At 60.5% G+C, this 115,343-nt stretch carries 100 protein-coding genes, 1 tRNA gene and 2 pseudogenes (2 of these 103 only partly in view); 53 read left to right on the top strand and 50 right to left on the bottom strand.

The window, feature by feature from the left end; genetic code table 11:
• Positions 1–688, bottom strand: the 5' portion of a protein-coding gene (locus tag V6F91_RS14745) for an ABC transporter ATP-binding protein (protein ID WP_039756564.1). The gene continues 86 nt to the left of window position 1, outside the view; the window shows 688 of its 774 coding nt (coding positions 1–688); it begins with the start codon at positions 686–688; the stop codon falls past the left edge of the window.
• Between the two features lie 554 nt (positions 689–1,242).
• Between V6F91_RS14745 and gabP the strand changes: the two genes are divergently transcribed.
• A complete protein-coding gene (gene gabP, locus V6F91_RS14740; protein ID WP_332765596.1) occupies positions 1,243–2,634 on the top strand; it encodes a GABA permease in 1,392 nt (463 codons plus the stop codon).
• 304 nt (positions 2,635–2,938) lie between these two features.
• Here the strand turns inward: gabP and V6F91_RS14735 are convergent, their stop codons facing one another.
• The 10 genes from V6F91_RS14735 to V6F91_RS14690 all read right to left on the bottom strand — a co-directional run bounded on the left by V6F91_RS14735 (position 2,939) and on the right by V6F91_RS14690 (position 10,793).
• Positions 2,939–3,391, bottom strand: a complete 453-nt coding sequence (locus V6F91_RS14735; RefSeq protein ID WP_332765594.1) for a hypothetical protein — start codon at positions 3,389–3,391, stop codon at positions 2,939–2,941.
• Between the two features lie 6 nt (positions 3,392–3,397).
• Complete coding sequence (locus V6F91_RS14730) at positions 3,398–3,811, bottom strand: hypothetical protein (protein WP_101156801.1); 414 nt, start codon at positions 3,809–3,811, stop codon at positions 3,398–3,400.
• 29 nt (positions 3,812–3,840) lie between these two features.
• The gene (locus V6F91_RS14725) at positions 3,841–4,815 is read right to left on the bottom strand and encodes an alpha/beta fold hydrolase (RefSeq protein WP_332765589.1); all 975 of its coding nucleotides are present in this window, start codon (positions 4,813–4,815) and stop codon (positions 3,841–3,843) included.
• A 67-nt stretch (positions 4,816–4,882) separates the two neighbouring features.
• Positions 4,883–5,941: a PDDEXK nuclease domain-containing protein gene (locus tag V6F91_RS14720; protein ID WP_332765587.1), complete on the bottom strand. Its 1,059-nt coding sequence runs from the start codon at positions 5,939–5,941 to the stop codon at positions 4,883–4,885.
• A 179-nt stretch (positions 5,942–6,120) separates the two neighbouring features.
• A complete protein-coding gene (locus V6F91_RS14715) occupies positions 6,121–6,387 on the bottom strand; it encodes a hypothetical protein (RefSeq protein ID WP_332765585.1) in 267 nt (88 codons plus the stop codon).
• Positions 6,388–6,592: 205 nt separating this feature from the next.
• Positions 6,593–6,668, bottom strand: a tRNA-Phe gene (locus tag V6F91_RS14710).
• A gap of 91 nt (positions 6,669–6,759) precedes the next feature.
• Complete coding sequence (locus tag V6F91_RS14705; protein ID WP_332765583.1) at positions 6,760–7,032, bottom strand: oxidative damage protection protein; 273 nt, start codon at positions 7,030–7,032, stop codon at positions 6,760–6,762.
• On the bottom strand, positions 7,029–8,096 hold the full coding sequence (gene mutY, locus V6F91_RS14700; protein WP_332765581.1) for an A/G-specific adenine glycosylase: 1,068 nt from the start codon (positions 8,094–8,096) through the stop codon (positions 7,029–7,031). The genes V6F91_RS14705 and mutY overlap by 4 nt, the downstream gene beginning before the upstream one ends.
• Positions 8,093–10,309: an AsmA family protein gene (locus tag V6F91_RS14695; RefSeq protein ID WP_332765579.1), complete on the bottom strand. Its 2,217-nt coding sequence runs from the start codon at positions 10,307–10,309 to the stop codon at positions 8,093–8,095. Before V6F91_RS14695 ends, mutY begins: the two co-directional genes overlap by 4 nt.
• A gap of 34 nt (positions 10,310–10,343) precedes the next feature.
• Positions 10,344–10,793 (bottom strand): acetyl-CoA sensor PanZ family protein, encoded by a 450-nt coding sequence (locus V6F91_RS14690; protein ID WP_332765577.1) that lies wholly within the window; start codon positions 10,791–10,793, stop codon positions 10,344–10,346.
• A 225-nt stretch (positions 10,794–11,018) separates the two neighbouring features.
• Here V6F91_RS14690 and V6F91_RS14685 point away from each other — a divergent pair, with 225 nt between their 5' ends.
• The 7 genes from V6F91_RS14685 to V6F91_RS14655 all read left to right on the top strand — a co-directional run bounded on the left by V6F91_RS14685 (position 11,019) and on the right by V6F91_RS14655 (position 17,001).
• Positions 11,019–12,683 (top strand): OFA family MFS transporter, encoded by a 1,665-nt coding sequence (locus tag V6F91_RS14685; protein ID WP_332765575.1) that lies wholly within the window; start codon positions 11,019–11,021, stop codon positions 12,681–12,683.
• A gap of 263 nt (positions 12,684–12,946) precedes the next feature.
• Positions 12,947–13,540, top strand: coding sequence for an imidazoleglycerol-phosphate dehydratase HisB (gene hisB / locus V6F91_RS14680; RefSeq protein WP_007909204.1), 594 nt, complete (start codon positions 12,947–12,949; stop codon positions 13,538–13,540).
• Positions 13,540–14,178, top strand: a complete 639-nt coding sequence (hisH, locus tag V6F91_RS14675) for an imidazole glycerol phosphate synthase subunit HisH (protein ID WP_311885034.1) — start codon at positions 13,540–13,542, stop codon at positions 14,176–14,178. The genes hisB and hisH overlap by 1 nt, the downstream gene beginning before the upstream one ends.
• A complete protein-coding gene (locus tag V6F91_RS14670; protein ID WP_016772123.1) occupies positions 14,179–14,439 on the top strand; it encodes a DUF2164 domain-containing protein in 261 nt (86 codons plus the stop codon).
• A 102-nt stretch (positions 14,440–14,541) separates the two neighbouring features.
• Positions 14,542–15,282: a 1-(5-phosphoribosyl)-5-[(5-phosphoribosylamino)methylideneamino]imidazole-4-carboxamide isomerase gene (gene hisA / locus V6F91_RS14665; protein WP_332765573.1), complete on the top strand. Its 741-nt coding sequence runs from the start codon at positions 14,542–14,544 to the stop codon at positions 15,280–15,282.
• Between the two features lie 107 nt (positions 15,283–15,389).
• Positions 15,390–16,160: an imidazole glycerol phosphate synthase subunit HisF gene (gene hisF, locus V6F91_RS14660; RefSeq protein WP_007909211.1), complete on the top strand. Its 771-nt coding sequence runs from the start codon at positions 15,390–15,392 to the stop codon at positions 16,158–16,160.
• An 85-nt stretch (positions 16,161–16,245) separates the two neighbouring features.
• Positions 16,246–17,001, top strand: a complete 756-nt coding sequence (locus V6F91_RS14655; protein ID WP_332765570.1) for an ABC transporter substrate-binding protein — start codon at positions 16,246–16,248, stop codon at positions 16,999–17,001.
• On the opposite strand, the gene V6F91_RS14650 is transcribed toward V6F91_RS14655, so the two are convergent.
• From V6F91_RS14650 to gpmI, 5 genes are all read right to left on the bottom strand, one after another.
• Positions 16,982–18,355 carry a Vps62-related protein gene (locus V6F91_RS14650; RefSeq protein WP_332765568.1) on the bottom strand — a complete coding sequence of 458 codons (1,374 nt, stop codon included), beginning with the start codon at positions 18,353–18,355 and terminating at the stop codon, positions 16,982–16,984. The genes V6F91_RS14655 and V6F91_RS14650 overlap by 20 nt on opposite strands.
• Before the next feature lie 118 nt (positions 18,356–18,473).
• The gene (locus V6F91_RS14645) at positions 18,474–19,250 is read right to left on the bottom strand and encodes a divergent polysaccharide deacetylase family protein (protein ID WP_332765567.1); all 777 of its coding nucleotides are present in this window, start codon (positions 19,248–19,250) and stop codon (positions 18,474–18,476) included.
• 2 nt (positions 19,251–19,252) lie between these two features.
• The gene (locus tag V6F91_RS14640; RefSeq protein WP_332765565.1) at positions 19,253–20,572 is read right to left on the bottom strand and encodes a S41 family peptidase; all 1,320 of its coding nucleotides are present in this window, start codon (positions 20,570–20,572) and stop codon (positions 19,253–19,255) included.
• 31 nt (positions 20,573–20,603) lie between these two features.
• Positions 20,604–21,890, bottom strand: coding sequence for a murein hydrolase activator EnvC (locus V6F91_RS14635; RefSeq protein ID WP_332765563.1), 1,287 nt, complete (start codon positions 21,888–21,890; stop codon positions 20,604–20,606).
• Between the two features lie 217 nt (positions 21,891–22,107).
• A complete protein-coding gene (gpmI, locus tag V6F91_RS14630) occupies positions 22,108–23,637 on the bottom strand; it encodes a 2,3-bisphosphoglycerate-independent phosphoglycerate mutase (protein ID WP_332765561.1) in 1,530 nt (509 codons plus the stop codon).
• Between the two features lie 153 nt (positions 23,638–23,790).
• Here gpmI and V6F91_RS14625 point away from each other — a divergent pair, with 153 nt between their 5' ends.
• Genes V6F91_RS14625 through secB form a run of 3 tightly spaced genes read left to right on the top strand, consistent with a single transcriptional unit; the run spans position 23,791 to position 25,003 of the window.
• On the top strand, positions 23,791–24,204 hold the full coding sequence (locus V6F91_RS14625; RefSeq protein WP_332765559.1) for a rhodanese-like domain-containing protein: 414 nt from the start codon (positions 23,791–23,793) through the stop codon (positions 24,202–24,204).
• Between the two features lies 1 nt (position 24,205).
• A complete protein-coding gene (gene grxC / locus V6F91_RS14620) occupies positions 24,206–24,460 on the top strand; it encodes a glutaredoxin 3 (protein WP_332765557.1) in 255 nt (84 codons plus the stop codon).
• 57 nt (positions 24,461–24,517) lie between these two features.
• A complete protein-coding gene (gene secB, locus V6F91_RS14615) occupies positions 24,518–25,003 on the top strand; it encodes a protein-export chaperone SecB (protein WP_064117041.1) in 486 nt (161 codons plus the stop codon).
• A 122-nt stretch (positions 25,004–25,125) separates the two neighbouring features.
• Here secB and V6F91_RS14610 read toward each other — a convergent pair whose 3' ends face one another.
• Positions 25,126–25,581: a tRNA (cytidine(34)-2'-O)-methyltransferase gene (locus V6F91_RS14610; protein ID WP_332765553.1), complete on the bottom strand. Its 456-nt coding sequence runs from the start codon at positions 25,579–25,581 to the stop codon at positions 25,126–25,128.
• Here V6F91_RS14610 and V6F91_RS14605 point away from each other — a divergent pair.
• Positions 25,580–26,020 (top strand): hypothetical protein, encoded by a 441-nt coding sequence (locus tag V6F91_RS14605; protein ID WP_332765551.1) that lies wholly within the window; start codon positions 25,580–25,582, stop codon positions 26,018–26,020. The two genes, V6F91_RS14610 and V6F91_RS14605, sit on opposite strands and share 2 nt — an antisense overlap.
• 304 nt (positions 26,021–26,324) lie before the next feature.
• Entirely contained in the window at positions 26,325–28,205 is a 1,881-nt protein-coding gene (locus tag V6F91_RS14600; RefSeq protein ID WP_332765549.1) for a leucine-rich repeat domain-containing protein, read from the top strand.
• Between the two features lie 624 nt (positions 28,206–28,829).
• Here the strand turns inward: V6F91_RS14600 and ntrC are convergent.
• From ntrC to glnA, 5 genes are all read right to left on the bottom strand, one after another.
• The gene (gene ntrC / locus V6F91_RS14595; RefSeq protein ID WP_332765547.1) at positions 28,830–30,266 is read right to left on the bottom strand and encodes a nitrogen regulation protein NR(I); all 1,437 of its coding nucleotides are present in this window, start codon (positions 30,264–30,266) and stop codon (positions 28,830–28,832) included.
• Positions 30,263–31,348 carry a nitrogen regulation protein NR(II) gene (glnL, locus tag V6F91_RS14590; protein WP_090280248.1) on the bottom strand — a complete coding sequence of 362 codons (1,086 nt, stop codon included), beginning with the start codon at positions 31,346–31,348 and terminating at the stop codon, positions 30,263–30,265. Before glnL ends, ntrC begins: the two co-directional genes overlap by 4 nt.
• Positions 31,349–31,579: 231 nt before the next feature.
• A complete protein-coding gene (locus V6F91_RS14585) occupies positions 31,580–32,197 on the bottom strand; it encodes a DUF4124 domain-containing protein (protein ID WP_332765544.1) in 618 nt (205 codons plus the stop codon).
• Positions 32,194–32,712 (bottom strand): DUF4124 domain-containing protein, encoded by a 519-nt coding sequence (locus tag V6F91_RS14580; RefSeq protein WP_332765542.1) that lies wholly within the window; start codon positions 32,710–32,712, stop codon positions 32,194–32,196. The genes V6F91_RS14585 and V6F91_RS14580 overlap by 4 nt, the downstream gene beginning before the upstream one ends.
• A 278-nt stretch (positions 32,713–32,990) precedes the next feature.
• Positions 32,991–34,397, bottom strand: a complete 1,407-nt coding sequence (gene glnA, locus V6F91_RS14575) for a type I glutamate--ammonia ligase (protein ID WP_186552128.1) — start codon at positions 34,395–34,397, stop codon at positions 32,991–32,993.
• A 328-nt stretch (positions 34,398–34,725) separates the two neighbouring features.
• Between glnA and thiI the strand changes: the two genes are divergently transcribed.
• The gene (gene thiI / locus V6F91_RS14570) at positions 34,726–36,180 is read left to right on the top strand and encodes a tRNA uracil 4-sulfurtransferase ThiI (protein WP_093105919.1); all 1,455 of its coding nucleotides are present in this window, start codon (positions 34,726–34,728) and stop codon (positions 36,178–36,180) included.
• A 139-nt stretch (positions 36,181–36,319) separates the two neighbouring features.
• On the top strand, positions 36,320–38,140 hold the full coding sequence (gene typA, locus V6F91_RS14565) for a translational GTPase TypA (protein WP_090280259.1): 1,821 nt from the start codon (positions 36,320–36,322) through the stop codon (positions 38,138–38,140).
• Between the two features lie 242 nt (positions 38,141–38,382).
• Here typA and V6F91_RS14560 read toward each other — a convergent pair whose 3' ends face one another.
• Entirely contained in the window at positions 38,383–38,820 is a 438-nt protein-coding gene (locus V6F91_RS14560; protein WP_025110918.1) for a YkgJ family cysteine cluster protein, read from the bottom strand.
• A 258-nt stretch (positions 38,821–39,078) separates the two neighbouring features.
• On the opposite strand from V6F91_RS14560, the gene V6F91_RS14555 reads away from it, so the two are divergent.
• The 5 genes from V6F91_RS14555 to V6F91_RS14535 all read left to right on the top strand — a co-directional run bounded on the left by V6F91_RS14555 (position 39,079) and on the right by V6F91_RS14535 (position 48,684).
• Positions 39,079–41,529, top strand: a complete 2,451-nt coding sequence (locus tag V6F91_RS14555; protein WP_203420375.1) for a glycogen/starch/alpha-glucan phosphorylase — start codon at positions 39,079–39,081, stop codon at positions 41,527–41,529.
• Between the two features lie 259 nt (positions 41,530–41,788).
• Positions 41,789–45,373: a DUF2339 domain-containing protein gene (locus V6F91_RS14550; RefSeq protein WP_332765532.1), complete on the top strand. Its 3,585-nt coding sequence runs from the start codon at positions 41,789–41,791 to the stop codon at positions 45,371–45,373.
• The gene (locus V6F91_RS14545; protein ID WP_332765530.1) at positions 45,370–46,734 is read left to right on the top strand and encodes a DUF3999 domain-containing protein; all 1,365 of its coding nucleotides are present in this window, start codon (positions 45,370–45,372) and stop codon (positions 46,732–46,734) included. Before V6F91_RS14550 ends, V6F91_RS14545 begins: the two co-directional genes overlap by 4 nt.
• A gap of 333 nt (positions 46,735–47,067) precedes the next feature.
• Entirely contained in the window at positions 47,068–48,078 is a 1,011-nt protein-coding gene (locus tag V6F91_RS14540) for a class 1 fructose-bisphosphatase (RefSeq protein WP_039756611.1), read from the top strand.
• Positions 48,079–48,081: 3 nt separating this feature from the next.
• Positions 48,082–48,684: a DUF924 family protein gene (locus tag V6F91_RS14535; protein WP_332765527.1), complete on the top strand. Its 603-nt coding sequence runs from the start codon at positions 48,082–48,084 to the stop codon at positions 48,682–48,684.
• Between the two features lies 1 nt (position 48,685).
• On the opposite strand, the gene V6F91_RS14530 is transcribed toward V6F91_RS14535, so the two are convergent.
• The 4 genes and pseudogenes from V6F91_RS14530 to V6F91_RS27460 form a co-directional block, all read right to left on the bottom strand.
• Positions 48,686–49,018: a type II toxin-antitoxin system RelE/ParE family toxin gene (locus V6F91_RS14530; protein ID WP_332765525.1), complete on the bottom strand. Its 333-nt coding sequence runs from the start codon at positions 49,016–49,018 to the stop codon at positions 48,686–48,688.
• A complete protein-coding gene (locus V6F91_RS14525; protein WP_332765523.1) occupies positions 49,015–49,287 on the bottom strand; it encodes a type II toxin-antitoxin system Phd/YefM family antitoxin in 273 nt (90 codons plus the stop codon). Before V6F91_RS14525 ends, V6F91_RS14530 begins: the two co-directional genes overlap by 4 nt.
• Before the next feature lie 193 nt (positions 49,288–49,480).
• Complete coding sequence (locus V6F91_RS27465; RefSeq protein ID WP_423815334.1) at positions 49,481–50,245, bottom strand: methyl-accepting chemotaxis protein; 765 nt, start codon at positions 50,243–50,245, stop codon at positions 49,481–49,483.
• Positions 50,246–50,338: 93 nt separating this feature from the next.
• Positions 50,339–51,373 (bottom strand): annotated as a pseudogene (locus V6F91_RS27460) (HAMP domain-containing protein); the annotation flags it as partial.
• A 283-nt stretch (positions 51,374–51,656) separates the two neighbouring features.
• Here V6F91_RS27460 and V6F91_RS14515 point away from each other — a divergent pair.
• Both V6F91_RS14515 and V6F91_RS14510 read left to right on the top strand, forming a co-directional pair.
• Positions 51,657–51,911 carry a hypothetical protein gene (locus V6F91_RS14515; protein WP_093105895.1) on the top strand — a complete coding sequence of 85 codons (255 nt, stop codon included), beginning with the start codon at positions 51,657–51,659 and terminating at the stop codon, positions 51,909–51,911.
• Between the two features lie 29 nt (positions 51,912–51,940).
• Entirely contained in the window at positions 51,941–52,510 is a 570-nt protein-coding gene (locus tag V6F91_RS14510) for a lipocalin family protein (protein WP_090280288.1), read from the top strand.
• Positions 52,511–52,629: 119 nt separating this feature from the next.
• Here the strand turns inward: V6F91_RS14510 and V6F91_RS14505 are convergent, their stop codons facing one another.
• Positions 52,630–53,994 (bottom strand): formimidoylglutamate deiminase, encoded by a 1,365-nt coding sequence (locus tag V6F91_RS14505; protein ID WP_332765517.1) that lies wholly within the window; start codon positions 53,992–53,994, stop codon positions 52,630–52,632.
• A 145-nt stretch (positions 53,995–54,139) separates the two neighbouring features.
• On the opposite strand from V6F91_RS14505, the gene hutC reads away from it, so the two are divergent.
• The 15 genes from hutC to mdoH all read left to right on the top strand — a co-directional run bounded on the left by hutC (position 54,140) and on the right by mdoH (position 73,873).
• The gene (gene hutC, locus V6F91_RS14500; protein WP_162803449.1) at positions 54,140–54,850 is read left to right on the top strand and encodes a histidine utilization repressor; all 711 of its coding nucleotides are present in this window, start codon (positions 54,140–54,142) and stop codon (positions 54,848–54,850) included.
• Positions 54,847–55,419, top strand: coding sequence for a HutD family protein (locus V6F91_RS14495; RefSeq protein WP_332765515.1), 573 nt, complete (start codon positions 54,847–54,849; stop codon positions 55,417–55,419). Before hutC ends, V6F91_RS14495 begins: the two co-directional genes overlap by 4 nt.
• 474 nt (positions 55,420–55,893) lie before the next feature.
• Entirely contained in the window at positions 55,894–57,579 is a 1,686-nt protein-coding gene (gene hutU, locus V6F91_RS14490; protein WP_332765513.1) for a urocanate hydratase, read from the top strand.
• 163 nt (positions 57,580–57,742) lie between these two features.
• On the top strand, positions 57,743–59,215 hold the full coding sequence (locus V6F91_RS14485) for a cytosine permease (protein WP_332765511.1): 1,473 nt from the start codon (positions 57,743–57,745) through the stop codon (positions 59,213–59,215).
• 71 nt (positions 59,216–59,286) lie between these two features.
• Positions 59,287–60,255: an ABC transporter substrate-binding protein gene (locus V6F91_RS14480; RefSeq protein WP_332765509.1), complete on the top strand. Its 969-nt coding sequence runs from the start codon at positions 59,287–59,289 to the stop codon at positions 60,253–60,255.
• 83 nt (positions 60,256–60,338) lie between these two features.
• A complete protein-coding gene (locus V6F91_RS14475; protein WP_332765507.1) occupies positions 60,339–61,190 on the top strand; it encodes a proline/glycine betaine ABC transporter permease in 852 nt (283 codons plus the stop codon).
• The gene (locus V6F91_RS14470) at positions 61,187–62,017 is read left to right on the top strand and encodes a glycine betaine/L-proline ABC transporter ATP-binding protein (RefSeq protein WP_332765505.1); all 831 of its coding nucleotides are present in this window, start codon (positions 61,187–61,189) and stop codon (positions 62,015–62,017) included. Before V6F91_RS14475 ends, V6F91_RS14470 begins: the two co-directional genes overlap by 4 nt.
• 145 nt (positions 62,018–62,162) lie before the next feature.
• Positions 62,163–63,686 carry a histidine ammonia-lyase gene (gene hutH, locus V6F91_RS14465; RefSeq protein ID WP_332765503.1) on the top strand — a complete coding sequence of 508 codons (1,524 nt, stop codon included), beginning with the start codon at positions 62,163–62,165 and terminating at the stop codon, positions 63,684–63,686.
• A 116-nt stretch (positions 63,687–63,802) separates the two neighbouring features.
• Positions 63,803–65,335 (top strand): histidine ammonia-lyase, encoded by a 1,533-nt coding sequence (gene hutH / locus V6F91_RS14460; protein ID WP_332765501.1) that lies wholly within the window; start codon positions 63,803–63,805, stop codon positions 65,333–65,335.
• Positions 65,336–65,577: 242 nt separating this feature from the next.
• On the top strand, positions 65,578–66,783 hold the full coding sequence (gene hutI, locus V6F91_RS14455; protein WP_332765500.1) for an imidazolonepropionase: 1,206 nt from the start codon (positions 65,578–65,580) through the stop codon (positions 66,781–66,783).
• A gap of 10 nt (positions 66,784–66,793) precedes the next feature.
• On the top strand, positions 66,794–67,597 hold the full coding sequence (hutG, locus tag V6F91_RS14450; protein WP_332765499.1) for an N-formylglutamate deformylase: 804 nt from the start codon (positions 66,794–66,796) through the stop codon (positions 67,595–67,597).
• A 171-nt stretch (positions 67,598–67,768) separates the two neighbouring features.
• Entirely contained in the window at positions 67,769–68,740 is a 972-nt protein-coding gene (gene pip, locus V6F91_RS14445; protein ID WP_208939085.1) for a prolyl aminopeptidase, read from the top strand.
• Positions 68,737–69,174, top strand: coding sequence for a D-aminoacyl-tRNA deacylase (dtd, locus tag V6F91_RS14440; protein WP_332765496.1), 438 nt, complete (start codon positions 68,737–68,739; stop codon positions 69,172–69,174). Before pip ends, dtd begins: the two co-directional genes overlap by 4 nt.
• Before the next feature lie 351 nt (positions 69,175–69,525).
• Complete coding sequence (locus tag V6F91_RS14435) at positions 69,526–71,310, top strand: glucan biosynthesis protein G (protein WP_332765494.1); 1,785 nt, start codon at positions 69,526–69,528, stop codon at positions 71,308–71,310.
• Positions 71,303–73,873, top strand: coding sequence for a glucans biosynthesis glucosyltransferase MdoH (gene mdoH, locus V6F91_RS14430; RefSeq protein WP_332765492.1), 2,571 nt, complete (start codon positions 71,303–71,305; stop codon positions 73,871–73,873). The genes V6F91_RS14435 and mdoH overlap by 8 nt, the downstream gene beginning before the upstream one ends.
• 275 nt (positions 73,874–74,148) lie before the next feature.
• On the opposite strand, the gene V6F91_RS27455 is transcribed toward mdoH, so the two are convergent.
• The 11 genes and pseudogenes from V6F91_RS27455 to ubiE all read right to left on the bottom strand — a co-directional run bounded on the left by V6F91_RS27455 (position 74,149) and on the right by ubiE (position 82,254).
• A complete protein-coding gene (locus V6F91_RS27455) occupies positions 74,149–74,862 on the bottom strand; it encodes a methyl-accepting chemotaxis protein (protein WP_394505909.1) in 714 nt (237 codons plus the stop codon).
• A 141-nt stretch (positions 74,863–75,003) separates the two neighbouring features.
• A pseudogene (locus V6F91_RS27450) lies at positions 75,004–75,948 on the bottom strand (methyl-accepting chemotaxis protein); the annotation flags it as partial.
• Between the two features lie 211 nt (positions 75,949–76,159).
• A complete protein-coding gene (locus tag V6F91_RS14420; protein ID WP_332765488.1) occupies positions 76,160–76,867 on the bottom strand; it encodes a 16S rRNA (uracil(1498)-N(3))-methyltransferase in 708 nt (235 codons plus the stop codon).
• Positions 76,864–77,655, bottom strand: coding sequence for a twin-arginine translocase subunit TatC (gene tatC / locus V6F91_RS14415; RefSeq protein WP_203420396.1), 792 nt, complete (start codon positions 77,653–77,655; stop codon positions 76,864–76,866). The genes V6F91_RS14420 and tatC overlap by 4 nt, the downstream gene beginning before the upstream one ends.
• Positions 77,652–78,095 (bottom strand): Sec-independent protein translocase protein TatB, encoded by a 444-nt coding sequence (gene tatB / locus V6F91_RS14410; protein WP_332765486.1) that lies wholly within the window; start codon positions 78,093–78,095, stop codon positions 77,652–77,654. Before tatB ends, tatC begins: the two co-directional genes overlap by 4 nt.
• A gap of 10 nt (positions 78,096–78,105) precedes the next feature.
• Positions 78,106–78,387 (bottom strand): twin-arginine translocase TatA/TatE family subunit, encoded by a 282-nt coding sequence (locus V6F91_RS14405; protein ID WP_090280346.1) that lies wholly within the window; start codon positions 78,385–78,387, stop codon positions 78,106–78,108.
• Positions 78,388–78,412: 25 nt separating this feature from the next.
• The gene (locus V6F91_RS14400; protein WP_007909355.1) at positions 78,413–78,745 is read right to left on the bottom strand and encodes a phosphoribosyl-ATP diphosphatase; all 333 of its coding nucleotides are present in this window, start codon (positions 78,743–78,745) and stop codon (positions 78,413–78,415) included.
• Positions 78,738–79,139 carry a phosphoribosyl-AMP cyclohydrolase gene (hisI, locus tag V6F91_RS14395; RefSeq protein ID WP_007909357.1) on the bottom strand — a complete coding sequence of 134 codons (402 nt, stop codon included), beginning with the start codon at positions 79,137–79,139 and terminating at the stop codon, positions 78,738–78,740. The genes V6F91_RS14400 and hisI overlap by 8 nt, the downstream gene beginning before the upstream one ends.
• 120 nt (positions 79,140–79,259) lie before the next feature.
• The gene (gene ubiB / locus V6F91_RS14390; RefSeq protein ID WP_332765482.1) at positions 79,260–80,864 is read right to left on the bottom strand and encodes a ubiquinone biosynthesis regulatory protein kinase UbiB; all 1,605 of its coding nucleotides are present in this window, start codon (positions 80,862–80,864) and stop codon (positions 79,260–79,262) included.
• A complete protein-coding gene (locus V6F91_RS14385) occupies positions 80,861–81,484 on the bottom strand; it encodes an SCP2 domain-containing protein (protein WP_332765480.1) in 624 nt (207 codons plus the stop codon). Before V6F91_RS14385 ends, ubiB begins: the two co-directional genes overlap by 4 nt.
• A complete protein-coding gene (gene ubiE / locus V6F91_RS14380) occupies positions 81,484–82,254 on the bottom strand; it encodes a bifunctional demethylmenaquinone methyltransferase/2-methoxy-6-polyprenyl-1,4-benzoquinol methylase UbiE (protein WP_186531921.1) in 771 nt (256 codons plus the stop codon). The genes V6F91_RS14385 and ubiE overlap by 1 nt, the downstream gene beginning before the upstream one ends.
• 154 nt (positions 82,255–82,408) lie before the next feature.
• On the opposite strand from ubiE, the gene V6F91_RS14375 reads away from it, so the two are divergent.
• From V6F91_RS14375 to V6F91_RS14365, 3 genes are all read left to right on the top strand, one after another.
• Entirely contained in the window at positions 82,409–82,684 is a 276-nt protein-coding gene (locus V6F91_RS14375) for a polyhydroxyalkanoic acid system family protein (RefSeq protein WP_056787308.1), read from the top strand.
• Between the two features lie 246 nt (positions 82,685–82,930).
• The gene (locus V6F91_RS14370; RefSeq protein ID WP_332765476.1) at positions 82,931–83,353 is read left to right on the top strand and encodes a phasin family protein; all 423 of its coding nucleotides are present in this window, start codon (positions 82,931–82,933) and stop codon (positions 83,351–83,353) included.
• A gap of 10 nt (positions 83,354–83,363) precedes the next feature.
• Positions 83,364–84,245, top strand: coding sequence for a phasin family protein (locus V6F91_RS14365; RefSeq protein ID WP_332765474.1), 882 nt, complete (start codon positions 83,364–83,366; stop codon positions 84,243–84,245).
• 303 nt (positions 84,246–84,548) lie between these two features.
• On the opposite strand, the gene V6F91_RS14360 is transcribed toward V6F91_RS14365, so the two are convergent.
• The 9 genes from V6F91_RS14360 to argS form a co-directional block, all read right to left on the bottom strand.
• Positions 84,549–85,166 (bottom strand): TetR/AcrR family transcriptional regulator, encoded by a 618-nt coding sequence (locus tag V6F91_RS14360; protein WP_332765472.1) that lies wholly within the window; start codon positions 85,164–85,166, stop codon positions 84,549–84,551.
• 30 nt (positions 85,167–85,196) lie between these two features.
• Positions 85,197–86,879: a class II poly(R)-hydroxyalkanoic acid synthase gene (gene phaC / locus V6F91_RS14355; protein ID WP_332765470.1), complete on the bottom strand. Its 1,683-nt coding sequence runs from the start codon at positions 86,877–86,879 to the stop codon at positions 85,197–85,199.
• Positions 86,880–87,018: 139 nt separating this feature from the next.
• Complete coding sequence (gene phaZ / locus V6F91_RS14350; RefSeq protein ID WP_090280374.1) at positions 87,019–87,873, bottom strand: poly(3-hydroxyalkanoate) depolymerase; 855 nt, start codon at positions 87,871–87,873, stop codon at positions 87,019–87,021.
• A gap of 94 nt (positions 87,874–87,967) precedes the next feature.
• Positions 87,968–89,647 (bottom strand): class II poly(R)-hydroxyalkanoic acid synthase, encoded by a 1,680-nt coding sequence (gene phaC, locus V6F91_RS14345; protein WP_332765467.1) that lies wholly within the window; start codon positions 89,645–89,647, stop codon positions 87,968–87,970.
• 258 nt (positions 89,648–89,905) lie between these two features.
• A complete protein-coding gene (locus tag V6F91_RS14340; protein ID WP_041477560.1) occupies positions 89,906–90,277 on the bottom strand; it encodes a gamma-butyrobetaine hydroxylase-like domain-containing protein in 372 nt (123 codons plus the stop codon).
• A gap of 77 nt (positions 90,278–90,354) precedes the next feature.
• Complete coding sequence (hslU, locus tag V6F91_RS14335; protein ID WP_090280386.1) at positions 90,355–91,692, bottom strand: ATP-dependent protease ATPase subunit HslU; 1,338 nt, start codon at positions 91,690–91,692, stop codon at positions 90,355–90,357.
• Positions 91,693–91,747: 55 nt separating this feature from the next.
• On the bottom strand, positions 91,748–92,278 hold the full coding sequence (hslV, locus tag V6F91_RS14330; protein ID WP_090280391.1) for an ATP-dependent protease subunit HslV: 531 nt from the start codon (positions 92,276–92,278) through the stop codon (positions 91,748–91,750).
• Positions 92,279–92,511: 233 nt separating this feature from the next.
• Complete coding sequence (locus V6F91_RS14325) at positions 92,512–93,228, bottom strand: SPOR domain-containing protein (RefSeq protein WP_332765462.1); 717 nt, start codon at positions 93,226–93,228, stop codon at positions 92,512–92,514.
• A 1-nt stretch (position 93,229) separates the two neighbouring features.
• Complete coding sequence (gene argS, locus V6F91_RS14320) at positions 93,230–94,966, bottom strand: arginine--tRNA ligase (RefSeq protein WP_332765460.1); 1,737 nt, start codon at positions 94,964–94,966, stop codon at positions 93,230–93,232.
• Here argS and V6F91_RS14315 point away from each other — a divergent pair.
• Positions 94,965–95,087, top strand: a complete 123-nt coding sequence (locus V6F91_RS14315) for a hypothetical protein (RefSeq protein ID WP_258450780.1) — start codon at positions 94,965–94,967, stop codon at positions 95,085–95,087. The genes argS and V6F91_RS14315 overlap by 2 nt on opposite strands.
• A gap of 120 nt (positions 95,088–95,207) precedes the next feature.
• Here the strand turns inward: V6F91_RS14315 and V6F91_RS14310 are convergent, their stop codons facing one another.
• Positions 95,208–97,427 carry a primosomal protein N' gene (locus V6F91_RS14310; protein ID WP_332765457.1) on the bottom strand — a complete coding sequence of 740 codons (2,220 nt, stop codon included), beginning with the start codon at positions 97,425–97,427 and terminating at the stop codon, positions 95,208–95,210.
• 288 nt (positions 97,428–97,715) lie between these two features.
• Here V6F91_RS14310 and rpmE point away from each other — a divergent pair, with 288 nt between their 5' ends.
• The 3 genes from rpmE (at position 97,716) to V6F91_RS14295 (ending at position 100,213) form a co-directional block, all read left to right on the top strand.
• The gene (gene rpmE / locus V6F91_RS14305; RefSeq protein ID WP_016772055.1) at positions 97,716–97,937 is read left to right on the top strand and encodes a 50S ribosomal protein L31; all 222 of its coding nucleotides are present in this window, start codon (positions 97,716–97,718) and stop codon (positions 97,935–97,937) included.
• A 41-nt stretch (positions 97,938–97,978) separates the two neighbouring features.
• Complete coding sequence (locus tag V6F91_RS14300; protein ID WP_332765877.1) at positions 97,979–98,761, top strand: thermonuclease family protein; 783 nt, start codon at positions 97,979–97,981, stop codon at positions 98,759–98,761.
• Positions 98,762–98,944: 183 nt separating this feature from the next.
• On the top strand, positions 98,945–100,213 hold the full coding sequence (locus V6F91_RS14295) for a malic enzyme-like NAD(P)-binding protein (protein ID WP_093105782.1): 1,269 nt from the start codon (positions 98,945–98,947) through the stop codon (positions 100,211–100,213).
• 295 nt (positions 100,214–100,508) lie between these two features.
• Here the strand turns inward: V6F91_RS14295 and V6F91_RS14290 are convergent, their stop codons facing one another.
• A complete protein-coding gene (locus V6F91_RS14290; RefSeq protein WP_423815333.1) occupies positions 100,509–102,953 on the bottom strand; it encodes a penicillin-binding protein 1A in 2,445 nt (814 codons plus the stop codon).
• 221 nt (positions 102,954–103,174) lie between these two features.
• On the opposite strand from V6F91_RS14290, the gene V6F91_RS14285 reads away from it, so the two are divergent.
• The 9 genes from V6F91_RS14285 to gltB all read left to right on the top strand — a co-directional run.
• Positions 103,175–104,239 (top strand): pilus assembly protein PilM, encoded by a 1,065-nt coding sequence (locus V6F91_RS14285; RefSeq protein WP_332765451.1) that lies wholly within the window; start codon positions 103,175–103,177, stop codon positions 104,237–104,239.
• Complete coding sequence (locus V6F91_RS14280) at positions 104,239–104,805, top strand: PilN domain-containing protein (protein WP_332765449.1); 567 nt, start codon at positions 104,239–104,241, stop codon at positions 104,803–104,805. The genes V6F91_RS14285 and V6F91_RS14280 overlap by 1 nt, the downstream gene beginning before the upstream one ends.
• Complete coding sequence (gene pilO / locus V6F91_RS14275; RefSeq protein ID WP_332765446.1) at positions 104,802–105,425, top strand: type 4a pilus biogenesis protein PilO; 624 nt, start codon at positions 104,802–104,804, stop codon at positions 105,423–105,425. The genes V6F91_RS14280 and pilO overlap by 4 nt, the downstream gene beginning before the upstream one ends.
• A complete protein-coding gene (locus V6F91_RS14270) occupies positions 105,422–105,949 on the top strand; it encodes a pilus assembly protein PilP (protein ID WP_332765444.1) in 528 nt (175 codons plus the stop codon). The genes pilO and V6F91_RS14270 overlap by 4 nt, the downstream gene beginning before the upstream one ends.
• A gap of 13 nt (positions 105,950–105,962) precedes the next feature.
• Positions 105,963–108,041 (top strand): type IV pilus secretin PilQ, encoded by a 2,079-nt coding sequence (pilQ, locus tag V6F91_RS14265; protein ID WP_332765442.1) that lies wholly within the window; start codon positions 105,963–105,965, stop codon positions 108,039–108,041.
• A 4-nt stretch (positions 108,042–108,045) separates the two neighbouring features.
• Complete coding sequence (gene aroK / locus V6F91_RS14260; RefSeq protein ID WP_090280433.1) at positions 108,046–108,564, top strand: shikimate kinase AroK; 519 nt, start codon at positions 108,046–108,048, stop codon at positions 108,562–108,564.
• 152 nt (positions 108,565–108,716) lie between these two features.
• Positions 108,717–109,817 (top strand): 3-dehydroquinate synthase, encoded by a 1,101-nt coding sequence (gene aroB / locus V6F91_RS14255; protein ID WP_332765439.1) that lies wholly within the window; start codon positions 108,717–108,719, stop codon positions 109,815–109,817.
• A 10-nt stretch (positions 109,818–109,827) separates the two neighbouring features.
• Positions 109,828–111,420 (top strand): AAA family ATPase, encoded by a 1,593-nt coding sequence (locus V6F91_RS14250; protein ID WP_332765437.1) that lies wholly within the window; start codon positions 109,828–109,830, stop codon positions 111,418–111,420.
• 351 nt (positions 111,421–111,771) lie between these two features.
• Positions 111,772–115,343, top strand: partial view of a glutamate synthase large subunit gene (gltB, locus tag V6F91_RS14245; protein ID WP_332765435.1) — the 5' portion only. The gene runs 874 nt beyond the window's last position; only the first 3,572 of its 4,446 coding nucleotides appear in the window; its start codon is at positions 111,772–111,774; the stop codon falls past the right edge of the window.

The following is a 115,343-nucleotide window of genomic DNA, read 5'->3' as shown; positions in this document are numbered from 1 at the left end:
GGCCCTGATGAAGGAACACCACTTCGCTGGAGACCTGACGGGCGAAGCCCATTTCATGGGTCACGAGCAGCATGGTGCGGCCTTCTTCGGCCAATGCGCGGATGACACTAAGTACTTCCTGAACCATTTCCGGGTCAAGCGCGGAGGTGGGCTCGTCGAACAGGATCACCTTCGGCTGCATCGCCAATGTGCGGGCGATGGCCGCGCGTTGTTGCTGACCGCCGGACAGTTGCGCCGGATAGGCGTGGCGCTTGTCGGCGATGCCGACCTTGGCCAGCAGCGCTTCGGCGACTTCGATGGCTTCGGCTTTGCTTTGGCCGAGCACGCGGCGTGGGGCTTCGATGACGTTGTCGAGCACGCTCATGTGCGGCCACAGATTAAAGTTTTGAAATACAAAACCAATCTCGGAGCGCAGGCGATTGATCTGTTTGCCGTCGGCGGCAACCAGTTCGCCGTTCTTCGCGGCTTTGAGCTTGAGTTCTTCCCCGGCCACCAGAATCTGGCCCTGGTGCGGGTTTTCCAGCAGATTGATGCAGCGCAGGAAAGTGGACTTGCCGGAACCGGAGGAACCGAGGATCGAGATCACGTCGCCATCGCGGGCGGTCAGCGATATGCCTTTGAGCACCTCAAGCTGTCCGTAGCGTTTGTGCAAGTTGCGGATTTCCAGCGCGGGCGTGGCCTCAGCCATGTGCGTTCCTCATATATGTTGCGCTCCTGCTGTTGGCGGGCCTTCCAGGCGAGGCGGCCAAGCTAGCATAGCGTTTCAATGACAGCCAACAGCGCTACGAGCGGTAATCGGGTGGCCTGTGGCAGGGTGTCGCATCGGCGCAGCAGACTGTCGCCCCATCAACAACCGAACGGGTGTTTGATCAAGCACGCCCGTGGGTGTCGCGTAAAAAAAGGCGCGATGTTGCCAGCTTTGGAGGGGTGTTGGAAGCGCTATCCGGCCGAACGTTGCTGATTCGCCCTTTTTCTGTGCGTTGCCGACTTTTTGTGTGTGTTTCTGGTGCGCGGATTCGTCCTTAAAGTGAGTCGCAGGGTAACGCTCTGGCGAATAGCCATTAAACTCAAGGACTTGCGTCGAGCATAGAAGGCGCCTGTGAGCCCCCGCCACCCAAGGGCATGAAATATTTTGGCGCAAATCTTGCGTGCAGAATAAGGAACAGCCCGTTGGATTCTTTTTACGAGAAAGAATTTTCAGACCGGCCGGATGCACCCGCTTTCCTTGCAAAGGTAGTCTCTATGAGCAGTACCCCAAGCTCCAATGGCCTCGAACAGGGGCTCAAACCGCGTCATGTGACCATGTTGTCGATCGCCGGTGTGATCGGCGCCGGTCTGTTCGTTGGCTCCGGCCACGCCATCGCTGCCGCCGGCCCGGCCGTGCTGCTGGCTTACGCTGCTGCCGGTACGTTGGTGGTGCTGGTGATGCGCATGCTCGGCGAAATGGCCGTCGCCTCGCCGGACACCGGTTCTTTCTCGACCTACGCCGACCGCGCGATCGGACACTGGGCCGGTTTCACCATCGGCTGGTTGTACTGGTGGTTCTGGGTACTGGTGATTCCACTGGAAGCCAACGCCGCGGCGACCATCCTGCACGCGTGGTTCCCGGGCGTGGACATCTGGGCGTTCGCTCTGGTCATCACCCTGCTGCTGACCGTGACCAACCTGTTCAGCGTGAAGAACTACGGTGAGTTCGAGTTCTGGTTCGCGTTGATCAAAGTGTTGGCGATCATCGGTTTTATCGCTCTAGGCCTCGCCGCCATTTTCGGCTTCCTGCCGACCAGCCAGGTCAGCGGCGTTTCGCACCTCTTCGACAGCGGTGGCTTCCTGCCCAATGGCATGGGCGCCGTGCTGGGCGCGATCCTGACCACCATGTTTTCGTTCATGGGGACTGAAATCGTCACCATCGCGGCGGCGGAATCGAAAGACCCGGGCAAACAGATCTCCAAGGCCACCAACTCGGTAATCTGGCGGATCGGCCTGTTCTATCTCGTGTCGATCTTCATCGTCGTGGCGCTGGTGCCGTGGAACGATCCTACGCTGGCCAACCTCGGTTCCTACCAGACCGTGCTCGAGCGCATGGGCATCCCGAACGCCAAGATGATCGTCGACATCGTCGTGCTGGTGGCGGTGACCAGTTGCCTGAACTCGGCGTTGTACACGTCTTCGCGCATGCTGTTCTCGCTCGGCAAGCGCGGCGATGCCCCGGCGATGTCGACCCGCACCAACAAGAGCGGCACGCCTTACTGGGCAGTCATGTTGTCGACCGGCGCAGCGTTCCTTTGCACCTTCGCCAACTATGTCGCTCCGGCAGCGGTGTTCGAGTTCCTGCTGGCGAGCTCCGGCGCCATCGCCCTGCTGGTCTACCTGGTGATCGCCTTCTCGCAACTGCGCATGCGCAAGCAGCGCGTGGCACGCGGCGAGAAAATCGTCTTCAGCATGTGGCTGTTCCCGGGCCTGACCTACGCGGTGATCATCTTCATCATCGCGGCCCTGACCATCATGCTGTTCCAGGAAGCCCACCGTGTGGAAATTCTCGCCACAGGCCTGCTGAGCTTGCTGGTGGTGGCTGCCGGCCTGCTGGTATCGCGTCGTCGCAAGCTGGAAAAACGTGGTGCGGTGGTGTTGAACTGAGTCGCAACGCGTGATGTGAAAACGGCCGCTGTCAGGGATGACTAGCGGCCGTTTTATTTACAAGTCGGATGATGGTTGCCTTGGATCCTGATTCAGCTTTGGTCTCGCGACGCCATAAAGTCTGAGCTGCAGTTATCTGCGTCGAACCATTCATCCCACTTCGTTGGCTCCTTGGAGCTATGAATATCGCTTTGAAGGGATGCCGAGTCGCTCGGCTTTGACAACTGCTCGTCTTTGTATGAGTCCGTCTTTTTCACCTGACCTCCTTGTATTGGATGTGCATGAAGGTCAGGCACAAAAGGATTTATTCGGCTTTGGGCTCGCTATCTTCCACCGATTTGCCATAAGCATCCAGCGCCACCCCGAAATCGGTGATGAACTGCGGTTCGCTCAGCCAGGCCTGGGCTTCTTCGATTGTCATGCCGTCGGCCCACATGCGGTAGTCGATCAGCATGTCGGCGGCCAGGTGCGTGGCGGCCATGCCTTCGTTGTCGGCGTTTTCCATGTCGAGCAGTTCAGGATGATCGACGATGATGAAGGCCAGTTCGCGCAGCAGCGTCAGCAACATCTCGTTGCGGCTGACGGCTTCGGCGTCGCGCATTTTGCTGAACATTGCCAGAGTGTATTCCGGGATCGGTTCGGCGAGGTGACCGAGGTCTTCGTCCTGATCCAGCGGTTTACGACCGACCATGCGAATTTGCTTGGCTTTGGCCTTGGCGCGTTTGGCGCGTTTCTGTTGCTTGTTCAGGGATGCCATGGGAACTCAGTTCTTCTGTTGGGTTTGTGCGGCAATCGCGTCGGACGCGGCCACATAGTCGGCCTGGAAGGCCGGGGATTCGATCCACGCCAGCGCACCGGCCTCGTCGGTTTCCTGCGACCACTGGCGATATTCGATCAAAGCGGCAAGGATGAAATCCATCGCGCCTTCTTCGCCTTCCTGTTCATAGACCAGTTCCAGCAGTGGGTCTTCGAGGAAGGCGCTGCACATCGCTTGCTGGCTGATCTTCTCGGCGTCGATCATTTTCTTGAACAGCTCGGTGAGGTCCACCGATTCGAAGTCGATGCGGTCATCGTTCGGGTCCAGCTCGACCGGTGTCTCGGCGCGTTTGGTGCGGTTCTGCTTGGCCTTGGTCTTGGCCCGGGCGGCGCGTTTTTGCTGCTTGTTGGCGGAGGCCATGATGTGTTCCGTCGTGCGTTGGGAAGGGCTCAGCTGCGCGGGACTTGCCGGCCGGGTGTATCGGAGGCCAGTGCGCCGGTCTGCAGCCAGGTCAGAGCGATGGGCCATAGTGTGGCTTGGTATGCGCTGCGAAAAAAGGCGAAATGTCCGACTTGTCGTTCGCCAATGTCCCGCGGCTCGATACGCAGGTGAATTTTTGTCGCGTTGCTGAAGTAGTCGAGCAGGCGCTCGATGGCCGGGATCGTGCCGTAAGGGTCATCGCTGATGCTGATGGCCAGAGTTTGCGCGCGGACGTTGGTGAAGGGCAGGGCACCGGTCTTCTGCACCAGAACGCGACCGCTCGGGCGCTGTTCGAAACGCGCGGCAGGCGTGCTCCAGTCGCGTACAACGCCCTTTGGTGTGTCTTCCAGCCAGCCGAGCCGCTTACCCGGGAAAAAGCCGCAGAGCAGCGTCAGCAAAGGCATGACCACATGCCATTTGCCCAGCATGCGCCAGCGCTGCTCGGGAGCGTAGTCGCGCCAGTACGCGAACTGCGCGCCGACGGTGACCAGCCGTCGGATGACGCTCCCGGATTCGGCCAGCCCCGCCGCGCAACCGCCGAAACTGTGGCCGACCACATCGATCGGCTGCCCGGGAAACTCCCGCTGCGCACGTTTGAGCATCGCTTCGAAATCCAGCGCGCCCCAATCCGTCCATGACGCATTCAAGCCTTTGATCGAAGTGCGGCGTGATTCACCGATGCCTCGATAGTCATAGGTCATTACGTCGAAGCCGTGGCTGAACAGATAAGCCGCGAAACGTGAATAGTGACGGCAGCGTACGGAAGTGGCAGCGTTGATGATGATCACCGAGCGTTGCGGGTCGGGCGAGGGGTGGCGCCAGGTGAAACCGCCGAGTGCATAGCCGTCGTCGGCGGTTTCGTTGAAGGCGATACCTTCGCTTGCTGTCAGAACCGGTTGGCTCCATTCGGCGTCTTCCAGTTCGGTTGTGTGCTGACTGCTCATGGCGCTCGACCTCGGCGGAGAGTTGCCAACGATAGTCTCAGTGGTGTCTGTGAACAATCCAGCCGGTTTATTCAGCGGATTGGGTGAGCATGCGTTCTTCAATCAGCGCCTGTTCGCGGTTCAGTTCGGCGCGTAACTCTTCTTCGCTAGGCAGTATCGTCTTGTAACTGCTGGCGAACAGTTGCTCATTGCCTTTGAGCATTGAATAGCGCGCAACCGAGTCGTTGCTCTCGGCGCTCAGAATGATGCCGACAGTCGGCTTGTCGCCCTCGCTGCGCTTGAGCTCGTCGTACATGCGCACATACATGTCCATCTGCCCGACGTCGCGGGCGCTGAGCTTGCCGCGTTTAAGGTCGATGATCACGAAGCATTTGAGCAGGTAGTTGTAGAACACTAGATCGATATAGAGGTCAACGCCGTCGGTGCTGATGCGTTGTTGCCGAGCGACAAAGGAAAAGCCTTTGCCCAGTTCGAGCAAAAAGCTCTGCAGGTGATCGATGAGAGCTTGTTCGAGCCCGCTCTCTCTGACTTTTCCCGCCGAGGGCAGGCCAAGGAATTCGAGCATGACCGGATCGCGAATGAATTCCCGTGGATTGCATTTCATCGCATTGATGTTGGTGGTCGCTTCCTCGACCACTTCGGTTTTGTCCTGGCTCATGAGCAGGCGCTCGTAGTAGAGCGTCAGGATTTGCCGATCAAGGGCGCGGCTTGACCAGTTGAGGTCGGCGCATTCGTTCATGTACCAGAGGCGCGCTTTTTCGTTTTCGACGCGTAGCAAGCGGCGGTAATGGGTCCAGCTCAATTCGGAACGCACTGCGTTCCAAATTGGAAAAGACTGATAAAAGCTGCGCATATATCGCAGATTGCGTTCATCAAACCCCTTCCCGAATTGCCCCGTCAGATCCTTCGCCAGCAGCGCCAGCAACTGCTGGCCATAGCCCGCCCGCTGAGCGCCTTTCTGTTCAAACTCAACAATATGCCGGCCGATCTGCCAACACGTCTGCACTTGAATCGTATCAACCGCGCGCAGCACTTTTTGCCGCGCCTGGCGAATCAGCTCGCCCAGTTCGCCCAGCAGTGAATCGATTTTCGGATCTTGCGTGTCAGCAGGTGTTAGCTGGCTCATCGGGTCTTCCGCGTCAGGGTGAACAGACGCAAGAGCATGACGATTGTCGCCGCTTGAGTATGTCGGGGGAGACGGTGAAGTCCGCAGGAAGAAGAGATTGCCATTGCAGGACGTTGCCGAGGACCAAGGCTTTACCGGGGAGGCGTCTGTAGTCCGTTTCGTACGCGTGGCGACAACCGTTAGCGCGAACGCGATTTGCGTTGGGTTCTGGCTGCGGGTTTGTCAATGCGCATCAGTCTGTGCCACGCCAGGCCTGCGGCCAGCAGCAACACGCCGAACAGACCTTGGAGTACGACGTGAAACCAGTACGCGCCCGGCTGCCCGGCGAGGGTGTAGACCTTGGTCGGCCCGCCGCGCGTGGCGGTGGTGATCGTCTCGTGGATAACGCCGTCGATGGCCGAGTAGCCCAGCAACGCGCCGGTACCGATCAGAAACAGGCTAATCATGATTGCCAGCCCTCTGGACACCGGACTTTCCCGGTGCGGCGGCGGATGGGGCAGGGGCACGCGGGTTCGTTTCTGGTTCATTGCGGGGATTGCCCTCTTCCGTAAGGGGTGCTGATGGTAGCGCGGATCAAGGGGCGGGACGCACCTTTACCAAATCGCAGGCATAAAAAAACCCTGAATCTTGCGATTCAGGGTTTTCGGTATTTGGTGCCCAGAGACGGAATCGAACCGCCGACACGGGGATTTTCAATCCCCTGCTCTACCGACTGAGCTATCTGGGCAACGGGGCGCATTAAAAGGGTTTTTCGGATTTACGTCAACGACTTTTTGAAAATTTCTTAAATTAATTCCGTCGCTTACGAAAACCCCGGGTTATTCGGACGGCGGCACGTAGCCTTCGGCCTTGGCGTATTCCTCGCCGGAGAAGTACTTGTCCATTTCGCCCTGAAGGAATTTGCGGTCTTCGGCGTTCATCATGTTCAGACGCTTTTCGTTGATCAGCAGGGTCTGGTGTTTCTGCCAGTCGGCCCAGGCCTTCGCCGAGACGTGGTCGAAAATATCCTGGCCCTTGGCACCCGGGAACGGGGCGCGTTCCAGCGCGGGCAGTTCTTCTTTGTACTTGCGGCACATTACGGTGCGGGTCATGGCAATTCTCCTGCATTCAAGACGGCGGCCGCGCGTTCGAGCAAGGTCTTGACCGGGGCGGCGAGGCCCAGGCGCGGCGGGGTGGCGAGGTTATACCAGAGCCAGTCGGCCTCGGCCACGTGATGGGCGGCCTCCTGCACCTGAACCAGCCAGGGCTCGATGGACAACTGGAAATGACTGAAGGTGTGGACAAGGCTTGGCAGCGCCTGCTGCTGGCCCATGGTCAACGAATGCTGATCGGCCAGATGTTGCAGGTCGTCGAGGTCATCCAGCTCCGGCAGGCTCCACAAACCGCCCCACAGCCCCGTAGAAGGGCGGCGATAAAGCAGAATCGCGCCTTCGCCGTTGGCGAGCATCGGCATCAGCGTGCGCTTTTGCGGGATGGCTTTGCGCGGCTTGGGAATCGGATAGCGGGTTTCCAGGCCGAGCATGTGCGCTTCGCAGCCACGCTCCAGCGGGCACAGCAGGCAGCTCGGTTTGCTGCGCGTGCAGAGCGTGGCGCCGAGATCCATCATCGCCTGGGTGTAGGCGTTGACCCGATCGTGCGGCGTGAAGCGCTCAGCGTTGGCCCACAGCTGTTTGGCGACCTTTGGCTCGCCGGGGTAACCCTCCTGCGCGGTAAAACGCGCCAGCACACGTTTGACGTTGCCGTCGAGGATCGGCGCGCGCAGGCCCATGCTGATGCTGGCGATGGCGCCAGCTGTGGACAGGCCGATGCCCGGCAGTTCGGTGAGTTTTTCAACGTCGCGCGGAAACTCGCCGCCATACTGGCTGACAACGATCTTCGCGGTTTTCTGCAAATTGCGCGCGCGGGTGTAGTAACCCAGCCCGGTCCACAGATGCAGCACCTCGTCTTCCGGCGCTGCGGCCAGCGCTTCGACGGTCGGCAGCGCGCTCATGAAGCGCTCGAAATAATTGAGCACGGTGCTGACCTGGGTCTGCTGCAACATGATCTCCGACACCCACACCCGATACGGGTTGATGTTCTGTTGCCAGGGCAGATCGTGGCGGCCGTGGCGGTCGAACCAGTCGAGCACCGCGGTGGAAAACTGCTCCGCTGTCATCGCTTGAACAGCCCCTTCAATGCGTTTTTCAGTTCCGGGCTGACTTTGTCGCCCAGCTTTTCGTCGATCTTTTCGCTGAGCTTGTCGCCGGCCATTTTGCTCGCAACCTGGCCGAGGCGATCATTGTCGATGCGGCAGGCCTTGGCGCCGAGTTCCAGCGGCCCCCGGCAGCGCAGTGGCCATTCGACGCCGACGAATTTTTCGCCAACCTGGCAGGCCGGGTCAGGCATGGCGCTGGTGTCGCCTTCGACGATGATGCCGACGCGGTAATCCATGCCGAGTACGCGCAGGTCGATGTCACCGTCACCGTTGACGGTCATGCCGGGGATGCGCACTTTCAGGTCCGGGTTGCTGGCGACGCCGTTGCGTACGGTCAGGTTGCCCTTGAGTTCTTCGAACGGCGTGTCCTTGCCGCGCGGCTCGCCGCTGAGGGCCTTGCGATTGAGCGTGGCGATGCCTTTGCACAGTTGCTGCTCAAGGTTGGCATTGAGCAGCACGCCGTTGTTGATGACGAAACTGGCGTTGCCGTTCAGCGTATCGATCAGCGCCTGCTGGCTGTTGCCACTGCCGGTGAAGCTGCTGGTAAGTGTCACCAGGCCTTTGACCGGCGGGTTCTTGCCTTGGCTTTCGATGATCTTTTCTGCGGGAACGCGATTGAGTCGAGTCTGCAGATTCAGCACCGGCGCGCTCGGGCGCACATCGAGCGTGCCATTGGCGACGAATCCGCCGTTGTACAGATCGCCGCTGAGGTTGGTCAGGGTCAGCAGGCCACCCTGACCGCTGGCCTTGAGCGCGGCGTTGTCGATCGGCAGCTTGTCGAGGATCAGTTGGCCGAAGCTAAGGTCAGCGTCCACATCAAGTTTGGCCAGACGTTCGACCGGCAGCAGGCGCTCGGTGCTCCAGGCGGTCTTGCTGGGTTTGTCCGGCAGCGGCGTGGTACCTGCGACGGCACCGGCCTCGGTGCTGGCGACTTCGGCCTGACGCGTTTGCGTGGCGCTGTTGGCCTGTGCCGATTTCGGCGGCAGATAACGGTCGGCGTTGAAGGTGTCAGCCTTGAGGATCATCCGCAGCGATTGCTTGGCGAAGTCTTCGACGGCGATACGGCCGCTGATGCTGCTGTCGTCGAGCTTCAGGTTGATGTTGTCAAAGGCGACGCTGGTGGGCGTGGCCGCGATGCGGCTGACCAGTTCGACCTTGCTCAGACTGCCTTCGGCCATAGCAGGTAGTGTCTGCCCGATGCTGTCGACGAATTTCGCCAAATCAAACTGGGCGATAGAGATGCCACCGCTGATCTGCGGCGTCTTGTCGAGGTCGTTGGCTTTCAGTTCGCCCAAGGCGCGCAGCTGATTGGCGGAAAGCTTGATGCCGGTCCATTCGGCGACATTCGCGGCTTTATCCAGCAACAACTGCCCTTGCGCCGAGAAGGTCATGGTCTTGCCTTGCAGCGGATCGCCGGCCAGTTCGCCGGACAGCTTCAGGTCTTCGAACTTGTAGCGTTGTACGGCGCGTTCGAAGCGCAACTCGCCGCTGAGTTCGGTGCGCACGCGCAGCACCGGTTGATTGGTGCCGAGAAACGCGGTGGCTTTAACCGGAATATTGGTCGAGTCGTGGACCGGGCCGGTGCTCAACTGGATGCTTTCGGCGCTGAATTGCTTGCCGGTCAATTCGTCAGTGTATTCAACGCGAGCGTTGTTGACGGTCAGGCTGTCGATGTCGAGGCGGATCGGCTGCGCCGGTTTTTCCACGGCAACGGTCGGTTCGCTGGCAGGCGTGTCGGTCTTGGCCGGCGGCGTTGTACCAGGCGCAACCGGCAACTTGCCGATGTCTTCCCAGTTGCCGTGACCGTTCTTGTCGCGGTTCAGGCGCAAGTTCAGGCCCTCGACGCGTACATCGCTCATTTGCACTTCGCGGCGCAGCAGCGGCAGCACGCGCACCGACAGGCCGAGCATCTGCAGGTCGGCGAACGGTTCGGCAGGTTTGGCCAGGGTGGCGACGCTGGCTTCGTGCAATTCCAGGCCAAGCCACGGGAACAGGCTCCAGCCGATATCGCCATTGAGCGTCAGCTCGATGTGGGCCTTGTCGCGAGCTATCTGGCGGATCTCGTCTTTGTAGTCGTTGGGATCGAAGAGGTGGGTCAGGGCAAAGCCTGCCGCCACGATGATCAGCAACAACCCGAGAAGCACCAGACCCAGGATTTTGCCGAACGCTTTCATGGGCGAGTCCTTGTAATGAGTCGAATTCGTAAATTTAGCCGGGGAGTATAGCGCTGCAATGGCCCGGTTCGCTGTGGCGTCCTGTTGCCAGTACGTCCAGGATTATGTGCAATTTTCCCGCGAGCGCTTGCGCCTCGACCTGCCCGACGGGCGCGAGCAGGCGCAGTTCAGCCCCCGCTTGCGACGCCATTTCCTGCGCTTGGTTCACCAACCGTTCGGCGACTCCGCGACGGCGGGTAACTTTTCGCACGCATAAATGGGACAAGTACCAGACATTGTGGTGCCTTTGCAGACGCCCGGCACCGAGCAGGCGATCGTTGAAGCGTCCGGCAATCAGAGAACCGTCGGCGAGGCTGCTTTCGATCAGTGCGGACTCCCCGGAAAACGGCGCTAACAGCCATGCTGGCGCGTCGCGATAGATCTTCTGCAAGTCCTGCTGATCCTGATAACTGGCGTCTTGTAGCACCTGAACGGTGATCGGCATGGTCGTTTCCTGAGTGGTACGAGAACAGATGACTTGAAAAAAGGTGATATCAGTTTGGTTTTTCTGTCACCTGAGAATGGTAACCTTCGCCAGTTCGTCCGCCCGTCTGCGACTTAACGTCGCGCCTTCAAGGAGCTTCACCTGAAAAAAACGGTCATGCCTGCGTGCATAAGGCCGAGGGTGAGCAGTGGCTGGCGAACCATACTAACAATTGGGGGATACACAATGAGCACGAGCATCACGGCGGACGGCCTGCGCGCCGACCAGCCTGCGTTCCTGTCCAAGGAACGCATCATCGCCAAGCCCGGTTTCAACCGCTGGCTGGTTCCACCGGCCGCTTTGGCCATTCACCTGTGCATCGGCATGGCCTATGGCTTTTCGGTGTTCTGGTTGCCGCTGTCCAAGGCACTGGGCGTCACTGCGCCGGTGGCTTGCGCACCGGACATGAGCTTCATCGCACAGGTATTTTCCTCGAACTGCGACTGGCCGATCTCCATGCTCGGCTGGATCTACACGCTGTTCTTCATCTTCCTCGGCTGCTCGGCAGCGATCTGGGGTGGCTGGCTGGAACATGCCGGGCCACGCAAGGCAGGCGTGGTTTCGGCACTGTGCTGGTGTGGCGGTCTGTTGATCTCGGCACTGGGTATCTATACCCACCAGATCTGGCTGATGTGGATCGGCTCCGGGGTGATCGGCGGTATCGGTCTGGGCCTGGGCTATATCTCGCCAGTGTCGACCCTGATCAAATGGTTCCCGGACAAGCGCGGCATGGCGACCGGTATGGCGATCATGGGCTTCGGTGGCGGCGCGATGGTCGGCGCACCGCTGGCAACAGCGCTGATGAGCCACTTCGCTTCGGCTGAAGGCGTGGGCGTTTGGCAGAGCTTCGTGGCCATGGCTGCGATCTACTTCGTGTTCATGATCGGTGGCGCACTGTCCTACCGCGTGCCGCCAACCGGCTGGAAGCCTGAAGGCTGGACCGCGCCGGCGAAGAAAGCCTCGAATGCGATGATCACCAACCGTCACGTCCACGTGAACGTCGCGTGGAAAACCCCGCAATTCCGTCTGGTGTGGCTGGTGCTGTGCCTGAACGTATCCGCGGGTATCGGCATCCTCGGCATGGCTTCGCCACTGTTGCAGGAAGTGTTCGGCGGCAAGCTGCTGGGCGTTGACGTGCCGTTCGGTCAACTCGATGCTGGTCAACTGGCTTCGATCGCCGCGATCGCCGCCGGTTTTACCGGTCTGCTGAGCCTGTTCAACATCGGCGGCCGGTTCTTCTGGGCTTCGTTCTCGGACTACCTGGGTCGCAAAAACACTTACTTCGTGTTCTTCGCCCTGGGTTTTGCCCTGTACGCGCTGATTCCGAACATGGGTCATCTGGGCAACGTTGCGCTGTTCGTGGGCGCTTTCTGCATCATCCTGTCGATGTACGGCGGTGGTTTTGCCACGGTGCCGGCGTACCTGGCGGACCTGTTCGGTACGCAAATGGTCGGCGCGATCCACGGTCGTCTGCTGACCGCCTGGGCTGCTGCCGGTGTGCTGGGTCCGGTGCTGGTCAACTACCTGCGTGAATATCAATTGAGCATCGGCGTTGAACGCGCTGCCGCTTACGATATCACCCTGTACATCCTCGCCGGCCTGCTGGTGCTGGGCTTCCTGTGCAACCTGATGGTGCGCCCGGTGGCCGACAAATACTTCATGACCGACGCTGAACTGGCGGCCGAACAGGCGCTGGGCCACGACAAGGGTGCTGATGCCAGCACGGTCCTTGAGTGGAAAGCCGCACCGGGCAGCAAGCCGCTGGCCATCGCTGCGTGGCTGGTGGTCGGTATTCCGTTGGCGTGGGGTGTGTGGGTGACCCTGCAGAAGACGGCGGTACTGTTTCACTAAGTAAAAATGTTGTACCTCTGTAGGAGTGAGCCTGCTCGCGATAGCGGTCTGACAGTCACAAAACATGGTGACTGGAAGGCCCTCATCGCGAGCAGGCTCACTCCTACAGTTGTTTTGTGTGTCTGTAATAGCTTGTATGGACATGTCTACCCGCGACCGCCGGGCATTCTATCCGTCAGCCATCTCACCTCTCGTGTTTCTGTTTGCTTCCTGCGTGCCTATAATGGCTGCCTTTTTCGCCCAATGATTTTGCGGAGCTGGTGATGGCCGAACGTAAGGCGTCTGTCGAGCGCGACACTCTGGAAACCCAGATCAAAGCCTCGATCAACCTTGATGGCACCGGAAAGGCCCGATTCGATATCGGTGTCCCTTTTCTTGAGCACATGCTGGATCAGATCGCCCGTCACGGGTTGATCGACCTGGATATCGAATGCAAGGGCGATCTGCATATCGACGACCACCACACGGTGGAAGACGTCGGTATTACCCTCGGCCAGGCGTTCGCCAAAGCCATAGGCGACAAGAAAGGCATCCGTCGCTACGGTCACGCCTACGTGCCGCTCGATGAAGCGCTGTCGCGCGTGGTGATCGATTTCTCCGGTCGCCCGGGTCTGCAGATGCACGTGCCGTACACTCGTGCCACTGTCGGCGGCTTCGACGTTGACCTGTTCCAGGAATTCTTCCAGGGCTTCGTCAACCATGCGCTGGTCAGCCTGCACATCGACAACCTGCGCGGCACCAACACTCACCACCAGATCGAAACCGTGTTCAAGGCTTTCGGCCGCGCGCTGCGCATGGCCGTCGAGCTGGACGAGCGCATGGCCGGGCAGATGCCTTCGACCAAAGGCGTGCTGTAATGCAGACGGTTGCAGTTATCGACTACGGCATGGGCAACCTGCACTCGGTGGCCAAGGCGCTGGAACACGTCGGCGCTGGCAAGGTGCTGATCACCAGCGATGCGGACGTGATCCGCGAAGCTGACCGCGTGGTGTTTCCCGGTGTGGGCGCGATTCGCGATTGCATGGCGGAGATTCGTCGCCTCGGTTTCGACTCGCTGGTGCGTGAAGTCAGTCAGGATCGGCCGTTTCTCGGCATCTGTGTCGGCATGCAGGCCTTGCTCGATAGCAGCGAAGAGAACGATGGCGTCGACTGCATCGGCCTGTTTCCGGGTGCGGTGAAGTTCTTCGGCAAAGACCTGCATGAAGACGGCGAGCACCTGAAAGTCCCGCACATGGGCTGGAACGAGGTAAAGCAGAAGGTCAGCCACCCGCTGTGGCATGACATTCCGGACATGGCGCGTTTCTACTTCGTGCACAGCTACTACATTGCCGCCGCCAACGCGCGGCAGGTGGTTGGTGGCGGTCACTACGGGGTCGATTTCGCCGCAGCGCTGGCCGATGGCTCGCGTTTCGCCGTGCAGTTCCACCCGGAAAAAAGCCATACCCATGGCCTGCAGTTGCTGCAGAACTTCGCCGCGTGGGACGGTCGCTGGTAAATGGCCGTCAAGAAGTCCAAGCCGCCGATTCTGACCCTCACTCCCGAACAGGAGAGCGAGGCCAGTCGCAAGATTCAGCGGTTCATGGAAGACCGTTTCGAGCTGGACCTGGGTTCGTTCGAAGCGGCGGAAATTCTTGAGCTGTTTACCCGCGAAATTGCTCCGCACTATTACAACAGGGCGATTTTCGATGTGCAGACCCACCTCAAAGAGCGGTTTGAAAGCATTGAAAGCGACCTGTGGGCGCTCGAAAAAAATTAAGAGCAGCGGCAAGCTTCAAGCTACCAGCTGCAAGAAACAGCCATACATGCGTGCTTGCAGCTTATAGCTTGCAGCTTGCAGCTCTTTGACGAAGGAAAAAGCATGCTGATTATTCCCGCTATCGATCTCAAGGACGGTGCCTGCGTACGTCTGCGCCAGGGCCGCATGGAAGATTCCACGGTGTTCTCCGATGACCCGGTGAGCATGGCTGCCAAGTGGGTGGAGGGCGGTTGCCGCCGTCTGCATCTGGTCGATCTGAATGGTGCTTTCGAAGGCCAGCCGGTCAATGGCCAAGTGGTCACTGCGATCGCCAAGCGCTATCCGAACCTGCCGATCCAGATCGGCGGCGGCATTCGTTCGCTGGAAACCATCGAGCATTACGTCAAGGCCGGCGTCAGCTACGTGATCATCGGCACCAAAGCCGTGAAAGATCCGGCCTTCGTCGCCGAAGCCTGCCGCGCGTTTCCGGGCAAGATCATCGTCGGCCTCGACGCCAAAGACGGTTTCGTCGCCACCGATGGCTGGGCAGAAATCAGTACCGTGCAGGTCATCGACCTGGCCAAACAGTTTGAGGCCGACGGCGTCTCGTCGATCGTTTATACCGACATCGCCAAAGACGGCATGATGCAGGGCTGCAACGTACCGTTCACCGCTGCGCTGGCTGCGGCGACGAAGATCCCGGTGATCGCCTCCGGCGGCATCCACAATCTGGGTGACATCAAGTCGCTGCTCGATGCCAAGGCGCCGGGCATCATCGGCGCGATCACGGGCCGCGCGATCTATGAGGGCACTTTGGATGTTGCAGAGGCTCAAGCTTTTTGTGATGGCTACGCGGCCAGATAAAAGCAGCTTCAAGTTGCAAGCTGCGAGCTGCAAGTTAGAAGCGCGATCGCAATGCGCCCTTTCTTGCAGCTTGAAGCTTGAAGCTTCTTAATCGGAGATTAAGTCTTATGGCGTTAGCCAAGCGCATCATCCCTTGCCTGGACGTGGACAACGGCCGGGTCGTCAAAGGTGTGAAGTTCGAGAACATCCGTGACGCCGGTGACCCGGTGGAAATCGCCCGTCGTTACGACGAGCAGGGTGCCGACGAGATTACTTTTCTCGATATCACCGCCAGTGTCGATGGCCGCGATACCACGCTGCATACCGTCGAACGCATGGCCAGCCAGGTGTTCATCCCGCTGACCGTCGGCGGTGGCGTGCGCACCGTGCAGGACATCCGCAACCTGCTCAATGCCGGTGCGGACAAGGTGTCGATCAACACCGCAGCGGTGTTCAACCCGGAATTCGTCGGCGAAGCGGCGCAGCATTTCGGCTCGCAGTGCATCGTCGTTGCCATCGACGCGAAAAAGGTTTCCGGCCCCGGCGAAACCCCGCGCTGGGAAATTTTCACCCACGGCGGGCGCAAGCCAACCGGCCTCGACGCAGTCGAGTGGGCAAAGAAAATGGAAGGCCTCGGTGCCGGTGAAATTCTCCTGACCAGCATGGATCAGGACGGCATGAAGAACGGTTTCGACCTCGGCGTGACCCGCGCAATCAGCGACGCGCTGGGCATTCCGGTAATCGCCTCCGGCGGCGTCGGCAATCTGCAGCACCTGGCTGACGGCATTCTCGAAGGCCACGCCAGCGCCGTGCTGGCGGCGAGTATTTTCCACTTCGGCGAATACACCGTGCAGGAAGCCAAGGCCTATATGGCCAAACGCGGCATCGTGATGCGCTAGTCGCAACGCAAAAAGGTACAGGCCAGTGGACACCATGGCGCACCCAAGGCACTCTTGGGCACGCCATGGATTTCGGTAGCCCGACATGATCAAACGCCTGCTTCTCGTTCTCGCCAGCGCCTCGATGTTGTTCATCCACACCGCCCGCGCCGAAAACGCTCCCGACACCGATCTGGTGCTTCTCACCGAAAACTTCCCGCCATACAACATGGCGAAAAACGGCAAGAACTTCGCCCAGGGCGAGAACATCAGCGGCATCGCTACCGATATCGTGCGCGAAATGTTCCAGCGTGCCGGCCTCACCTACAGCCTCACGCTGCGCTTCCCTTGGGAGCGGGTGTACAAACTTGCCCTGGAAAATCCCGGCTACGGGGCCTTTGTCATGGCGCGTCTGCCGGATCGCGAAAAACTCTTCAAATGGGTCGGTCCGATCGGGCCGGACGACTGGATTCTGTTGGCCAAGGCGGACAGCAAGATCACCCTCGCCACACTGGAAGACGCGCGCAAATACAGGATCGGCGCCTACAAGGGCGATGCCATTGCCGAGACCCTGGCCAAGCAAGGTCTCAAGCCAATCGTGGTGCTGCGCGATCAGGACAATGCGAAAAAACTGGTCAACGGGCAGATCGATCTGTGGGCCACCGGTGATCCCGCCGGGCGCTATCTGGCCCGGCAGGATGGCGTGACCGGTCTGAAGACTGTGCTGCGCTTCAACAGCGCCGAGTTGTACCTGGCGCTGAACAAGGATGTGTCAGATACAGTCGTTGCCAGGTTGCAGGCTGCGCTTGATCAAATGCGCAAGGACGGTGTTGTCGACGAGATCATGGGACGCTATCTGTAGTCACTGGCAGCTCTGTGCTTGCTGGCAACGCTGCGACTTCGTTATCTGCTTCGTGATCGACTGTTGTGCTTTCCAGGTGAGCGGCCTCAGCAGGCAGGACCGTCGCGTTCGGTTGCGGTGGTGTGTAGACGCTGAAGTGCAGGTTCTTGCCATCGGTGTAGCGGACGGCGCTGCCGATCTGCGTACCGTCCGCGCGAAGCAGCCTATAGTCACTCTGAATCAGATAAACCGCCATCGCGCTGTTGCTGGCCACGATAGCCGCGACGTCGACAGGTGCCGGGTTGAGCCATTCGTTCGAGTGCGTTTCACACAGGGTAAAATCATTGTTCAACCGCGCCGAAAACATAAAGGGCTGCGACAGGTTGCTTTGCCACTGCGCACCGAATTCGATCCAGGTGGCGTTGCTGAGCATACGCAGTCTGTTGTTTTGCTGCAGGCGGGGTGCGACCCAGCGGACAGTCCTGTTGTTGTTTTCCGTGTTGTGGCTATGGCCAACGAGCTGATAATGATCCGTGCGCTGTAGCAGATACTCAGATGACTGATCGAGCTGCTGGCGTCGGGAGAGCCTTGGGTCTTTCACGATGAACCATGGCAGTCGAGCGCTGTAAGCAGGTTGCTCGGGCGTCTGCAGGGTGGGTGGTGTTACATCGGCAAGGACTGGCGCGGCGGGGCGCGCATTGACCTCAATCACAATCGGGATGCGCAGGGAATAAAGATTGAAATTGGCGGGTTTGGAATAACCCTTCACGCCGACGAAGGTGCCTGGCGCCAGATGGATTTCATCCGCAGGCGCCGAAGGCGGAATGGCACTCCACGTGCTGATGCTTTGCCGGGCTCCACTGCCCTTGTCTGTCCACACCGGTGCATTGAGGCCAGAAGCAATCGCGAGGTCGGCGCGGACGCAGCGGACAGCGTTCAAGGAAGGCTTTGCGCGACCGTCGGAGCTGACCGAACCGAGCGCTACGTACCCTTGCGGAGGAATGGGTCGCCAGATCGCCCCGTCCTTTTTCGAACCTGAACCTGTGTCTTGCCAGATCAGTTCGTAGTCGTCAGGCCGGCGCAGCGCGCTGCCTTTTGCGGGATCCGCACTGGGTGTCGCCGCTTCGCAAACCACGGCCACTGCATGTCTGTCATTGATGTTGTCATGGTCATTAATTGCCACGTCGCCCAACGGGAAATAACCCGGCAGCACATCGGCAGGTGGCGTGGGCCGCCAGAAGGCCGCCGGTTTCGCTCGGGAGCCAGCGGTATCCCAGATGCGCAGGAATTCCGTGGTGAAATTGATCAGCAAGTTGTCATTGCGGATGGGTTGCGTTTGCCTGGTTGGCAAAGCGGTCGTCTCATGAGTAGGCATTGCATCTCCTGATAGTTGAAAGGCGACGCAAGGGCGTCGCGACCTGTTGCAGGTCGCACTATCGGAAACGGGGACGGTTATCGGGTGGTATTTATGCATCTTGCCAACGTCACAGGTTTTACCGGTAAACGCCGTCCTTGCCATGGCCGGCCATGGCGCGGTTGCTGCGTACGCTGATCATCTGCCGGATATCGATCCAGTCGATGCCCTGCGCCTTCAGTTTCGGCATTTCACGCTCGAGCACCGCGAGGGTTTGCGGATACGGATGACCGATCATCACTGCTGAGCCCTGCTTGTGCGCCAGGCTGATTGCCGTCTGCAACTGCGTGGTGATTGCCGCCTCCGTGCGTTCGTCATCGAGGAATACGTCCCGCGAGACACTCGCCAGATCGATCTTCTGCGCCTGCTGCGCGGCGACCGTCTGGGCGCTGGTGCGGCTGTCGACGAAGAACTTGTGTCGCCGCTGCAATTCAGCCATCAACCACGCCATCGCCGCGGGTTGTGCGGTCATGCGGCTGCCCATGTGGTTGTTGATGCCAGCGGTAAACGGGACCTTCGCGAAGGCGGCGTTCAGGCGTTTTTCAAGTTCTTCGATCGGCAGTTCCGGATGCCAGGCATACTGCCCGGTGGCCGGGTCCATGGGCATGTGCAGGATGACGGTCTTGCCGGCGCGATGGGCCTCGCGGGCAAACTCGGTGGCGTGCGGGGTGTCGGGCATGATCGCGGCTGTGACCGGGCCGGGCAGGGCGAGCACGCGACGGTCCCGGGGCAGGTTTTGCCCCAGGTCATCGATGATCAGCGTCAGGTAGGCTTTGTGGGGGGGCGGGCTGGCGGGCTCTGCGTGAACAGCACCCGCCAGACAGCACAGCAGAACGAACAGAAAACGCAGCGACATCCTCAACGGCCGGACGTGATGCTCAGGCCTTTGAGCAGGCTCAAAGCCTGGGCCAACTGGTAATCGTCATCCTGCGGCATCGCTTTGGCCTTGCCGCCGGAACCGCTTGGTTTGTCCGCGCCGCCGTTGCCGTTGCCCAGGTGGCCCTGCAGATCGGCTTCCTTGAAGTATTCGCTGTCGGCTTCGTTGGTGATCTTCGCGCGGCGCACTTCGATGTCCGGCACGATGCCCTGTGCCTGGATCGAGCGGCCGTTCGGCGTGAAGTACAGCGCGGTGGTGATCTTCAGCGCGCGGTCGTTGTTCAGCGGCAGCACGGTCTGCACCGAGCCCTTACCGAAACTGGTAGTGCCCATGACCACCGCGCGTTTTTGATCCTGCAGGGCGCCGGCGACGATTTCCGAGGCCGAGGCGCTGCCGCCGTTGATCAGCACGACCATCGGCACTGCTTCGCTTTCGTCCTTGCCGGTAGCCGAGAAGCGCAGTTCGGAGTTGGCGATGCGGCCCTTGGTGTAAACGATCAGGCCCTTGGTGATGAAGTGGTCAACCACTTCCACCGCCGATTGCAGCACGCCGCCCGGGTTGTTGCGCAGATCGAGAATGATGCCGTTGAGTTTCTTGCCGTTGTCCTTGCGCAGCTTGGCCAGCGCTTTGGAGACTTCGTCGCCGGTCTTGACCTGGAACTGGGTGATGCGAATGTAGCCGTAGCCCGACTCCAGCAACTGTGCCTTGACACTCTTCACTTGAATCACCGCACGCGCGAGGGTCACGTCGAACGGCGTACCGCCATCGCGGACCAGGGTCAGGGTGATTTTCTGACCGATCTTGCCGCGCATCTTGTCAACGGCTTCGGTCATGGTCTGGCCGCGTGTCGGCTGGCCGTTGATCTTGACGATGAAGTCGCCGGCCTGAATGCCGGCCTTCGACGCCGGGGTGTCATCGATTGGCGAGACGACCTTGATAAAGCCATCCTCGGCGCCAACTTCGATGCCCAGGCCGCCGAATTCACCGCTGGTGCTTTCCTGCAATTCGGTGAAATCTTCCGGGCCCAGGTAGGCCGAGTGCGGGTCAAGGTTGCTGAGCATGCCCTTGATCGCGTTTTCCAGCAGGGTCTTGTCGTCCACAGGTTCGACGTACGCGGCTTTGATCCGGTCCATGACCTCGGCGAAGGTGCGCAGCTCTTCGAGCGGCAGCGGGGCCTTGGCGGTCGCGGCAGTGCCTGCCGGAGCGACGGCCGGAGCCGGTTGCGCGGCGAACGCCAGAGGCGCGCCGATCACCAGGGCGATCGTCAGGGCCAGCGAGGTAAGGCGGGACAAATGCAGCATGTCGAACGAACTCCTGAATTAGGCGGTGCGCTTATCCTTGCGCACGGCACCATTGCGCCGGATCACTCGGGTGACCCTGCTGACGAATTGCGAAATACAGCGCTGGTGTGTCCTGACCGCCACTGTTACCGACAGTGGAGATCGACTCACCCGCTTTGACCACATCACCCGCCGACTTGAGCAGCGTCTGGTTGTGGCCGTACAGACTCAAAAAGCCGTTGCCGTGATCGAGGATCACCAGCAGCCCGGCACCGCGCAGCCAGTCGGCAAACACCACGCGGCCGCCGTGGACGGCATGCACCTGGCTGCCGGCGGAGGCGCTGATCATCACGCCGTCCCACTTGGTGCGGGCATCGTCGCCGCGGCTTTCACCGAAGCGTGCGAGTAATCGACCATCAACCGGCCATGGAAGTTTTCCCCGGGTTGCAGCAAAAGGCCCGCCAAACGTCTCGCCGCTGCTGGACACCAGGGCGCCGGGGGTTGATCTGACGGGTTTTCGTGGGGCGTCGCTGTTGTCAGCCTGCGCCTCACGCAAGCGCTTTTTTTCCGCTTCCTGCTGGGCGATCAGCGCTTTCTGTCGCGCTTCTTCTGCCTCACGAGCCTGGCGGGCCAGGGTTTCTTCAATGGTTTTAAGGACTTTAGACAGGTCTGCCTGATCCTGCTCGCGGGCGGCGAGTTTCTGGTCGCGCGCTTTTACGTCGTCATTGAGCTTGGCAAGCACCTGCTGACGTTCCTTGCGGACGTTCTCGAGTGCTTCGCGCTGAGTGTCGAGGTCGCTTTTCTGTACCAGCAACTGCGCCTGCTGCAGGCCGATGTCTTTTTCGACATTGGCCAGTTGGCGCAGGGTTTCGTTGAAGTTCTTCAGCTGTTCCAGGCGGGCCTGGCTCAGGTAGTCGTAATAGGTCAGGGTGCGGGCGAATTTCTCGGGGTTCTGCTGGTTGAGCAGCAGCTTGAGGTATTCCTGCCGGCCGTTCTGGTAGGCGGCTCGGGCCTGAATGGCGATCAGTCGCTGCTGTTCAGTGCGCGCGCTCTGGAGTTTTTTTTTCTCTGCATCGAGCCGTTGCAGCTCGGATTCGCTTTTCTGCAGCTCTTTCTGCAGGGCGTCGACCTGCTTCTGCAGCTTGCCCATCTCGGTTTCGGTGCCCTTGAGCTCTTTCTGCACGCCGGATTTCTCTTCCTGCAGCTTGCCGAGGAGCTTTTTCAACTCGGCGATATCCTGACGCGTGGCGTCCAACTGCTGTTGGGTTTGCGCGCGCTCGTCGGCGAAGGCCGGCTGGAGCAGACAGGTCAGAGCAAGGGCGATCAGGACGCGAAGCATAGGGGCGGGCGGCACCAGGGTAAGGGACGGCCTAGTATGCCCGCCCGAGGCTGCAAAAAAAACGCCCAATTGGGGCTGTGTGATAACTGGCCTGAAAAACACCAAAAACCCCATGTGGGAGCGAGCCTGCTCGCGAAAGCGGCGTGCCAGGCAACATCATTGTTGTCTGGCCAACCGTTTTCGCGAGCAGGCTCGCTCCCACAGGGGCTGGTGTCGTTTATACGAGGATCGAAGTCCCGGTCATTTCCGCCGGTTTTTCCAGGCCCAGCAGCATCAGCATGGTTGGCGCTACGTCGGCCAGTACGCCGCCTTCACGTACCTTGAGGTCGCGCTTGCCGACATAAATGAACGGCACCGGCTCGGTGGTGTGCGCGGTGTGCGCCTGACCGGTGGATTCGTCGGCCATCTGCTCGACGTTGCCGTGGTCGGCCGTGATCAGCGCTTCGCCACCGACCTTTTCCAGGGCTTCAACGATGCGCCCGACGCAGGTGTCCAGGCATTCGACGGCTTTGACCGCTGCGTCGAACACGCCGCTGTGGCCGACCATGTCGCCGTTGGCGTAGTTGACCACGATCACGTCGTAACGCTGGTTTTCAATGGCATCGACGATGCGGTCGGTCACCTCGGGTGCGCTCATTTCCGGCTGCAAGTCGTAGGTAGCGACTTTCGGCGACGGGATCAGGATGCGCTCCTCGCCCGGGAACGGTTCTTCACGACCGCCAGAGAAGAAGAAGGTCACGTGGGCGTATTTTTCGGTTTCAGCAATGCGCAGCTGGGTTTTGCCGTTTTTCGCCAGATAATCACCCAGGACGTTTTCCAGGCTGCCAGCAGCGAAGGCCGACGGTGCCGGGATGCTTGCGGCGTATTGGGTGAGCATGACGAAACCGGCCAGTTTCGGCTGACGGGCGCGTTCGAATTCCTTGAAGTCGTCCTCGACGAACACGCGGGTCAGCTCGCGGGCGCGGTCGGCACGGAAATTCATGAACACCACGGCGTCGCCGTCTTCGACTTTCACCGGTTCACCGATGGTCGTGGCTTTGACGAATTCGTCGCTTTCACCGCGCGCGTAGGCGGCCTCAAGACCTTCCTGAGCAGTGGCGGCGTTGAATTCGCCATTGCCGTCGACGATCAGGTTGTACGCCTGGGCGACGCGATCCCAACGGTTGTCACGGTCCATGGCGAAATAACGGCCGATGATGCTGGCGATGCGGCCCTTGCCGAGTGCCTGGAAAGTCGCGTCGAGCAGCTCGATCGACGAGGCAGCGCTTTTCGGTGGCGTATCACGGCCATCGAGGAAAGCGTGCAGATAGATTTTTTCCGCGCCGCGCTTGAACGCCAGCTCGGCCATGGCGATCAGGTGATCCTGGTGGCTGTGCACACCGCCATCCGACAGCAGGCCCATGAAATGCACGGCCTTGCCGGCGGCCACGGCTTTATCCACTGCGGCGCAGATGGTCGGATTCTCGAAGAACTCGCCGTCGCGGATCGCTTTAGTCACGCGGGTGAAGTCCTGATACACCACGCGCCCGGCGCCAAGATTCATGTGGCCGACTTCGGAGTTGCCCATCTGCCCGTCCGGCAGGCCGACGTCCATGCCGCTGCCCGAGATCAAGCCGTTCGGCACCGTGGCCCAGAGGCGATCGAGAACAGGCTTTTTCGCCGCGAACACGGCGTTGGATTCGGGGCTGTCGCTGTGACCGAAGCCGTCGAGAATCATCAGGACCAAAGGTTTAGGCGTAGTCGTCATGGAATCCACTCGTGGCTAATAAAGAAGAGGGCGATGCAAAACGGAGTTGGAGTTTAAAGCGAAGTTCCGACCGCGTCACCGCCGGACGGGGTTTGGCCGACCATAGTGGCTGTGTATACTGGCCGACATTTTAACGCCCTGGAACCTCCTTCGATGGTTGCTCACCTGATTGAATTTGCCACTAACCACTACATTCTTGTCGGTATCTTCGTCGTATTGCTGGCACTGTTGCTGGCGCACACGATGCAGGGCGGCGGTAAAAGCCTGAGCACCGGCGAACTGACCGCACTGGTCAACAAAGATGCAGGCGTGGTGGTAGACATCCGTCCGGCCAAGGATTACGCCGCTGGCCACATCGTTGGTGCGGTGAACATTCCGCAGGACAAACTGGCTGCCCGTACCGGCGAGCTGGAAAAACACAAGTCCAAGACCATCATTCTGGTCGACGCCCTCGGTCAGACTGCTGGCACTCACGCCCGCGAGCTGATGAAATCCGGCTTCACTGCGGCCAAGCTGTCCGGCGGGATTTCCAGCTGGAAAGGCGACAACCTGCCACTGGTGAAGTGATATGAGCCACGTCGTCGTCTACTCCAGCGATTACTGCCCTTACTGCTCGCGCGCCAAGCACCTGCTCGCCAGCAAAGGCGTGGCCTTCGAAGAGATCAAGGTCGATGGCAAGCCGCAGCTGCGCGCCGAAATGACCAGGAAGGCCGGGCGCACGTCCGTGCCGCAGATCTGGATCGGCGAAAAGCACATCGGCGGTTGTGATGATTTATATGCTCTGGAGCGCGCCGGCAAACTCGACGCGCTGCTCAAGGGCTGAACGGCTGCACCCACGTACAGCACTCCCTAATAGACCCAAGATCGATAAGGATCTGAGATGACTGACCAACAGAACACTGCAGCCAGCGAAGAAGAAACCGCACCGCAATTCTCCTTGCAGCGCATCTACGTACGCGACCTGTCCTTCGAAGCCCCGAAAAGCCCGGCGATCTTCCGCCAGCAGTGGGACCCGGCGGTCGCGCTGGATCTGAACACCCGTCAGAAAGCGCTGGAAGGCGATTTCTTTGAAGTCGTGCTGACACTGTCCGTGACCGTGAAAAATGGCGAGGAAGTGGCCTTCATCGCTGAAGTGCAGCAGGCCGGTATCTTCCTGATCAAGAACCTCGACGCCGCTTCGATGAGCCACACCCTGGGTGCGTTCTGCCCGAACATCCTGTTCCCGTACGCGCGCGAAACCCTCGACAGCCTGGTCACCCGCGGCTCGTTCCCGGCGCTGATGCTGGCCCCGGTGAACTTCGACGCCCTGTACGCGCAAGAACTGCAGCGCATGCAGGAAAGCGGCGAGACGCCAACCGTTCAATAACGGTTCAGCGTGTCCCCATGTGGGAGCGAGCCTGCTCGCGAAAGCGGTGTATCAGTCGACGAATCCGTCATCTGACGCGCCCTCTTCGCGAGCAGGCTCGCTCCCACATTTGTTTTGCGGTGTTATTTAAAGTCGTTCTGGCGCCAGGCTTCGTACACGGCGACCGCGACGGTGTTGGACAGGTTCAGGCTGCGGCATCCTTCACGCATCGGCAGGCGCAGACGCTGTGCCGGCGGCAGTGTGTCGAGCACTTCCGGCGGCAAGCCACGGCTTTCCGGACCAAAGATAAACGCATCACCCGGCATGAACGCCGCGTCGTGAAACGGCCGCGAGCCCTTGGTGGTAAACGCGAACAAGCGCGGATTGCCGAGGCTTTGCAGACAACTGGCCAGGTCCGCATGGCGTTGCAGCGTGGCATATTCGTGGTAGTCGAGACCGGCACGGCGCAGGCGCTTGTCGTCCATCTCGAAACCCAGCGGTTCGATCAAATGCAGGTGGCAGCCGCTGTTGGCGCACAGCCTGATAACGTTGCCGGTATTCGGCGGAATTTCTGGTTGAAAAAGGATGACGTGAAACATGCACGGCTCCGAAGGTAAAGATGAGCGGCATTCTACGCCGCCTGTGGACGACCGTTCGAAACTATTCCCGCGAGTGATCGGTTCGCTGGCCATCGTCGGAATGATGATCGGCCTGATGATCGGTCGACTGACCACGCCGGATCCGAGCGTGCTGGAGCGCGTCGAGGTCACCGACGGCGGTTTGGTGGTGTGGTTCAACAACGAGCCGAAGCTGCATGGCGAGATCATCGACGGCACCATCGCATTGCTGTTTCAGGCGCAAGGTCAGCCGCAAAAGGGCCAGCTCAAGCTCGACGGCAGGGATGTGAACTGGCGCACCCGCAAAAGCGATGGTGGTTTGCTGCTGACGGTGCTGGCGGCGCGGCCGTTGCGGGGCGACTGGATCGGAAGCGAGGTCGATGACCGCTGGCGGCTGGAAGTTCGATTGCGAGAGCAATGATCTGAACTTCATCGTTACCTCCGACGTTTTTTAACGGCATTTCCCACCGCTGCCGTTGACCTTTCCCACCCCCAGCCACCGCAAGCGCGCGCTATCGTCTGCTCTCACGCTCAAACGGCAGGATGCCGACCACAAGCTGCCCTTGCGCACCTGCAGGGGGAAGCTCTTCAAGGATGAAAAACATGCCGGTCAAACCACCCCGCGGCGGCAGTAGCCGCGTTGATATCGATACACCAGCCAGCCCTGCTCGACCGACGGACCTGGACACCGCATTGGTGGATTTGCCAGGCCGCGTGGCTTCGAGATGGGCGCTTTGCTCGATCCTTTGCTGCGCCCAGCTCCGTCATCCATTGGTGCCGATATCGAAGCCGTCTCGCCGTCGCATACCGTAGTGGTTCACGCGGCGCCCCTTGATGCACGGCCGATTGCTCCGGACGTGTCGCTTGCTGCCTATGTCACTGACGGTCGCGCTATACGTGCGCCAGTCAACAATGAAGGTCTTCGGGTTATTAACCAACGCACATACGCTGACCTGCAAATCGGCGGCATGGCTATGGTTGCTGCTGATCCGCATACCGGACTGTACCGGGCCCGTCGACCAAGCGAGTTGCTGCCTTCAGGTCCGGTGCTGCTGCGCGACGCCGCCAGCGGTCTCTGGCACCCTCGCCTGGTTGTTGAACAGGCGACCCGAGCTCAGGTGAAAAAATATCTGCCGGAAGCGACCGATCAGCAGGCGGACGACTTCGTTGCTCTGATCGGCGACAAAGATATTTCAGACGTGGAGCTCAGGCGCGTTCAGATCGGGTTTTCCGAGTTGGACAGCACGATCAAGCGCTGGGACGTTTTGGTGGATAGAATTCACCACAACTATAAACCGTTTGAAACCGTGCAAGCCAAGCTGCGGCGACTGTACAAGTGGCTGGGTGAGCCTGATGAACGTGTCTACCGCAACGGGCGTATGACAGGGTTCAAACTCCAGCTCGAGCTCAATTCCTATCTTGTTCGTGAGCTTGCGACAGGTCAGTTCAACTCTATTTCCGACCTTACGATAATATTGCGCTGGGGATGGGATGATCTAGACACCTTCCTGGCTCAGTTTCCCAATGTTGAATCATTGAAGCTTGCGTCGCACAACGGGCCGACTTCCGTGGGTAGCGGATTCAGGGGGAAATACTTCCCGGACGTAGTCACGTCGCGCACGGCCGCGCAATTCAAGAACTTTGCCCGATTGCGAGAGCTCGATTTGCAAGAATGTTCCTTACTGTCTGATTTTTCAGTAATGGGCATGAACGAATTGCGCGTACTTAAGCTCGGCAGCTCTTATAAAGATCGAGATCTTTCGGCCTTGGTCGGTCAACTGTCCGATTTGCGACGTTTGCAGGTACTTGAGTTGCAGCGCAATGTATTGAGAGCCGCGCCCGATGTCTCCGACATGGCCGAGTTGCGATATCTCGATCTGACAGATACCGGCATATTCAAGCCGCCAGCCGGGCTGGATTCCGAGGGAGGGCCGAAGCATCTGGAAGTATTGAAGCTGGCTGACAACCCTCTGCACTTTGCGCCGTCAGTCAAGACGCTGACCGCGTTGCGAGAACTGGATCTGTCCAATACCGGCCTGGAAAAATTCCCGGAAGGCATTACCCCGCAACTTCCAACGACAGTATTGAATCTTTCAAACAATCGGATCAAATCGATTCCCGAGTCCGTTGAGCTCAGAGCGGGATTTAATCTCAACGGCAACCCGATAAACGATCCGTCTTCTCTTCGACGTCTGATCCATGCCCGTATCAAGACTGGCAGCGATATTTGGCTCGCAGAGCAACATACTGATCGGTCGGCAGCGCTCTGGTTGCGAAATGTTCCGCAAGCGCAGGCGGCTGAAAATGCCAGACTCTGGGATAGTTTCGAAGGTCCTTGGAGTACGCTGCTGAACGGTATACGCACGCTGAGTCGCACGTCCGAATTTCATGTTGAGCGCCCGCTTTTGCAGCGCCGTGTCTGGCGGGTTCTGGAAAATTTCAGTCAGGCGGATGCGGTGGAGCGAGCGTGGCTGAGCACAATCGTCGAATTTGAATCAAGTCCTGGAAAAATGCTCGATTGGCTGGAAGCGGAAATACGAAAATATGACGGGGGGCGGCAGAACCCGCCATTACATCACCGGCCCAAGCGCCCACGGCTTGAGTAATTCGTTGGGGCGCAGTGGCGGTGTAAAAGCGGGAATCCCTGACCTGCCTGTATCAGGGTTCCCAAAAGTGTGGGCTTCGCGTATCGCGTCGGCCCGGTATAAAGAGGGAACCCCCGGCCTGCCTGTACCAAGGATCCCAAAAGGTTGGGCTCGCCGCGTTGCGCTGTGAGCCCGATGTAAAGAGGGGAATCCCCGGCCTGCCTGTACCAAGGTCCCCGAAACGGGTGGTGAAACGAATCACCTGAGATAGGTATTGCAGGCGGCGTGCCAGGTTTTAATCTGCTGAGACAAAAAAACGCTTTGGGAACGCGAAAGCCCCAGGACTCGGGGCTTTCGCGTTTTTGAATAAAGGATTTATCAGTGTTTTCAGGAGTGATTGTGGCGATACGGCTATGCGCGATCACGGGTCATTGTGCATTGATGCGGTGCACGGCGGCCCTCCCTGGCCCCTCTCCCGGAGGGAGAGGGGACTGACCGAGTTGCCGGTTGAAGTTACGCGGACCTGAAAAGTCGGACCGAACTCGGGAATTGAATCCAACCTAAATCAGCTCCCTCTCCTTAGGGAGAGGGCTGGGGTGAAGGGACGGATCTCGAATACACCGACAACCTCAAGCGAACGAAGCTTTATCCTTCTTCCCCGTCATCTTCATCACCCCCATCAACCTTCATCCCCAATTCCTTGATCTTGCGCGTCAGGGTGTTTCGCCCCCAACCCAGCAATACCGCGGCATCACGGCGGCGGCCAGCCGTATGTTTCAAAGCCGTCTCGATCATGATCCGCTCGAACGCTGGCACGGCGCTGTCGAGCAGACTCGACTGGCCGCGCGCCAAGGCCTGATCGGCCCACTGACGCAGCGCCTGCTCCCAGTTGGTCACCGGTGCCGAATCCTGCGGCAGATTCAGCAGTTCTGGCGGCAAATCGCTGACGTGCACTTCGCGCCCGGAGGCCATGACCGTGATCCAGCGGCAGGTGTTCTCCAACTGACGCACGTTGCCCGGCCATGGCAGGTTTTTCAGGTATTCCTCGGTCTCGCTTTTCAGCAGCTTCGGCTCGACCGCCAGTTCCTGTGCGGCGCGGCTGAGGAAGTGTTTGGCCAGGGTCGGGATGTCTTCACGACGATCCGACAGGCGCGGGATGTGGATGCGAATTACATTGAGGCGGTGGAACAGGTCCTCACGGAATTTGCCCGCGTGCACCAGAGTTTCCAGGTTCTGGTGCGTCGCGGCGATGATGCGCACGTCGACCTTGACCGGCACATGCCCACCCACCCGATAGAACTCGCCGTCGGCCAGCACGCGCAACAGACGCGTCTGGGTATCGGCCGGCATGTCACCGATTTCATCGAGGAACAGGGTGCCGCCGTCTGCTTGTTCAAATCGGCCGCGACGCAAATTCGCCGCGCCAGTGAACGCGCCTTTTTCGTGACCGAACAGCTCCGACTCCATCAGATCCTTGGGAATCGCTGCCATGTTCAGCGCAATGAACGGCGACGCTGCGCGTGGGCTGTGACGGTGCAAGGCGTGGGCGACCAGCTCTTTACCGGTACCGGATTCCCCGTTGATCAGTACGGTGATGTTGGAATGGCTCAAACGCCCGATGGCGCGAAACACTTCCTGCATCGCCGGCGCTTCGCCGATGATTTCCGGGGTGCGGGTCAATGCCGGTACGACTTCCAGGCCTTGCTGTTCCTGAGCGTGCTGATTGGCACGCTTGACCAGCGAAACGGCCTCGTCGACGTCGAACGGTTTGGGCAGGTATTCGAAGGCGCCGCCCTGATACGAGGCAACCGCGCTGTCCAGATCGGAGTGAGCGGTCATAATGATGACCGGCAACCGCGGGTGCTGTTCGCGAATCCGCGCCAACAGGTCCAGACCGCTGGCGCCGGGCATGCGGATGTCGGAAATGATCACGTCCGGCTGCTGCCGCGCCAGGCGACTCATCACGCCATCGGCGCTGTCGAAGCTCTGGGTGGTCATGCCTTCCTGCTGCAAGGCCTTTTCCAGAACCCAACGGATAGAACGGTCGTCATCGACGATCCACACGGTTTCACTACGGCTCATGTCGATGTGGCTCCTTGTTCCAGTGGCAGGAAGATCGAGAACGTGGTGTGGCCTGGATGGCTCTCGCACTCGATCAGGCCCTGATGCTGACTGATGATGTTCTGGGTAATGGCCAGGCCCAGCCCGGTACCGTCCGGGCGTCCGCTGACCATCGGAAAGAAAATGGTTTCCTGCAGTTCCGCCGGGATGCCCGGGCCGTTGTCGATGATCTCGATTTTGGTCACCAGACGATGGCGGATGTGGCCGATGGTGAACTGGCGCATGGCGCGGGTGCGCAGGCTGATGCGGCCCAGACGCAGCTCGTTCTGGCTGCTGATCGCCTGCATCGCGTTGCGCACGATGTTCAATACGGCCTGGATCATTTGCTCGCGGTCGATCAATACGTCAGGAATGCTCGGGTCGTAATCGCGCACCAGGGTGATGCAGCCCTGACTCTCGGCCTCGACCAGTTGGCAGACACGTTCGAGCACTTCGTGGACGTTGCACATCGCCAGCGACGGCAGCTTGTTGGAACCGAGCATGCGGTCGACCAGATTGCGAAGGCGGTCGGCCTCTTCAATGATCACGTTGGTGTAATCGCGCAGGCTGTCTTCCGGCAGTTCGCGGGCCAGCAATTGCGCGGCGCCTCGAATACCGCCGAGCGGGTTCTTGATTTCATGGGCGAGGCCGCGCACCAGCATCTTGCTGGTTTCCTGCTTGGACAGTTGCGCCTCTTCCTTGGTGATCCGCAGCAAGCGGTCACGCGGGTGGACTTCCAGCAAAAGCAGGGTTTCGCCGTTGCTGAGGATGGGCGTTACCGCGTAATCCACGGTCAGCGTCTGGCCGGTCAGCGCAGTCAGCATGGCTTCGCGCTTGGTAAACGGGTGCGCTTGCTCGACCGCCTGACGCAGGGAGTTCAGCGCCTCGGGGGATTCGGTGAACAGCTCGCTGATGAACTGGCCATGGCTGCGCTGACCGCTGACAGCCAGCAGCATCTCCGCCGCGGGGTTCATGTACTCGAGGCGCAATTGCGCGTCGAGCAGGATGGTCGCGGTGGTCAGGTTGTCGAGCAGCAAACGGTGGATTGCGTCGCTTATGGTCATCTGGACCCCTTTTGGAGCAAGGCGTGCGCGAGAACTAAGCGCTGATAACGGGAAAATGCAAAAACCAAACCAAGGCTCCGAAAAGAAGCGTTTAACCCCCTGAAACAGGCGTTTGACGCGCGTTTGTATGGCACGAAGCCAGCTTGAACGTGAAGTTTCGAACCAAAATGGGTTGGAATTTGTGTAGGGTGCAGTTTAGCGCACCAATATAGTGCGCTAAGCTCGGTAGCGTCAGAAGAAGCGCAGGAAGGGGTTTTTCGCTTCTTCAGGTTTGTCTTTCAGCGGGCATTCCGGCCGCACGCCGTAATCGTCTTTGGTGCAGGGTTTGACCTGGCGTTTCTGCGCCAGCGAAATGCGCAGCATGTGGAAGGGCTGGTTGGCGGTGCGTTCGACGGTGCGCCCGTCAGCGTCGAGAATTTCTGCCGACAGGTTGTGGCTACCGCGATCGATATTGCTCAGCGGGAAAACCGGGCTCAGGCCGGGCTCGCCAGTGGGCTGGCCGTCCAGCAGCAAGCGGTAGCGGTGACCCTCCTGAAGACCCGGCTCGCTGGTGATGCTGACAATCAGTTCCCCGGCACTGCTGCGGATAGTCGCATCCGGTTCCGGGACCAGAACCCGCAGCATGTCGTAATGAAACGGTGGCTGCGGTGTGGCGTTCCTGGTTTTACTGCTCGGTGCAGCGACGGTCGGGGTGGCAGACATGCGATTGCTGGTGGCGATCGGCACACGTTTGGCATTGCCGCGTGGCTGGTCGGTATAGACGCGTTTGCCCTGGGCATCGATATAGGTGAACACCTCGGCCGAGGCGGGCAAGGCGAGCAGGCAAAGGATCAGGACCACACCTTTCATGGTCTGTGCACCCGCTGCACGGTGAAGGCCGCGGGGGGGCTTTGCTGGATGACGGTCTGGCCGTCGATCACCTGCACCGCAAGCCGATGTTCGCCGCGGTCGACGTTCACCAGTTGCAGGCTCGGCACGTTGCTCGGTTGGCCGTAGGGTTCGTCGTCGAGTACCAGTCTTAATTGATGTGGCGGCTGCAGACGCGGCTTGAGCAGCACGTTGACGGTGAAGGTGCCATTGTTGGCGCGCAGGGCTTCTTCCGTGGGCAGGCCGGCCAGTTCAAGGATTTCGTAGGCATTGCGCGGAGGCTGTGGCGTCTCGGCCTTGGGCATTGGCACGGGCGGCGTACCTGGCGCTTGCGGTTCGACGCGGTTCAAGGGTGGCAGCTCGACCGGCTGCGCCTTCACGCCGTCCGGCGAATGATCGCTGTAGACCGTGTTGCCGTTGGCGTCGGTGTACTTGTAGATCTGCGCAGCGGCGGGCAGGGCGATCAGCAGCAGTATGTAGAGGAGCGTGCGACCCATGAAATCGACCGGGGTTTGGAAACGATGGGTGCAGCATAGGATATGCAGGGCGGTTGGCCCAACTGGCGACACATCCAAAGATCATTCAGGCACCACAGATCCCCTGTGGGAGCGAGCTTGCTCGCGAAGGCGTCGCATCAGTCACCATCATCTTCAATGACACACCGCTTTCGCGAGCAGGCTCGCTCCCACATGGAAAATGCGCTGCGCTAGGCAATAAAAAAGGCCTCCCGAAGGAGGCCTCTTCTTGTCACGCCGCTTTACGCAGCGCTACCGGATCAGCAGCTGTAGTACAGCTCATATTCCAGTGGGTGCACGAAGGTGCGAACCTTGATTTCTTCTTCGGATTTCAGCGCGATGTAAGCGTCGATGAAATCGTCGGAGAATACGCCGCCCTTGGTCAGGAACGCGCGGCCCTTGTCCAGCTCTTCCAGGGCTTCTTTCAGGCTGCCGCAAACCTGTGGGATCTCTTTCGCCTCTTCAGGCGGCAGGTCGTACAGGTTTTTGTCAGCCGCATCGCCTGGGTGGATCTTGTTCTGGATACCGTCCAGACCAGCCATCAGCAGTGCTGCGAAGGCCAGGTACGGGTTGGCAGCCGGATCCGGGAAGCGTGCTTCGATACGGCGGGCTTTCGGGCTCGACACGTAAGGAATGCGGATCGATGCGGAACGGTTGCGAGCCGAGTAGGCAAGCATGACCGGCGCTTCGAAGCCTGGTACCAGACGCTTGTACGAGTTGGTAGCCGGGTTGGTGAAGCCGTTCAGGGCCTTACCGTGCTTGATGATGCCGCCAATGAAGTACAGAGCGGTATCGGACAGGCCGGCATAGCCTTCACCAGCGAAGGTGTTCTTGCCGTCTTTCCAGATCGACATGTGTACATGCATGCCCGAACCGTTGTCGCCGTACAGTGGCTTCGGCATGAAGGTCGCGGTGCGGCCGTAAGCGTCAGCAACGTTGTGGACAACGTACTTCAGGGTCTGGGTTTCGTCGGCTTTCTTCACCAGGGTGTTGAACTTGACGCCGATTTCGTTCTGGCCGGCAGTCGCCACTTCGTGGTGGTGAACTTCAACGGTCAGGCCCATTTCTTCCAGTGCGTTGCACATGGAGGTACGGATTTCGTGGTCGTGGTCGAACGGCGGAACCGGGAAGTAGCCACCCTTGACGCCTGGACGGTGACCTTTGTTGCCACCTTCGACGTCCTGGTCGGACATCCACGAGCCTTGCTCGGAATAGATCTTGAACATCGAGCCGGAGATGTCCGACTTGAATTTCACCGAGTCAAAGATGAAGAACTCAGGCTCTGGACCGGCGAACACGGTGTCACCGATACCGGTGGCTTTCAGGTGTTCTTCGGCGCGCTTGGCGATCGCACGTGGATCGCGGTCGTAGCCTTGCATGCTCGAAGGTTCGATGATGTCGCACACCAGGATCAGGGTAGCGTCTTCGGTGAACGGGTCGAGAACGGCAGTTTCGTCAACCGGCATCAGGATCATGTCGGAGGCTTCGATGCCTTTCCAGCCAGCGATGGAGGAACCGTCAAACATTTTGCCGACTTCGAAGAAGTCTTCATCCAGCGCATCGCGAGCCGGCATGGTCACGTGGTGCTGAGTGCCTTTGGTGTCCGTGAAGCGCAGATCAATCCATTTGACGTCATGATCTTTGATGAGTTGAACCGTCTTCGACATACTGTCCTCCGGGTGGCTTAGGGCTAGTAGTGGATGCCCTTAAAGTTGGGTGATGCCGGCGCGAATACTCTGCCAAGGCAACCTGCCTCACAAGGGAGCAAATTGCATGCCAGTGCCCCAGCATGGGTTATTTGCCCCAATTTCATGCTTATAAGCGCCGCAAGCGGGCTGATTCGGAAAATATCGCCCTTTAATGTGGCGGCGCAAATCGAAAATGACCCGTTTTGGTGCATGCAAAACCTTCTGCACATTAACTGGTTAAACCTTGAGCAATTTCCGCTATAATCCGCGCCCCCCTTTTTCGGCTGGCCGTTCGCGCGCTGTTTTCATGAAACTAATCGTAAAAGTCTTCCCCGAGATCACCATCAAAAGCCGCCCTGTCCGGACGAAGTTCATCCGCCAGCTGGCCAAGAACATCCGCACCGTGCTCCGCGACCTGGACCCGGCAGTGGTGGTGAACGGCGTGTGGGACAATCTCGAGCTGGAAACCCGCGTTACCGACCCCAAAGCCTTGAAAGAGATGGGCGAGCGCCTTACCTGCATGCCGGGTATCGCGCACTTTCTGCAGATCGACGAGTACCCGCTGGGCGACTTCGACGACATCACCGAGAAGTGCAAGCAGCATTACGGTGCTGCGCTGGCCGGAAAGATTTTCTCGGTGCGCTGCAAGCGTGCCGGCAAGCACACGTTCAGTTCGATGGACGTCGAAAAATACGTCGGCAGCAAGTTGCGTCGCGAGTGCGGTGCGGCCGGAATCGACCTGAAAGCGCCGGAAATCGAAGTCCGTATCGAAGTTCGCGACAAACGGTTGTTCGTCATCCACAGCCAGCACAACGGCATCGGCGGCTACCCGCTCGGTGCGCTGGAGCAGACGCTGGTGTTGATGTCCGGCGGCTTCGACTCGACCGTGGCGGCTTACCAGATCCTGCGCCGTGGCCTGATGACGCACTTCTGCTTCTTCAATTTGGGCGGGCGTGCCCACGAATTGGGCGTGATGGAAGTCGCGCATTTCATCTGGAAGAAGTACGGCAGCTCGCAACGCGTGCTATTTGTCAGTGTTCCGTTCGAAGAAGTGCTGGGCGAAATTCTCGGCAAAGTCGATAACAGTCATATGGGCGTCGTATTGAAGCGTATGATGTTGCGCGCGGCGTCAAACATCGCCGAGCGCCTGCACATCGACGCGCTGGTTACCGGCGAGGCGATCTCCCAGGTCTCGAGCCAGACCCTGCCGAACCTGTCGGTGATCGACTGCGTGACCGACAAGTTGGTCCTGCGCCCCCTGATCGTGGCGCACAAACAGGACATCATCGACACCGCGAACGAGATCGGCACCGCCGATTTCGCCCGGCACATGCCGGAATACTGCGGGGTCATTTCGGTCAACCCGAAAACGGCCGCCAAACGCGGTCGGGTTGAGCACGAAGAGCAGCAATTCGACATGGCGGTGCTCGAGCGCGCGCTCGCCAACGCCAAACTGGTGCCAATCGATCGGGTGATCGACGAATTGGGCCAGGACGTACAGATTGAAGAAGTCAGTGAAGCACTGGCCGGCCAGATCGTGATCGACATCCGTCACCCGGATGCGGCCGAGGATGAGCCGCTGGAACTCGCTGGCGTAGAAGTACAGACGATGCCGTTCTATGCAGTGAACGCTCGTTTCAAGGAGCTGGATCCGACTCGCCAGTACCTGCTGTATTGCGACAAAGGCGTGATGAGTCGCCTGCATGCTCACCATTTGCTCAGTGAGGGGCATGCCAATGTGCGCGTTTATCGACCGAGCTAAGTGCCCGGGGCTGTTTGCCTGTGGCCTGCGTCACCGGCCCCCCGACACCGCCGTCAAGCTGTAACGGCCATGCCGGACACTACTGCTAATCGCTGCCAAGACTTGTCAGCAAACCGAATCCTCTGATCGAGATACACAAGTGATCGAAAATCTACGCAACATCGCCATCATTGCCCACGTTGACCATGGTAAAACCACCCTGGTAGACAAACTCCTGCGTCAATCCGGCACTCTGGAGCGCAACGAGCTCAACGACGAGCGCGTGATGGACTCCAACGACCAGGAAAAAGAGCGCGGTATTACCATTCTGGCGAAGAACACCGCCATCAACTGGAACGGCTACCACATCAACATCGTGGACACCCCGGGCCACGCCGACTTCGGCGGCGAAGTTGAACGCGTAATGTCGATGGTCGACTCCGTTCTGCTGCTGGTTGACGCTCAAGACGGCCCTATGCCGCAAACCCGTTTCGTGACCAAGAAGGCTTTCGAAGCCGGCCTGCGTCCAATCGTGGTGATCAACAAGGTTGACCGTCCAGGCGCGCGTCCGGACTGGGTTCTGGACCAGATCTTCGACCTGTTCGACAACCTCGGTGCGACCGAAGAACAACTGGACTTCCAGGTTGTTTACGCTTCGGCCCTGAACGGCATTGCCGGTCTGGACCACACCGCCATGGGCGAAGACATGACTGCGCTGTACCAGGCAGTCGTCGACCACGTTCCGCCTCCGGCCGTTGACCGCGACGGTCCGTTCCAGATGCAGATCTCCGCTCTGGACTACAACAGCTTCCTGGGTGTTATCGGTGTTGGCCGTATCGCTCGCGGTCGCGTCAAGCCGAACACTCCGGTTGTCGCGATCGGTGCCGATGGCAAGCGTCGCAACGGCCGTATCCTGAAACTGATGGGTCACCACGGTCTGCACCGCGTTGACGTTGAAGAAGCTGCGGCCGGCGACATCGTCTGCATCAGCGGTATGGATTCGCTGTTCATCTCCGACACCCTGTGCCACCCGGACACCGTCGAGGCGATGAAGCCGCTGACCGTTGACGAGCCAACCGTTTCGATGACCTTCCAGGTAAACGACTCGCCATTCTGCGGTAAAGAAGGCAAGTTCGTGACGTCCCGTAACATCAAGGACCGTCTGGACAAAGAGCTGCTGTACAACGTTGCACTGCGCGTTGAAGAAGGCGACTCGGCTGACAAGTTCAAGGTTTCCGGCCGTGGTGAGCTGCACCTCTCGGTACTGATCGAAACCATGCGTCGCGAAGGCTTCGAGCTGGCCCTGGGCCGTCCTGAAGTGATCATCCGTGAAGTTGACGGCGTGAAGCAGGAACCGTTCGAAAACGTGACCATCGACATCCCTGAAGAATCCCAGGGCAAGGTCATGGAAGAGATGGGTCTGCGTAAAGGCGACCTGAGCAACATGGTCCCGGATGGCAAGGGCCGTGTACGTCTGGAATACAACATCCCTGCTCGCGGTCTGATCGGTTTCCGTAACCAGTTCCTGACCCTGACCAACGGTGCTGGCATCCTGACCTCGATCTTCGATCGCTACGACACCGTCAAGTCGGGCCACATGTCCGGCCGTCAGAACGGCGTTCTGGTTTCGGTTGAAACCGGCAAGGCACTGACCTACTCGCTCGAAACCCTGCAGGCTCGTGGCAAGCTGTTCGTAGAACACGGCCAGGAGATCTACAACGGTCAGATCGTTGGTCAGAACAGCCGCGACAACGACCTGGGTGTAAACCCGACCAAAGGCAAGAAGCTCGACAACATGCGTGCTTCGGGTAAAGACGAAACCATCGCTCTGGTTCCACCGGTGAAGTTCACCCTGGAACAGGCTCTGGAATACATCCAGGAAGACGAGCTGTGCGAAGTCACGCCTAAGTCGATCCGTCTTCGCAAGAAGATCCTCGACGAAAGCGAGCGTACCCGCGCTGCCAAGAAAGCCAAGGCGTAATCCAGCCCTGGAATAAAAAACGCCCCCGGTCGCGAGACCGGGGGCGTTTTTGTTTGTCTTCCCTCACCCTAGCCCTCTCCCGGAGGGAGAGGGAACTGATTGTGGGATGCTTGAGGCATACGCTGAACTGAGTAACCAAGTCGAACTCAGGTTTGAAAGCGACAAAGATCGGCTCCCTCTCCCTCGGGAGAGGGCTGGGGTGAGGGGCTGAGGTCTGACGGCTAGCGAAGATGCAGCGCCGGTCAGAACTTCTCGATCGCGCGGAAATTCTGCACGCGCTCCACTTCCTTCGGCTTGTACGCGCAATACCCCGGCCGCGGGCCGATTTTCGGGTGGTTGCGGCAGGTGTCCGGGCGCTTGTCATAAATGGTGCACAGGCGGCTTTTACGATCCAGGTAATAGCAATCGTTGTTGCTCATGCGCTGGAGGGTGAAAATCCCCGACTTCTGATTGAAACGCTCGACCAGGCCTTCCTTTTGCAGACGCTTGGCGATGTTCTTCGGCGGATCGCCCAGTTCGAACTCATCGACCACACCGATGCGTACCAGATCCTTGATCTTCACCTCGACCGGCAGCGTGCAGCAGCTGGACATGCACGAGCCGCACATCGGCGCCGAATATTTGGCCCACGTATCGAGACGATCGATCTCGGCGGCGGCGATCAGGTTGGGTTTCATCATCGGGAGTTACCAGGGTGTGTGCATCAGGGCGCGCGATCATACCGGGACGGGTGGATTTTTGAACAACCTTTCGCCAGATTTTTCTAGCTACCTGCACTTCGCCGGGCAATTCGGCACGGCCCCTGCATTCATTGGTTCATCCGCCAAGGTTATGCCGGGCCACTTCACAGTCTCCGGAAATACAGCCGAACCAGAGCCGTTACCGTCGGTCAGACCGTCTAGGCTCAGACAATTCCCCGCTCGCTCGAGGTCCTATTGATGACTCAAGAACCACTAGTTCGCGAAGCAGAGGTGGCCGCATTCCGCGACGCCGTCCTGACCAAGCTCACCTACGCGGTGGGCAAGGATCCCGATCACGCCTTTGACCATGACTGGTTCGAAGCCATCGCCCTGGCGGCGCGTGATCACATGGTCGAACACTGGATGGACCACACCCGGCAGATCTACCGTAAAGGTCAGAAGCGGGTGTATTACCTCTCGCTGGAATTTCTCATCGGCCGCTTGCTCTACGACAGCCTGAGCAACCTGGGCCTGCTCGACGTTGCCCGTGAGGCGCTGACTGAACTCGGCGTCGATCTGGAGCGCATCCGTTTGCTGGAGCCCGACGCGGCGCTCGGCAACGGCGGCCTCGGGCGCCTGGCGGCGTGCTTCATGGAAAGCATGTCGACCCTCGGCATTGCCGGTCATGGCTATGGCATTCGTTACGAGCATGGCTTGTTCCGTCAGGCGATTGTCGATGGCTGGCAGCAGGAGCAGACCGAACACTGGCTGGATTTCGGCAACCCGTGGGAATTCGAACGGCCGGAGGTGGTGTACCCGATCGGCTTCGGCGGCAGCGTCGAAACCGTCACCGACGCCAATGGCAAGACCCGTCAGGTCTGGTCGCCGGCGGAAACCGTGCGCGCAATTGCTTACGACACCCCAGTGGTCGGTTGGCGCGGCGCCAGCGTCAATACCCTGCGGCTGTGGCGTGCGCGTGCGATGGAAGAGCTGCACCTGGAGCGTTTCAACGCCGGTGACCACCTTGGCGCAGTCGCCGAAGTGGCCCGCGCCGAAAGCATCTCGCGCGTGCTCTACCCGGCAGACAGCACCGAGGCTGGTCAGGAACTGCGTCTGCGTCAGGAATACTTCTTCGTCGCCGCGTCGCTGCAGGATCTGCTGCGCCGTCACCGCAACATGCACACCTCGGTACTGACCTTGGGTGACCACGCAGCGATTCAGCTCAACGATACCCACCCGTCGATTGCCGTCGCCGAACTGATGCGTCAATTGGTCGACGTCTACGACGTGGCGTGGGATGCGGCTTGGCAGGTAACGGTCGACACGCTGTCGTACACCAACCACACGCTGTTGCCGGAAGCACTGGAAACCTGGCCGGTCGGCCTGATGGAGCGCATGCTGCCGCGGCACATGCAGATCATTTATCTGATCAACGCCCAGCACATCGACTCGCTGCGGGCCAAGGGCATTCATGATTTCGACGTGCTGCGTGCGGTGTCGCTGATCGAAGAAGACAACGGCCGCCGGGTGCGCATGGGCAACCTCGCATTCCTCGGCTCGCACAGCGTCAACGGCGTGTCCGGACTGCATACGCAACTGATGCGCAAAACTGTCTTTGCCGAATTACACAAGCTCTACCCGGAGCGGATCAACAACAAGACCAACGGCATTACCTTCCGCCGCTGGCTGTTCCAGGCCAACGCCGAGCTGACCTCGATGCTGGTCGATGCTGTGGGCCCGGAGATACTCGATCATCCCGAAGAGCGCCTGCTCGAAGTGGAACCGTTCGCTGAGAAAACCGCGTTCCGCAAAGCGTTTGCCGAACAGCGCCTGCACAGCAAAAAAGCCTTGGCCTACCTGATTCACGAGCGTCTGGGCATTGCCGTCAATCCGGCGGCGATGTTCGACGTGCAGGTCAAACGCATCCACGAATACAAGCGTCAGTTGCTTAACCTGTTGCACACCGTCGCGCTGTATCAAGCGATTCGTGCCGAGCCGGAAGTCGACTGGGTGCCTCGGGTAAAAATCTTCGCCGGCAAGGCCGCAGCGAGTTATCACCAGGCCAAACTGATCATCAAACTGACCAACGACATCGCCCGGGTGGTCAACAACGACCCGACGGTGCGCGGCTTGCTCAAGGTGGTGTTCCTGCCCAACTACAACGTCAGCCTGGCGGAGAGCATCATTCCGGCGGCGGACTTGTCCGAGCAGATCTCCACCGCCGGTTTCGAGGCGTCGGGCACCAGCAACATGAAGTTCGGTCTCAACGGCGCGTTGACCATCGGCACCCTCGACGGCGCCAACGTGGAAATGGCCGAGCGCATCGGTGCCGAGCACATGTTTATTTTCGGCCTCAGTGCGCAACAGGTTGAGGCGCGCAAGCAGAACCACGAGTTCAGCGCCTTGCCGGACATCGCCGCGTCCCATCGCTTGAACGATGTGTTGCAAGCGATCCGCAGCGGCGTGTTCTCGCCCGACGATACCTCGCGCTACACCGGGCTTATCGATTCGTTGATCGACTACGACCGTTTCCTGGTCTGCGCCGATTTCGATTCGTACTGGGAAGCGCAGAAGCGCGTGGAAGCGCACTGGCATGACTCCAATAACTGGTGGCGTTCGGCAGTGCTGAATACCGCGCGGATGGGCTGGTTCTCGTCTGACCGGACCATTCGTGAGTACGCCACCGATATCTGGAAAGCGCTGGAGTAACTTTCCGCAACAAATCTGCGCAAGGCCCAACGTTTGTTGGGCCGGATCGATATACTGAGCGCCGGTTACCGGTTGCTTCAGTCATCACTAATCCAATGTAGGAGTGAGCCTGCTCGCGATAGCGTCATCACATTCAACATCTTCGTTGACTGACTGACAGACCGCTATCGCGAGCAGGCTCACTCCTACAAGGGTTTGTGCCTAGACTGAAGCCATCGCCGGACTCGCCCCGCCCCGGGGCTGCTTAGGGATATCGACCATGCAATGGATGTTCATGTTGATCGGGCTGGTGCTCGGTGGACTGCTCGACGAGTCGTTCAGCGCTGCGCTGTTGGGCGCGCTGCTCGGGCTGGCGATTGCGCAGACGATCCGCATTGCGCGGCTCGGCAAACTGACGGCTGCGCAACAGCAGCAACTCGAACAAGCGAAAGTCGCCTTGCAAGGCGTCGAGCAGCGACTGTTTCTGCTCGAAGGCGCGCCGCTCCATGCTGCGCCACCGCCGTTTTCCGCTCCCGTCGCTGAGCCGGTAGCCGAGCCTGTCGAAGTCCTCGAACAAGCCGCTGCGCCTGAACTGATCTGGGAACTGCCGCCCGAACTCGAGCCGGTCGCCGCCGCCACCCGGGAAACCAGCCAGTCGCTACCGGACGACGTCTGGCGCGCCGAACCGGCCCCTCGTGAACCGCAAAAACCTGCCGAACCCCGTGGGCCGAACCTGATCGAGCGTGGCATCAGCGCGGCACGCAACTGGCTGTTCGGCGGCAACACGGTGCTGCGCGTGGGCGTGGTGCTGCTGTTTTTCGGTCTGGCGTTTTTGCTGCGTTACGCCACCGAAGGTATGGTGGTGCCGATCGAATTGCGTTACGCCGGGGTTGCGGTTGCCGCGTTGGGCCTGCTTGCGCTGGGCTGGTGGTTACGCCGGCGCAACACAAACTATGCGTTGATGCTGCAGGGCACCGGGATCGCGGTGCTGTACCTGACGGTGTTCGCGGCGATGCGCTTGCATCCGCTGCTCGATCCTTCAGCCGCGCTGGGCCTGCTGGTGGCTGTGACGGTGTTCTCGGCCATTCTGGCAATCACCCAGGATGCCTTGGGGTTGGCCGCTGCGGCAGCCTTGGGCGGTTTTGCTGCGCCGATCCTGACCTCGACGGGGGAAGGCAATCACGTCGCGCTGTTCAGTTATTTCGCGCTGCTCAACGCCGGTATTCTGGCCATTGCCTGGTTCAAGGCCTGGCGCCTGCTCAATCTGATCGGCTTCGTTGGCACCTTTGGCATCGGTTTCGCCTGGGGTCTGCGTTCTTATGTTCCTGAGCTGTTGTGGAGCACCGAGCCGTTCCTGATCCTGTTTTTCCTGATGTACCTGACCATCGGCTTGCTGTTTGCCCGACGCAAGCTGCTCGATCTGGCCGATGCCCCGGCGGACGTCGATCGCGAGGCGCTGTTGCACTGGTCGGCGCGCAAGGGCGATTACGTCGACGGAACAATGCTGTTCGGCCCGCCGATCATTGGTTTCGGTTTGCAGTTCGCCATCGTTCAGCACCTGGAATTTGCGGCGGCGTTCAGTGCCCTGGCGCTAGGCATGCTCTATATGGCGCTGGCCAGGCTATTGATGGGTGGGCGCGCAGTGTTGCTGGGCGAAACCTGTCTGGCGCTCGGGGTGATTTTTGCCAGTCTGGCGATTCCGTTGGGGCTCGATGCGCGCTGGACTTCAGCGGCATGGGCCGTCGAGGGCGCGGGGATTTTCTGGCTAGGCCTGCGCCAGCATCGACCGTTTGCCCGGGCCTTTGCGCTGTTGCTGCAATTGGGCTCGGCGCTGGCCTTCCTCAGTGAATTGCGCGTCGGCGAAAACAGTTTGCTCGACGGTGCGCCACTGGGCGCGTTGATGCTCGGCGGTGCGCTGCTGTTCAGCTTCTATCAACTGCGCAACGCGGCAGTGGAGCAGACCGCGCCGTGGGAGCGCCAGGCATTGCCCGTGCTGGCGAGCCTGGGCCTGACGTTCCTGTACCTGCTGGCACCGCTGTTTTTCTTCACCCAAGGCACAGCGATCAGTTGGGCGCTGGCCGGGCTGGCAACGTTGTGGGTCGGCCTGCGCATTCAATCGCGCACGTTCCTGTTCAGCGCGTTTGCCGTGCAATTGCTCGGCGGCGCGTTGTTCCTGCTGCGGCTGCAAGGCGCGGGCGAGGATTCGTCAGCAGTGTTCAGCGCGGGCTGGAGTGGTTTGCTCAGCGCATCGCTGATCGGTCTGGCATTGATCGCCGGCATGTTGCTGGCGGCGCGCGATGACATGGTACGCAGCGACGTGCGTCTGCTGCGCGGCTTGTCCGTGGTGCTGTTGGCCGGTCTGGTGCTGATCAATCTGGCAGTGCTGTTTGTCCTGCCGTGGCAGACCGCGAGTGCGGTGTGGGCGGCCAGTGGTTTGCTGATCATCTGGCTGAGCCTGTATCTGCAGCAGCGCGTCAGCTTCGTTTTTGGCCTGCTGTTGCAGGTGATCGGCGGCGCTGCATTTTTGCTGGCTGGCCCGGAGCTGCTGGGGCCGTTGTCCAGCGAAGGCTTGAAGCCGCTGGCCCATGGTGGATTCTGGACGCCGCTGGTGCTGGGACTGGCGGCGATGGTCGGCGCGTGGCGCTTGCAACTGGGCAACCATGCCTCGGCGTTTGATGCGTTGAGTTTGCAGCGCTTGTCCGAAATATTGTTGGTATGGGGCGCTGCTTGGTGGACGCTGGCGTGGGTCAGTGAGGTGCTGCGCTTTGCCCCGGCCAATCTGCAAGCGACGCTGTTGTTATTGCTCGCGGCGCTCAGTGTGGCGCTGTGGACGCTGGCGTCACTGCGGCTGAAATGGCCGGCGCTGGGTTTGCTTTGCACTTTGCTGATTCCCGCGGCTGCGCTGGTATTGCTCGGTGCATGGCAGTCGCGTTATCACCCGGCGGCCGACTTCGGCTGGCTGGCCTGGACGCTAGTATTTGCCGCGCATTTCTTCAGCCTGCGCCGCCTCGCGCCGATGCTGCCGGCACGCGCTTTAAGTTCCGCGCATGTACTCGGTTGCTGGCTGCTGATCGGCGTGCTGGCGCTGGAGTTGCGTTACGGTCTGCTGCTGTTGTCCGAGCAGTACAACGCCTGGCGCTGGCTGGGCTGGGCGATTCTGCCGAGCGTCTATCTTTTGCTCGCAGCTGCACCGCGTACGTGGCCATGGCCGGTGGCGGCGTTTGCCCGCGAGTACCGTTTGTACGCCGCTGCGCCGCTGGCCGTGTTGATGTTGGCGTGGTTCTGGCTGGCCAACGGTGTCAGCGATGGCAACGCCGAACCGCTGCCTTATGTGCCGCTGCTCAACCCTCTGGAGTTGGGGCTGCTGTTTGCCTTGTTCGGCGTTTATGTGTGGTCGCGCAGTGCTTTGGCACAACTGTCGATCCGCCGGAACTACGCCGACACCGCCACGCAACTGATCGCCGGGGTTTCGCTGTTCGCCTTCTGCACGGCGCTGGTGACCCGCACCGCGCATCATTGGGCTGGGATCCCGTTCGAACTGGACACGTTGCTCGCCTCGATGCTGGTGCAGGCCGGGTTGTCGATCGTCTGGACGCTGATGGCGCTGGGGCTGATGATCGGCGGTCATCTGCGCCATCGCCGCGAAGTGTGGCTGATCGGCGCGGCGCTGATTGCGCTGGTGGTGGCGAAACTGATTTTTGTCGAACTGAGCAACCGTGGCGGCCTCGCCCGGATCGTCTCGTTTATCGGCGTCGGCGTGTTGCTGCTGGTGGTGGGCTATTTTGCCCCGTTGCCGCCCAAGCGCGTCGAAGCCGAACCGGCGGCGGACAAACCCGCCACGGAAACCGAAGGAGTTGTCTCTTGAGTCGCATGCTGAATCTGGGTTGGTTGGCGTTGGGCGTGGTGATGGCTGCCGGCGCCCAGGAAAAACCCGCGGACTTCGCCACGCAGGTGCCACTGTCGGTCAGCGGCAACGGCCCGTGGTATCGCCTCGAATTGCCGCTGAGCGTGCAATTGCAGGCGCGCCAGACTGATCTCGGCGACTTGCGCGTGTTCAACGCCGCCGGTGAACCGCAGGCTTACGCGCTGGCCCGCGAATCCGCGCAGACCCGCGATGACGGTCAGTTGCACGACGTCAAATGGTTCCCGCTGTACAACGCCGCGGATGCCAGCGAACGCGCGCCGAACGTGCGCGTGCAGTCGACCACTAATGGCACGCTGGTCGAAGTGCAGCCTTCTTCCCAGCTCGAGGCCGGCGAAGAAGTGCTGCGCGGCTGGCTGCTCGACGCCAGTGCGATCAAGGCGCCGTTGCAGCAGTTGATTCTCGACTGGACCAGCGAGCGCGACGGTTTCCAGCGTTTCAGCATCGAAGCCAGCGACGACCTGCAGCATTGGCAGGCGTGGGGCGAAGGCCAGGTTGCACGGCTGACGTTCTCCGATGAGCGCATCGAACAGCACGAAGTGACCCTGCCGGGGCAGACCGCGCGGTATGTGCGCCTGCTCTGGGAGTCGCCGGGTTCAGCGCCAATCCTTACTTCGGCGCAACTGAAAAGCAGCGACCCGCGTCATTTACCGCTGCCGTTGGTCTGGTCGCAAACCGTGGCCGGCAGCAGCACCAAGGCCGGGGAATACATTTGGCAGCTGCCGATGGGGCTGAATGTCGAGCGCGTGCAGATTGAACTGAAACAGCCGAACAGTCTGGCGCCGGTCACGTTGGCCGGCCGCCGCGAGAGCAGTTTGCCGTGGCAGACGCTGAGCAGTGGCTTGTTGTATCGCCTGACTCAGAACAATCAGGACGTGGTGCAGAACGAAATCCCCCTCGCCGGGCAGACCGTGCATCAGTTGAAGCTGACCGTGGACGAGCGGGGCGGTGGGTTGGGTGAGCAGGCGCCGGATCTGAAATACGCGGTGCGCGCCACGCAGGTGATTTTCCTCGCCCGGGGCGATGGGCCGTACAGCCTCGCCTTGGGCAATGCCACGGTGAAAACGGCGAACCTGCCGTTGACCACGCTGATTCCGGATTTCAAACCGCAGATGCTGGCGACGCTGGGCAAGGCCTCGGTGCAGAGCGAAGCCGTGCTGACGCAGACCTCGACGGCAACCACGGCTGCGGTGGCCGGGACCAATTGGAAAAAGATCGGTTTGTGGGCGGTCTTGCTGCTCAGCGTGGTTTTTTTGGGTGCGATGGCGTTCAGCCTGTTGCGCAAGCCGCCCGCCAACACCTGAGAAGGCTGGCGCTGCCCGCCAATCGCGAGCAGGCTCGCTCCCACCAGTGACCGCATTTTTTCATGTGGAATGCGGTCCTGGTAGGGGTGAGCCTGCTCGCGATAGCGGTCTACCAGCCTACAAAAATCTCCAAACTGCCGCATCAGCCAGGCACCAATAGTCCCGAACCGGTCTACGCTCAAATCCGCCACCTGAACTCTCCACCGACAATCACGTCTGATGCAGGCAAATACGCCCCGACGCACGTTAGCGGGCGTCTTCGCTCGCTAGGTTTTCAGACTCCCTGTAAACTGCGCGGGTTTTTAGCCCCCCCCCATTCCACCGGAGCCGTCCATGTCCCGCGTTACCTTGAGTCGCTATTTGATTGAGCAGACCCGCAGCAACAACACTCCTGCCGATCTGCGCTTCCTGATCGAAGTGGTGGCGCGTGCCTGCAAGGAAATCAGCCACGCCGTGTCCAAAGGCGCCCTCGGCGGTGTTCTGGGCAGCATGGGCACTGAAAACGTCCAGGGCGAAGTGCAGAAGAAACTCGACGTGCTGTCGAACGAAATCCTGCTCGAAGCCAACGAATGGGGCGGTCACCTGGCCGGCATGGCGTCCGAAGAAATGGACAATGCCTACCAGATCCCGGGCAAATACCCGAAAGGCGCCTACCTGTTGGTATTCGACCCACTGGACGGTTCCTCGAACATCGACATCAACGCGCCGGTCGGCACCATTTTCTCGGTACTGCGTTGCCCGAACGAATACCTGAGCCAGAACGAGCCGCTGAACGAAAAGGCCTTTCTGCAACCCGGCACCCAGCAAGTGGCCGCCGGTTACGCGATCTACGGTCCGCAGACCATGCTGGTGCTGACCCTGGGTGACGGCGTCAAAGGTTTCACCCTCGACCGTGAAATGGGCAGCTTCGTACTGACCCACGAAGACATCACCATTCCTGAAACCACGCAGGAATTCGCCATCAACATGTCCAACCAGCGTCACTGGGAAGCCCCGGTACAGCGCTACGTCGGCGAGCTGCTGGCCGGTGAAGAAGGCCCGTTGAAGAAGAACTACAACATGCGTTGGGTCGCGGCGATGGTTGCCGACGTACACCGCATTCTGACCCGTGGCGGTCTGTTCATGTACCCGCGCGACAGCCGTGAGCCGTCCAAACCGGGCAAACTGCGCCTGATGTACGAAGCCAACCCGATGTCGTTCCTCGTCGAACAAGCGGGCGGCGCCTCCACCGACGGCCACCAGCGCATCCTCGACATTCAGCCCGAAGGCCTGCACCAGCGTGTAGCGGTTTTCCTCGGCTCGAAAGAAGAAGTCGCTCGCGCTACGGCCTACCACAAGGAATAAACCATGAACGCGCCCTGGCAGCCGTTGCTCGATTGGTGGTTCGGAAATGCCGAATCACCGAATGAGATATCGGCTGACAAGGGCAAGTTGTGGTTCGGCAAGCGTGACAGCCAGGACCTCGAAGCGCAGACGCGTTTCGGGGTCTTTGTCGATCAGGCCCTGGCCGGCGAATTGACCGAGTGGACGCAATGTCCCGAAGGTTGGCTGGCGGTGGTGCTGTTGCTTGATCAATTGCCGCGAATGATCCATCGCAACACCCCTAAAGCCTACTCCGGTGATTTGCGCGCGCAGAAACTCGTCGCCCAAGGCATTGCCGCGGATTTCGATCGGCAGTTGAAACCGATCCAGCGTGTGTTCATTTATCTGGTATTCGAACACTGCGAAAACCTCGCGGCACAGAACGAGGCAGTGTCGCGATTCATCGAACTGGTGGCGGAACAGCCGGAAGCGCAGAGGGCGGTGTTTGCAGATAATCTGGATTATGCCGAGCGGCATCGGAAGGTGATTGCGCAGTTTGGGAGGTTTCCGCATCGCAATGCGGTGTTGGGGCGGGAGTCTACGGCTGAGGAATTGGAGTTTCTTGGTCAGCCCGGTTCTCGGTTTTGATTCAGGGATTGCCTCTTAGAAGTCGTTTCATCAAAAGCGCCGGTAAGCTTTTTCGCGTATCGACAACGATATGAATGAACACTGTGGCTTCCCGCACTTCGTAAATCACGCGGTTCATGCCAGAGATAATCTGCCGATACTGGCCAAGATTGAGTTTCTCGATTTCTCCAGGAATCGATCCTGAGTAAGGCTGATCGGCGAGACCAAGAATTGCGGTTTTGAGATCGGCATAAGTGCTTTGCCAGATTTGCGTCGAGAACTGCCTGACGAGGTATGTGCGAAGCTCTTTGAGATCTGCTTGTGCGGACTGAAGAATAACGACCTTTAAACTCATTGATGATCGGCCCTGTCCAGTTCGGCAAAAACGTCTTCAGCCTCACTGAACTTGCCTTCTTCGATCTCCCGATTACCCATCGCCAACAGTTTCAGCAACGCCATTGTGTCTTCTTGCTCTTCAAAGCTTTTCACATCCATAACCACTAGCTTGGCTTCACCGTTTTGAGTGATTACCAGCGGTTCGCGGCTTTCAGTAATGGATTTGACGATATCGGCCGTGTGGCTTTTCAGGTAACTGATCGGTTTGATTTGCGATGAAAGCTTCATGATTGAGCCTCGCCTAATTGATGAGGACTGAGTTTAGTCTTAATTCAGTCCACTGTCAGTGGGGCCTGACCAGCGTATTACAATTTGGGCGCTGTCGTGGCTAATGCCCCCATCGCCAGCAGGGAGGCTCCCGGTGCCGTGCCCGCACCACTGTGGAAGCCAGCGTGCTGGCGATAGGGTCAATAGCAGCATTTTAAATCCGGAAACTACCCACCAATTGCTTCAACCGCGCTGCCTGCTGCTCCAGATCCGAACACGCGCGCAATGTCGCCTGCAGGTTTTCCACACCTTCCTGATTCAGCGTGTTGATCTCGCTGATATCCACATTGATCGACTCAACCACGGCGGTCTGCTCTTCAGTCGCGGTGGCGACCGATTGGTTCATGCCGTCGATCTCGCCGATACGCTGGGTCACGCTGCCGAGGCGTTCGCCGGCCTGGTTGGCGATGCCGACGCTGCTTTCGCTCTCGCGCTGGCTCTCGGTCATGATGCTCACCGCTTGACGCGCGCCGATTTGCAGTTCCTCGATCATCTTTTGCACTTGCTGCGCCGAATCCTGGGTGCGGTGGGCGAGGTTGCGCACTTCGTCGGCAACCACGGCGAAACCACGCCCGGCCTCACCGGCCCGCGCCGCTTCGATCGCCGCGTTGAGGGCAAGCAGGTTGGTTTGCTGGGAAATGCTGGTGATCACTTCGAGAATCTGGCCGATGTTCACCGTGTTGCTGTTGAGGGTTTCGATGTTGCCGCAGGAGTCGCTGATCTTCGCCGACAGCTGCTGCATGGCGTGGATGGTCTTATCCACCACCTGCTGACCTTCGACGGCGAGGCCGCGCGCATCGCTGGAATGCTGCGAGGCGAGGGCGGCGTTCTGGGCGATTTCCTGGGCGGCTGCGCCGAGCTGGTTGATCGCGGCGGCGACGCTGTTGGTGCGGCTGGCTTGCTGGTCGGAGTTGTACATCGATGAGTTCGATGCGGCGACCACGCGCAGGGCGACTTCGTTGACCTGACCGGTGGCCGAGGACACTTCGCGGATCGAGGTGTGGATACGCTCGACGAAGCGGTTGAACGAGGTGCCTAGTGCGCCGAATTCATCGTTGCCATGGATGACCAGACGCTTGGTCAGGTCGCCCTCACCTTCAGCGATATCGTGCATGGCGCGGCCCATGGTCAGCAGCGGTTGCATCAGCACACGAATCAGCATGCCCAACAACGCCAGAATGATGACCACGGCAATGGCCATGGCGATCAGCGCTGAGGTTCGAAATTCGCTGAGCATGGCGAAAGCGGTGTCTTTATCGAGCACCAGCGCCACGTACCAGTCAGCCGACGGCACGCCATTGACGCGGGTGAAGGAGATCAATTGAGTCTTGCCGTCGAATTCGACTTCCTTCAGGCCCGGGCTGACTTTTGGTGCGCCATTCGGATAGGCCTCGGCGAGGGTCTTGAGTACGAGTTTGCTGTCCGGGTGAATGAGTATTTTGCCTTCGGCGCTGACAATGAAGGCGTGACCGTGACCGCCGAAGTTCAGCGAGTTGATGATTGCACTGACGCTGGTCAGATCGATATCTGCACCGGCGACGCCGAGCATCTGGCCCTGACGTTGCACCGGCGTGGCGACGGTAATCACCAGTTTGCCAGATGAGGCAGCGATGTAAGGTTCGGTGACGATCGTCTGTTGTGCGCTATTGGCCGCTTTGTACCAGCCGCGGGCGCGCGGGTCGTAATCCGGTGCGCGATTGCCGGCCGGCACCGAGAACATCACGCCGTCCGCGCCGCCGAAATAGCTGAGCTGAAAATTGCCGGTGTAGGCGGGCAGGTCGATGATGCGCTTGAGGCTGGCCGGCGCGTTGCCGTCGACCGCCACTTGCTGGGATAACGATTGCAACAGCTGGATGCGGCTTTCCAGCCAGGTCTGGATGTTGCTGGTGGTCAGACTGCCCAGTTCCTGCATGGTCGCTTCGGTACTGCTGCTCAGAGCCTGACGTTGTCGATAGTCGTTGAACAGAATGAAACAGGCGAACGCAACGGCCACCACGAGGGCGGCAGCCAACAAGATCTTGTGGCTGAATTTCAGGTTTCTGGTCATCGAATGAACTACCGAGCAAGGGCTGGTCAGGAAAGGGCGGCAATTTGCCATATTCCCTGGCGTTGCGCTGCTCTTATTTCGACCGGCGCGCGCCAAAGATTAGACGTGCTGGCGGAAAATCGACGAAATGCTCAATAGCCCTACAAAGTGTCTGATTTAACCGAAAAATGCCGGACGAGCGGATGAACAAATAGCCATCTTGTCAGGGAACCAGCGGAGGGTTTTCTCTTCTAAGCTTCTGGTTGGCACCATGCCAGCCCCCTTCCGCTCCAGGAGTTACACCATGTCGCTGCGATCTCTCGCCCTTCTGTGCTTTTGCGTGCTGCTGGCCGCATGCAGCAAGGTCAATCAGGAAAACTACTCGAAGCTCTCGGCCGGCATGGCCAAGGCCGAAGTCGAGACCCTGCTGGGCAAACCGACTGATTGCTCGGGCGCGCTCGGCATGTCCAGTTGCACCTGGGGCGACAAGAACAGCTTTATCAGCGTGCAGTACGCCGGTGACAAAGTGCTGATGTTTTCCGGCCAAGGCCTGAAGTAAACCGGGGCTTCGCGCCCACGGAGAAAAAAATGAAGCGGTTATTGTTAGTTCTTTTTGCCGGCCTGGTTTTGGCCGGCTGCGCCACTTCCGGCGTCGATTCGTTGGCACCGAAAACCGTCAACAGCGTCAATCTCAAGCGTTATCAAGGCACCTGGTACGAACTGGCGCGTCTGCCGATGTACTTCCAGCGCAACTGCGCGCAATCCGAAGCGCATTACACCCTCAAGCCTGACGGCAACGTGGCGGTGCTCAACCGCTGCCTGACCCCGGACTGGCAATGGGAAGAGGCCAAGGGCACGGCTTATCCGCAAGTGCCGGGCAAGACCGACAAGCTGTGGGTCGAGTTCGACAACTGGTTCTCGCGCCTGCTGCCGGGCGTCGCCAAAGGCGAATACTGGGTGTTGTACGTCAGCGACGACTACAAGACCGCCATCGTCGGCGACCCAAGCCGCAAGTACATGTGGCTGCTGTCGCGCACACCGACCGTCAACGGTGTGGTGCGCGAGGACTTGCTGAGCAAGGCGCGTCAGCAAGGGTATGACACCACCCGGCTGATCTGGCGGGCGACGGATCGGCAGATGGCTAAAACTTCGAACTGAAGAACACTGCAAAACCTTGTAGGAGTGAGCCTGCTCGCGATAGCGGTGTGTCAGAAAATGAATATGTGACTGACACACCGCTATCGCGAGCAGGCTCACTCCTACATTGGGGGTTTGTGTCAGCCTAAAAGGTCGCGCAGGACTTGGGTGAAGGCACGCGCACTGTCTTCTTCGCCGGCATGCCTGCCGCCGCGCACCACCCATTGGCCATTCACCATCACATCACGCACCTGCCGATCGCCACCGGCGAACAACCAGCGATTCAAGATCCCGTCGCCGCTGGCCGTCGCCAGGTAGGGATCGTTGCCATCGAGCACAATCCAGTCGGCCCGCTTGCCAACTTCCAGCGCGCCGATCGGCTGCCCCAACGCCTGCGCGCCGCCGTCCAGTGCGGCGTCATACAACGTGCGCCCGACCATCGGCTGATCCGCGCCGTACAAGCGATTGCGGCGCTGATCACGCAGACGCTGGCCGTATTCCAGCCAGCGCAATTCTTCCACCACGCTCAGCGATACATGGCTGTCGGAGCCGATGCCCATGCGCCCGCCCTGAGCGAGGAAATCCACTGCCGGGAAAATCCCGTCGCCCAGATTCGCTTCGGTGGTCAGGCACAACCCGGCGATGGCGCGACTGTTGGCCATCAGCGTGACTTCTTCCTGGTTGGCGTGGGTCGCGTGGACCAGGCACCAGCGCTGATCGACCTCGACATTTTCATACAGCCATTGCAGCGGCCGACGCCCGCTCCAGCTCAGGCAGTCGTCGACTTCCTTCTGTTGTTCGGCGATGTGGATGTGCACCGGGCATTTTGGGTCGCTGGCCGCCAGCACCTCGCTGATCTGTTGTGGTGTCACCGCACGTAACGAGTGGAAACACAGGCCCAGCGATTGCGCCTTTTGCTGCGCCAGTAATGGCTGCAAGCGCGATTGCAGATTCAGGTAATTTTCCGTGCTGTTGATAAACCGTCGCTGGCCGTCATTGGGCGTCTGGCCGCCGAAACCGGCGTGGCTGTAGAGCACCGGCAGCAGGGTCAGGCCGATGCCGCTGTCACTGGCGGCCTGGCTGATGCGCAAGGCCAGTTCGGCCGGGTCGGCATACGGCTGGCCGTTGCTGTCGTGGTGCACGTAGTGAAATTCTGCGACTGAGGTGTAACCGGCCTTGAGCATTTCGATGTACAGCTGACGGGCGATGATGCCGAGCTGATCCGGGCTGATTTTTCCGACGAGCCGATACATCAGATCGCGCCAGGTCCAGAAACTGTCGTTCGGGTTGCCGGCCACTTCGGCCAGCCCGGCCATCGCCCGCTGGAAGGCGTGGGAGTGCAGATTCGGCATGCCCGGCAGCAACGGGCCGCTCAGCCGTTCGGCGCCGTCTGCGCTGGCATCGGCCTGGATTTGGGTCAGCAAGCCATCGGCGCTGACCTCAAGACGTACATTATTGGCCCATCCATTAGGCAGCAGTGCGCGTTCGGCAAAGAAGGCGGACATGGTTCGGCACCCCATCGTGTGTTATTTGTATATACATATACAGACGTTTGCCTGCCCGGTAAACTCCGGCAAGCTAGCCACTTTCATCCAAGAACAGGGATCCACCGTGCCGACTCCGCCTCCAGTCTCCCCGTTGGCCGCGAACATGGGCGACAGTCCGGCGCCCTTGTACGCCCGCGTCAAACAGATGATCACCCAGCAGATCGACAGCGGTAACTGGCCGCCGCATTACCGCGTGCCGTCCGAGAGCGAACTGGTCAGCCAGCTGGGCTTCAGCCGCATGACCATCAACCGCGCCTTACGCGAGATGACCGCCGACGGCCTGCTGGTGCGCATGCAAGGCGTCGGCACTTTCGTTGCCGAGCCGAAGAGCCAGTCGGCGCTGTTTGAAGTGCATAACATCGCCGATGAAATCGCCTCCCGTGGCCATCGCCACACCTGCCAGGTCATCACCCTCGAAGAAGAGGCCGCCGGTTCCGAGCGCGCGCTGGCGCTGGACATGCGCGAGGGGCAGAAGGTGTTCCACTCGCTGATCGTGCATTACGAAAACGACATTCCCGTGCAAATCGAAGACCGCTTCGTCAACGCGCTGGTCGCCCCGGAATACCTCAAGCAGGATTTCACCCTGCAAACCCCTTACGCCTATCTCAACCAGGTCGCCCCGCTGACCGAGGGCGAGCACGTGGTCGAGGCGATTCTCGCTGAGCCGTCCGAGTGCAAATTGTTGCAGATCGAAAAGGGCGAGCCGTGCCTGCTGATTCGCCGCCGCACGTGGTCCGGTCGGCAGCCAGTGACCGCAGCGCGCTTGATCCATCCGGGTTCCCGTCATCGTCTGGAAGGGCGGTTTCATAAATGAGTAACGAAGTGAAGGTTCTGCGCGCCGCAGGCTACCCGCGTATGCCGTGGAAAAACGGCGGCGGCAGCACCGAAGAAATCACCCGTGACGCAGGTGCCGGTCTTGATGGTTTCGGCTGGCGTCTATCGATTGCCGACATCGCTGAATCGGGCGGTTTCTCGACGTTCGCTGGGTACCAGCGAGTGATCACCGTGTTGCAGGGCGATGGCATGACCCTGAGCGTTGACGGTGACGATAGTCGGCCGCTGTTACCCCTCGACCCATTCGCCTTCAGTGGCGAAAGTCAGGTGTCGTGCACGTTGCTCGGCGGCGCGATTCGCGACTTCAATCTGATCTACGCGCCGCAGCGTTACAGCGCGCGGTTGCAGTGGCTGAACGGTGAGCAGCGGTTTTTCAGCTCGGCATCGACGGTACTGGTGTTCAGTGTCAGTGACTTGCTGCAAGTGGGGGTTGGTGGCAGCACGTCTCAGTTGGGGCGACATGATTGTCTGCAACTGGACGGTAACACCGGGTTGATCGAAGTCTCGACCTATGCCGCTTGTTGCGTGATCGAGCTGACAGCTCGCTAATTACGCCTTTCTCTCGATCATTCCCACGCTCTGCGTGGGAATGCATCCCGTGACATTCTTCGTCACCAGCGAACGCGGAGCGTCCGTGGCGGCGTTACCACGCAGAGCGTGGGAACGATCCCGAAAGCTGTTTCCTGCACGCACCAACTTGTTACCGAACGCCCCAGCGTGGCGCAAAACCACGCTCTCGTAATAATCCCCAGTTGCGTCAATCCATACCCTCGAAATATTTCATCCACGCTTGAGCCCTTGATCCAGGCGCTCTACAGCCCTCTGCGCGATTTTTCTTGAACGCCCCTCCAGCAAGTTGGCCGCTTGATTGCATATGCTTGTATGTACAAGTAAAGACGTATGCGTATGAGTCGCTTGAGACTCTCCGCAGCGTCCACTGATTCGCTTGTCGCGCATCGAAGCGCACAGGCTGCTTGCCCACTGCCAGGGTTGGTTTGAATTGATCGCTGAGGAGTCTTTTTCGTGACTGACAATAAGCCTACTAAGGTTCGTAACGTCGAAATCCGTGCATCGCGCGGCAACAAGCTGACCGCCAAGAGCTGGCTGACCGAAGCGCCGCTGCGCATGCTGATGAACAACCTCGACCCGGAAGTCGCCGAGAACCCGAAAGAGCTGGTGGTCTACGGTGGTATCGGTCGCGCGGCGCGTAACTGGGAGTGCTATGACAAGATTGTCGAAAGCCTGACCAACCTCAACGACGATGAGACCCTGCTCGTGCAATCGGGCAAGCCGGTCGGCGTGTTCAAGACCCACGCCAACGCCCCGCGCGTACTGATCGCCAACTCCAACCTGGTGCCGCACTGGGCGAGCTGGGAGCACTTCAACGAACTCGACGCCAAAGGCCTGGCCATGTACGGCCAGATGACCGCCGGCAGCTGGATCTACATCGGCAGCCAGGGCATCGTTCAGGGCACCTACGAAACCTTCGTCGAAGCCGGTCGCCAGCACTACAACGACAACCTCACCGGCAAGTGGGTTTTGACTGCCGGTCTGGGCGGTATGGGCGGCGCACAACCGCTGGCGGCAACCTTGGCTGGCGCGTGCTCGCTGAACATCGAATGCCAGCAGGTGAGCATCGATTTCCGCCTGAAAAGCCGTTATGTCGACGAACAGGCCAAAGACCTCGACGACGCCCTGGCGCGTATCGACAAATACACCAAAGAAGGCAAAGCGATCTCCATCGCTCTGCTCGGTAACGCCGCAGAAATCCTGCCGGAACTGGTCAAGCGCGGCGTGCGCCCGGACATGGTCACCGACCAGACCAGCGCCCACGACCCGCTCAACGGTTACCTGCCAGCCGGCTGGAGCTGGGACGAATACCGCGCCCGCGCCAAGACCGAACCGGCCGCTGTGATCAAAGCCGCCAAGCAGTCGATGGCCGTGCACGTCAAAGCCATGCTGGAATTCCAGAAGCAGGGCATCCCGACTTTCGACTACGGCAACAACATCCGTCAGATGGCTCAGGAAGAAGGCGTCGAAAACGCCTTTGATTTCCCAGGTTTCGTGCCGGCCTATATCCGTCCGCTGTTCTGCCGTGGCATCGGTCCGTTCCGCTGGGCGGCGCTGTCGGGTGATCCACAAGACATCTACAAAACCGACGCCAAGGTCAAAGAGCTGATCCCGGACGACGCGCACCTGCACAACTGGCTGGACATGGCCCGCGAGCGCATCAGTTTTCAGGGGCTGCCGGCACGGATCTGCTGGGTTGGTCTGGGGCTGCGCGCCAAACTCGGTCTGGCGTTCAACGAAATGGTCCGCAGCGGCGAGCTGTCGGCGCCGATCGTGATCGGCCGTGACCACCTCGACTCCGGCTCGGTCGCCAGCCCGAACCGCGAAACCGAATCGATGCAGGACGGTTCCGACGCCGTGTCCGACTGGCCACTGCTCAACGCCCTGCTCAATACCGCCAGCGGCGCGACTTGGGTTTCGCTGCACCACGGTGGTGGCGTCGGCATGGGCTTCTCGCAGCACTCGGGCATGGTGATTGTCTGCGACGGCACGGACGAAGCGGCCGAACGCATTGCCCGCGTACTGCACAACGACCCGGCGACCGGGGTCATGCGTCACGCCGATGCCGGTTACCAGATCGCCATCGATTGCGCCAAAGAGCAGGGGCTGAATCTGCCGATGATCACCGGGGGCAAGTAACACGCTTTGGCTTTATGTGGGAGCGAGCTTGCTCGCGAAGGCAATCTGTCAGCCAGCACAGATGTTGAAAGTTCTGGCCTATTCGCGAGCAAGCTCGCTCCCACAGAAAAGCAGCCCTACCGAAGCTCAGTGAACTATTAAAACAATCCACAGAGGTTGAATCATGGCTGTCAACACCGATCGTGCAGGCAACAAACCGTTGATCGAGAAGCGTTCGATCGACTACATCCCGGAAGCGGAAAGACACGGTCGTCTGTTCAGCCAGTTCACCCTGTGGATGGGCGCCAATCTGCAGATCACCGCGATTGTCACCGGGGCCTTGGCCGTGGTGCTGGGCGGTGATGTGTTCTGGTCGTTGATCGGCTTGCTGATCGGCCAATTGCTCGGCGGTGGCGTGATGGCGCTGCATGCTGCGCAAGGGCCGAAACTCGGTCTGCCACAGATGATCTCCAGCCGCGTGCAGTTCGGCGTTTATGGCGCGGCGATTCCGATCGTGCTGGTGTGCCTGATGTATTTGGGTTTCACCGCGACCGGCACCGTGCTGTCCGGGCAAGCGCTGGGGCAGTTGTTTGGTGTCAGTGACAGCGTCGGCATTCTGATTTTTGCCAGCGTCATCGTGCTGGTGACGGTGCTCGGCTATCGGGTGATCCACTTCATCGGCCGGGTCGCCAGCATCATCGGCGTGATTGCTTTCGTCTTTCTGTTCTGGCGGTTGATGAGCCAGACCGACGTTGGCGCGCTCCTGCAAATCCGTCACTTCAGCTGGAGCAGCTTCCTGCTGGCGATGTCGCTGGCCGCGTCCTGGCAGATCGCGTTCGGCCCGTATGTCGCGGACTACTCGCGCTATTTGCCGAGCAACACCTCGGCGGTGAAAACCTTTTTCGCCGCCGGTGCCGGTTCGGTGATCGGTGCGCAAGTGGCGATGATCTTCGGCGTGTTCGCGGCGGCTTCGGCCAACGGCCAGTTCGCCGGGCATGAAGTGGCTTACATCGTCGGTCTCGGCGGTACCGGTGCCACTGCGGCGTTGCTGTACTTCAGCATCGCCTTTGGCAAGGTGACCATCTCCACGCTCAACTCCTACGGCAGTTTCATGTGTATTGCGACGATCATCAGTGGTTTCAAAGGCCACCTGACCGTTACGCGCATGCAGCGCCTGGTGTTTGTGCTGGTAATCGTCGGCGCGGCCACGCTGATCGCGCTGCTCGGTCAGCACTCGTTCCTCGGTGCGTTCAAGTCTTTCATCCTGTTCCTGCTCGCGTTCTTCACACCCTGGAGCGCGATCAACCTGGTCGACTACTACTGCATCACCCGTGAGCGCTACGACGTGCCGGCGCTCGCCGATCCGAAGGGACGCTACGGTCGCTGGAACCTGTTGGGGATCAGCGTCTACGTGTTCGGTGTGCTGGTGCAGCTGCCGTTCATCTCGACCAAGTTCTACACCGGTCCGCTGGTGGCCGCCCTCGGTGACGTGGATATCTCCTGGATCATCGGTCTGGTGCTGCCAGCCGCTGTTTACTACGTGTGCGCGAAAAAATGGCACAGCGCAGTGCCCGATCAGCTGATTCTGCCAGTCGAGCAGAGCAGCCAAGTACAACCCGAAACAAGCGGGGCCGGTCGCGCTGCGGCGCAGGCCTGATCTGGACGTGGACAGGGCTGGATGCCTCTTGAACTGCCGTAAGCCCATTCATGATTAGGAGCGTCATTACAATGAAATCGAACAAGACCCTGCTGACCACATTGCTGTCCATGGGCCTGTTGGCCAGTGCCGGCGCCACCCAGGCTGCCGGTTGGTGCGAATCGGGCAAACCGGTGAAATTCGCCGGCCTGAACTGGGAAAGCGGCATGCTCCTGACCGACGTGCTGCAAGTGGTGCTGGAGAAAGGCTACGACTGCAAGACCGACAGCCTGCCGGGCAATTCCATCACCATGGAAAACGCCTTGAGCAGCAATGACATTCAAGTGTTCGCCGAAGAATGGGTCGGCCGCAGCGAGGTCTGGAACAAGGCCGAGAAGGCCGGCAAGGTGGTCGGCGTCGGCGCGCCCATCGTCGGTGCAATCGAAGGCTGGTACGTGCCGCGTTACGTCATCGACGGCGACGCCAAGCGCAAACTCGAACCGAAAGCTCCAGACCTGAAAAATATCGCTGACCTGGGCAAATACGCCGCTGTTTTCAAGGACGCCGAGGAACCGTCCAAAGGCCGTTTCTACAACTGCCCGGCCGGCTGGACCTGCGAGCTGGATAACAGCGAAATGCTGAAAAGCTACGGCCTGGAAAACAGCTACACCAACTTCCGTCCGGGCACAGGACCTGCGCTGGATGCGGCGGTGCTGTCGAGCTACAAGCGTGGCGAGCCGATCCTGTTCTACTACTGGTCGCCCACCCCGCTGATGGGCCAGGTGGACCTGGTCAAACTGGAAGAAAAACCGGGCGTCGACAAGAGCGTGAGCATCAAGGTCGGCCTGTCGAAAACCTTCCACGACGAAGCCCCGGAACTGGTCGCCGTGCTGGAAAAGGTCAACCTGCCGATAGATCTGCTGAACCAGAATCTGGGCCGCATGGCCAAGGAACGTATCGAGTCACCGAAACTGGCGAAAATCTTCCTCAAGGAACATCCTGAAGTCTGGCATGCGTGGGTCAGTGCAGACGCAGCCAGGAAAATCGACGCGGCGCTGTAGGTCGATACCTCCCGGTCAATCGCGAGGCTGGCCGGGAGATACGCCGTAAACGCTGGAATGAGATTGCTGACTGAGAGCCGCTTATGTTTCCCGAGAGCTTTACCTTTTCCATCGCCGACTGGGTCAACGGTTGGGTCGATTCGCTGGTCACCAACTACGGTGATGTGTTCCGCCATATCTCCGACACGCTGTTGTGGGCCATCGTCAACCTCGAAGGCCTGCTGCGCGCAGCGCCATGGTGGCTGATGCTGACGATCGTCGGTGTGGTCGCCTGGCACGCCACGCGCAAAGTCTTGACCACGGCGGTCATCGTCGGTCTGCTGTTCCTCGTGGGCGCGGTCGGCCTGTGGGACAAGCTCATGCAGACGCTGGCGCTGATGATGGTCGCGACGATCATTTCGGTGCTGATCGGCATCCCGCTGGGGATTCTCTCAGCGCGCAGCAATCGCCTGCGTTCGGTGCTGATGCCGCTGCTCGACATCATGCAGACCATGCCGAGTTTCGTGTACCTGATTCCGGTGCTGATGCTGTTCGGCCTGGGCAAGGTGCCGGCGATTTTCGCCACGGTGATCTACGCCGCGCCGCCGCTGATTCGTCTGACCGATCTGGGCATTCGCCAGGTTGACGGCGAAGTGATGGAAGCGATCAACGCGTTCGGCGCCAATCGCTGGCAGCAACTGTTCGGCGTGCAACTGCCGCTGGCCCTGCCGAGCATCATGGCCGGGATCAACCAGACCACCATGATGGCCCTGTCGATGGTGGTGATCGCCTCGATGATCGGCGCCCGTGGCCTGGGTGAAGATGTGCTGGTGGGGATTCAGACCCTTAACGTCGGACGTGGCCTTGAAGCCGGTCTGGCGATCGTGATTCTCGCAGTGGTCATCGACCGCATTACTCAAGCGTATGGTCGGCCACGGCATGAGGTGAGCAAATGAGCAACGCAACCGTGAGCAAGATCGAAGTCAAAAACGTCTTCAAGATTTTCGGCAACCGGGCCAAGGATGCGTTGGCGATGGTCGGCCAGGGCAAGACCAAGGATCAGGTACTGAATGAAACCGGTTGTGTGGTCGGAGTGAATGACCTGTCGCTGAGCATCGGCACCGGCGAGATCTTCGTGATCATGGGCCTGTCCGGCTCGGGCAAATCGACGCTGGTGCGCCACTTCAATCGGCTGATCGATCCCACCAGCGGGGCGATCCTCGTCGACGGCGTGGACATCCTGCAATACGACATGGATGCGCTGCGCGAATTTCGCCGGCACAAGATCAGCATGGTGTTTCAGAGCTTTGGTCTGTTGCCGCACAAAAGCGTGCTCGACAACGTCGCCTACGGTTTGAAAGTGCGCGGCGAGAGCAAGCAGCTGTGTACCGAGCGCGCGCTGCACTGGATCAACACCGTGGGCCTCAAAGGCTACGAAAACAAATACCCGCACCAGCTCTCCGGCGGCATGCGCCAGCGTGTCGGTCTGGCCCGCGCTTTGGCGGCGGACACCGACATCATTCTGATGGACGAAGCCTTCAGTGCGCTCGACCCGCTGATCCGTGCCGAGATGCAGGACCAGTTGCTGGAGCTGCAAAAGTCCCTGCACAAGACCATCGTGTTCATCACTCACGACCTCGACGAGGCCGTGCGCATCGGCAACCGCATTGCGATTCTCAAGGATGGGAAGTTGATTCAGGTCGGTACGCCACGGGAGATCCTGCATTCGCCGGCGGATGAGTATGTCGACCGATTCGTGCAGCGGCGGGCGGCAGTAGTCTGATCTGAACAAAGCGTTGCACCGACTGGCCCCATCGCTGGCAAGCCAGCTCCCACAGGGATTGTGTGAGCACTGATGACTCTGTGGGAGCTGGCTTGCCAGCGATGGCGCCGGTGAAGCTGCATCAATATCAAGGTTGAGGTTTTAGATGTCCCAGGCTGAAAAAATCATCATCACCGGCGACCACCTGCATTGGCAGGACGTGGTCGCCGTGGCCCGGCGCGGTGCGCAACTGGAGCTGTCGGAGGGCACCTGGGCGCGAATCGACAACGCGCAGGCCATCGTTCAGCGCATCGTCGAAAGTGGCGAGCGGGCCTATGGCGTCAACACCGGTCTGGGCGGACTGTCCAACGTCTCGCTCAAAGGCGAACAACTCAGCCAGCTCTCGCGCAACACCTTGCTCAGCCACGCCTGTGGTGTCGGCCCGGTGCTCAGAGACGAACAGACTCGGGCGATCATCTGCGCCGCGATCCACAACTACAGCCACGGCAAATCCGGCATCCACCGCCAAGTGGTCGAAGGCCTGCTGGCGCTGCTCAATCGCGGCATCACCCCGCAGGTGCCGTCGCAAGGTTCGGTGGGCTACCTGACACACATGGCGCACATCGGTATCGCCTTGCTCGGCGTCGGCAACGTCAGCTATCGCGGGCAAATTGTGCCGGCGCAACAGGCACTGGCCGCAGAAGGCTTGCAACCGGTGCAGCTTGGTGCCAAGGACGGTTTGTGCCTGGTCAACGGCACGCCGTGCATGACCGGCCTCAGTTGCCTGGCGATTGCCGATGCGACGCGGCTGATGCAATGGGCCGACGTCATCGCTGCGATGAGCTTTGAAGCCCAGCGCGGCCAGATCGACGCCTTCGATGCGGAAATCATCGCACTGAAACCGCATCCAGGCATGCAGCAGGTTGGCGGCAATTTGCGCGCGCTGCTCGACGGCAGCGAAGTGATCGCCACGAGCAAAGGCATTCGCACTCAGGACGCCTTGAGCATCCGCTCGATCCCGCAGGTTCACGGCGCCGCGCGTGATCAACTGGAGCATGCGATCAGGCAGGTCGAAATCGAACTCAACGCCTGCACCGACAACCCGTTGCTGCTCGGCACGTCGGACAATTTCCGGGTGATGTCGCAAGCCAACCCGCACGGGCAATCGGTGGCGATGGCCGCCGACCTGCTGGCGATCGCCATGGCCGAGATCGGCTCGATCGCCGAGCGCCGACTCGATCGCCTGATCAATCCGCACGTCAGCGGCCTGCCGGCCTTTCTGGTGGCCAATCCGGGCGTCAATTCCGGGATGATGATCGTGCAATACGTCGCCGCCTCGCTGTGCGCGGAAAACCGCCAGTTGGCGCAACCGGCGGTGCTCGATAACTACATCACCTCGGGCCTGCAGGAAGACCACCTGAGCATGGGCACCAACGCTGCGCTGAAGCTGCATCGCGCCGTGGAAAACTGCACGCAGATCCTCGCCATCGAATACTTGTTGGCGGCCCAGGCGTTTGAATTTCTAAAGGAGCAACGCTTCGGCGCCGGCACCGATGTCGCCTGGCGCCTGCTGCGCGAAAAAGTCCCGGCCTACGATCAGGACCGCTGGCTGGCGCCGGATATCGCCGCCGCAGCGAGCGTGCTGAAAGACCCGAATCTGCCGCACAAGGTTTTACCGAATCTGCACTGACACTACCCCTGCCAGCGTGCCAAGGCGCGGCTCTCCAAAAGACGAGCGGCGACGGACAACGGACATTTCCGGAGCGACTGGTCAGTTAATAAGAAACTCTCAAAAGGAGCACAAACATGACTGCGCTGAACCTGATTCCCGGCCAACTGAGCCTGGCCCAACTGCGTGACGTCTACCAGCGTCCGGTCAAGCTGAGCCTCGACAACAGCGCCGCCGCGCAGATCGAGGCCAGCGTGGCCTGCGTCGAGCAGATCCTCGCCGAGAACCGCACGGCCTACGGCATCAACACCGGTTTCGGCCTGCTCGCGTCGACGCGCATTGCCAGCGAAGACTTGGAAAACCTGCAGCGTTCGCTGGTGCTGTCCCACGCCGCCGGTGTCGGCGAGCCGATCAGCGATGCGCTGGTGCGGCTGGTCATGGTGCTCAAGGTCAACAGCCTGAGCCGGGGTTTCTCCGGCATCCGTCGCGTGGTCATCGATGCGTTGATCGCGTTGATCAATGCCGAGGTCTATCCGCACATTCCGCTGAAGGGCTCGGTCGGTGCATCGGGCGATCTGGCGCCGCTGGCGCACATGTCGCTGGTGCTGCTGGGCGAGGGCAAGGCGCGCTACAAGGGCGAGTGGATGCAAGCAACCGAGGCATTGAAAATTGCCGGTCTGACCCCGCTGACGCTGGCCGCGAAAGAAGGTCTGGCGCTGCTTAATGGCACTCAGGTTTCCACCGCGTTTGCGCTGCGTGGCTTGTTTGAGGGTGAAGACTTGTTCGCCGGTGCGCTGACGCTCGGAGGTCTCAGTGTTGAAGCCGTGCTGGGCTCGCGCTCGCCGTTCGACGCACGCATTCATGCGGCGCGTGGGCAGAAAGGCCAGATCGATGCCGCTGCGGCTTACCGCGATCTGCTCGGTGAGCGCAGCGAAGTCTCCGCCTCGCACCAGAACTGCGACAAGGTGCAAGACCCGTACTCGCTGCGTTGCCAGCCGCAGGTCATGGGCGCCTGCCTGACGCAGTTCCGTCAAGCTGCCGAAGTGCTGGCCGTCGAAGCCAACGCGGTGTCGGATAACCCGCTGGTGTTTGCCGCTGAAGGCGATGTGATTTCCGGCGGCAACTTCCACGCCGAACCGGTGGCCATGGCCGCTGACAACATGGCGTTGGCCATCGCTGAAATCGGCTCGCTGAGCGAACGCCGTATCTCACTGATGATGGACAAGCACATGTCGCAACTGCCGCCGTTCCTGGTTGCCAATGGCGGCGTGAACTCCGGCTTCATGATCGCGCAGGTGACTGCTGCGGCACTGGCCAGCGAGAACAAGGCGCTGTCGCATCCGCATTCGGTCGATAGCCTGCCGACCTCGGCTAACCAGGAAGACCACGTCTCGATGGCCCCGGCAGCGGGCAAGCGTCTGTGGGAGATGGCCGAGAACACCCGCGGCATTCTCGCCGTGGAATGGCTGGCGGCGGCGCAGGGGCTGGACCTGCGCAACGGCCTGAAGACCTCGCCGAAGCTGGAACAGGCGCGGGCGATATTGCGCAAGGAAGTACCGTTTTATGAGAAGGATCGGTTCTTTGCGCCGGATATCAATGCGGCGACTGAGCTGTTGGCTTCGCGGTGTCTGACTGAGCTGGTTCCGGCGAAGTTGCTGCCTAGCCTGTAAGTGGATTTTCAGGGAGAGCTTTGTTGTTGCTGAAATCGCTCCCCCTCACCCCAGCCCTCTCCCCCAGGGGGGAGAGGGGGAAGGGAGCAGATCTCTATGCTTTTCAGAATTGAGTTCAACTGGATAGTCAGGTTGGCATATCTCGACAGAACTACCCGGTCAGTTCCCTCTCCCTCCGGGAGAGTCTAGGGTGAGGGGCTTTTCAAGGCCGCCGCCCAAACCAACCCCTACGGAGGCCAACAGTGAAAACCCTCTGGCAACACTGCCACGTCGCAACCATGGCCCATGGCGTTTATTCGATCATTGAGGACGCCGCCATCGTCACTTCCGGTGCGCTGATCGAGTGGATCGGCCCGCGCCAGCAATTGCCGTCCGGCGAATACCCGGCGGTCAATGACCTGCAAGGCGCCTGGGTCACGCCCGGGCTGATCGACTGCCACACCCACACCGTGTTCGGCGGCAACCGCAGCGGCGAATTCGAAAAACGTCTGCAAGGCGTCAGTTACGCCGAGATCGCTGCGCAGGGTGGCGGCATCGCCAGCACCGTGCGGGCGACTCGCGACGCTACTGAAGACGAATTGTTTGCCAGCGCCGCCAAACGCCTGAAAAGCCTGATGCGCGACGGTGTGACCACGGTCGAAATGAAATCCGGCTACGGCCTCGACCTGGCCAACGAACGCAAGATCCTGCGGGTCATTCGTCGTCTGCAGCAGGAATTGCCGATCAGCGTTCGCAGCACCTGCCTGGCCGCTCATGCACTGCCGCCGGAATACAAGGATCGCGCCGACGACTACATCGATCTGATCTGCGACGAGATGCTCCCGGCGCTGGCCGCCGAGGGCCTGGTCGATGCGGTCGATGCCTTCTGCGAATACCTGGCGTTCTCGCCGGAGCAGGTCGAACGCGTGTTCGTCGCCGCGCAAAAGCTCGGTTTGCCGGTGAAGCTGCACGCCGAGCAACTGTCATCGCTGCACGGTTCCAGTCTCGCCGCGCGCTATAAAGCGCTGTCTGCCGATCATCTGGAATTCATGGACGAAGCCGACGCCATCGCCATGGCCGAAGCCGACACCGTCGCCGTGTTGCTGCCGGGCGCGTTCTATTTCCTGCGCGAAACCCAGCTGCCGCCGATGGACGCCCTGCGCAAGCACAACGTGAAAATTGCGATTGCCAGCGACCTCAACCCCGGCACGTCGCCGGCGCTGTCGTTGCGCCTGATGCTGAACATGGCTTGCACCTGTTTCCGTATGACCCCGGAAGAAGCCTTGGCCGGCGCGACGATCCACGCGGCGCAAGCGCTGGGCATGGCTGCCACCCATGGTTCGCTGGAGGTCGGCAAGGTCGCCGATTTTGTCGCCTGGCAGATCGATCGTCCGGCGGATCTGGCTTATTGGCTCGGCGGCGACGTGGACAAACGCGTCGTGCGTCACGGCGTTGAATCAAATCTGTAGGAGAGCGGTTGTGGATAAGGTTCTGCATTTCAAACAAGGTCGCGTGCCGTTGCTGATCAGCATGCCGCATGCCGGGGTACGCCTGACGCCTGCGGTCGAGGCCGGATTGATCCCGGCGGCGAAAAGCCTGCCGGACACCGATTGGCACATCCCGCAGCTTTACGAGTTTGCCGAAGCGCTGGGTGCCAGTACCTTGGCGGCCGAGTACTCGCGCTTCGTCATCGACCTCAACCGGCCATCCGATGACAAGCCGATGTACGCCGGGGCCACCACCGGCCTGTATCCGGCGACGCTGTTCGATGGCATTCCATTGTTCCATGAAGGCCTGGAGCCGTCGAAAGAGGAACGCGCGAGCTATCTGGAGCAGATCTGGACGCCGTATCACCGCAAGCTGCAAGAAGAACTGGCGCGGCTCAAGGCTGAATTCGGCTACGCGCTGCTGTTCGATGCGCACTCGATCCGCTCGATCATCCCGCACCTGTTCGACGGCAAGCTGCCGGACTTCAACCTCGGCACTTTCAATGGCGCCAGCTGCGATGCGCAACTGGCCGCGCAGCTGGAAGCGATCTGCGCGCAGCACAGCAATTTCAGCCACGTGCTCAACGGTCGTTTCAAGGGCGGCCACATCACCCGCCACTACGGCAACCCGGCCGAAAACATCCACGCGGTGCAACTGGAACTGTGCCAATCGACCTACATGGAAGAATTCGAACCGTTCCGCTACCGCGCCGACCTGGCCGAGCCGACGCAGGTGGTGCTCAAGGAACTGCTCGAGGGCCTGCTCGCCTGGGGCACGGGCCACTACTCAAAATAACGATACAGATCCCACAGGTTTCGTGTGCAGGCGAAAATCGCATTGGCACATGGCTGACAAGGCGTGACAACGAGGGAGCATGCTCATTGACGTAAATCGGGTTTATGATGCCCAACGGCAGAATAATAGAAGTCCCCCCAGGGATGACCTCGACCCCTTACGGAGCGCGCAATGCAGACTTTGTTTCCGCAGATCAAACCCCACGCCCGGCACGATCTGGCTGTCGATGACACCCATACGCTGTACGTCGATGAAAGCGGCTCGCCGGAAGGTCTGCCAGTGGTGTTCATCCACGGTGGCCCCGGCGCTGGTTGCGACGCGCAGAGCCGCCGCTATTTCGATCCGAACCTGTATCGCATTGTCACCTTCGACCAGCGCGGCTGCGGACGCTCGACGCCTCACGCCAGCCTGGAAAACAACACCACCTGGGATCTGGTCGAAGACCTCGAGCGCATCCGCAAACATTTGGGCATCGACAAATGGGTGCTGTTCGGCGGCTCATGGGGCTCGACCCTGGCGCTGGCTTACGCGCAAACCCACCCGGAGCGCGTCCATGGCTTGATCCTGCGCGGGATCTTTCTCTGCCGCCCGCAGGAAATCGAGTGGTTCTATCAGGCCGGCGCCAGCCGTCTGTTCCCCGATTACTGGCAGGACTACATCGCACCGATCCCGCTGGACGAGCGCGACGACCTGCTCAACGCCTTCCACAAACGCCTCACCGGCAACGACCAGATCGCGCAGATGCATGCGGCCAAGGCGTGGTCCACATGGGAAGGGCGCACCGCGACCCTGCGGCCGAACCCGCTGGTGGTCGATCGCTTCTCCGAGCCGCAGCGCGCGTTGTCGATTGCGCGGATCGAATGCCATTACTTCACCAACAATGCCTTCCTTGAGCCGAACCAGCTGATTCGCGACATGGCCAAGATTGCCCATCTGCCGGGCGTGATCATTCACGGTCGCTACGACGTGATCTGCCCGCTCGACAACGCCTGGGAACTGCATCAGGCCTGGCCGAACAGCGAATTGCAGGTAATCCGCGACGCCGGCCACGCGGCGTCCGAGCCGGGCATTACCGATGCGCTGGTGCGCGCGGCGAGCAAAATGGCTCAGCGTCTGCTCGATCTGCCGCCTGAAGAAGCATGAAGGGGCTGTTACAGCGGGTGCGCGGCGCGCGAGTCGAGGTCGACGGTGATGTCGTCGGTGCGATCGATCAAGGCTTGCTGGTGCTGGTCGCAGTAGAACCCGACGACACGCGTGTCAGCGCCGACAAACTTCTGCATAAGCTGCTTAACTATCGGGTATTCAGTGACGCCGAGGGCAAGATGAACCTGTCCCTCGCCGATGTCGGCGGAGGGTTGCTGCTGGTCTCCCAGTTCACCCTCGCGGCCGATACCAGAAGCGGCTTGCGCCCGAGCTTTTCGAGCGCGGCGCCGCCGGCCCTTGGCGAGGAGTTGTTCGACTATCTATTGAGCAAAGCGAAACAGGTGCATGGCACTGTGGCATCAGGTAGATTCGGCGCCGATATGCAGGTGCATCTGGTCAACGATGGCCCGGTGACCTTTTTGTTACAGACCTGAAAATGCTTGAAACACCTTCTTTAGGAAATTTCGACTGTTTTTAGGGTGTTTACGCGATAAATACTTTGTTACCCCTGATGCGTTGTCATGCGGGCTACTAGATAATCGCGCGCTACGGGGATCGGCGTTCGTTGGTCCGTTTTGACTTAGGTAGAGACTTGTCCGGATCCGATTGGGGAATCATTTTGCCCCAGCGGAGTCGGAACAATGCTCGCCAACTTGGCAAGGGTGCGCTGGAAGGTCGGTTTTTTATCGCCGAAATCCCCACAGGCACTTCATCTGGCCGTTGGTTTATTGATCTGTTTTCGGCGAGGGTTGCTCGTGATTGTTAGTCCCTGTAATGCAGCAAAAATGTCTGCCAAACGCATGCGAAGTGCCCTGGTAGCGGGTTCGGCGCTCCTGTGCCTGCTCAGCGCCGGTCAGCTTTGGGCGTTCAATCTTGACGATGTGTCGGCCAAGGCCAAAGAGCTGGCCGGGCAGAAGTTCGAAGCCCCGCGCAGCAACCTGCCGAACGAATTCCGCGATATGAAGTTCGCGGACTATCAGAAAATCCGCTTCCTCACCGAAAAGGCTGAGTGGGCCGATCAGAAGACGCCGTTCAAGCTGTCCTTCTATCACCAGGGTATGCATTTCGATACACCGGTGAAAATCAACGAAATCACAGCGAACACCGTCGAAGAGATCAAATACGATCCGACCCGCTTCGATTTCGGCGACCTGAAATTCGATCCGAAGGCCACCGAACAACTGGGTTATGCCGGTTTCCGTGTGCTGTACCCGATCAACAAGGCTGACAAGCAAGACGAAATCATGACCATGCTCGGCGCGAGTTACTTCCGCGTGGTCGGCAAGGGTCACACCTACGGTCTGTCGGCCCGTGGTCTGGCGATCGACACTGCATTGCCGTCGGGCGAGGAATTTCCGCGTTTCCGCGAGTTCTGGATTCAACAGCCGAAGCCGGGCGACAAGCACCTGGTGATCTTCGCTCTGCTCGATTCGCCGCGTGCCACCGGTGCCTACCGCCTGATCCTGCGTCCGGGCAGCGACACCATCGTCGACGTCAAGGCGCAGATGTTCCTGCGTGACAAGGTCGGCAAACTGGGTATCGCGCCGCTGACCAGCATGTTCCTGTTCGGCGCCAACCAGCCGTCGAAAGTGCTCAACTACCGTCGTGAACTGCACGACTCCAGCGGTCTGTCGATCCATGCCGGCAATGGCGAGTGGATCTGGCGCCCGCTGAACAACCCGAAACACCTGGCCGTGAGCAACTTCAGCGTCGAGAACCCGCGTGGTTTCGGCCTGCTGCAACGTGGCCGCGACTTCAGCCACTACGAGGATCTGGATGACCGCTACGACAAGCGTCCAAGCGCCTGGATCGAGCCGAAGGGCGAATGGGGCAAGGGCACTGTCGATCTGGTAGAAATTCCGACCGCCGATGAAACCAACGACAACATCGTTGCGTTCTGGAGCCCGGAAAAAATGCCGGAGCCGGGTCAGCCACTGGACTTCGCCTACCGCCTGCACTGGACCATGGATGAAGCCGCCCTGCATGCACCTGACAGTGCCTGGGTTGCACAAACCCTGCGCTCTACCGGTGACGTCAAGCAATCGAACCTGATTCGCCAGCCGGATGGCAGCGTCGCTTATCTGGTCGATTTCGAAGGTCCATCGCTGGCCGCTCTGGCGCCAGACGCCGATGTGCGCAGCCAGGTCAGTGTCGGCGACAACGCCGAACTGGTGGAAAACAGCGTGCGCTACAACCCGGAAACCAAGGGCTGGCGCTTGACCCTGCGGATGAAAATCAAGGACGCGAGCAAGTCGACCGAGATGCGTGCCGCACTGGTTCAGCCGGTGGTCACGGCCGATCTGGCCAAGTCTGCGGTGCCGGCTTCGAACTCGTCGGTGGCCAAAGCCGACAAGGTTGCCGCCAAGCAACAAGAGAAAGCCGACAAGGAAGCCAAGGCGGCCGAGGCCAAACAGGCTGAAGCCAAGCCGGTAGCAGAGGCCAAGGACAAGGCCAACAAAGACGCCAAGCAGCCAGCCGCTGCGGACGCGGCCCCAGCCACACCGGAATCGGCACCGACTGAAGAAGTCCTGACCGAGACCTGGAGCTATCAGTTGCCTGCCGATGAGTAACTCTCAAGTACAGCCAGAGACTCTGTCCGAGTATCTGGCGCATCTGCCGATGACCGACGAGCAGCGCGCGGAACTCGCGGGCTGCCAGTCGTTCAGCGAGCTGCATCAACGCCTGTCGTCCTCGACGTTCGACGCGCCTGCCGAAGCCGCCCAGGCTTCGGTGGGCAAGCGCCTGGCCCTGAGCACCGCCGAAGAGCTGGAAGAAGCGGAAATGCTGGTGCTCGACGCCAGCGGCCGGATCAGCATGAAAGCCACCCCGCCGATCCGTCGCACCAAGGTCGTGCCGGAGCCATGGCGCACCAATATCCTGGTGCGTGGCTGGCGCCGTCTGACCGGGCGCACCAACCCACCGCAGCCGCCGAAGGACGAAAACGTCCTGCCGGCCGCGCGCTGGCGCACCGTGGGCTCGATCCGTCGCTACATCCTGTTGCTGCTGATGCTCGGCCAGACCATCGTCGCTGGCTGGTACATGAAAGGCATCATGCCGTATCAGGGCTGGTCGTTCGTCGATCTCGAAGAAGTGCTGCACCAGCCGTTGCTGCAAACCGCCACGCAAGTGCTGCCGTATGCGCTGCAAACCAGCATCCTGATTCTGTTCGGGATTCTGTTCTGCTGGGTCTCGGCCGGTTTCTGGACTGCGCTGATGGGCTTCCTTGAGTTGCTCACTGGTCACGATAAATACCGTATCTCCGGGAAAAGCGCCGGCAACGAGCCTATTCCCAAAGATGCGCGTACTGCGCTGGTGATGCCGATCTGCAACGAAGACGTGCCGCGTGTATTCGCCGGTCTGCGTGCGACGTTCGAATCGGTTGCCGCTACCGGTGACCTGGATCGCTTCGACTTCTTCGTGCTCAGCGACAGCAATGACACCGACATCTGCGTGGCCGAGCAACAGGCCTGGCTTGACGTCTGCCGCGAAGCCAAAGGCTTCGGCAAGATCTTCTACCGCCGCCGTCGTCGTCGTGTGAAACGCAAGAGCGGTAACCTCGACGACTTCTGCCGTCGTTGGGGCGGTGACTACAAGTACATGGTCGTGCTCGACGCCGACTCGGTGATGAGCGGCGAATGCCTGACCAGTCTGGTGCGCCTGATGGAAGCCACGCCGGACGCCGGGATCATCCAGACCGCACCGCGTGCGTCGGGCATGGACACGCTGTATGCGCGCATGCAGCAGTTCGCCACCCGCGTATACGGCCCGCTGTTTACCGCCGGTCTGCACTTCTGGCAGTTGGGTGAATCGCACTACTGGGGTCACAACGCGATCATTCGCATGAAGCCGTTCATCGACCACTGCGCCCTGGCGCCGTTGCCGGGCAAAGGTGCGTTCTCCGGTGCGATCCTCTCTCACGACTTCGTTGAAGCCGCGCTGATGCGCCGCGCCGGTTGGGGCGTGTGGATTGCCTACGATCTGCCGGGCAGTTACGAAGAGTTGCCGCCGAACCTGCTCGACGAACTCAAGCGTGACCGTCGCTGGTGCCACGGCAACCTGATGAACTTCCGCCTGTTCCTGGTCAAGGGCATGCACCCGGTACACCGTGCGGTGTTCCTTACCGGCGTGATGTCGTACCTGTCGGCGCCGTTGTGGTTCTTCTTCCTGGTGCTGTCGACCGCGCTGCTGGCGGTTAATACGCTGATGGAGCCACAGTACTTCCTCGAACCGCGTCAGCTCTATCCGCTGTGGCCACAATGGCACCCGGACAAAGCCATTGCACTGTTCTCGACCACGATCGTGCTGTTGTTCCTGCCGAAACTGCTGAGCATCATTCTGATCTGGGCCAAGGGCGCGAAAGAGTTCGGCGGCAAGTTCAAGGTGACCTTGTCGATGCTGCTGGAGATGCTGTTCTCCATGCTGCTGGCGCCGGTGCGGATGATTTTTCACACCCGTTTCGTCCTCGCCGCGTTCCTCGGCTGGGCCGCGACCTGGAACTCGCCACAGCGTGACGACGACTCGACGCCATGGAGCGAAGCGGTCAAGCGCCACGGTCCGCAGACCCTGCTGGGTTTCTGCTGGGCGCTGCTGGTGATCTGGCTGAACCCGAGCTTCCTCTGGTGGCTGGTGCCGATCGTCGGTTCGCTGATGCTGTCGATCCCGGTGTCGGTGATTTCCAGTCGTGTTGGCCTTGGCCTGAAGACCCGTGACGCGAGCCTGTTCCTCATCCCTGAGGAATACAATCCGCCACAGGCGCTGCTGGCAACTGACCAGTACACCCACGAGAACCGCTACCACGCACTGAACGACGGCTTCGTCCGCGCGGTGGTCGATCCGCAGCAGAACGCCTTGGCGTGCTCGCTGGCGACCTCCCGCCACGGTCAGGCCGAGCCGATCGAATGGCTGCGTCAGGAACGCGTGCGTCATGCGGTCAAGGTCGGCCCGGCCGAGTTGAGCAACCATGATCGCTTGCAACTACTGAGCGACCCGGTAGCCCTGGCGCGTCTGCACGAGCAGGTCTGGGCTGAAGGCCTGACCGAGTGGCTGGACGCATGGCGCACGTCGGTGAAAGCCGACCCGCACGCACCGTTGCTGCCGTTGCGACCGGCGACCCTGCAGGCGCAACTGGCCTGATGAAAAAACCCCGCTGAGTCAGCGGGGTTTTTTTATGCGTGATTCAAAAGCCCCTCACCCTAACCCTCTCCCAGAGGGAGAGGGGACTGACCACGGTGGGGCGTCTATCGGTGCTCGGCTCCCTCTCCCTCGGGAGAGGGCTGGGGTGAGGGGAAGGGTCTGCAGATCAATCAGCAGTTGCCGCAGATCGCGGGTCAGCCATGACATCGCCAATCGCTAGCAGGGCCAGCGATAGCCTCACCTCGGTCGCAATCGAGCCCAGGCAATCAATCACCTCAAACCTTGAACCGGCCTACCAACGTCTGCAAATGCGTTCCCAGCCGCGCCAGCTCAACGCTCGACGCCGCTGTTTCTTCACTTGCCGCAGAAGTCTGGTCCGACACATCGCGAACATTCAACACGCTGCGGTTGATCTCCTCGGCCACTGCGCTTTGCTGCTCGGCGGCGGCAGCGATCTGCTGGTTCATCGCCTGAATCGCCGAGACGGTGCGGGTGATGCTTTCCAGTGAGCCGCCGGCGCGGCGGGTCAGTTCGACGCTGCTGTCGGTCAGGGTGCGGCTGTTGTCCATGATCGTTGCCACTTGCTGGGTGCCGTTTTGCAGGCCGACGATCAGTTCTTCAATCTCTTCAGTGGACTTCTGCGTGCGCTGGGCGAGGCTGCGCACCTCGTCAGCCACCACAGCAAAACCACGACCGGCCTCACCGGCACGGGCGGCTTCGATGGCGGCGTTGAGCGCCAGCAGGTTGGTTTGTTGGGCCACGGATTTGATCACGTCGAGGACGCTGCCGATCTTGTCGCTTTCGCGCTTGAGTTCGCCCATGGCCTCGGTGGAATGGCTGACTTCAGCGGCCAGACGCTCGATTTGCGCGATGGCTTCACCGACCACCTTGTCGCCTTCGCGGGCCTGCTGATCGGCCGCCACAGCGGCTTCCGAAGCTTCCTCGGCATTGCGCGCGACTTCCTGCACGGTGGCAGCCATTTCGTTCATGGCGGTGGCGACCTGGTCGGTCTCGACCTTTTGATTGTTGACCCCGGCGCTGGTCTGCTCGGTCACCGCCGACAGCTCTTCGGCGGCGCTGGCAATCTGCGTCACGCCATCGCTGATGCCGCCGATCAATTCGCGCAGGCCTTGGGTCATGCTTTGCATCGAGCGCTGCAACTGGCCGAGTTCATCGCGGCGCAGCGAGACCAGGTTGTGGGTGAGGTCGCCCGCAGCAACGCGTTCTGCCACTTTTAGGGTCTGGGTCAGGGGAATGATGATCTGCCGGGTGATCGCCCAAGCGGCAATCAAACCGAAGATCAGCGCCAGCGCGGTGGCGACCAGCAACATGTTCTTGGCGTGTGCGGCATCGGTATCACGTACCACGGTTTGCGATTCGGTGAGCTTCTTGCTGACGGCGATGAGGATGTCACCCTGTGCCGACATGGCCGCCAGCGCAGCGGCGTTTTTCACCTGCGAATCGCGGAACTGGCTGACTGCAGCACGGTAGGCCTTGAGCGAGTCGGTGGCTTGCTGCAGGTTGGTGATGTGCTGTTCCGGCACGCGGCCTGGCAGGCTTTCGAGGTTTTTCAGGGCGTTTTCAATCGCGGTCAGCGCCGGTTGCTCGGCATCGGCCTTGCCGCTGTAGGTGTAGCCGCGCACCTGATAACGCGCCTGCTGCAACAGCTTGCTCAGCTCGATCACCGCGTTGTATTGCGCCACGCTGTCACCTTGCAACAGCGCCTGCTCGACTTCGCCGACCTTGGCCACGGCGTTGTCGGCATTCGCGCCCAGTTTGCTGCGGGCGTCCTCACGTTGCACGGTGGCCTGGGTCATGTCACCGAAGGCGCGCTTGTACTCGGCAACGGCGGCCAGTTGCTGGTCGACCATCGCCGCATCGGCGGGCTGTTCGATCATGCCGCGTGCCGATTGCAGACCACTTTCCAGCTTGGCCAGCAATTCATTCACCGCGCCCGGCCCTTGCTCGCCACGGCGCATGTCGTAGTCCATGCGCGCCAGGCGCAGGTCCTTGGTCAGCTCGTTGAGGCTGGAAATGAAACCGAGTTTATCGCCGCGGCTGATGATGCCGCTCATACCGGTCCAGCCGGTGAACGTGATCAACAGCGTCAGTAACAACACCAGGCCGAAGCCGATCCCCAGCTTGCGTTTGACGCTGACGTTCCCAAGACTCTCGGCTAACCAACGGTACATGCGACCACTCCCTTCGGACCACTAAATTGGACTTATGAGCAATGTATCGGCTGGATGATGGCAATCTGTAACACCATCTGTCTGGGGCGGAAAATCAGAACAAGCGGGCGAGCAGGGCGGTGACGGCGGTTTCGACGCGCAGGATCCGTTCGCCGAGCTGCACCGGTTGCAGGCCGGACCTGGCCAGCAGATCGATCTCGTAAGGGATCCAGCCGCCTTCCGGGCCGATCGCCAGGGTCACCGGTTCACTCAGCGCTCGCGGGCAGGGCGGGTAATTGCCCGGATGGCCGACCAGGCCGAGGGTGCCGTCGCTGATCGCCGGCAGCCGATCCTCGACGAAAGGCTTGAAGCGCTTCTCGATGATGATCTCTGGGAGCACCGTGTCGCGGGCCTGTTCGAGGCCGAGGATCAGTTGTTCACGAATCGCCTCGGGCTCGAGAAACGGCGTCTGCCAGAAGCTTTTCTCGACCCGGTAGCTGTTGACCAGAATCACCTTGGCGACGCCCATGGTCGCCACGGTCTGAAACACCCGCCGGAGCATTTTCGGCCGTGGCAGCGCCAGTACCAGGGTCAGTGGCAGTTTCGCTGGCGGCGGCTGATCGAGGCTGACGCGCAGCTCAGCTTCGCCTGCGTCGAGGCGCAGCAGCTCTGCCGAACCCATCAACCCATTGATGCGCCCGACGCGCAGGCTGTCACCGACTTGCGAGCGATGGACTTCCTGCATATGGGTCAGGCGCCGATCACGCAGGACCACACGGTCCGCCGCAATGAAGTCGGCTTCTTCGAGCAGCAGCAGGTTCATGCCTGGGTCGCTGGCGGCTGGTCGTTGTGATCGTCGGCCGGATTGTCTTCGGGGCGTTCGCGCTTGCTGATCAGACCGCCGAACAGAATGCCGATCTCGAACAGCATCCACATCGGCACGGCCAGCAGGGTCTGCGAAAAGATATCCGGCGGCGTGAGGATCATGCCGACCACGAAGCAGCCAATGATCACGTACGGGCGGATCTTCTTCAGGTAGGCGACATCGACCACGCCGATCCACACCAACAGGACCACGGCCACCGGTATTTCGAACGCAACGCCGAAAGCGAAGAACAGCGTCATGACGAAATCGAGGTAACTGGCGATATCCGTCATCATCTCTACGCCGGCCGGGGTGGCAGCGGCGAAGAATTTGAAGATCAGCGGAAAAACGAAGTAATAGGCGAAGGCCATGCCGGTATAGAACAGCAGAATGCTGGAGACCAGCAGCGGCACGGCAATGCGCTTCTCATGCTTGTACAGGCCCGGTGCGATGAAGCCCCAGATCTGATGCAGGATCACCGGGATCGCCAGAAACAGCGAGACCATCATCGTCAGCTTCAGCGGCGTCAGGAACGGCGACGACACGTCGGTGGCGATCATCGTCGCACCGACCGGCAGATACTGGCGCAACGGCGTCGAGACGAAGGTGTAGATCTGCTGGGTGAACGCGAACAGCCCGGCAAAAATGATGAAGATCGCCGCCACGCAACGCAGCAGGCGGGTGCGCAACTCGGTGAGGTGCGAAACCAGCGGCATGTGCTGGTCGTTTTCCGGAAGATCGCTCATGGGGCTCGCGGCGGCAATGTTGGGTCGTGAGGCGCTGGTGCAGTCGGCGCGGTGGAGGGCGCTACGTGTTCAACCGATGTGTCTGTGGTAATCGTTGCGGGTCCCGGCGGTGTTACAACAGGTGCAGGAGTCGGAGCGGCAGCGCTGTGAATCGTCTGCTCGCCCACGTGCTCAACCGGCGTCGGCTCCTGCTGAACCGGATTGAAAATCTTCCGCGCCTCCTGCTCCAGCGAGAGGATGTGCTCGTTGTGCAGCTGCCGACGGATTTCGTCGGCGCCGATTTCACGTTCAACTTCCTGTTTGATCGCGTTGAAGCTGCGCTTCAGCCGACCGACCCACAGGCCGGCGGTGCGCGCAGCGCCCGGCAGACGCTCGGGGCCCAGCACCAGCAGGGCGACGAGGCCGACGAGCAGCAGTTCAGAGAAGCTGATACCAAACATTAGTCAGTGCTCACACGTCTTTGCGGATCGGCTCTTCGACTTTCTGCGCCTGCACGTCGATGGTGTGCGGCGGGTTGGCCTGCGCAGTAGTCTGCGGCTGTACCGGCGGCACTGGCTGCGCCGGCGGGGTCACGCTCGGTTCGGCCGGTTTTTCGTCGTCATTCATGGCTTTGCGGAAGCCCTTGATCGACTCGCCGACATCGGTGCCGAGGTTTTTCAGTTTCTTGGTGCCAAACACCAGCACCACGACAACCAGGATGACGATCCAGTGTTTCCAGTCAAAAATGCCCATGTTGCTGTTCCTCTCGAATAGTTGTTCAGGCGGACGGACGCGAGGCTTTCTCGACGTGTCCGGACAGGCCGAAGCGGCGATCCAGTTCATCGAGCACGGCCTGCGGATGCTGCCCCAGTTGGGCAAGCATGACCATGCTGTGGAACCACAGGTCGGCGGTCTCGTAGATGACATCGCTGCAGTCGCCGCTGATGGCGGCATCCTTGGCGGCAATTATGGTTTCGACCGACTCTTCGCCGACCTTCTCCAGAATCTTGTTCAGCCCCTTGTGGTACAGGCTGGCGACATACGAACTGTCGGCGGCTGCGCCTTTGCGCTCTTCGAGCACTTCGGCCAGACGGGTGAGTGTGTCACTCATGTTTGTGTCCTGCGGAATAAATGGCGTGCGGGTCTTTCAGTACCGGGTCGACCGTTTTCCAGTCGCCGTTTTCGAAGACGCGGTAAAAGCAGCTTTGACGGCCGGTATGGCAAGCGATGTCGCCAATCTGTTCAACCATCAGGATGATCACATCGGCATCACAATCCAGACGCATCTCATGCAGGGTCTGCACATGGCCGGACTCCTCGCCCTTGCGCCACAGCTTGCCACGGGAACGTGACCAGTAGATGGCACGATTCTCCGCGGCGGTCAGCTCGAGCGCTTCGCGGTTCATCCAGGCCATCATCAGCACGCGTCCGGTCTTGTGATCCTGAGCGATCGCCGGCACCAGGCCGTCAGCGTCCCACTTGATCTCGTCCAGCCAGTTTTTCATCTTCAAATCTCGAAAAGCAGCAGCAAGCCATGAGCTTCAAGCTGCAAGTAAAATCAGGTTGCGGTGTACCTGTGTCATCAAGCTTGAGGCTTGCAGCTTATAACTTGCCGCTGATTCGTGCTATCGACGAACGACCAGATACAAACCGACCGCCACCATGATTCCGGCCGGCCAGTGTGCCCAATCGGTCAGCGGGCCACCGGCGGCGAGGATCGCCCCGCCGGCCAGATGCGCGCAACCGAGCAGGCGCAGGAACCAGTCGTCCTTGCGTCGATGCCATGGCGGCGGCGGGTCGTTGGCATGTGGCTGGGACATGCGTTCGAGCAGGTCGCGGGCCATGTTGGCCAGGTGCGGTATCTGCTCGAACTGGCTCTGCACGTTGCCCAGCAAGGCTTTCGGGCTGACGCGTTCACGCATCCAGCGTTCAAGGAACGGCTGCGCGGTGTTCCACAGATCCAGATCCGGGTACAGCTGACGCCCGAGGCCTTCGATATTGAGCAGGGTCTTTTGCAACAGCACCAGCTGCGGCTGCACTTCCATGTTGAAGCGTCGCGCAGTCTGGAACAGGCGCATCAGCACCTGACCGAATGAAATATCCTTTAACGGTTTTTCGAAGATCGGTTCGCAGACCGTGCGGATCGCCGCTTCGAATTCGTTGAGCTTGGTTTCCGCCGGCACCCAGCCCGAATCGATGTGCAGTTGCGCCACGCGACGGTAATCACGCTTGAAGAAGGCGAACAGGTTGCGCGCCAGATAATCCTGGTCTTCCGGGGTCAGGCTGCCGACGATGCCGCAGTCGATCGCGATGTATTGCGGGCTCCACGGGTTGACGGTGCTGACGAAGATGTTGCCCGGGTGCATGTCGGCGTGGAAAAAGCTGTCACGGAAAACCTGGGTGAAGAAGATTTCCACGCCACGCTCGGCGAGCATTTTCATGTCGGTGCGCTGGTCGGCAAGGGTCGCCAGATCGGTGACCTGAATGCCGTAGATGCGCTCCATCACCAGCACTTTCGGCCGGCACCAGTCCCAATACACTTGCGGGACGTAAAGCAGGGGCGAACCTTCGAAATTACGCCGCAACTGGCTGGCGTTGGCCGCCTCGCGCAGCAGATCGAGTTCGTCGTAAATGGTTTTTTCGTAATCCAGCACCACGTCGACCGGGTGCAGCAGACGCGCGTCGGCCGAGAGTTTTTCGGCCGCGCGGGCGAGGATGAACAGCCACGCCAGATCCTGCGCGATGATCGGTTTGAGACCCGGCCGGATCACCTTGACCACCACTTCTTCACCGGACTTCAACTGCGCGGCATGCACCTGCGCCACCGAAGCCGAGGCCAGCGGCTCGACGTCGAAACGGCTGAACACTTCGCTGATCTTCTTGCCCAGCTGTTCTTCGATGAGCTTGATCGACAGCTGCGAATCGAACGGCGGTACCCGGTCCTGCAGGAGCATCAGCTCATCGGCGATGTCTTCAGGCAGCAGGTCGCGGCGGGTCGAAAGAATCTGCCCGAACTTGATGAAGATCGGCCCCAGATCCTGCAACGCCAGACGCAGGCACGCGCCGCGGCTCAGCTCCAGGCGTTTGCGCGGAAACCAGCGCCACGGCAGCACAAAGCGCAGCGCCAGGAGAAACCAGGGCAGCGGCAGGGCGAACAGCAGGTCATCGAGGCGGTAGCGGATCACGACGCGCTGGATGCGCAACAGACGGCGGACGGCAAGCAGCTTCATGCGTTATCGCTTGGGTCAAGGGATCGGGAAAGGCGCTCGAAACGCGCCTCGAGTCGTTCCAGATCTAGTTTGATCCGGTCCAGTTCGTTGAAGCGCGCTTCGGCTTCGCGCTGCCCGACGAGGGTGCGCGATTCTTCGGCGAGGTATTCGGCGAGATTCTGGTTGAGGCTGGCAAATCCTTGCTGATACCAGCGCGCGCGGCTGCGCAGATGGCCACCGAGCAGTTGCGTGGCGACCGGGCCGAGCCAGCGTGAGAGTTCGTACTCCCAGTCCAGCTCAAGATCCTGCAACACACCGGCCAGCTCCAGCAGCACGCCGCTGTCGCCGTCGAGTTCGACTTCCGGCGCGTGCAGCACCGCCGTCTTGTCTTTGCTCAGGGCCAGTTTAACCAGGCTCGAAGCCGGCGCACGCAAGGTGCAGTCGACGCCGGCTGCCCACTGCGAAGCGAGCATCAAGCCCTCGTCACTGGGCAGAATGAACAATTGCAATGCCGGGCTGCGGCAGTCGACGGCAATCACCTTGCCGGTCAAATGCGCCAACCGCGGCAGCGCCGTGCTGTCGAGACGCAGCACTCGGTTGAGGCCGAGTTCAACGCTGGCGAGCAGCCCGGTGAGCAACATCAGGGCTTGATGCCGCGATGCAGGGCGACGATGCCTGCAGTCATGTTGTGGTAGGTCACACGGTCGAAACCGGCGTCGACCATCATCGACTTCAAGGTTTCCTGATTCGGGTGCATGCGGATCGACTCGGCCAGATAACGATAGCTTTCCGAGTCATTGGTGATCAGCTTGCCCATCAGCGGCATGAAGGCGAACGAATAAGCGTCGTAGGCTTTCGACATCAACGCGTTGGTCGGCTTGGAGAACTCCAGCACCAACAGGCGGCCGCCGGGCTTGAGCACGCGGAGCATCGAGCGCAGCGCGTCTTCCTTGTGCGTCACGTTGCGCAGGCCAAAGGCGATGGTCACGCAGTCGAAATGATTGTCCGGGAACGGCAGTTTTTCGGCGTCCGCCTGAACGAATTCGACGTTGCCGGCGACCCCCAGATCCAGCAGGCGGTCACGGCCGACCTTGAGCATCGATTCATTGATGTCGGCCAGCACCACCTGACCGGTCGGGCCGACCAGGTGCGAGAATTTACGGGTCAGGTCGCCGGTGCCGCCGGCGATGTCGAGCACGCGGTTACCGCTGCGCACGCCGGACAGTTCGATCGCGAAGCGCTTCCACAGACGGTGCATGCCGCCCGACAGAAGGTCGTTCATCAGGTCGTATTTGGCGGCTACCGAGTGGAAAACCTCAGCGACTTTTTCCGCTTTCTGGCTTTCCGGAACGTTTTTGAAGCCGAAGTGAGTGGTGGGTTCGGCATCGCTGCCTTTGCGCTGATCAGTCATATCGCTGTCACCAAAAGAGAATGCGCGACATTCTAATCCCCAAGCCATGCTTTGTCTTCGAATGGCTAAAGGTAAGATGGGCCACCTTCGGGACGATTTGCCGCAGCGGTGGTCAAGATCTACCGACACACCTTCATCTATCAGGAGTCATTCGATGGCCAAAATCAGTGTTGAGCGTGCCCACACCCTGGGCAAGGAAGCCGCCCGCGAGAAGGCCGACAAACTGGCCAAAAAGCTCAATGAACAATACGGCCTGGAACCGCAGTGGTCCGGCGACACCCTGAACCTCAAGCGCTCGGGCGTGAAAGGCGAAGTGCATGTGGCGGACGATTCGATCAGGGTCGACGTCGAACTGGGCCTGATGATGTCGGCCATGAGCGGCATGATCAAAGCCGAGATCGAAAAGGCCCTCGACAAAGCGCTGGCCTGATTCCGATTCTTCAATCACCGAACCCCCTGTGGGAGCGAGCCTGCTCGCGAAAGCGCTGTGTCAGTCGACTTGAATATTGACTGATACACCGCTTTCGCGAGCAGGCTCGCTCCCACATTTGTTCGGTGGTGCCCTGCTGTTCATGTCAGTTGTTAGGGTGCCTTTTCTAATTTTTCTACCTACTTTGTGCCTGAGCCCGACACCCGTCCGGGCAGTTCCTCAAACCTTCTGCGCGTGAGGTGCACCATGGCCAAAGTTATTTTGAAGAAAAAAATCGACGCTTCGACTTCGACCCTGAGCGACGTCAGATCCTATGCCCGCAAGATCTGGCTGGCGGGCCTGGGTGCCTACGCCAAGGTCGGGCAAGAGGGCAGCGAGTACTTTCAAGAGCTGATCGAAGCCGGTCAAATCGTTGAAAAGAAAGGTAAAAAAGTTGTCACCGAAAAACTGGTCGCGGCCAACGTCGAGATCGACGAGGCCGCCACTCAAGTCAGCTCCTTCAAAGGTCGTGTCGAAGTTCAGCTGGACAAGGTCGAGAAGGCCTTCGACGGCCGCGTAGCAAGCGCCTTGAATCGCATTGGCATTGCGTCTAAACATGACGTTGAGACACTCTCTGCTAAGCTCGATGAGCTGACGGCATTGCTCGAACGCGTCGCGCGTAAATCTTAAGGAGAACGGGATGGCTGGTAAAAAGAACACCGATAAAGAAAGCAGCTCGTGGGTCGGGAAGGTCGAGTCGTACTCCCGCAAAATCTGGCTGGCTGGTTTAGGCGTGTACTCGAAGATCGACACTGACGGCAGCAAGCTCTTCGATACATTGGTCAAAGACGGCGAGAAAGCCGAGAAGCTCACCAAGTCCGCAGTCGGCAAAAAAGTCGAGGACTCCACCTCTTCGGCGAAGTCGCGCATCAGCGGCGTGAAAGATCGCGCAATGGGCAAGTGGGACGAGCTGGAAGGGGCTTTCGACAAGCGCCTGAACAGCGCGATTTCACGCCTCGGTGTGCCGAGCCGCAATGAGGTCAAAGCGCTCAACGCCAAGGTCGACACGCTGACCAGACAGATCGAAAAACTCACCGGTCTGAAGGCCCAGCCTGTAGCGGCGAAAACCGCTGCGGCGAAACCGGCAGCCAAGACTGCAGCGGCCAAGCCTGCGGCGAAAACCGCAGCCAAGCCACTGGCGAAAGCGGCGGTCAAGCCTGCAGCGAAAGCCGCAGCCAAACCGGCAGCGAAAACGGCCGCCGCCAAGCCAGCGGCAAAGGCTTCCGCTAAACCTGCGGCCGCTAAACCTGCGGCGAAACCGGCGGCTAAAACGGCAGCGAAACCAGCGGCCAAACCAGCGGCGAAAGCCGCCGCCGCCAAGCCTGCAGCCAAGCCGGCTGCAGTGAAAAAGCCTGCGGTGAAAAAACCGGCGGCACCGAAAGCCGCTGCGCCAAAACCGGCCGCGGCGGCATCGACTGCTCCAACCGCTCCGGCCAACGCGGCGAACTCCGCTGCGGCACCCACGGCAGCAGCCACCCCGACTGCAGCATCGACCCCGTCGACGCCATCCAGTCAGTCCTGATTCATCAGGGCAAAACAAAACGCCCGGCCTGTGAAGGTCGGGCGTTTTTGGTTTTGTATTCCAAGCGGCCCCTCACCCCAGCCCTACCGAAACGTCGGACCGCCCAGAGGGAGAGGGGGCCGACCGCGGTGTGTTGCCTTATACATCGACCTGAAAAATCCAGTCGATTATGGATTTGTCATCCGCAGTCAACAGTCGATTTCGGATTCAACGAAGCTCGCTCAGGTCGGCGTAGCTCTCGAACATCCCCCAATTCAGTCCCCTCTCCCTCTGGGAGAGGGTTAGGGTGAGGGGCTTTTGCCGTTAGTGATCCTCAAGGTATTGCAAGGCCATCCGCTCCGTCGCCACTTTCACCGGCGGCAACAGATGCGGCGCCACCAGCATCATGATCTGGTATACGACCAACCGCACCTCACCCTCACGATCGAGAATCCGCTGGTAATCCAGAGAAAACAGCAGCGTCAGGGTGATCTGCTCCACCAGTTGTCCCAATGCCTGCGTATCGCTGACCAGTTGCCCCGCTGCCTTCAACCGCGCCAGCAATGACGCCAGCGTGCGTTTCAGCGCGTTGAGCAGATGACGTATGCCCTTGGCCAGTTTCGGCAGGCGCCCGGCGAGGTTCGACAGGTCCTGAAACAGGAATCGGTATTGCGCCAGGCGCTCGACGATCAAGTGCAGAAACAGCCAGTAATCCTCCGGTGCCAGCTCGACATCCGACGGTGGATCAAGCAGCGGTGCCAGTTCCTGCTGAAAGCGTTCGAACAAGCCGAGGATCAGCGGTTCCTTGCCGTGGAAGTGGTAGTAGAGGTTGCCGGGGCTGATCCCCATTTCATTGGCGACCTCCATGGTCGAGACGTTCGGTTCGCCCTTTTCGTTGAACAGGTGCAGCGCACATTCGAGAATCCGGTCGCGGGTTTTCATCCAGTCTTCTTAGAAAAATGTCGTTGAACGTCAGCGCACTCGCACGTAGGTACCGGGTGCTGCTTCCATCGGCGGATAGTTGGGGTTGCCCAGGGTCATGCGGGTCTCATGCTGCTCGCCCGAACGCTGTTGAATCCATTCCAGCCACTGCGGCCACCAGCTGCCGTCGACTCGTTTGGCGTCGTAGTACCAGGCGCGCGGGTCGCTGCTCATTCTGGCGTTTTCGACGTAGTTGGCTTTTGGGTTGCTCGGTGGGTTGAGGATGCTCTGCACGTGGCCGCTGTTGGACAGCACGAAGCGCTTGTCGCCGCCCAGCAGCAGGGTCGAGCGATACACCGCGTCCCACGGCGTAATGTGGTCGTTCATACCGGCGACGCTGAAGCTGTCCACCGTGACTTTCTGCAAGTCGATCGGCGTGCCGCAGACTTCCAGTCCGCCGGGATGGGTCAGCGGATTGTGCTTGAAAAAGTCCAGCAGATCGCCATGCAATGCCGCCGGCAGGCGCGTGTTGTCGTTGTTCCAGTAAAGAATGTCGAAAGCGGGCGGCTCCTTGCCCAGCAGGTAGTTGTTGACGAAGTAACTCCAGATCAAATCGTTGGGGCGCATCCAGGCGAAGACCCTGGCCATGTCGCGACCGTCGAGCACGCCCTGCTGATACGAACGCCGCTTGGCCGCTTCGAAGGTCTGTTCATCGACGAACAGCGTGGCCGGGGTTTCGATCTGACTGTCGAGCAGGCTGACCAGATAGGTTGCGCTGGCGACACGTCGCAACTGCCGCTTGGCCTGCAAATGCCCTTGCAGCGCGGCGATGGTCAGGCCGCCGGCGCAGGCGCCCATCAGGTTGACCTCGCGGGCGCCGGTGATCGCCCGGCAGATGTTCATCGCTTCTTCCACGGCCTCGACGTAGCTCGACAGGCCCCATTCGCGATGACGCACATCCGGGTTGCGCCAGCTGATCATGAAAGTCTGCAAGCCGTTTTTCAGTGCGTACTGGACGAAGCTGTTGTGCGGGCTCAGGTCGAAAATGTAGTACTTGTTGATTTGCGGCGGCACTACCAGCAGTGGCTTGGCGTATTGCTTTTCGCTCATCGGCCGGTACTGGATCAGCTCAAGCATTTCGTTGCGAAATACCACCGAGCCGGTGGTGGTGGCGACGGTCTTGCCGACCTCGAATGCCTGCCGGGTGACCTGGCGTGGCAGGCCATCGTTGTGCAGCAGATCGTCGAACAAATGGCTGAGGCCGCGCACCAGACTGTGGCCGCCAGAATTGAACAGCTCTTTGACTGCCAGCGGATTGAGCAGCGTGTTGGACGGTGCCACGGCGTCGTTGAGCAGGGTGAAGACGAATTGCGCGCGGGCGCGGTCTTCGGGGCTCATGTCGCTGTCGTCGATCCAGCTCTTGACCTGCTTCTGCCAGGCCAGATACGCCTGCAGGCTGCGCCGATAGAACGGGTTAAGGCTCCACGCCGGATCGGCAAAACGGCTGTCGTTCGGATGGGTCGGGTGCAGGGTTTCGCCGAGCAGCACGCGGCCCAGTTGACCGCCCAGCTTCAAGGCATGCCTTGCCGTGTGCACCGGGTTGCGCAAGCCATGGGCGGCGACGCTGCGCAGGGTCGAGAGCAGGTCGCGGCCGCGCAGGCCGGTGATCGCACTTTGTGCGTTGATAAACACGGCGGGGCTGGGCACCACGCCCGTCGCTGGTTTGTCGCGCATGACTCAACACTCCTTCGTCTTCAGGGCAAAAACAAACTCACCGAACCAGAACACCATAGACGCTGTTACGGGTTGCTGCCTGCGCGGCGTCCTGCCGCGCACTCATGGGTAAAGCCCTGCATAAAGCCTGCCGCTGCGTTCAGCCGCCGAGCGGCGTCGGATGCGGATGCATCACCGCGCGCTGACGCTCCTCCTGGAGGAATTTCATGATGATCGGCGCCACGGCTTCGGCGCGGGTGATCAGGAACAGATGGCCGTCATCGATGATGTGCAGCTGCGCATTGGGAATTCGCCAGGCGAGCACGCGCATGTTGATCAGCGGGATCAGCGGGTCGTCATCGCCGGCCAGCACCAGCGTTGGCTGATGGATCTTGTGCAGCCAGTGAATGCTGGTCCAGCCGAGGCCGGCGAACAGTTGCCAGTAGTAACCGAGCTTGCCCGCCGAACGCACTTTCGCCGCGTGGCTGGCCGCCAGTGTCGGGTCGCGCCGGAACGAGCCGCCGTAGATCATCGGCGCGATGCGAATGACGTGGGACGGCTGAATGTAGCGCCGCGGACTGGCCATCATCCACAGCACTTTCGGTTTGCCCGGCACCATCACCGCACCGGCAGCGGTGGCCGCCAGTACCAGCTTCTTGCAGCGCTCGGGATAGTCGTAGGCGAACTGCTGCGCCAGCGCACCGCCCCACGACACGCCGATGACGTTGACCTGACCGTAGTCGAGGTAGTCGAGCATCCGCGCCGTCAGCTTGGCCAGGCCGGGAAAGCGATACGGCCGGTTCGGCGTCGAGGAACCGCCGACCCCGGGAACGTCGAAGGCGATCACTTCCAGATCCGGGTCCAGCGCCGCGACGAATGGAAACACCAGCTCCAGGTTGGCGCCGATGCCGTTGAAAATCAGCAACGGCGTCAGGTGCGGCTTGCCGGGGCGCACCGCCGTGCGAAGGGTCTGGCCATCCAGATCGACGGTGCGGAATATGAACGGTTGCGGCATGGGTCAAACCCTTCGGGTTAGAGAGGAGCAGCTGCAAGCCGCAAGCTTCAAGCAGAAGCTGCTCAGCTTGCGGCTTGTTGCTTGTGGCTTGCCGCTATCTTTCATGAACGTAAGTGCCCGGTGCAGCCTCGCCTGCCGGATACGCCTTGTTGCCCAGTTTCGTCGGGGCCTTTTTCAGGTTGCCCGAGCGCTCGGCCAGCCATGCCTGCCAATGCAGCCACCAGGAATCGGTGTGCTTGGTCGAGTTCTCTTGCCATTCATCGGCATTGGCGGCCATTTCTTCACTGGTCATGTAGCGCGATTTCGGATTGCCCGGCGGATTGAGGATGCTTTGGATATGGCCGCTGCTCGACAACACGAATTCAACTTTTCCGCCGAACAGCTGCGCCGACTTGTAGCAGGACTTCCATGGGGTGATGTGGTCATTGGTGCCGGCCAGCGAGAAGATGTCGGCGGTGACCTGCTTGAGGTCGATCGGCGTGCCGCACACTTCCAGTGCATTGGGACGGATCAGTGGATTATTTTTGAACATCTCGATCAGGTCGCCGTGGAACGCGGCAGGCAGACGCGTGGTGTCGTTGTTCCAGAACAGAATGTCGAATACCGGCGGCTCGTTGCCGAGCAGGTAGTTGTTGACCCAGTAGTTCCAGATCAGGTCATTGGGGCGCATCCAGGCGAAGACCTTGGCCATGTCCTTGCCTTCAAGCACTCCGGCCTGATACGAGTGGCGCTTCGCCGTCTCGAGGGTCTGCTCGTCGACGAACAGGGCGACGTCGCTGTCCAGAGTGGTGTCGAGCACGCTGACCAGCAGGGTCAGCGAGTTGACCTTGCTTTCACCGATCGCCGCGTAGTGGCCGAGCAGGGCGGTGCAGGTGATGCCGCCGGAGCAGGCGCCGAGCATGTTCACGTCCTTGCTGCCGGTGATCGCGGTGACCACGTCGACCGCTTCTTTCAGCGCATCGATATAGGTCGACAGGCCCCACTCACGCTGAGCCTTGGTCGGGTTGCGCCAGCTGACGATGAACGTCGGCACATTATTGCGCAGGCAGAAACGCGCCAGGCTCTTGTCCGGGCTCAAATCGAATACGTAGAACTTGTTGATCTGCGGTGGCACCACCAGCAAGGGCCGTTCGTGGACCTGCTCGGTGATTGGCCGGTACTGGATCAGCTCCAGCACATCGTTGCGAAACACCACCGCGCCTTCGGTCACGCCGAGGCTCTTGCCGACCTCGAACGCCCCCATGTTGACCTGGCTTGGCATGCCGCCGTTGTGCACCAGGTCCTTGGCCAGATGCGAGAGGCCGTCGAGCAGGCTCTTGCCACCGGTTTCGAAGAAACGCTTGACCGCCGCCGGGTTGGCCGCGGTGTTGGTCGGCGCCATGGCCTCGGTCATCAAATTGATAACGAAGTGACCACGGGCGATATCTTTGGGGGTCAGGCTGCTGTCATCGATCCAGGCGTGGAGTTCCTTGCGCCAGGCCAGATAGGTTTGCAGGTAGCGTTTGTAGAGCGGGTTCTGGCTCCACGCGGGATCGGCGAAGCGACGGTCGTCACCGGCCGGTTGCAATTCGGATTTGCCGAACAGCACGTTCTTCAGCTCAAGGCCGAAATGGGTCACGTGTTTAACGCTATGGATCGGTTGTTTGATGGCCTGTTTCAGCACCATCCGAGCAGAGGCCAGCAGATCCTTTCCGCGTAGCCCAACGACGGGATTAAGCCCCAGGGTGTTTTCCGAGGCTTGATACTTCAGGTCATCGTTATTCTTGTTACTCATCTACGACGCTCCATTGTCCTGAGACGAGTACCCGGTTTGCGGCTGTGCAGTTCCACAGCCAATGCCAGGTACTACTGCTCGGGTGACCGTTGATTCTGCATAGCTGCTTTACAGTCGTAGAGCATTGCAGGGAACTTGCCAGCTCCATTGGTTACCCGAGTTTAATTTTTTTCGCAAGCAGGCCGATCCTCGGCCATGCAGCGGAGCATTCAAACAGATGAAGTTAGAAAATGCCCTCTAAAGAGCAAGAGCCACGGACTAGAGCATCAGCTTGACGAACGATTCGTTCGGATCGCGGGATTTTCCGGCGGCACGCAACTCGGCGAGATAATCGTCCCAGAGTTCGTTCTGGCGCTTGCCGAGTTCGTAGAGGTATTCCCAGGTGAACAAACCACTGTCATGACCGTCATCGAAGGTCAGTTTCAGTGCGTAGTTACCCGCCGGTTCCAGCTTGCTCAGACCCACGTTAAGCTTGCCGAATTGCAGGATCGGTTTGCCGTGGCCCTGGACCTCGGCGGAGGGAGAGTGCACACGCAGAAATTCAGCGGGCAGGGTGAATTCTTCACCGGACGCGTAGGTGAGCGTCAGGGTTTTCGAGGCCTTGTGCAGTTTGATGTCGGTAGGAATCATGAAAGACAGCCTTTAGCTGCAAGCTACAAGCTGCAAGCTTAACTCAGCTTGTAGCTTGTAGCTTGTAGCTTGTAGCTCTACAGAATGTAGCGGGACAGGTCTTCGTTCTGCGCCAATTCGCCCAGGTGGCTGTTGACGTATTCGGCGTCGATCAGGATCGGCTTGTCGTCGTGGGCGCTGGCCAGATCGCCGGCACTGAACGACACCTCTTCGAGCAGACGCTCAAGCAAGGTGTGCAGGCGACGGGCACCGATGTTCTCGGTCTTCTCGTTGACCTGCCAGGCGATCTCCGCCAGACGCTTGATGCCTTCCGGCTGGAACTGGATATGCAGGCCTTCGGTTTTCAGCAACGCGCAGTATTGCTCGGTGAGCGAGGCGTGCGGTTCGCTGAGAATGCGCTCGAAGTCTTCCGGGCTCAACGCCTTGAGTTCAACGCGGATCGGCAGACGGCCTTGCAGTTCCGGGACCAGATCGCTCGGCTTGCTCAGGTGGAACGCACCGGAGGCGATGAACAGGATGTGGTCGGTCTTGACCATGCCCAGCTTGGTGTTCACGGTGCAGCCTTCGATCAGCGGCAGCAGGTCGCGCTGCACGCCTTCACGGGAGACATCGGCGCCGCCGACGTTACCGCGCTTGGCGACTTTGTCGATCTCGTCAATGAACACGATGCCGTGCTGCTCGACCGCTTCCAGCGCCTTGGCCTTCAGCTCTTCTTCGTTGACCAGACGCCCGGCTTCTTCGTCGCGCACCAGTTTCAGCGCTTCCTTGACCTTGAGCTTGCGCGACTTCTTCTTGCCCTTGCCCATGTTGGCAAACAAGGACTGCAACTGGTTGGTCATCTCTTCCATGCCCGGCGGCGTGGCGATTTCGATGCCGGACACTTCGGCGACTTCGATCTCGATTTCCTTGTCGTCCAGTTGACCTTCGCGCAGGCGCTTGCGGAACAGCTGACGGGTATTGGAATCGCTCGCCGGTGCTTCTTCATTGCTGAAGCCCATGCGTGCCGGCGGCAGCAGCGCGTCGAGGATACGATCCTCAGCGGCGTCTTCGGCGCGGTGGCGCACGCGGGTCATTTCCTGCTCGCGGAGCATCTTGATCGCCGCATCGGCCAGATCACGGATGATCGATTCGACGTCGCGGCCGACGTAGCCGACCTCGGTGAATTTGGTCGCTTCGACCTTGATGAACGGCGCGTTGGCCAGTTTTGCCAGGCGACGGGCGATCTCGGTTTTACCGACACCGGTCGGGCCAATCATCAGGATGTTCTTCGGCGTCACTTCAACGCGCAGCTCTTCAGGCAACTGCATGCGGCGCCAGCGGTTGCGCAGGGCAATCGCGACGGCGCGCTTGGCATCGTCCTGGCCGATGATATGGCGATTGAGTTCGTGGACGATTTCGCGGGGAGTCATGGACATAATGGTTGACGGTCCTCAAGCACAAACAAGCCGTGGCACACAGGCCGCGACAGGCTTATTCAGCGAGGTCCTGCTCCTCAATGGTCTGGGTGTGGTTGGTGAATACACAGATGTCGCCGGCGATGCCGAGTGCGGTCTCGACGATTTCGCGGGCCGACAGGTCGGTCTTTTTCAGCAGGGCGCTAGCCGCGGCCTGGGCGAAAGCACCGCCCGAACCCATGGCGATCAGGCCATCTTCGGGTTCGACCACGTCACCGTTGCCGGTGATGATCAGCGAGGCATCCTTGTTAGCGACCGCGAGCATCGCTTCGAGGCGGCTCAGGGAGCGGTCGGTGCGCCATTCTTTGGCGAGTTCGACGGCGGCGCGGATCAAGTGGCCCTGATGTTTTTCCAGCTGGCCTTCGAAACGTTCGAAGAGCGTAAAGGCGTCGGCAGTGGCACCGGCAAAACCGGCGATGACCTGGCCGTGGTACAGGCGACGGACTTTTTTCGCGTTGCCTTTCATCACGGTATTGCCGAGAGAAACCTGGCCGTCGCCGCCCATGACGACTTTGCCGTGACGGCGGACTGAAACGATGGTGGTCAAGGGAAGAGTCTCCACACAGCGGGGCGAAAGTGCCTTATGCCCATTCATATGGGGGTGCTGGAAGGGATTTCAACCGGGGAGGGTGCGGAGGGACGAACGGCGCAGCGCAGATCAGAATGATGTAGTGCTGGTGATGGCGCCTTCGCGAGCAGGCTCGCTCCCACAGGATATGCGCTGTTCCTGTGGGAGCGAGCCTGCTCGCGAATATTGGCGACGCGGTAAATCTGTCTGTATCAGCGGCTCTGGCGTTGTTGTAACAACAGGTTGCTGAAGCCGGCACCGGCCAGTTGTTTCTGCGCGGTGGTCAGCTGTTCGCGGTTGCTGAATGGGCCGACCAAAACGCGGTACCAGGTTTCATCCTTCACCGTGCCGGACTCAACCGCCACGGCCTGGCCGAGCAGGATAATCTGCGCACGCACTTTGTCAGCGTCCGTCTCCTTGCGGAACGAGCCGGCCTGCAAGAAGAACTTGGTCACCGGCGCCGCTTTGCTCACCGGTGGCGCGGGCGGCGGGGTAATCCCGGCCAGTGCAGCCTGAGCGCGCGCGGTGTCGATCTTCGCCGCTTCCGCCGGGGTGACCGGCGTGGTCGGGATGGCCGGCACTTGCGGGGTCGGCAGGGTCTTCTCCGGCACGGCATCCGGCGGCACGATCACTTCCGATTCCGGCAGCAGCGTGTAGAAGTCGTACTTGGGCTTGACCGGTTGCGTCGGGCTTGGCGGGGTCTTGTTGGCTTCAGCGATTTTCGTCGCTTTCTGCTGTTGCGCCTGCTCGACCTTCTCACGCTTGACCGTGTCGCTGCCCTTGCCCGGCTCCAGCTTCATCAAAAACACGATGAACGCGCCGACCGTCAGGCCGATGGCCATCCACAGCCAGCCCGGAACCGGTTGCTTGGCCGGAGCCTGATAGCGGCTGGCGCCGCGCTTGGGTGCAGGTTTTTTCTTGGCAGCCAACTTACATACGCTCCAGAGTTTCCAGACCCAACAGCTCCAGGCCTTGCTTGAGGGTGCGACCGGTCAGCGCGGCCAGACGCAGACGGCTCTGCATCTGGGCCGGGGTGTCGGCGGCGAGGATCGGGCAGTTCTCGTAGAAGCTGGAGAACAGGCCGGCGACGTCGTACAGGTAAGTGCAGAGAATGTGCGGCGTGCCTTTGTCGGAGACGTTGTTGAGCACTTCACCGAACTGCGCCAGTTTCGCCGCCAGTTCCTGTTCATGCGCCGCTTCGAGGACGATCTGGCCGTCGACTTCGCTGAAGTCCTTGCCAAGCTTGCGGAACACGCCAGCGACGCGGGTGTAGGCATACAGCAGGTACGGCGCGGTGTTGCCTTCGAAATTCAGCATCAGGTCGAAGTTGAAGCTGTAGTCGCTGGTGCGGTGCTTGGACAGATCAGCGTATTTCACCGCGCCGATGCCGACGACCTTGGCGATGTTACGCAACTCGTCTTCGGCAAGCTGCGGGTTTTTCTCTTTGACCAGGTTGTAGGCGCGTTCCTGCGCTTCGGTCAGCAGGTCGATCAGCTTCACAGTGCCGCCATCACGAGTCTTGAACGGACGGCCATCGGCGCCGTTCATGGTGCCGAAACCCATGTGTTCCATTTCCATCGGATGGGTGACGAAACCGGCCTTGCGTGCCACCGCGAAGACTTGCTGGAAGTGCAGGGCCTGACGCTGATCGACAAAGTACAGCGCACGATCGGCTTTCAGCTTGCCACTGCGGTAGCGCACGGCGGCGAGGTCAGTGGTGGCATAGAGATAACCGCCGTCCGCCTTGACGATGATCACTGGCAGCGGATCGCCATCGGCGTTCTTGAACTCGTCGAGGAACACGCACTGCGCGCCGTTGCTCTCGACCAGCATGCCAGCGGCTTTCAAGTCATTGACCACATTGACCAGATCGTCGTTGTAGGCGCTTTCGCCCATCACGTCGGCCATGGTCAGTTTGACGTTGAGCAACTCGTAGATCTTCTGGCAGTGCGACAGCGAGATGTCCTTGAACCGGGTCCACAGCGCCAGGCACTCGGTATCGCCGGCCTGCAGCTTGACCACCAGACCGCGGGCGCGGTCGGCGAACTCTGCGGACTCGTCGAAACGCTGCTTGGCGGCGCGGTAGAAGTTTTCCAGATCAGACAGTTCGTCGCTGGTGATCGGGTTTTCCTGCAGATAGGCCATGAGCATGCCGAACTGCGTGCCCCAGTCGCCGACGTGGTTCTGGCGGATCACTTCGTCGCCAAGGAATTCGAGGACGCGAGCGACGCCGTCGCCGATGATGGTCGAACGCAAGTGGCCGACGTGCATCTCTTTGGCCAGGTTCGGCGCGGACAGGTCGACCACGGTGCGCTGCGCCGGGCCGGCCTTGCGCACGCCGATATGGGCGTCGGCCAGCGCGGCATCGAGACGGTTGGCCAGCGCCTGGGTGTTCTGGAAGAAGTTGATGAAGCCCGGACCGGCGATTTCCGCCTTGGTGACGTTTTCGTCAGCCGGCAGCGCGGCGATGATTTTCTCCGCCAGATCACGCGGTTTCATTCCCGCCGGCTTGGCCAGCATCATCGCGATGTTGCTGGCGAAGTCGCCGTGAGTCTTGTCGCGGGCGTTTTCCACTTGAATCGCCGGCGACAGGCCTTCAGGCAACACACCTTCGTTGACGAGTTGGGTGAGGGCTTGTTGGATCAGCTGGCGAATGGTGTCTTTCATGGTCTTCTCTTTCGACCGCAAGCGCGGCGGGCGCATCGGTGCGCGGGTGGAAAAACTGGGCATTATCCGTGGCGGAGCCGGGCTTGCCAACCTTAGCAGGCCGGTTGTGGATATGTGGTGACAAATAGGTCGTTATCGCTGGCAAGTCGACCCGGTGCAGCGCAGCTCCCACAAGAGCGGCGCAGTCCCTGTGGGAGCTGCGGTGCGACGGTTCGACTTGCCAGCGATAGCAATCGATCAATCAGTACAAGTCGACGGGATCAACATCCAGCGACCAGCGCACCGCCCGCCCGCTCGGCATCTGCTCCAGCGCCAGCAACCAACTCGCCAGCAACCGATGCAGCGGCGCCCGTGCGGTCGCCTGCAACAACAATTGCGCGCGATAACGCCCGGCGCGGCGTTCCATCGGCGCCGGCACTGGCCCAAGCAATTCGATACCGCTCAGATTCAGTTCGCTGAGCAAGCGCTCGGCCTCGCTGCAGGCTTCATCGAGGAAGCCTTCCGCCTGCCCCGGTTTGTGCGCTTCAGCGCGCAACAGCGCCAAATGGGCAAACGGCGGCAGCCCGGCGGCGCGGCGCTCACTCAGCGCCTGTTCTGCAAAGGCGAAATAACCCTGCTCGGTCAGTTGCACCAATAAAGGATGATCGGCCAGGTGCGTCTGAATAATCACTTTGCCCGGCTCTTCCGCCCGTCCGGCGCGTCCGGCCACCTGTACGATCAACTGCGCCATGCGCTCGCTGGCGCGGAAGTCGCCGGAGAACAGGCCACCGTCAGCGTCGAGAATCGACACCAGCGTCACCCGCGGAAAATGGTGACCCTTGGCCAACATCTGCGTGCCGACGAGGATGCACGGCTGGCCTTTCTGAATCGTCGCGAATAGCTGATTCATCGCGTCCTTGCGCGAGGTGCTGTCGCGATCGACGCGCAGCACCGGGTAATCCGGGAACAGAATCGCCAGGCGTTCCTCAGCGCGCTCGGTACCGGCACCCACCGGGCGCAAGTCGACCTTGTTGCACTTCGGGCACTGGCGTGGCGTGCGTTCGACGTTGCCACAATGGTGGCAGCGCAACTCACCGTAGCGCTGGTGCACGGTCATCCGCGCATCGCAGCGTGAACATTCGGACATCCAACCGCAATCGTGGCAGAGCAAGGTCGGGGCAAAGCCGCGGCGGTTGAGGAACACCAGCACCTGCTGGCCGTTGGCGAGGGTCTGGCCGATGGCTTGTTGCATCGGCCCGGAAATGCCGCTGTCCAGCGGACGGCTTTTCACATCCAGGCGCAGAAAGCGCGGCTGTTTGGCGCCGCCGGCACGCTCGTTCAGGCGCAACAGGCCGTAACGCCCGGTGTAGGCGTTGTGCAGGCTTTCCAGCGACGGCGTGGCCGAACCGAGCACGATCGGGATGTTTTCCTGACGTGCTCGCACCAGCGCCAGATCCCGGGCGTGGTAGCGCAAGCCTTCCTGCTGTTTATAAGAGCCGTCGTGCTCTTCATCGATGATGATCAGCCCCGGATTTTTCATCGGCGTAAACAGCGCCGAGCGGGTGCCGATAATAATGTCAGCCTCGCCGTCGCGGGCGGCGAGCCAGGCGTCGAGGCGTTCACGATCGTTGACCGCCGAGTGCAGCAGGGCGATGCGTGCATTGAAACGCTGTTCGAAGCGCGCCAGGGTCTGTGGACCGAGGTTGATCTCCGGGATCAGCACCAGCGCCTGTTTACCGGCTTCGAGGGTTTCACGGATCAGCTGCAAGTAGACTTCGGTCTTGCCGCTGCCCGTAACGCCGGCCAGCAGAAACGCGTGATAGCTGTCGAAACCGGCGCGGATCGCTTCATACGCCGCACGTTGCTCGCTGTTGAGCGGCAGTTCCGGTTGCGCCAGCCAGTGTTCATGGCGCGCGCCGGGGAGGTGGCGGCGGATTTCCACCTGCACCAGACCCTTGGCCAGCAGCAGATCGAGACTGTCCTTGCTCAGCATCAGTTTGCTCAGCAACTGATGGGCGACACCGTGCGGATGCTGGGCCAGCGTTGCCAGGGCTTCTCGCTGGCGCGGGGCGCGGGCAATGCGCGGATCATCGAGGCTGGCGCCGGGCGCCGCCGACCAGAAACGCTCCTGGCGGGCCTCGGCCAGTTCGCCCTGACGCAGCAGCACCGGCAACGCCCAGCTCAAGGTGTCACCGAGGCTGTGCTGGTAATACTGCGAGGTCCACAGACACAGCTTGAACAGCGCTGGCGGCAGCGGCGCGGTGGTATCGAGCAGTGCCAGCGCCGGTTTGAGTTTTTCCACCGGCACTTCGCTGGTGTCGGTGACCTCGACCAGAATCCCGATCATCTCGCGCCGCCCGAACGGCACCCGCAGGCGCATGCCCGGCTGCAATTGCTCACGCCGCACCCCGGCCGGCGCCCGGTAATCGAACAGGCGGCGCAGGGGCGAAGGCAAGGCAAGGCGCAGTATGGCGTCGGGCACGCGGGGGGATCTCTATAAACGCAAAAGAAGGGTTGAACGCAGATCAATTGTGGGAGCGAGCTTGCTCGCGAAGGCGGTGTATCAGGCGCTTGAACATTGACTGATACGACGCATTCGCGAGCAAGCTCGCTCCCACAGGGTAATGCGTTCAAGGCCGGGAGCCTAGCAGACGGTCGGTCTCGGTGACAGCTTGCGCGATTGAAAAGGTCTGGTAGAATCCGCGGCCTAATTACGTGCGGTATTCAACAATAGTGTTGGGTGGCGGCACGCTAGCCTGAGGAAGACACCATGAAAGCCGAAATCCATCCGAACTACCCGGAAATCGCTGTTACCTGCAGCTGCGGTAACAAGTTCGAAACTCGTTCGACCTACGGCAAAGCCCTGGCGATCGACGTTTGCAACGAATGCCACCCGTTCTACACCGGTAAGCAGAAGACTCTGGACACCGGCGGCCGCGTGCAGAAGTTCGCAGACCGTTTCGCTACTTTCGGCGTCGGCAAAAAAGCCTGAGGCTGATCATTTTGGAAGGTCGTATCGACTTCTCCAGACTGATGAAAAAGGCGTCCCTTGCGGGCGCCTTTTTTGTGTCTGCGATTTGGCTCTCGGGGGCGCAGGCGTTCTGTCCAGCGCCCGCCGGACTGACCAGCGTCAGTGTGCAGCGGGTGGTCGATGGCGACACGCTGCGCCTGAGCGATGGCCGCAGCGTGCGGATGATCGGCCTCAACACGCCGGAGCTGGGCAAGCAGGGCCGTAGCGACGAACCCTTCGCCGTGGCGGCGCGCAAACGCCTCGAAGCGCTGGTGGCGGACAGCGGCGGGCGTGTCGGCTTGCATCCCGGACGGCAGGGAAAGGACCACTACGGCCGAACGCTGGCGCATGTCTACAGCGCCAGCGGCGCCAATCTCGAAGCGCAAATGCTCGCCGATGGCCTCGGTTTTCAGGTGGCCGTTGCGCCGAACGTCGATCTGGTTGCCTGTCAGCAGGTCGCTGAAACGTCGGCGCGGCAGGCCGGGCGGGGCATCTGGCGGCAATCACCGGTACTCAAGGCGCAGCAGATTCAGCGTTCCGGCTTCGCCGTGGTCAGCGGTCGGGTAAGCAACGTGCAACGCAATCGCGGTGGAATCTGGATCGAGTTGCAGGACGCGCTTGTACTGCGCATTGCACCGAATCTGGTTCGACAATTCGACAATGCTCGTTTGCAGGCGCTGAAGGGCCAGCAGATCGAGGCGCGCGGCTGGATTGTCGATCGCTCGCGCCGCGGCGGCTTGCAGCCTGAGCAAGCACGCTGGCTGTTGCCATTGACCGATCCTTCGATGCTGCAGGGTTCGCGCTGAAGAAAAATTGTAGACATTTTTCAGGCCGATTGTGAACAGTCCAGCCCTTGTGCGCCGTGGCTCTTGGCCCAAAGTCGTAGGGCAGGGCGCTTGACAGTGGTGACTGCCCAGTCTTGTGGGGACTTTGCGAGGCGCGTATCCTCGCTGACCAGTCTGTCCAACAGTAAAAAGCGGAATGCCAAAATGTCTGATCTGAAAACTGCCGCTCTCGAATATCACGCCAATCCTCGTCCGGGGAAGCTGAGTGTCGAGCTCACCAAGGCCACTGCTACCGCTCGCGACCTGTCGCTGGCGTACAGCCCCGGCGTAGCTGAACCAGTGCGCGAGATCGCCCGCGATCCCGAACTGGCCTACAAGTACACCGGCAAGGGCAACCTGGTTGCAGTGATTTCCGATGGCACCGCGATTCTCGGCCTGGGCAACCTCGGCCCATTGGCCTCCAAGCCAGTGATGGAAGGCAAGGGCGTGCTGTTCAAGCGCTTCGCCGGTATCGACGTATTCGACATCGAAGTCGACTCGGAAAGCCCGCAGGCCTTCATCGATACGGTCAAACGCATCTCCATCACCTTCGGCGGTATCAACCTCGAAGACATCAAGGCGCCAGAATGCTTTGAGATCGAGCGCGCGCTGATCGAACAGTGCGACATTCCGGTATTCCACGATGACCAGCACGGCACCGCGATCGTTACCGCGGCCGGCATGATCAACGCCCTGGAAATTGCTGGCAAAACCCTGCCAGAAGCGAAGATCGTCTGCCTGGGCGCCGGCGCTGCCGCCATCTCCTGCATGAAACTGCTGGTGAGTATGGGCGCACGCATCGAAAACATCTTCATGGTTGACCGTACTGGCGTGATTCACTCCGGCCGTGACGACCTGAACCAGTACAAGGCCGTGTTCGCCCACGCCACCGAGAAGCGCAGCCTGGCTGACGCGCTGGCAGGCGCTGACGTGTTCGTCGGTCTGTCCGGCCCGAACCTGCTGAGCGCTGAAGGCCTGCTGTCGATGGCACCAAACCCGATCGTGTTCGCCTGCTCCAACCCGGACCCGGAAATCTCCCCGGAACTCGCCCACGCCACGCGTAGCGACGTGATCATGGCCACCGGCCGTTCGGACTACCCGAACCAGGTCAACAACGTACTCGGCTTCCCGTTCATCTTCCGCGGTGCCCTGGACGTTCGCGCCAAGCGCATCAACGAAGAAATGAAAGTCGCCGCGGCCAACGCCCTGCGCGAACTGGCCAAGCTGCCGGTGCCACAGGACGTCTGCGATGCCTACGGTGGTGCTCCGCTGGAGTTCGGCCGTGAGTACATCATTCCCAAGCCAATGGACAAGCGCCTGATCACCCTGATCTCCGACGCTGTGGCCAAAGCGGCGATCGAGACCGGTGTGGCCACCCTGCCGTATCCGAAGAACTACCCGCTGAAAAGCGTGGATGACGTGTTCAACGGTTAAAAGCAGCCGCCCATAAAAAACCCAGCCTGGTGCTGGGTTTTTTTATGGGCTAAAAGCTGCAAGCTGCAAGCTGCAAGCTGCAAGCTACAAGCTACAAGCTACAAGCTACAAGCTACAAGCTACAAGCTACAAGCTACAAGCTACAAGCTACAAGCTACAAGCTACAAGCTACAAGCTACAAGCTACAAGCTACAAGCTACAAGCTGCAAGCTGCAAGCTACAAGCAGTACGCAATTCCCCGCTTTTACTTGCAGCTTGTAGCTTGCCCCTTGCAGCTGCCCCTACCCCTGCCCCTCTAGAACAAATCGATCGGCGCCTGTTCATCCGCCGGCAGCGGGCTGCCCGGTACGACGCCGTTGCCCAGCTCGTTCACCGACGGCGGGGTATCTTCAGCCTTGAACAGTTCGAAGTACGCGCCCGGTGTGCTCGGCGACGCGGCACGGCCACTGACCGGGTCGACGCGCAGGCTGAGGATGCCTTCCGGTTCTGGCTGCACGTGCGGCGGCTTGTCCTTCAGCGCGGCCGACATGTAATTCATCCAGATCGGCAGCGCCACAGTGCCGCCGAACTCGCGGCGGCCGAGGCTTTCCGGCTGGTCGAAACCGGTCCACACGGTGGTCACGTAATCGGCGTTATAACCGGAGAACCACGCGTCTTTCGATTCGTTGGTGGTACCGGTCTTGCCTGCGATGTCGCTACGGCCCATGGCCAGGGCGCGGCGGCCGGTGCCGAGCTTGATCACGTCCTGCAGCATACTGTTGAGGATGTAGGTGGTGCGACCATCGACAATCCGCTCGGCCACGGCTGGCGCTTGCGGCACTGCCTGATTGCCTGGCGCTTCGCCCGGAACCGGTGCGGCATTGACCGTAAACGACTCTGTGTCGGGCGCGGCGATACCGTCCGTCGCCGAGCCACCTTGCGGAACAGTCGGCGGGTTGGCCACGAACAGCGTGTCACCGTTACGGCTTTCGATCTTGTCGATGATGTACGGGGTGATCTTGTAACCGCCGTTGGCGAAGGTGCTCCAGCCGGTGGCGATTTCCATTGGCGTCAGGGTTGCGGTACCCAATGCCAGCGACAGGTTCGGCGGCAGGTCCTGCTTGTTGAAGCCGAAGCGGGTGATGTAGTCGATGGTTTTACCCACGCCCATCGCCTGCAGCAGACGGATCGACACCAGGTTACGCGACTTGTACAGCGCCTCGCGCAGACGGATCGGACCGAGGAAGGTGTTGGTGTCGTTCTTCGGACGCCAGACCTTGTCCAGGTACTCGTCGACGAACACGATCGGCGCGTCGTTGACCAAAGTCGCAGCGGTGTAGCCACTGTCCAGTGCGGCGCTGTAGACGAACGGTTTGAAGCTCGAACCCGGCTGACGCTTGGCCTGCATGGCGCGGTTGTAGTTGCTCTGCTCGAACGCGAAACCGCCGACCAGCGAACGGATCGCGCCATTCTGCGGATCCAGCGACACCAAAGCGCCTTGTGCCTGCGGGATCTGGCTGAACTTCAGCGAATTGTCTTTCTGGCGCTGCACGCGAATCAGATCGCCAACCTGCGCGACGTCCGCCGGCTGATGCGGATTGGCACCCATGCTGTTGGTGTTGAGGAACGGCCGCGCCCACTTCATGGTGTCCCAGGCGACATGTTCTTCGCCGGTACGGGTCAGCACTTGCAGGCCGTTCTTGTCGACCTGGATGACGATCGCCGGCTCCAGACTGCTGATGGTGCGTTGTTTGGTCAGCTCGCTGGCCCAGGCTTCGCGGGTCTTGCCCGGCAGCCGCGACTCGGGTCCACGGTAGCCGTGGCGCTGGTCGTAGGTCATCAAGCCTTCGTGCAGCGCGGTGTTGGCCATTTCCTGCAGGTTGCTCGGCACCGTGGTAGTGACGCGGAAACCCTCGGTATAGGCGTCGCTGCCATAGCGGCCGACCATTTCGGCGCGGGCCATCTCGGCGATGTACGGCGCGTTCACTTCAGGGGTCGGTACATGGTAGCTGGCGTTCAGCGGCTCGTTGATCGCTGCGGTGTAATCGGCCTCGGTGATCTTGCCGAGCTTGTACATGCGCCCAAGGATCCAGTCGCGGCGCTCTTTGCTGCGCGCCGGGTTGGCCAGCGGGTTGAAACGCGACGGGGCTTTCGGCAGGCCGGCGATCATCGCCATCTGTGCCAGGCTGACGTCACGGATCGACTTGCCGTAATACACCTGCGCCGCCGCCTCGATGCCATAGGCACGGTTGCCCAGATAGATCTTGTTGACGTACAGCTCGAGGATCTCGTCCTTGGTCAGTTGACGTTCGATCTGCAGGGCCAGAAGAATTTCCGTGGTTTTACGCGAGAAGCTGCGTTCGCTGGTGAGGAAGAAATTCTTCGCCACCTGCATGGTGATGGTGCTGCCGCCGGACTGAATGTGTCCGCTTTTGACCAGTTGGGTCGCGGCGCGCATCAGGCTGCTCGGATCGACGCCATAGTGGTTGGCGAAATTGTCGTCTTCAGCACTTAGTAACGCATTAATGAAATTGGGTGGAATGTCGGCGAAACGGATCGGTGTGCGGCGCATTTCGCCAAATTCTGCGATCAACTTGTCATCGCTGCTGTAGACCCGCAGCGGAATCTGCAACTGAATGCTTCGCAGAGCCTCCACAGATGGCAAACCCGGACTAAGGTAAAGAAACGCGCCGCTGAGACCTAATAGCAGTCCGCAGAAAACGGCGACGATGGACCAACCGAAAAATTTCAGCAGACGAATCAAGGCTTTTGGACATCCAGAGCAAAGAATGAATTTGGCGACGGGGTTCCGGTAACACACAGAACGGTCCGCGCGGGCAGTAAAAAAGCGGAAAAAAACGCTGGGCATTATAAGCACTTTTCCGCAGGAGGCGTCATTTGCGCTTCTGTCAAGATGGGGGTGAAGGAACGCAATGCGTATTACAGAGTCCGTAACTCACGGAAAGTCATAGGGAATTGGTAGTGCTGGGACTCTTCAATAAAAAAGCCAATACATTGCTGGGGATCGACATCAGCTCCACGTCAGTGAAGCTGCTGGAACTGAGCCGTCAGGGCGAGCGCTACCGGGTCGAGGCCTATGCCGTCGAGCCCTTGCCGGCCAATGCGGTGGTCGAAAAGAACATCGCCGAACTCGAAGGCGTCGGGCAGGCCCTCAGTCGCGTGCTGAGCAAGGCGCGTACCGGCCTCAAGAGCGTGGCGGTAGCGGTGGCAGGCTCGGCGGTGATCACCAAGGTCATCGAGATGGACGTCGGGCTGTCCGACGACGAGCTGGAAAACCAGCTGAAGATCGAGGCCGACCAGTACATTCCCTATCCGCTGGACGAAGTCGCCATCGACTTCGAAGTCCAGGGTGTATCGCCACGCAATTCCGAGCGAGTCAATGTCCTGCTGGCGGCCTGTCGCAAGGAAAACGTCGAAGTGCGCGAAGCCGCCTTGGCCCTGGCCGGGCTGACAGCGCGCGTGGTGGACGTCGAGGCTTACGCGCTGGAACGCTCATACGCTTTGCTGGCGACGCAACTGGCGGCGTCCCAGGAGCGCCTGACCGTGGCCGTGGTCGACATTGGCGCGACCATGACTACGCTCAGCGTCCTGCACAACGGCAAGATCATCTACACCCGCGAACAACTGTTCGGCGGTCGGCAATTGACCGAGGAAATCCAGCGGCGTTACGGGCTGACTGTCGAGCAGGCCGGGCTGGCAAAAAAACAGGGCGGCCTGCCGGACGATTACGTCAGTGAAGTCTTGCAGCCGTTCCGCGAGGCTCTGGTGCAGCAGGTGTCACGCTCGTTGCAGTTTTTCTTCGCTTCCGGGCAATACAACGCCGTCGATCACATCTTGCTGGCGGGCGGCACGGCCTCGGTGCCGGGCCTGGACCGCTTGATCGAGCAGCGCCTGAACACGCCGACGCAAGTGGCCAACCCGTTCGCCGACATGTCCTTGAGCAGCAAGGTCAATGCCGGTGCGCTGGCCAGCGATGCACCGGCGCTGATGATCGCCTGCGGGCTCGCGCTCAGGAGTTTCGACTGATGGCGCGGATCAACCTTCTACCCTGGCGCGAGGAGCGTCGGGAAGAGCGGCGCAAGCGGTTCCTGCTGGCATTGACTGGCGTGCTCGTCGGCTCGGTCGGTGCCTTGCTGATTGCCGATCAGATCATCAGTGCCGCCATCGACCGGCAAGTGGCGCGCAATGACTACATCAGCAAGCAGATCGCCGTGGTCGACGAGCGGATCAAGCAGATCAGCGAACTCAAGGCACGCCGTCAGCAGCTGGTCGAGCGCATGCGCATCATCCAGGACTTGCAGGGCAACCGGCAGATCAGCGGGCGGATTTTCGATCAGCTGGCGCGCACGCTGCCGGACGGTGTGTATTTCACCGAAGTGAAAATGGCCGGCAAAGCCCTGTCGATCAGCGGCGCTGCTGAATCCAACAATCGCGTTTCCGACCTGATGCGCAATCTCGAGGCGTCGGACTGGTTCGATGCGCCGAGCCTTAACGAAGTCAAGGCGACCACTGCCGGGCAAGTCGATCAGGCCAACACCTTTGAGCTGACCGTGCGCCAGACCCGGCCCAAGACTGTCGAGGACGACCAATGAAGCCGTCCGAATGGCTGGAAAGCCTGCGCAGCGTCGATTTCAACGACCTCGACACCAGCAACATCGGTTCCTGGCCGGCGGCGGTGAAGTTCATTGCCGGCGCACTGTTGATGGTGCTGGTATTGGCGCTTGGCTATAACTTTTTTATCAGCGATCTGGAAAACCAGCACGACCTCAAGCGTGAAGAAGAGCTGACGCTCAAGGAGCAGTTCGCCAGCAAGGCGCGCCTGTCGGCCAATCTGGAGCTGTACACCCAACAGATGAAAGAGATGGAGAATACCTTCGGTGAGTTGTTGCGGCAGTTGCCCAGCGACACCGAAGTGCCGGGCCTGCTCGAAGACATCACCCGTACCGGCCTGGGCAGCGGCCTGGAATTCGAAGAGATCAAGCTGTTGCCGGAAGTCACCCAGCCGTTCTACATCGAGCTGCCGATCCAGATCACGGTTACCGGCGCTTACCACGACCTCGCCACATTCGTCAGCGGTGTAGCCGGATTGCCGCGCATCGTTACCCTTCACGATTTCGATCTCGCACCTGCCAGCAAGGAAGGCGGACCGAAGCTGCGCATGAGCATCCTCGCCAAGACTTATCGCTATAACGACAAGGGGCTGCAAAAATGACCCCGATTCGTTACATGGCATGGGCGATGACGCTGCTCGCATTGAGCGGGTGTGGCGGCAGCGATGACTTCAGTGATCTTGATGCCTACATGAATGAAGTGCGCCTGCGTCCGGCCGGCAAGATTGAACCAACGCCGACATTCCGGTCTTACCCGACATTCACTTACAGCGCGGCAAACCTGCGCAGTCCGTTTTCACCCCAGGTGCGGGTTGATCTGGCCGGGCGCAAACACGGCTCGCGCAACGTCAAGCCCGACCCCAACCGGGTCAAGCAATATCTGGAAGGTTTCAACATCGAGCAGTTCGAGATGGTCGGCACGATTGCCAATGCTTCGGGCTCGTTCGCGCTGCTGCGCGGGGCGGGCGGGGTGCATCGGTTGAAAGTCGGCGATTACCTGGGGCGCAACGACGGGCGCATCGTCGCCATCAGCGCGACACAGGTCGACGTCGTCGAAATCGTGCCCGACGGGCAGGGCGCCTGGCTCGAACGGCCGCGCACCATTCCTTTGAAAGAGCACTCATAGTGGAAGTCGAACAATGAACAGGATTTTCTCCACCCTCGGTTTTTCGCTATGGATAGCGCTGATGTCGCCGATGGTAAACGCGGCCAACCTGAAAGCGCTGGATGTGGCAGCGTTGCCGGGTGATCGCGTCGAACTGAAGCTGTCGTTCGACAGTCCGCCGCCGGCGCCCAAGGGCTATACCACCGAATCGCCGGCGCGCATCGCGGTGGATCTGCCCGGTGTTGCCAGTCAATTGAGCAACAGGAATCTCGATCTGGGCAGCGGCAATGCGCGTACCGCCACGGTGGTCGAAGCCAAGGATCGTACGCGGCTGATCGTCAGCCTCACCCAGCTTGCGCCTTACACCACGCGCATCGAGGGCAACAATCTGTTCGTGGTGGTGGGTCAGGGCGCGCCGGCGCCTGCCTCGCGTCCCGCCGCCGTTGCGCCCCGTGTGAGCACGGCGGCAGCGCCAGCAGCCAAGGCATTTGCAGCGAAAACCCGCGGCATTCGTGGCGTCGATTTCCAGCGCGGCACCGAGGGCGAGGGCAATGTCGTCATTGATCTGTCCGACCCGACCATCGCCCCGGATATTCAGGAACACGACGGCAAGATCATCCTCAGCTTCGCCCGCACGCAATTGCCCGAAAAGCTGCGGGTGCGCCTCGACGTCAAGGACTTCGCAACGCCGGTGCAGTTCGTCAATGCTGCGGTCAGTGGCGATCGCACAGTGATCACCGTCGAGCCCAGCGGCACTTATGACTACTCGACCTTTCAGACCGACAACAAACTGACCGTCAGCGTCCGCCCGATGAGTGTCGATGACCTGCAAAAGCGCAACGCCGACCGTCAGGCCTACATCGGCGAAAAACTCTCGCTGAATTTCCAGGACATCGACGTGCGTTCGGTGCTGCAACTGATCGCCGACTTCACCAACCTCAATCTGGTGGCCAGTGATACGGTGCAGGGTGGCATTACCTTGCGCCTGCAAAACGTACCGTGGGATCAGGCGCTGGATCTGGTGCTGAAAACCAAGGGTCTGGATAAACGCAAGATCGGCAACGTGCTGCTGGTCGCGCCTGCCGATGAGATCGCTGCCCGCGAACGCCAGGAACTCGAGTCGCAGAAGCAGATTGCCGAGCTGGCGCCGCTGCGCCGTGAGCTGCTGCAGGTCAATTACGCCAAGGCGGCGGACATCGCCAAGCTGTTCCAGTCGGTGACCAGCGCCGAAGCGAAAATCGATGAGCGTGGTTCGATCACCGTCGATGAGCGGACCAACAACATCATTGCCTATCAGACCCAGGATCGCCTCGACGAACTGCGGCGGATCGTGGCACAACTGGATATTCCGGTGCGTCAGGTGATGATCGAGGCACGCATCGTCGAGGCCAACGTCGATTACGACAAGAGTCTCGGTGTGCGCTGGGGCGGCTCGGTGCAGAACAAGGGCAACTGGAACGCTTCCGGAGTCAACGGTTCATCCTCCACCATTGGTACGCCGGGCAGCACCAGCACCAACTCGCCGTTCGTCGACATGGGCACCGTCAACAACACTTCCGGGATCGGCATCGCCTTCATCACCGACAACGTGCTGCTCGACCTTGAATTGACGGCGATGGAGAAGACCGGCAACGGCGAAATCGTCTCGCAACCGAAAGTGGTCACCTCCGACAAGGAAACCGCAAAAATCCTCAAGGGCACGGAAATTCCCTATCAGGAAGCCAGTTCCAGTGGCGCGACTTCGGTGTCGTTCAAGGAGGCCTCGCTGTCGCTGGAGGTCACGCCACAGATCACACCGGACAACCGAATCATCATGGAGGTCAAGGTCACCAAGGACGAACCGGACTACCTGAACAAAGTGCAGGATGTGCCGCCGATCAAGAAGAACGAGGTCAACGCCAAGGTGCTGGTCAACGACGGCGAAACCATCGTGATTGGCGGTGTTTTTTCAAATACTCAGAGCAAGGTTGTAGATAAGGTGCCATTTCTTGGCGATGTGCCGTATCTTGGCCGCCTTTTCCGGCGTGATGTGGTTTCGGAGAAAAAATCCGAGCTGCTGGTATTTCTCACTCCGCGTATCATGAATAACCAGGCGATTGCTGTGAGTCGTTGATTCTGTGCGAAATTTGATACTTGTAGGACCGATGGGTGCTGGCAAAAGCACCATCGGCCGATTGCTGGCCAAAGAGTTGCGCCTGCCGTTCAAGGATTCCGACAAGGAAATTGAGCTGCGCACGGGTGCCAATATCCCATGGATCTTCGACAAGGAAGGCGAGCCAGGCTTTCGTGATCGTGAGCAGGCGATGATCGCCGAGCTCTGCGCGTTCGATGGCGTGGTGCTGGCAACTGGCGGTGGTGCGGTGATGCGTGACGCCAATCGCAAGGCCCTGTTCGAGGGAGGGCGGGTGGTGTACCTGCACGCGTCCGTCGAACAGCAGGTCGGCCGCACCTCGCGCGACCGCAACCGGCCGTTGCTGCGCACCGCCGATCCGGCGAAAACCCTGCGTGACCTGTTGGCGATCCGCGATCCGCTCTATCGGGAAATTGCCGATCTGGTGGTGGAAACCGACGAACGGCCGCCGCGCATGGTGGTGCTCGATATTCTCGACCGTCTGGCGCAGCTGCCGCCTCGTTAAAGCGGCTCGCGAAATGCGCTATTCTCGGCGTCCTGTCACAGCCTGCCGAGGGTGTGGCGGATGATCGGCAAGCGGCGTCACACTCGCTACAGGCCGCAGATAACCAATAATTCAGGGCAGGACGCCTGCTTCCATCTTCACTGTGGGGACACATGCAGACACTCAAGGTCGACCTGGGCGAGCGCAGCTACCCGATTCATATTGGCGAAGGTTTGCTGGACCAGCCCGAACTGCTGGCGCCGCACATCCACGGGCGGCAAGTGGCAATCATCTCCAACGAGACCGTTGCGCCGCTTTATCTCGAACGTCTGACCCGCAGTCTGGCGCAGTTTTCGGTGATTTCCGTGGTGTTGCCGGACGGCGAAGCCTTCAAGAACTGGGAAACCCTGCAACTGATCTTCGACGGTCTGCTGACCGCTCGGCATGACCGCCGTACCACCATCATCGCTCTGGGCGGCGGTGTGATCGGCGACATGGCCGGTTTCGCCGCTGCCTGCTACCAGCGCGGCGTCGACTTTATTCAGATCCCAACCACGCTGTTGTCCCAGGTCGATTCGTCGGTGGGCGGCAAGACTGGCATCAATCATCCGCTGGGCAAGAACATGGTCGGCGCGTTCTATCAGCCGAACGTAGTGCTGATCGATACCGCCTCGCTGAAAACCCTGCCCGAGCGTGAACTGTCCGCCGGTCTGGCCGAAGTCATCAAATACGGTCTGATTTGCGATGAGCCGTTCCTGACCTGGCTCGAAGACAACGTCGACGCCCTGCGCGCGCTGGACCAGAAAGCCCTGACCTACGCGATCGAGCGCTCCTGCGCGGCCAAGGCTGCGGTGGTCGGCGCCGATGAAAAGGAAACCGGCGTGCGCGCCACGCTCAACCTCGGCCATACCTTCGGCCACGCCATCGAGACCCATATGGGCTATGGTGTGTGGCTGCATGGTGAAGCGGTCGCGGCTGGCACCGTGATGGCGCTGGAGATGTCCGCGCGTCTCGGCTGGATCAGCGAGCAGGAGCGCGATCGCGGCATTCGTCTGTTCCAGCGCGCCGGTCTGCCGGTGATTCCGCCTGAAGAAATGCGCGAAGCGGATTTTCTGCAACACATGGCAATTGATAAAAAAGTGATCGACGGTCGTCTGCGCCTGGTGCTGCTGCGCCGGATGGGTGAAGCGGTCGTGACCGACGATTATCCGAAAGAGGTTCTACAGGCCACGCTGGGAGCGGATTACCGCGCCCTGGCTCAGCTTAAAGGTTAATAAGATTCCGATGACTAGTTTGCATGCCGACGAGGCGTTTCTCGGCCATTTCCAGTTAAGTCACGACCCGTTCGCGCCGCGGGTGCCAGGCTTCAAATTTTTCCCGGCCCAGCGCAAGCCGGTGCTCGGTCAGCTGCATCATCTGGCGCGCTACAGCCAGTTGTTGCTCGTGGTCACCGGCCCGCAGGGCAGCGGCAAGACCTTGCTGCGTCAGGCACTGGTCGCCAGCACCAACAAGCAGTCGGTGCAAAGCGTGGTGGTTTCCGCCCGTGGCGCCGGCGATGCTGCCGGAGTGCTGCGCCAGGTCGCGCAGGCGCTGGACGTTGCCCAGGCTGAGGTCGGTGCGATTCTCGAACAGGTCGTTCAGCTCGCGTTGACCGGCCAGGAAGTCTATCTGTTGGTGGATGACGCCGAGCAGCTCGACGAATCCGCGCTCGAAGCGCTGATGGCGCTGGGTGCCGGAACGCCGGAAGGGCGTCCGCATGTGTTCCTGTTCGGCGAGTCGTCGCTGATCGCTCAGCTTGAGGCTTTGCAGCTTGAAGAAGAGCGTTTCCATGTCATCGAACTGCAGCCGTACACCGAAGAAGAGACCCGCGAATATCTCGACCAGCGGCTCGAAGGCGCGGGCCGGGGTGTCGAACTTTTCACCGCGGATCAGATCTCTGATATTCACGAAAGCTCCGAGGGTTGGCCGGGCAACATCAACCAGGTCGCTCGCGATGCTCTGATCGAAGTCATGATTGCCAGCCGCTCTGCGGTGAAGCGTCCAAGTATGGGGTTCAACATGCCGAAGAAACACGTATTGGCGATTTCCGCCGTCGTGGTGGTCGCGGTCGCTGCCGCCTGGCTGATGCCGGGTCGCAACAAGGCGCCAACCACCGGCGCGCCAGCCAATGAACAGGCGCAGTTGCCTCTGGGCCAGGCGCCCGCCAATGGCGCGGCCCCGAACGTCGAATTCGCTGGCAACACCCAGCCGATGCCGCTGCCATTGGTCGGCAACTCGCAACCGGTCATGCGCGGGCCGCTGGCCGAAGCGGCCGGTGGCATCACCGAAGGCGACGATGGCGTACCACTGGAAGGCTCCAGCGATACCCCGCCGACCGTGACCACTTCCGCGCCGCCTGCAGGCGTGCCGGCCGGTCCGGCGCCGACTCCGGTGCCGTTGCCAGCCGCCAAGCCGACGCCAGCACCGACACAGGTTGCTACCGCCAAGCCCGCTCCGGTCGCACCTGCCGCCAAACCGGCGCCAGCCCCGGCCAAACCAGTCGCCGCGGCGAAACCGGTCGAGAAGCCGATCACCGTTGCCAAGGCCGCCGGTGGCAGCTGGTACGCCGGTCAGCCGACCAGCAACTACGTGGTGCAGATCCTCGGCACCAGCTCGGAAACCGCCGCGCAGAACTTCGTCAAGGAGCAGGGCGGCGAGTACCGTTATTTCAAGAAAGTCCTCAACGGCAAGCCGCTGTATGTGATCACCTATGGCAATTTTGCCAATCGTGATGCAGCCGTTTCTGCCATCAAGGCCTTGCCAGCGAAGGTTCAGGCTGGTAAACCTTGGCCTCGCACTGTCGCCAGCGTCCAACAGGAACTGGCAACAACTCGCTGAAGATTCGGCGGCCTTACCCAGGCCGCCTCTCCCGGCACCTCAAAATCTCCATAAGTGCGCGCTTCCTGAAAAGGTCGCGTGCCTTGTGGTGTCTGCGTCACAGTAGTTTTTGAGTCGTTGCGGTCAGAATTTAAAAAAGTTTTGACTAGCACAGCAGATCGTTTTAAACCTTTCACAAATGCGACATGAATTTGCGACAGTTCGTCGTCAAATTTGTGAGCCTCTGTGTCGCTGTGTACAATGACCACCCTTTTGCCCCCGCGAAGCCGGCGTACGTTCGGCGCGGAACGCAAGTGGTTGAATTGAAAAGAAATTTGCCTCGAAAAGAGGCAGCCTGGTGAGAAAGTGTCTATGAAAGCAGGTCTGTACCAACCAGATGAATTCAAGGATAACTGCGGTTTCGGCCTGATAGCCCATATGCAGGGCGAGCCCAGTCATACCCTTTTGCAAACGGCCATCGAGGCCCTGACCTGCATGACCCACCGCGGTGGGATTAATGCCGACGGCAAGACCGGTGACGGTTGCGGCCTGCTGATTCAAAAGCCTGATGCGTTCCTGCGAGCCATTGCCCAGGAAACCTTCAGCGTCGTATTGCCCAAGCAATATGCGGTGGGCATGGTCTTCTTCAATCAGGATCCGGCCAAGGCCGAAGCCGCTCGCGAGAACATGAACCGCGAAATCCTCGCTGAAGGCCTGCAACTGATCGGCTGGCGCAAAGTGCCGATCGACACCAGCGTCCTCGGCCGCCTGGCCCTTGAGCGCCTGCCGCAGATCGAGCAGGTCTACATCGGTGGCGAAGGTCTGAATGATCAGGACATGGCGGTCAAGCTGTTCAGCGCCCGTCGCCGTTCGTCGGTGGCCAACGCCGCAGACACTGACCACTACATCTGCAGCTTCTCGCACAAGACCATCATCTATAAAGGCCTGATGATGCCGGCCGATCTGGCCGCGTTCTATCCGGACCTGAGTGACGAGCGCCTGCAAACCGCGATCTGCGTGTTCCACCAGCGCTTTTCCACCAACACCCTGCCGAAATGGCCGCTGGCGCAGCCGTTCCGCTTCCTCGCCCACAACGGCGAGATCAACACCATTACCGGTAACCGCAACTGGGCTCAGGCTCGTCGGACCAAGTTCAGCAACGATCTGATGGATCTGGAAGAGCTCGGCCCGCTGGTCAACCGTGTCGGTTCCGACTCCTCGAGCATGGACAACATGCTCGAACTGATGGTCACCGGTGGCATCGACCTGTTCCGTGGCGTGCGGATGATCATTCCGCCAGCGTGGCAGAACGTCGAAACCATGGACCCGGATCTGCGTGCGTTTTACGAGTACAACTCGATGCACATGGAGCCGTGGGACGGCCCGGCTGGCGTGGTCATGACCGACGGTCGCTACGCGGTGTGCCTGCTCGACCGTAACGGTCTGCGTCCGGCGCGCTGGGTCACCACCAAGAACGGTTTCATCACCCTCGCCTCGGAAATCGGCGTGTGGAACTACCAGCCCGAAGACGTACTCGCCAAGGGCCGCGTCGGCCCGGGTCAGATCTTTGCCGTGGACACCGAAACCGGGCAGATCCTCGACACCGATGCGATCGACAACCGTCTAAAATCCCGTCATCCGTACAAGCAATGGCTGCGCAAGAATGCCCTGCGTATTCAGGCGACCATGGAAGACAACGATCACGGCTCGGCGTTTTACGACGTCGATCAGCTCAAGCAGTACATGAAGATGTATCAGGTCACGTTCGAAGAGCGCGATCAGGTGCTGCGCCCGCTCGGCGAGCAAGGCTACGAAGCCGTCGGCTCGATGGGCGATGACACGCCGATGGCTGTGCTGTCGCAGCGTGTACGTACGCCGTACGACTATTTCCGCCAGCAGTTCGCGCAGGTGACCAACCCGCCGATCGACCCGCTGCGCGAAGCGATCGTGATGTCGCTGGAAATCTGCCTCGGCGCCGAGCGCAACATTTTCCAGGAGTCGCCGGAACACGCCTCGCGAGTGATCCTCAGCTCGCCGGTCATTTCTCCGGCCAAGTGGCGCTCGTTGATGAACCTCGACCGTCCGGGTTTCGAACGGGCGATCATCGACCTCAACTACGACGAAAGCCTCGGTCTCGAAGCGGCGATCCGCAACGTTGCCGATCAGGCTGAAGAAGCCGTGCGCGCCGGGCGTACCCAGATTGTCCTGAGCGACCGCCATATCGCCCCGGGCAAGCTGCCGATCCACGCCTCTCTGGCGACCGGTGCGGTACACCACCGTCTGACCGAAAAAGGCCTGCGTTGCGATTCCAACATCCTTGTTGAAACCGCCACCGCACGTGACCCGCATCACTTCGCCGTACTGATCGGTTTCGGCGCCTCGGCGGTGTATCCATTCCTGGCTTATGAAGTGCTGGGTGACCTGATCCGTACCGGTGAAGTGCTGGGCGACCTCTACGAGGTGTTCAAGAACTACCGCAAGGGCATCACCAAAGGTCTGCTGAAGATCCTGTCGAAGATGGGCATTTCGACCATCGCTTCGTACCGTGGTGCGCAGCTGTTCGAGGCCATCGGCCTGTCCGAAGAAGTCTGCGAGCTGAGCTTCCGTGGTGTGCCGAGCCGGATCAAGGGCGCGCGTTTCGTCGACATCGAAGCCGAGCAGAAAGCCCTCGCCGTCGAAGCCTGGAGTCCGCGCAAGCCGATCCAGCAGGGCGGTCTGCTGAAGTTCGTCCACGGTGGCGAATATCACGCGTACAACCCGGACGTGGTCAACACCCTGCAAGCCGCGGTGCAGCAGGGAGACTACACCAAGTTCAAGGAATACACCTCGCTGGTGGACAACCGTCCGGTGTCGATGATTCGTGACCTGTTCAAGGTCAAGACCCTCGACACACCGCTGGACATCAATGAAGTCGAGCCGCTGGAGTCGGTGCTCAAGCGCTTCGACTCCGCCGGTATCTCGCTGGGCGCGCTGTCACCGGAAGCTCACGAAGCCCTGGCCGAAGCCATGAACCGCCTCGGGGCGCGCTCCAACTCCGGCGAAGGTGGTGAAGACCCGGCGCGTTACGGCACCATCAAAAGCTCGAAAATCAAGCAGGTTGCCACCGGCCGTTTCGGTGTGACTCCGGAATACCTGGTCAACGCCGAAGTGCTGCAGATCAAGGTCGCCCAAGGCGCCAAGCCGGGCGAGGGCGGGCAACTGCCGGGCGGCAAGGTCAACGGGCTGATCGCCAAGCTGCGTTACGCAGTGCCGGGCGTAACGCTGATTTCGCCACCACCGCACCACGATATCTACTCGATCGAAGACTTGTCGCAGTTGATCTTTGACTTGAAGCAAGTCAACCCGCAGGCGCTGGTTTCGGTCAAATTGGTAGCAGAAGCGGGCGTCGGCACCATCGCTGCCGGTGTGGCCAAGGCCTATGCGGACTTGATCACCATCTCCGGCTACGACGGTGGCACCGGTGCTTCGCCGCTGACCTCGATCAAATACGCCGGCGCGCCGTGGGAACTCGGCCTCGCCGAAACCCACCAGACCCTGCGCGGCAACGACCTGCGCGGCAAGGTCCGGGTGCAGACCGACGGCGGCTTGAAAACCGGCCTCGACGTGATCAAGGCCGCCATTCTCGGCGCTGAAAGCTTCGGCTTCGGCACCGCGCCAATGATCGCGCTGGGCTGCAAATACCTGCGTATCTGCCACCTGAACAACTGCGCCACCGGCGTCGCCACTCAGAACGAGAAGCTGCGCAAGGATCACTACATCGGTACCGTCGACATGGTGGTGAATTTCTTCACCTACGTCGCCGAAGAAACCCGTGAGTGGCTGGCCAAGCTCGGCGTGCGCTCCCTCGAAGAGCTGATTGGTCGTACCGATCTGCTGGAAATTCTCGAAGGCCAGACCGCCAAGCAACATCACCTGGACCTGACGCCGCTGTTGGGCAGCGACCA

This window comes from Pseudomonas koreensis (genome assembly GCF_036668835.1).
GTDB classification, from domain to species: domain Bacteria; phylum Pseudomonadota; class Gammaproteobacteria; order Pseudomonadales; family Pseudomonadaceae; genus Aquipseudomonas; species Aquipseudomonas koreensis_I.
Note: the sequence above shows the minus strand (reverse complement) of the source record. Positions and strands in the feature narration are given on the sequence as shown.

Bases quoted from the DNA above. Each gene is read 5' to 3' on its own strand.
- V6F91_RS14375 (WP_056787308.1), top strand. From the start codon at position 82,409: ATGGCCAAAATCAGTGTTGAGCGTGCCCACACCCTGGGCAAGGAAGCC.
- pilQ (WP_332765442.1), top strand. From the start codon at position 105,963: ATGAACAGGATTTTCTCCACCCTCGGTTTTTCGCTATGGATAGCGCTG.
- V6F91_RS14705 (WP_332765583.1), bottom strand. From the start codon at position 7,032: ATGACCCGCACCGTAATGTGCCGCAAGTACAAAGAAGAACTGCCCGCG.
- V6F91_RS14715 (WP_332765585.1), bottom strand. From the start codon at position 6,387: ATGATTAGCCTGTTTCTGATCGGTACCGGCGCGTTGCTGGGCTACTCG.
- V6F91_RS14420 (WP_332765488.1), bottom strand. From the start codon at position 76,867: ATGAACCTGCTGCTGCTCGAAGAAGCCGACTTCATTGCGGCGGACCGT.
- V6F91_RS14505 (WP_332765517.1), bottom strand. From the start codon at position 53,994: ATGTCCGCCTTCTTTGCCGAACGCGCACTGCTGCCTAATGGATGGGCC.
- V6F91_RS14625 (WP_332765559.1), top strand. From the start codon at position 23,791: ATGGTTGCTCACCTGATTGAATTTGCCACTAACCACTACATTCTTGTC.
- V6F91_RS14370 (WP_332765476.1), top strand. From the start codon at position 82,931: ATGGCCAAAGTTATTTTGAAGAAAAAAATCGACGCTTCGACTTCGACC.
- ntrC (WP_332765547.1), bottom strand. From the start codon at position 30,266: ATGAGCCGTAGTGAAACCGTGTGGATCGTCGATGACGACCGTTCTATC.
- V6F91_RS14550 (WP_332765532.1), top strand. From the start codon at position 41,789: ATGCAATGGATGTTCATGTTGATCGGGCTGGTGCTCGGTGGACTGCTC.
- V6F91_RS14535 (WP_332765527.1), top strand. From the start codon at position 48,082: ATGAACGCGCCCTGGCAGCCGTTGCTCGATTGGTGGTTCGGAAATGCC.
- hutC (WP_162803449.1), top strand. From the start codon at position 54,140: ATGGGCGACAGTCCGGCGCCCTTGTACGCCCGCGTCAAACAGATGATC.
- gabP (WP_332765596.1), top strand. From the start codon at position 1,243: ATGAGCAGTACCCCAAGCTCCAATGGCCTCGAACAGGGGCTCAAACCG.
- V6F91_RS27455 (WP_394505909.1), bottom strand. From the start codon at position 74,862: ATGAACGAAATGGCTGCCACCGTGCAGGAAGTCGCGCGCAATGCCGAG.
- V6F91_RS14730 (WP_101156801.1), bottom strand. From the start codon at position 3,811: ATGGCCTCCGCCAACAAGCAGCAAAAACGCGCCGCCCGGGCCAAGACC.
- phaC (WP_332765467.1), bottom strand. From the start codon at position 89,647: ATGAGTAACAAGAATAACGATGACCTGAAGTATCAAGCCTCGGAAAAC.
- V6F91_RS14435 (WP_332765494.1), top strand. From the start codon at position 69,526: ATGTCTGCCAAACGCATGCGAAGTGCCCTGGTAGCGGGTTCGGCGCTC.
- V6F91_RS14400 (WP_007909355.1), bottom strand. From the start codon at position 78,745: ATGAGTGACACACTCACCCGTCTGGCCGAAGTGCTCGAAGAGCGCAAA.
- pilO (WP_332765446.1), top strand. From the start codon at position 104,802: ATGAAGCCGTCCGAATGGCTGGAAAGCCTGCGCAGCGTCGATTTCAAC.
- argS (WP_332765460.1), bottom strand. From the start codon at position 94,966: ATGAAAGACACCATTCGCCAGCTGATCCAACAAGCCCTCACCCAACTC.
- aroB (WP_332765439.1), top strand. From the start codon at position 108,717: ATGCAGACACTCAAGGTCGACCTGGGCGAGCGCAGCTACCCGATTCAT.
- phaZ (WP_090280374.1), bottom strand. From the start codon at position 87,873: ATGCCGCAACCGTTCATATTCCGCACCGTCGATCTGGATGGCCAGACC.
- gpmI (WP_332765561.1), bottom strand. From the start codon at position 23,637: ATGACGACTACGCCTAAACCTTTGGTCCTGATGATTCTCGACGGCTTC.
- V6F91_RS14725 (WP_332765589.1), bottom strand. From the start codon at position 4,815: ATGAGCAGTCAGCACACAACCGAACTGGAAGACGCCGAATGGAGCCAA.
- V6F91_RS14735 (WP_332765594.1), bottom strand. From the start codon at position 3,391: ATGGCATCCCTGAACAAGCAACAGAAACGCGCCAAACGCGCCAAGGCC.
- V6F91_RS14720 (WP_332765587.1), bottom strand. From the start codon at position 5,941: ATGAGCCAGCTAACACCTGCTGACACGCAAGATCCGAAAATCGATTCA.
- V6F91_RS14555 (WP_203420375.1), top strand. From the start codon at position 39,079: ATGACTCAAGAACCACTAGTTCGCGAAGCAGAGGTGGCCGCATTCCGC.
- hisA (WP_332765573.1), top strand. From the start codon at position 14,542: ATGCTGATTATTCCCGCTATCGATCTCAAGGACGGTGCCTGCGTACGT.
- V6F91_RS14300 (WP_332765877.1), top strand. From the start codon at position 97,979: ATGAAAAAGGCGTCCCTTGCGGGCGCCTTTTTTGTGTCTGCGATTTGG.
- V6F91_RS14610 (WP_332765553.1), bottom strand. From the start codon at position 25,581: ATGTTTCACGTCATCCTTTTTCAACCAGAAATTCCGCCGAATACCGGC.
- V6F91_RS14480 (WP_332765509.1), top strand. From the start codon at position 59,287: ATGAAATCGAACAAGACCCTGCTGACCACATTGCTGTCCATGGGCCTG.
- phaC (WP_332765470.1), bottom strand. From the start codon at position 86,879: ATGCGCGACAAACCAGCGACGGGCGTGGTGCCCAGCCCCGCCGTGTTT.
- V6F91_RS14405 (WP_090280346.1), bottom strand. From the start codon at position 78,387: ATGGGCATTTTTGACTGGAAACACTGGATCGTCATCCTGGTTGTCGTG.
- hisB (WP_007909204.1), top strand. From the start codon at position 12,947: ATGGCCGAACGTAAGGCGTCTGTCGAGCGCGACACTCTGGAAACCCAG.
- tatB (WP_332765486.1), bottom strand. From the start codon at position 78,095: ATGTTTGGTATCAGCTTCTCTGAACTGCTGCTCGTCGGCCTCGTCGCC.
- thiI (WP_093105919.1), top strand. From the start codon at position 34,726: ATGAAACTAATCGTAAAAGTCTTCCCCGAGATCACCATCAAAAGCCGC.
- V6F91_RS14475 (WP_332765507.1), top strand. From the start codon at position 60,339: ATGTTTCCCGAGAGCTTTACCTTTTCCATCGCCGACTGGGTCAACGGT.
- V6F91_RS14525 (WP_332765523.1), bottom strand. From the start codon at position 49,287: ATGAAGCTTTCATCGCAAATCAAACCGATCAGTTACCTGAAAAGCCAC.
- pip (WP_208939085.1), top strand. From the start codon at position 67,769: ATGCAGACTTTGTTTCCGCAGATCAAACCCCACGCCCGGCACGATCTG.
- V6F91_RS14685 (WP_332765575.1), top strand. From the start codon at position 11,019: ATGAGCACGAGCATCACGGCGGACGGCCTGCGCGCCGACCAGCCTGCG.
- V6F91_RS14655 (WP_332765570.1), top strand. From the start codon at position 16,246: ATGATCAAACGCCTGCTTCTCGTTCTCGCCAGCGCCTCGATGTTGTTC.
- V6F91_RS14295 (WP_093105782.1), top strand. From the start codon at position 98,945: ATGTCTGATCTGAAAACTGCCGCTCTCGAATATCACGCCAATCCTCGT.
- V6F91_RS14640 (WP_332765565.1), bottom strand. From the start codon at position 20,572: ATGCTGCATTTGTCCCGCCTTACCTCGCTGGCCCTGACGATCGCCCTG.
- V6F91_RS14635 (WP_332765563.1), bottom strand. From the start codon at position 21,890: ATGCTTCGCGTCCTGATCGCCCTTGCTCTGACCTGTCTGCTCCAGCCG.
- V6F91_RS14650 (WP_332765568.1), bottom strand. From the start codon at position 18,355: ATGCCTACTCATGAGACGACCGCTTTGCCAACCAGGCAAACGCAACCC.
- hisF (WP_007909211.1), top strand. From the start codon at position 15,390: ATGGCGTTAGCCAAGCGCATCATCCCTTGCCTGGACGTGGACAACGGC.
- V6F91_RS14365 (WP_332765474.1), top strand. From the start codon at position 83,364: ATGGCTGGTAAAAAGAACACCGATAAAGAAAGCAGCTCGTGGGTCGGG.
- hutH (WP_332765501.1), top strand. From the start codon at position 63,803: ATGACTGCGCTGAACCTGATTCCCGGCCAACTGAGCCTGGCCCAACTG.
- V6F91_RS14690 (WP_332765577.1), bottom strand. From the start codon at position 10,793: ATGCCGATCACCGTTCAGGTGCTACAAGACGCCAGTTATCAGGATCAG.
- V6F91_RS14385 (WP_332765480.1), bottom strand. From the start codon at position 81,484: ATGTTGCTCACCGGGCTGCTCGCCAGCGTTGAACTCGGCCTCAACCGA.
- V6F91_RS14695 (WP_332765579.1), bottom strand. From the start codon at position 10,309: ATGAAAGCGTTCGGCAAAATCCTGGGTCTGGTGCTTCTCGGGTTGTTG.
- V6F91_RS14645 (WP_332765567.1), bottom strand. From the start codon at position 19,250: ATGTCGCTGCGTTTTCTGTTCGTTCTGCTGTGCTGTCTGGCGGGTGCT.
- ubiE (WP_186531921.1), bottom strand. From the start codon at position 82,254: ATGACTGATCAGCGCAAAGGCAGCGATGCCGAACCCACCACTCACTTC.
- dtd (WP_332765496.1), top strand. From the start codon at position 68,737: ATGAAGGGGCTGTTACAGCGGGTGCGCGGCGCGCGAGTCGAGGTCGAC.
- V6F91_RS14600 (WP_332765549.1), top strand. From the start codon at position 26,325: ATGGGCGCTTTGCTCGATCCTTTGCTGCGCCCAGCTCCGTCATCCATT.
- mdoH (WP_332765492.1), top strand. From the start codon at position 71,303: ATGAGTAACTCTCAAGTACAGCCAGAGACTCTGTCCGAGTATCTGGCG.
- glnL (WP_090280248.1), bottom strand. From the start codon at position 31,348: ATGACCATAAGCGACGCAATCCACCGTTTGCTGCTCGACAACCTGACC.
- V6F91_RS14340 (WP_041477560.1), bottom strand. From the start codon at position 90,277: ATGATTCCTACCGACATCAAACTGCACAAGGCCTCGAAAACCCTGACG.
- ubiB (WP_332765482.1), bottom strand. From the start codon at position 80,864: ATGAAGCTGCTTGCCGTCCGCCGTCTGTTGCGCATCCAGCGCGTCGTG.
- V6F91_RS14270 (WP_332765444.1), top strand. From the start codon at position 105,422: ATGACCCCGATTCGTTACATGGCATGGGCGATGACGCTGCTCGCATTG.
- V6F91_RS14530 (WP_332765525.1), bottom strand. From the start codon at position 49,018: ATGAGTTTAAAGGTCGTTATTCTTCAGTCCGCACAAGCAGATCTCAAA.
- V6F91_RS14515 (WP_093105895.1), top strand. From the start codon at position 51,657: ATGTCGCTGCGATCTCTCGCCCTTCTGTGCTTTTGCGTGCTGCTGGCC.
- V6F91_RS14585 (WP_332765544.1), bottom strand. From the start codon at position 32,197: ATGAAAGGTGTGGTCCTGATCCTTTGCCTGCTCGCCTTGCCCGCCTCG.
- V6F91_RS14315 (WP_258450780.1), top strand. From the start codon at position 94,965: ATGGTCTTCTCTTTCGACCGCAAGCGCGGCGGGCGCATCGGTGCGCGG.
- V6F91_RS14580 (WP_332765542.1), bottom strand. From the start codon at position 32,712: ATGGGTCGCACGCTCCTCTACATACTGCTGCTGATCGCCCTGCCCGCC.
- V6F91_RS14485 (WP_332765511.1), top strand. From the start codon at position 57,743: ATGGCTGTCAACACCGATCGTGCAGGCAACAAACCGTTGATCGAGAAG.
- hutH (WP_332765503.1), top strand. From the start codon at position 62,163: ATGTCCCAGGCTGAAAAAATCATCATCACCGGCGACCACCTGCATTGG.
- glnA (WP_186552128.1), bottom strand. From the start codon at position 34,397: ATGTCGAAGACGGTTCAACTCATCAAAGATCATGACGTCAAATGGATT.
- V6F91_RS14360 (WP_332765472.1), bottom strand. From the start codon at position 85,166: ATGAAAACCCGCGACCGGATTCTCGAATGTGCGCTGCACCTGTTCAAC.
- V6F91_RS14250 (WP_332765437.1), top strand. From the start codon at position 109,828: ATGACTAGTTTGCATGCCGACGAGGCGTTTCTCGGCCATTTCCAGTTA.
- hisI (WP_007909357.1), bottom strand. From the start codon at position 79,139: ATGAAAAACTGGCTGGACGAGATCAAGTGGGACGCTGACGGCCTGGTG.
- V6F91_RS14605 (WP_332765551.1), top strand. From the start codon at position 25,580: ATGCACGGCTCCGAAGGTAAAGATGAGCGGCATTCTACGCCGCCTGTG.
- V6F91_RS14560 (WP_025110918.1), bottom strand. From the start codon at position 38,820: ATGATGAAACCCAACCTGATCGCCGCCGCCGAGATCGATCGTCTCGAT.
- tatC (WP_203420396.1), bottom strand. From the start codon at position 77,655: ATGAGCGATCTTCCGGAAAACGACCAGCACATGCCGCTGGTTTCGCAC.
- V6F91_RS14510 (WP_090280288.1), top strand. From the start codon at position 51,941: ATGAAGCGGTTATTGTTAGTTCTTTTTGCCGGCCTGGTTTTGGCCGGC.
- V6F91_RS14470 (WP_332765505.1), top strand. From the start codon at position 61,187: ATGAGCAACGCAACCGTGAGCAAGATCGAAGTCAAAAACGTCTTCAAG.
- V6F91_RS14540 (WP_039756611.1), top strand. From the start codon at position 47,068: ATGTCCCGCGTTACCTTGAGTCGCTATTTGATTGAGCAGACCCGCAGC.
- V6F91_RS14670 (WP_016772123.1), top strand. From the start codon at position 14,179: ATGGCCGTCAAGAAGTCCAAGCCGCCGATTCTGACCCTCACTCCCGAA.
- mutY (WP_332765581.1), bottom strand. From the start codon at position 8,096: ATGACAGCGGAGCAGTTTTCCACCGCGGTGCTCGACTGGTTCGACCGC.
- hisH (WP_311885034.1), top strand. From the start codon at position 13,540: ATGCAGACGGTTGCAGTTATCGACTACGGCATGGGCAACCTGCACTCG.
- rpmE (WP_016772055.1), top strand. From the start codon at position 97,716: ATGAAAGCCGAAATCCATCCGAACTACCCGGAAATCGCTGTTACCTGC.
- V6F91_RS14495 (WP_332765515.1), top strand. From the start codon at position 54,847: ATGAGTAACGAAGTGAAGGTTCTGCGCGCCGCAGGCTACCCGCGTATG.
- grxC (WP_332765557.1), top strand. From the start codon at position 24,206: ATGAGCCACGTCGTCGTCTACTCCAGCGATTACTGCCCTTACTGCTCG.
- secB (WP_064117041.1), top strand. From the start codon at position 24,518: ATGACTGACCAACAGAACACTGCAGCCAGCGAAGAAGAAACCGCACCG.
- V6F91_RS27465 (WP_423815334.1), bottom strand. From the start codon at position 50,245: ATGTACAACTCCGACCAGCAAGCCAGCCGCACCAACAGCGTCGCCGCC.
- hslU (WP_090280386.1), bottom strand. From the start codon at position 91,692: ATGTCCATGACTCCCCGCGAAATCGTCCACGAACTCAATCGCCATATC.
- V6F91_RS14280 (WP_332765449.1), top strand. From the start codon at position 104,239: ATGGCGCGGATCAACCTTCTACCCTGGCGCGAGGAGCGTCGGGAAGAG.